The 82,540-nt window shown below is 59.1% G+C and carries 83 protein-coding genes (1 of these 83 only partly in view); 46 read left to right on the plus strand and 37 right to left on the minus strand.

Going from position 1 to position 82,540, the window contains the following annotated elements; genetic code table 11:
• The 5 genes from AC13RM_RS04395 to AC13RM_RS04415 all read left to right on the plus strand — a co-directional run.
• Window positions 1-662, plus strand: the 3' portion of a protein-coding gene (locus AC13RM_RS04395) for an ABC transporter substrate-binding protein (protein ID WP_488554665.1). Its footprint begins 610 nt before the window's first position; only the last 662 of its 1,272 coding nucleotides appear in the window; its start codon lies beyond the left edge, outside the window; it ends in the stop codon at window positions 660-662.
• Between the two features lie 56 nt (window positions 663-718).
• Window positions 719-1,582, plus strand: coding sequence for a carbohydrate ABC transporter permease (locus AC13RM_RS04400; protein ID WP_113232551.1), 864 nt, complete (start codon window positions 719-721; stop codon window positions 1,580-1,582).
• Window positions 1,579-2,403: a carbohydrate ABC transporter permease gene (locus tag AC13RM_RS04405; RefSeq protein WP_113232552.1), complete on the plus strand. Its 825-nt coding sequence runs from the start codon at window positions 1,579-1,581 to the stop codon at window positions 2,401-2,403. The genes AC13RM_RS04400 and AC13RM_RS04405 overlap by 4 nt, the downstream gene beginning before the upstream one ends.
• A gap of 3 nt (window positions 2,404-2,406) precedes the next feature.
• The gene (locus tag AC13RM_RS04410) at window positions 2,407-3,387 is read left to right on the plus strand and encodes an ABC transporter ATP-binding protein (protein WP_488554635.1); all 981 of its coding nucleotides are present in this window, start codon (window positions 2,407-2,409) and stop codon (window positions 3,385-3,387) included.
• A gap of 545 nt (window positions 3,388-3,932) precedes the next feature.
• Entirely contained in the window at window positions 3,933-5,867 is a 1,935-nt protein-coding gene (locus AC13RM_RS04415) for a methyl-accepting chemotaxis protein (protein WP_488554636.1), read from the plus strand.
• Window positions 5,868-6,215: 348 nt separating this feature from the next.
• Here the strand turns inward: AC13RM_RS04415 and AC13RM_RS04420 are convergent, their stop codons facing one another.
• Window positions 6,216-6,674, minus strand: a complete 459-nt coding sequence (locus AC13RM_RS04420; protein ID WP_113232555.1) for a DUF3237 domain-containing protein — start codon at window positions 6,672-6,674, stop codon at window positions 6,216-6,218.
• A gap of 116 nt (window positions 6,675-6,790) precedes the next feature.
• Here AC13RM_RS04420 and AC13RM_RS04425 point away from each other — a divergent pair, with 116 nt between their 5' ends.
• Window positions 6,791-7,663: a LysR substrate-binding domain-containing protein gene (locus tag AC13RM_RS04425; RefSeq protein ID WP_488554637.1), complete on the plus strand. Its 873-nt coding sequence runs from the start codon at window positions 6,791-6,793 to the stop codon at window positions 7,661-7,663.
• Window positions 7,664-7,706: 43 nt separating this feature from the next.
• Here the strand turns inward: AC13RM_RS04425 and AC13RM_RS04430 are convergent, their stop codons facing one another.
• Window positions 7,707-10,241 carry a phosphoenolpyruvate synthase gene (locus AC13RM_RS04430; RefSeq protein ID WP_488554638.1) on the minus strand — a complete coding sequence of 845 codons (2,535 nt, stop codon included), beginning with the start codon at window positions 10,239-10,241 and terminating at the stop codon, window positions 7,707-7,709.
• A 92-nt stretch (window positions 10,242-10,333) separates the two neighbouring features.
• Between AC13RM_RS04430 and AC13RM_RS04435 the strand changes: the two genes are divergently transcribed.
• The 8 genes from AC13RM_RS04435 (at window position 10,334) to rpsU (ending at window position 14,243) form a co-directional block, all read left to right on the plus strand.
• Entirely contained in the window at window positions 10,334-10,888 is a 555-nt protein-coding gene (locus AC13RM_RS04435; RefSeq protein ID WP_488554639.1) for a TetR/AcrR family transcriptional regulator, read from the plus strand.
• Between the two features lie 186 nt (window positions 10,889-11,074).
• Complete coding sequence (locus AC13RM_RS04440) at window positions 11,075-11,512, plus strand: curlin (RefSeq protein WP_113232559.1); 438 nt, start codon at window positions 11,075-11,077, stop codon at window positions 11,510-11,512.
• 64 nt (window positions 11,513-11,576) lie between these two features.
• Complete coding sequence (gene csgH, locus AC13RM_RS04445; protein WP_113232560.1) at window positions 11,577-11,975, plus strand: curli-like amyloid fiber formation chaperone CsgH; 399 nt, start codon at window positions 11,577-11,579, stop codon at window positions 11,973-11,975.
• Window positions 11,976-12,250: 275 nt separating this feature from the next.
• A complete protein-coding gene (locus AC13RM_RS04450; protein WP_162738178.1) occupies window positions 12,251-12,664 on the plus strand; it encodes a curlin in 414 nt (137 codons plus the stop codon).
• A gap of 206 nt (window positions 12,665-12,870) precedes the next feature.
• Complete coding sequence (locus AC13RM_RS04455) at window positions 12,871-13,020, plus strand: hypothetical protein (protein ID WP_095438695.1); 150 nt, start codon at window positions 12,871-12,873, stop codon at window positions 13,018-13,020.
• An 83-nt stretch (window positions 13,021-13,103) separates the two neighbouring features.
• The gene (locus AC13RM_RS04460) at window positions 13,104-13,601 is read left to right on the plus strand and encodes a BON domain-containing protein (RefSeq protein ID WP_285170772.1); all 498 of its coding nucleotides are present in this window, start codon (window positions 13,104-13,106) and stop codon (window positions 13,599-13,601) included.
• 246 nt (window positions 13,602-13,847) lie between these two features.
• A complete protein-coding gene (locus AC13RM_RS04465; protein ID WP_285170770.1) occupies window positions 13,848-14,003 on the plus strand; it encodes a hypothetical protein in 156 nt (51 codons plus the stop codon).
• A 36-nt stretch (window positions 14,004-14,039) separates the two neighbouring features.
• Window positions 14,040-14,243 carry a 30S ribosomal protein S21 gene (rpsU, locus tag AC13RM_RS04470; protein ID WP_440479843.1) on the plus strand — a complete coding sequence of 68 codons (204 nt, stop codon included), beginning with the start codon at window positions 14,040-14,042 and terminating at the stop codon, window positions 14,241-14,243.
• A 183-nt stretch (window positions 14,244-14,426) separates the two neighbouring features.
• On the opposite strand, the gene AC13RM_RS04475 is transcribed toward rpsU, so the two are convergent.
• The 5 genes from AC13RM_RS04475 to AC13RM_RS04495 form a co-directional block, all read right to left on the minus strand.
• Window positions 14,427-15,770, minus strand: a complete 1,344-nt coding sequence (locus tag AC13RM_RS04475) for a PQQ-dependent sugar dehydrogenase (RefSeq protein WP_440479844.1) — start codon at window positions 15,768-15,770, stop codon at window positions 14,427-14,429.
• Entirely contained in the window at window positions 15,767-16,216 is a 450-nt protein-coding gene (locus tag AC13RM_RS04480) for a DUF2231 domain-containing protein (RefSeq protein ID WP_440479845.1), read from the minus strand. The genes AC13RM_RS04475 and AC13RM_RS04480 overlap by 4 nt, the downstream gene beginning before the upstream one ends.
• 128 nt (window positions 16,217-16,344) lie before the next feature.
• Window positions 16,345-16,551 (minus strand): hypothetical protein, encoded by a 207-nt coding sequence (locus AC13RM_RS04485; RefSeq protein WP_095438688.1) that lies wholly within the window; start codon window positions 16,549-16,551, stop codon window positions 16,345-16,347.
• Between the two features lie 10 nt (window positions 16,552-16,561).
• Window positions 16,562-16,744: a hypothetical protein gene (locus AC13RM_RS04490; RefSeq protein WP_113232567.1), complete on the minus strand. Its 183-nt coding sequence runs from the start codon at window positions 16,742-16,744 to the stop codon at window positions 16,562-16,564.
• 149 nt (window positions 16,745-16,893) lie between these two features.
• A complete protein-coding gene (locus AC13RM_RS04495) occupies window positions 16,894-17,748 on the minus strand; it encodes an SDR family oxidoreductase (protein ID WP_208409432.1) in 855 nt (284 codons plus the stop codon).
• A gap of 279 nt (window positions 17,749-18,027) precedes the next feature.
• Here AC13RM_RS04495 and budC point away from each other — a divergent pair, with 279 nt between their 5' ends.
• From budC to AC13RM_RS04525, 6 genes are all read left to right on the plus strand, one after another.
• A complete protein-coding gene (gene budC / locus AC13RM_RS04500) occupies window positions 18,028-18,792 on the plus strand; it encodes a meso-2,3-butanediol dehydrogenase (protein ID WP_440479846.1) in 765 nt (254 codons plus the stop codon).
• 16 nt (window positions 18,793-18,808) lie between these two features.
• Window positions 18,809-19,246, plus strand: a complete 438-nt coding sequence (locus AC13RM_RS04505; protein ID WP_285170760.1) for a PPC domain-containing DNA-binding protein — start codon at window positions 18,809-18,811, stop codon at window positions 19,244-19,246.
• 87 nt (window positions 19,247-19,333) lie between these two features.
• Window positions 19,334-21,427 (plus strand): catalase, encoded by a 2,094-nt coding sequence (locus AC13RM_RS04510; protein WP_285170758.1) that lies wholly within the window; start codon window positions 19,334-19,336, stop codon window positions 21,425-21,427.
• Window positions 21,428-21,594: 167 nt separating this feature from the next.
• Window positions 21,595-21,921 carry an oxidoreductase gene (locus tag AC13RM_RS04515; protein WP_285170756.1) on the plus strand — a complete coding sequence of 109 codons (327 nt, stop codon included), beginning with the start codon at window positions 21,595-21,597 and terminating at the stop codon, window positions 21,919-21,921.
• Between the two features lie 109 nt (window positions 21,922-22,030).
• Complete coding sequence (locus AC13RM_RS04520) at window positions 22,031-22,240, plus strand: hypothetical protein (RefSeq protein WP_285170755.1); 210 nt, start codon at window positions 22,031-22,033, stop codon at window positions 22,238-22,240.
• Between the two features lie 71 nt (window positions 22,241-22,311).
• On the plus strand, window positions 22,312-23,205 hold the full coding sequence (locus tag AC13RM_RS04525) for a DUF72 domain-containing protein (RefSeq protein ID WP_488554640.1): 894 nt from the start codon (window positions 22,312-22,314) through the stop codon (window positions 23,203-23,205).
• Window positions 23,206-23,229: 24 nt separating this feature from the next.
• Here the strand turns inward: AC13RM_RS04525 and AC13RM_RS04530 are convergent, their stop codons facing one another.
• From AC13RM_RS04530 to AC13RM_RS04540, 3 genes are all read right to left on the minus strand, one after another.
• A complete protein-coding gene (locus tag AC13RM_RS04530) occupies window positions 23,230-23,499 on the minus strand; it encodes a hypothetical protein (protein ID WP_440479848.1) in 270 nt (89 codons plus the stop codon).
• A gap of 174 nt (window positions 23,500-23,673) precedes the next feature.
• Window positions 23,674-25,464 carry a thiamine pyrophosphate-requiring protein gene (locus AC13RM_RS04535; RefSeq protein ID WP_440479849.1) on the minus strand — a complete coding sequence of 597 codons (1,791 nt, stop codon included), beginning with the start codon at window positions 25,462-25,464 and terminating at the stop codon, window positions 23,674-23,676.
• A gap of 188 nt (window positions 25,465-25,652) precedes the next feature.
• Window positions 25,653-25,901, minus strand: coding sequence for a hypothetical protein (locus tag AC13RM_RS04540; RefSeq protein ID WP_095438999.1), 249 nt, complete (start codon window positions 25,899-25,901; stop codon window positions 25,653-25,655).
• A gap of 333 nt (window positions 25,902-26,234) precedes the next feature.
• Here AC13RM_RS04540 and AC13RM_RS04545 point away from each other — a divergent pair, with 333 nt between their 5' ends.
• The gene (locus tag AC13RM_RS04545) at window positions 26,235-28,235 is read left to right on the plus strand and encodes an ABC transporter ATP-binding protein/permease (RefSeq protein ID WP_374822213.1); all 2,001 of its coding nucleotides are present in this window, start codon (window positions 26,235-26,237) and stop codon (window positions 28,233-28,235) included.
• 135 nt (window positions 28,236-28,370) lie between these two features.
• Here the strand turns inward: AC13RM_RS04545 and AC13RM_RS04550 are convergent, their stop codons facing one another.
• A complete protein-coding gene (locus tag AC13RM_RS04550) occupies window positions 28,371-28,625 on the minus strand; it encodes a DUF982 domain-containing protein (RefSeq protein WP_285206235.1) in 255 nt (84 codons plus the stop codon).
• Window positions 28,626-28,859: 234 nt separating this feature from the next.
• On the minus strand, window positions 28,860-29,234 hold the full coding sequence (locus tag AC13RM_RS04555) for a hypothetical protein (protein ID WP_095438997.1): 375 nt from the start codon (window positions 29,232-29,234) through the stop codon (window positions 28,860-28,862).
• 306 nt (window positions 29,235-29,540) lie between these two features.
• On the opposite strand from AC13RM_RS04555, the gene AC13RM_RS04560 reads away from it, so the two are divergent.
• Window positions 29,541-30,383: a DUF1236 domain-containing protein gene (locus AC13RM_RS04560; RefSeq protein ID WP_440479850.1), complete on the plus strand. Its 843-nt coding sequence runs from the start codon at window positions 29,541-29,543 to the stop codon at window positions 30,381-30,383.
• Between the two features lie 231 nt (window positions 30,384-30,614).
• Here AC13RM_RS04560 and AC13RM_RS04565 read toward each other — a convergent pair whose 3' ends face one another.
• From AC13RM_RS04565 to AC13RM_RS04585, 5 genes are read right to left on the minus strand one after another with little or no spacing between them, the layout of a single operon-like run.
• Window positions 30,615-31,391 carry an ABC transporter permease gene (locus tag AC13RM_RS04565; protein ID WP_285206233.1) on the minus strand — a complete coding sequence of 259 codons (777 nt, stop codon included), beginning with the start codon at window positions 31,389-31,391 and terminating at the stop codon, window positions 30,615-30,617.
• A 2-nt stretch (window positions 31,392-31,393) separates the two neighbouring features.
• On the minus strand, window positions 31,394-32,212 hold the full coding sequence (locus AC13RM_RS04570; protein WP_285170745.1) for an ABC transporter permease: 819 nt from the start codon (window positions 32,210-32,212) through the stop codon (window positions 31,394-31,396).
• Between the two features lie 31 nt (window positions 32,213-32,243).
• Window positions 32,244-33,320 (minus strand): ABC transporter substrate-binding protein, encoded by a 1,077-nt coding sequence (locus AC13RM_RS04575; protein ID WP_285170744.1) that lies wholly within the window; start codon window positions 33,318-33,320, stop codon window positions 32,244-32,246.
• 14 nt (window positions 33,321-33,334) lie between these two features.
• Complete coding sequence (locus tag AC13RM_RS04580) at window positions 33,335-34,165, minus strand: ABC transporter ATP-binding protein (protein ID WP_285170743.1); 831 nt, start codon at window positions 34,163-34,165, stop codon at window positions 33,335-33,337.
• Window positions 34,166-34,171: 6 nt separating this feature from the next.
• Window positions 34,172-35,527: an LLM class flavin-dependent oxidoreductase gene (locus AC13RM_RS04585; protein ID WP_285170742.1), complete on the minus strand. Its 1,356-nt coding sequence runs from the start codon at window positions 35,525-35,527 to the stop codon at window positions 34,172-34,174.
• Between the two features lie 309 nt (window positions 35,528-35,836).
• Between AC13RM_RS04585 and AC13RM_RS04590 the strand changes: the two genes are divergently transcribed.
• Genes AC13RM_RS04590 through AC13RM_RS04615 form a run of 6 tightly spaced genes read left to right on the plus strand, consistent with a single transcriptional unit; the run spans window position 35,837 to window position 42,151 of the window.
• Window positions 35,837-37,015, plus strand: a complete 1,179-nt coding sequence (locus tag AC13RM_RS04590; RefSeq protein ID WP_285170740.1) for an acyl-CoA dehydrogenase family protein — start codon at window positions 35,837-35,839, stop codon at window positions 37,013-37,015.
• Between the two features lie 11 nt (window positions 37,016-37,026).
• Window positions 37,027-38,382 (plus strand): LLM class flavin-dependent oxidoreductase, encoded by a 1,356-nt coding sequence (locus AC13RM_RS04595; protein WP_285170739.1) that lies wholly within the window; start codon window positions 37,027-37,029, stop codon window positions 38,380-38,382.
• 11 nt (window positions 38,383-38,393) lie between these two features.
• Entirely contained in the window at window positions 38,394-38,732 is a 339-nt protein-coding gene (locus tag AC13RM_RS04600; RefSeq protein WP_285170738.1) for a DUF3088 domain-containing protein, read from the plus strand.
• A gap of 12 nt (window positions 38,733-38,744) precedes the next feature.
• Entirely contained in the window at window positions 38,745-39,965 is a 1,221-nt protein-coding gene (locus AC13RM_RS04605) for an acyl-CoA dehydrogenase family protein (protein ID WP_285170737.1), read from the plus strand.
• Entirely contained in the window at window positions 39,962-41,290 is a 1,329-nt protein-coding gene (locus tag AC13RM_RS04610; RefSeq protein WP_285170736.1) for an LLM class flavin-dependent oxidoreductase, read from the plus strand. The genes AC13RM_RS04605 and AC13RM_RS04610 overlap by 4 nt, the downstream gene beginning before the upstream one ends.
• A gap of 12 nt (window positions 41,291-41,302) precedes the next feature.
• A complete protein-coding gene (locus tag AC13RM_RS04615; protein ID WP_285170735.1) occupies window positions 41,303-42,151 on the plus strand; it encodes an NADPH-dependent oxidoreductase in 849 nt (282 codons plus the stop codon).
• 8 nt (window positions 42,152-42,159) lie between these two features.
• On the opposite strand, the gene AC13RM_RS04620 is transcribed toward AC13RM_RS04615, so the two are convergent.
• Window positions 42,160-43,170, minus strand: a complete 1,011-nt coding sequence (locus tag AC13RM_RS04620; RefSeq protein ID WP_285170733.1) for a LysR substrate-binding domain-containing protein — start codon at window positions 43,168-43,170, stop codon at window positions 42,160-42,162.
• A 317-nt stretch (window positions 43,171-43,487) separates the two neighbouring features.
• Between AC13RM_RS04620 and AC13RM_RS04625 the strand changes: the two genes are divergently transcribed.
• Entirely contained in the window at window positions 43,488-45,104 is a 1,617-nt protein-coding gene (locus tag AC13RM_RS04625; protein WP_488554641.1) for an ABC transporter substrate-binding protein, read from the plus strand.
• Window positions 45,105-45,164: 60 nt separating this feature from the next.
• Here the strand turns inward: AC13RM_RS04625 and AC13RM_RS04630 are convergent, their stop codons facing one another.
• Genes AC13RM_RS04630 through AC13RM_RS04660 form a run of 7 tightly spaced genes read right to left on the minus strand, consistent with a single transcriptional unit; the run spans window position 45,165 to window position 52,854 of the window.
• Window positions 45,165-46,586 carry an FAD/NAD(P)-binding protein gene (locus tag AC13RM_RS04630; protein ID WP_440479860.1) on the minus strand — a complete coding sequence of 474 codons (1,422 nt, stop codon included), beginning with the start codon at window positions 46,584-46,586 and terminating at the stop codon, window positions 45,165-45,167.
• A 3-nt stretch (window positions 46,587-46,589) separates the two neighbouring features.
• A complete protein-coding gene (locus AC13RM_RS04635) occupies window positions 46,590-47,825 on the minus strand; it encodes an acyl-CoA dehydrogenase family protein (RefSeq protein ID WP_440479861.1) in 1,236 nt (411 codons plus the stop codon).
• A 60-nt stretch (window positions 47,826-47,885) separates the two neighbouring features.
• On the minus strand, window positions 47,886-48,944 hold the full coding sequence (locus AC13RM_RS04640; protein WP_440479862.1) for an aldo/keto reductase: 1,059 nt from the start codon (window positions 48,942-48,944) through the stop codon (window positions 47,886-47,888).
• Window positions 48,945-48,958: 14 nt separating this feature from the next.
• Window positions 48,959-49,894, minus strand: coding sequence for an ABC transporter ATP-binding protein (locus AC13RM_RS04645; protein ID WP_440479863.1), 936 nt, complete (start codon window positions 49,892-49,894; stop codon window positions 48,959-48,961).
• Entirely contained in the window at window positions 49,872-50,867 is a 996-nt protein-coding gene (locus tag AC13RM_RS04650) for an ABC transporter ATP-binding protein (RefSeq protein ID WP_440479864.1), read from the minus strand. Before AC13RM_RS04650 ends, AC13RM_RS04645 begins: the two co-directional genes overlap by 23 nt.
• Window positions 50,864-51,868 (minus strand): ABC transporter permease, encoded by a 1,005-nt coding sequence (locus AC13RM_RS04655; RefSeq protein WP_113232595.1) that lies wholly within the window; start codon window positions 51,866-51,868, stop codon window positions 50,864-50,866. Before AC13RM_RS04655 ends, AC13RM_RS04650 begins: the two co-directional genes overlap by 4 nt.
• On the minus strand, window positions 51,865-52,854 hold the full coding sequence (locus tag AC13RM_RS04660) for an ABC transporter permease (protein WP_374822266.1): 990 nt from the start codon (window positions 52,852-52,854) through the stop codon (window positions 51,865-51,867). Before AC13RM_RS04660 ends, AC13RM_RS04655 begins: the two co-directional genes overlap by 4 nt.
• Before the next feature lie 288 nt (window positions 52,855-53,142).
• Between AC13RM_RS04660 and AC13RM_RS04665 the strand changes: the two genes are divergently transcribed.
• The 4 genes from AC13RM_RS04665 to AC13RM_RS04680 are packed head-to-tail and all read left to right on the plus strand — an operon-like array spanning window position 53,143 to window position 58,162.
• The gene (locus AC13RM_RS04665) at window positions 53,143-54,747 is read left to right on the plus strand and encodes an ABC transporter substrate-binding protein (protein WP_374822269.1); all 1,605 of its coding nucleotides are present in this window, start codon (window positions 53,143-53,145) and stop codon (window positions 54,745-54,747) included.
• 22 nt (window positions 54,748-54,769) lie between these two features.
• The gene (locus AC13RM_RS04670; protein ID WP_374822272.1) at window positions 54,770-55,948 is read left to right on the plus strand and encodes an LLM class flavin-dependent oxidoreductase; all 1,179 of its coding nucleotides are present in this window, start codon (window positions 54,770-54,772) and stop codon (window positions 55,946-55,948) included.
• 11 nt (window positions 55,949-55,959) lie between these two features.
• The gene (locus AC13RM_RS04675) at window positions 55,960-56,997 is read left to right on the plus strand and encodes an ABC transporter substrate-binding protein (protein WP_113232599.1); all 1,038 of its coding nucleotides are present in this window, start codon (window positions 55,960-55,962) and stop codon (window positions 56,995-56,997) included.
• A gap of 16 nt (window positions 56,998-57,013) precedes the next feature.
• Window positions 57,014-58,162 carry an acyl-CoA dehydrogenase family protein gene (locus AC13RM_RS04680; protein WP_488554642.1) on the plus strand — a complete coding sequence of 383 codons (1,149 nt, stop codon included), beginning with the start codon at window positions 57,014-57,016 and terminating at the stop codon, window positions 58,160-58,162.
• Between the two features lie 36 nt (window positions 58,163-58,198).
• On the opposite strand, the gene AC13RM_RS04685 is transcribed toward AC13RM_RS04680, so the two are convergent.
• Window positions 58,199-59,800, minus strand: coding sequence for an ABC transporter substrate-binding protein (locus AC13RM_RS04685; protein WP_488554643.1), 1,602 nt, complete (start codon window positions 59,798-59,800; stop codon window positions 58,199-58,201).
• 323 nt (window positions 59,801-60,123) lie between these two features.
• The gene (locus AC13RM_RS04690; RefSeq protein ID WP_285170718.1) at window positions 60,124-60,702 is read right to left on the minus strand and encodes a TetR/AcrR family transcriptional regulator; all 579 of its coding nucleotides are present in this window, start codon (window positions 60,700-60,702) and stop codon (window positions 60,124-60,126) included.
• Window positions 60,703-60,841: 139 nt separating this feature from the next.
• On the opposite strand from AC13RM_RS04690, the gene AC13RM_RS04695 reads away from it, so the two are divergent.
• The 5 genes from AC13RM_RS04695 to AC13RM_RS04715 all read left to right on the plus strand — a co-directional run bounded on the left by AC13RM_RS04695 (window position 60,842) and on the right by AC13RM_RS04715 (window position 63,644).
• On the plus strand, window positions 60,842-61,576 hold the full coding sequence (locus AC13RM_RS04695) for an SDR family NAD(P)-dependent oxidoreductase (protein WP_488554644.1): 735 nt from the start codon (window positions 60,842-60,844) through the stop codon (window positions 61,574-61,576).
• Between the two features lie 64 nt (window positions 61,577-61,640).
• On the plus strand, window positions 61,641-62,408 hold the full coding sequence (locus AC13RM_RS04700) for an SDR family NAD(P)-dependent oxidoreductase (protein WP_488554645.1): 768 nt from the start codon (window positions 61,641-61,643) through the stop codon (window positions 62,406-62,408).
• A 27-nt stretch (window positions 62,409-62,435) separates the two neighbouring features.
• Window positions 62,436-63,038 carry an NADPH-dependent F420 reductase gene (locus AC13RM_RS04705; protein ID WP_488554646.1) on the plus strand — a complete coding sequence of 201 codons (603 nt, stop codon included), beginning with the start codon at window positions 62,436-62,438 and terminating at the stop codon, window positions 63,036-63,038.
• Window positions 63,039-63,048: 10 nt separating this feature from the next.
• Window positions 63,049-63,246 (plus strand): Rossmann-fold NAD(P)-binding domain-containing protein, encoded by a 198-nt coding sequence (locus tag AC13RM_RS04710; protein WP_208409431.1) that lies wholly within the window; start codon window positions 63,049-63,051, stop codon window positions 63,244-63,246.
• Entirely contained in the window at window positions 63,219-63,644 is a 426-nt protein-coding gene (locus AC13RM_RS04715; protein ID WP_208409430.1) for a hypothetical protein, read from the plus strand. Before AC13RM_RS04710 ends, AC13RM_RS04715 begins: the two co-directional genes overlap by 28 nt.
• A gap of 308 nt (window positions 63,645-63,952) precedes the next feature.
• Here the strand turns inward: AC13RM_RS04715 and AC13RM_RS04720 are convergent, their stop codons facing one another.
• From AC13RM_RS04720 to AC13RM_RS04735, 4 genes are all read right to left on the minus strand, one after another.
• Window positions 63,953-65,176, minus strand: a complete 1,224-nt coding sequence (locus AC13RM_RS04720; protein ID WP_488554647.1) for an amidohydrolase family protein — start codon at window positions 65,174-65,176, stop codon at window positions 63,953-63,955.
• Window positions 65,068-65,757: a type 1 glutamine amidotransferase domain-containing protein gene (locus tag AC13RM_RS04725; protein WP_113232653.1), complete on the minus strand. Its 690-nt coding sequence runs from the start codon at window positions 65,755-65,757 to the stop codon at window positions 65,068-65,070. The genes AC13RM_RS04720 and AC13RM_RS04725 overlap by 109 nt, the downstream gene beginning before the upstream one ends.
• Before the next feature lie 159 nt (window positions 65,758-65,916).
• The gene (locus tag AC13RM_RS04730) at window positions 65,917-66,216 is read right to left on the minus strand and encodes a YciI family protein (RefSeq protein WP_113232652.1); all 300 of its coding nucleotides are present in this window, start codon (window positions 66,214-66,216) and stop codon (window positions 65,917-65,919) included.
• 17 nt (window positions 66,217-66,233) lie between these two features.
• Window positions 66,234-66,809: a flavodoxin family protein gene (locus AC13RM_RS04735; RefSeq protein WP_113232657.1), complete on the minus strand. Its 576-nt coding sequence runs from the start codon at window positions 66,807-66,809 to the stop codon at window positions 66,234-66,236.
• 199 nt (window positions 66,810-67,008) lie between these two features.
• Between AC13RM_RS04735 and AC13RM_RS04740 the strand changes: the two genes are divergently transcribed.
• Window positions 67,009-67,923, plus strand: coding sequence for a LysR family transcriptional regulator (locus AC13RM_RS04740; RefSeq protein WP_113232651.1), 915 nt, complete (start codon window positions 67,009-67,011; stop codon window positions 67,921-67,923).
• Between the two features lie 16 nt (window positions 67,924-67,939).
• On the opposite strand, the gene AC13RM_RS04745 is transcribed toward AC13RM_RS04740, so the two are convergent.
• The 4 genes from AC13RM_RS04745 to AC13RM_RS04760 all read right to left on the minus strand — a co-directional run bounded on the left by AC13RM_RS04745 (window position 67,940) and on the right by AC13RM_RS04760 (window position 71,381).
• A complete protein-coding gene (locus AC13RM_RS04745; RefSeq protein ID WP_113232650.1) occupies window positions 67,940-68,833 on the minus strand; it encodes a LysR family transcriptional regulator in 894 nt (297 codons plus the stop codon).
• A 134-nt stretch (window positions 68,834-68,967) separates the two neighbouring features.
• Complete coding sequence (locus AC13RM_RS04750) at window positions 68,968-69,762, minus strand: carboxymuconolactone decarboxylase family protein (protein WP_113232649.1); 795 nt, start codon at window positions 69,760-69,762, stop codon at window positions 68,968-68,970.
• 141 nt (window positions 69,763-69,903) lie between these two features.
• On the minus strand, window positions 69,904-70,887 hold the full coding sequence (locus AC13RM_RS04755) for an aldo/keto reductase (protein WP_113232648.1): 984 nt from the start codon (window positions 70,885-70,887) through the stop codon (window positions 69,904-69,906).
• A 116-nt stretch (window positions 70,888-71,003) separates the two neighbouring features.
• On the minus strand, window positions 71,004-71,381 hold the full coding sequence (locus AC13RM_RS04760; protein WP_113232647.1) for a DUF2255 family protein: 378 nt from the start codon (window positions 71,379-71,381) through the stop codon (window positions 71,004-71,006).
• A 394-nt stretch (window positions 71,382-71,775) separates the two neighbouring features.
• Here AC13RM_RS04760 and AC13RM_RS04765 point away from each other — a divergent pair, with 394 nt between their 5' ends.
• On the plus strand, window positions 71,776-72,912 hold the full coding sequence (locus AC13RM_RS04765; RefSeq protein ID WP_488554648.1) for an ROK family protein: 1,137 nt from the start codon (window positions 71,776-71,778) through the stop codon (window positions 72,910-72,912).
• Window positions 72,913-72,927: 15 nt separating this feature from the next.
• Here AC13RM_RS04765 and AC13RM_RS04770 read toward each other — a convergent pair whose 3' ends face one another.
• Window positions 72,928-73,974: a Gfo/Idh/MocA family protein gene (locus tag AC13RM_RS04770; RefSeq protein WP_113232656.1), complete on the minus strand. Its 1,047-nt coding sequence runs from the start codon at window positions 73,972-73,974 to the stop codon at window positions 72,928-72,930.
• 275 nt (window positions 73,975-74,249) lie between these two features.
• On the opposite strand from AC13RM_RS04770, the gene AC13RM_RS04775 reads away from it, so the two are divergent.
• The 6 genes from AC13RM_RS04775 to AC13RM_RS04800 all read left to right on the plus strand — a co-directional run bounded on the left by AC13RM_RS04775 (window position 74,250) and on the right by AC13RM_RS04800 (window position 80,632).
• A complete protein-coding gene (locus AC13RM_RS04775; protein ID WP_374822321.1) occupies window positions 74,250-75,548 on the plus strand; it encodes a type 2 periplasmic-binding domain-containing protein in 1,299 nt (432 codons plus the stop codon).
• A 67-nt stretch (window positions 75,549-75,615) separates the two neighbouring features.
• Complete coding sequence (locus AC13RM_RS04780; RefSeq protein ID WP_440479882.1) at window positions 75,616-76,545, plus strand: carbohydrate ABC transporter permease; 930 nt, start codon at window positions 75,616-75,618, stop codon at window positions 76,543-76,545.
• A complete protein-coding gene (locus AC13RM_RS04785; RefSeq protein ID WP_440479883.1) occupies window positions 76,542-77,384 on the plus strand; it encodes a carbohydrate ABC transporter permease in 843 nt (280 codons plus the stop codon). The genes AC13RM_RS04780 and AC13RM_RS04785 overlap by 4 nt, the downstream gene beginning before the upstream one ends.
• Window positions 77,385-77,424: 40 nt before the next feature.
• Window positions 77,425-78,663 (plus strand): ROK family transcriptional regulator, encoded by a 1,239-nt coding sequence (locus AC13RM_RS04790; RefSeq protein ID WP_440479884.1) that lies wholly within the window; start codon window positions 77,425-77,427, stop codon window positions 78,661-78,663.
• 31 nt (window positions 78,664-78,694) lie between these two features.
• A complete protein-coding gene (locus AC13RM_RS04795; protein WP_440479885.1) occupies window positions 78,695-79,549 on the plus strand; it encodes a sugar phosphate isomerase/epimerase family protein in 855 nt (284 codons plus the stop codon).
• Between the two features lie 21 nt (window positions 79,550-79,570).
• Entirely contained in the window at window positions 79,571-80,632 is a 1,062-nt protein-coding gene (locus tag AC13RM_RS04800; RefSeq protein WP_440479886.1) for an ABC transporter ATP-binding protein, read from the plus strand.
• A gap of 71 nt (window positions 80,633-80,703) precedes the next feature.
• Here AC13RM_RS04800 and AC13RM_RS04805 read toward each other — a convergent pair.
• The coding region (locus AC13RM_RS04805; protein WP_488554649.1) for an efflux RND transporter permease subunit at window positions 80,704-82,540 on the minus strand (1,837 nt) is incomplete at its 5' end.

Consider the following 82,540-nt stretch of genomic DNA (forward strand, 5'->3'; position numbering starts at 1 on the left):
ATTTTGCCGCCAACTACACCGCCAACAAGCAGAAATACGCCGATACGCCCGCTGCCTTGCGGGGGTTCGAACATCTGGAAGAGGTCGCAAAAGGCGGATTTTTCAACGCCGATTTCGGCGCGGCAACCTTCGACGACGGCATGCGCATGGTCGCCACGGGCGAGGCCGCGCACTATCCAAACCTCACTTTCGGCATTGGAAACATACAGCAGAATTTTCCAGACAATCTGAAAGACCTCGGCTTCTTTGCACTCCCCGGAGCAGATGCGGCCAAGAACGGTCTCACCGTCTGGATGCCTGCCGCACTCTATGTCTCCGCGAAATCAGAACATGTCGAAGAGGCCAAGAAGTTTGTCGACTGGGTCGGCTCCAAGGAAGCCTGCGACCTGATGGCTAAAGTAGTTTCCTCCGGCCCCTATCTCGTCAGGGGATGCGAGTTGCCGAAGGATATTCCGCCCGTCGTTTCCGACATGTTGCCCTATTTCGAAACGGAGGGGCATGCGACCCCGGCATTGGAGTTTCTATCACCGGTCAAAGGGCCAGCCCTGGAGCAAATCACCGTCGAAGTCGGGACCGGAATTCGCTCCGCGAAGGACGCCGCGGCGCTCTATGATCAGGATGTCGAAAAGCAGGCCAAACAACTTGGGCTGCCCAACTGGTAACCTCCCAGCCAATCCCCTGCCCGGCATTAGTCCGGGTAGGGGTCCAAGGTAGCTCTATGGCCACACGGAAATCACCCTATCCCTATTGGTTCGTCCTGCCGGCAGCCGTGATATTCACAGTTCTCTTTCTGCTGCCGACTGCCGCCTCTTTTTGGTTCAGCCTGACACGCTGGGATCTCTTTACCACCCAGTTCATCGGCCTGGACAATTATCGCCAGTTCTTCCAGGAACCATTTCTGATCCAGGGCCTGATCAATACGATCATCTATGCGGTGACGACCTCCGCTACAAAGACGATCCTGGGTCTGCTGCTGGCGGTTCTTTTGACTTCGGGCATATGGGCGCAGGGTCTGCTGCGCACCGTGATCTTCTTTCCGGTTCTCGTATCGACGATCGGCGTCGGCATCACGTTTTCCGTATTGATGCATCCGACCCGCGGCCTGATCAACGTCACGCTCGCTGCCATGGGCATTCACGGACCAGGCTGGCTGACGGATCCCGCACTGGCGCTCTATTCGATTGTCTTCGTCGATCTCTGGAAGGGCATTGGTCTCGCAACCGTCATCTATATCGCCGGTCTCGCCTCGATCAGCCCCGACTATTATGAAGCCGCCAGGATCGACGGTGCGACACGCCGCCAGATGTTTTTCCGTGTCACCGTTCCACTGGTGAAACCGGCAACAATTACCGTCGTGACCTTATCGTTGATCGGTGGGCTGCGCAGCTTCGACCTCATCTGGGCAATGACGCGCGGCGGGCCTGGTTTCTCGTCGGATGTGCTGGCAAGCGTTATCTACAAACAGTACCAGGCCGGATTTTATGGCCTGTCGACAGCCGGCAATGTCATCCTGTTCGTCCTCATCGGTGCGATCATTCTACCGATAACAGCCTGGTTTAACCGCAAGGAGGTGGATCTTTGACCCGCCGTCAGCTTTATATCGGCATAGCGTCCCTGGTTGCCTGTGGCTTGATATTCGTCTTGCCCTTCCTGTTCATCATCATAACCGCTGCCAAGACAAAGCAGGATGCCGCGTCATTGACTTTTACCCTGCCTCAGGAATGGCGCCTGCTGCAGAATTTCATCGAGGTTATTCAAACCCGCAATTATATGCTTCTTCTGGCATATTTCAATTCGACCATCATCACTGTCGCCGCCGTTTCACTCCTCGTTCTGCTTGGTGCCATGGTCGGCTATATCTTGCAGCGTCGTCCATCCGGCTGGAATAGAATCATATACGGCTGTGTTCTCGCCGGTCTCATGATTCCCCCTGCCGTTGTACCGACCATCTGGGTTTTACAGTCGATCGGCCTGTTCAAGTCCATCTCGGGAATGATACTTATTCAGGTTGCCTATGGCCTTGGCTTTACCGTCCTCATGTTCCGTAGCTTCATCGCAACAATCCCGCGAGATCTCGACGAAGCGGCAATCATCGATGGAGCAAAGCCGCTGCAGATCTTCTTTCGCGTCGTGCTGCCATTGCTGAAGCCGGTGACCGTGACCATCATCGTCGTGCAGTCGATCGCCATCTTCAACGACTTCACGAACCCTCTTTATTACCTGCCGGGCAGAGAAAACGTAACAGTGCAGCTGACACTCTATAATTTCCAGGGACAGTTTCAAACGCAGTACAATCTTCTGTTCATGAATATTCTATTGGTGACGATCCCGCCGCTCATCGTCTTCGTGTTCTTCAATAGGCAGATCGTGGCAGGCATGACGGCCGGCGCAGTAAAGGGATGAGCCATGACAAGTGTCGTTCTTCAAAATATCCGCAAGGACTTCGGCAGTTTGACCGTGATGAATGGTGTCGATCTGACCGTCGAAGCTGGGGAATTCTGTGTCTTCGTCGGCCCCTCCGGCTGCGGAAAATCCACCCTTCTGCGCATGATCGCGGGATTGGAAACCTCGACCTCGGGCAGGATCTCCATCGACGGCAAGGACGTGACGGACGCCGAGCCTTCGGAGCGCGGCATCGCGATGGTGTTTCAGTCCTACGCGCTCTATCCGCATCTGACGGTCAGCGAAAACATCGGCTTCGGTCTTTCGCTCGCCAAGCGCCCCAAGGCTGAGATTCAGGAAAAGGTTCGGCAGACTGCCGATATTCTCCAGCTGTCGCATCTGCTGGATCGAAAGCCGAAGGCGCTATCCGGCGGTCAACGGCAACGTGTTGCGATCGGCCGGGCGATCATTCGCAATCCAAAGGTTTTCCTGTTTGACGAACCCCTCTCCAATCTCGATGCATCCTTGCGGTCGCAGATGCGGATGGAATTGACCGAACTTCATGCCAAGCTCGGGGCAACGATGATCTATGTCACCCATGATCAGGTCGAGGCGATGACGATGGCAGACAAGATCGTCGTGCTGAATGGTGGCCGGATCGAACAGATCGGAACGCCGATGGGTCTTTATCATACCCCGGCCACGCCTTTCGTTGCGGGCTTCATCGGATCGCCGAAGATGAACCTGTTTGACGGCGAAGTCGCTGCCAGAGAGGGGTGCCGGACTTACGGAATCCGGCCGGAACATATCGCACTTTCCGCAACGGAAGGAAAATGGCAAGGGCGCGTGCGCCACATCGAGCGGCTCGGCGCCGACACGGTCGTTCATCTTGATGTTCCCGAACTGATATCGCTTGTCGCACGCACCGACGGCGATCGGCCGATCCAGATTGGCGAGGCTTTATTCGCCACGCCTTTGACCGGCAAGGAACACAGATTTTCATAGCGGCGAGCCACATTGATCCTGATTCAAGGGAGGCGGGCCGCCGGGCATCGCATGTAGGCTGGGATATGGAAAATCCGAGCGACGGGCGTGCTTGTATATCACGCCGTGCCAAGGCGGCCTTGGATCGAAGATCATAATGCATGCGCTCATGTAAGGCGGCGATTGCAGTTTATTCGCTTCTTTGCGCAATGACCGCAATCAAAGACTGCATTTCTATGCAAGCCTGCCATTCTGCGCGGTATGTTGCACACAGATACGCGTCCTTGCAGCCAGGAATCTACTACTGATTGGCAGATATTTTTGAATCATGCAATTTGCAGTTACAGACCAAGCCGTTGAATTATTTAATAAAAATCGCGCAGTTCTGGTTATCGTTAATTATTTTCTCAGACATATCTGACTTCATTGGCATTGCAGCGCCAAATGCGACGAGCAGAATGCTCCTCACCTGCGATGTTTCCGACCCCCAGAGCAGACAATCGCCGGCCTATATCCATTTTCATCGTGTGGGCAGCTGCCAGCTCGCTAAAAACCAATGAGCCACCATGTCATTTCTCCAGAACGCCAAGATCCGCACCAAGGTGCTTTCCCTCATCATTCCGATCTGTCTGATCGGGATCGCAGGTGTCCTTGTCGTATCGAACCACTATCGGGACACGGTTGCCACCTACTCGAATTTCATTGCCAAGAATGAAGCGGCAGCGGTGGAAATGTCGAGGGCCAGCCAGCGCTTGACTGCCATGAGTTACAATGCCTATCAGATCCTGCAATATTCAGCCAAGGATCCGGAGACGGCGAAGTTTTCGAAGGACTATGAGGAGAATAAACAAATTCTTCTGCAGCGTTTCGCGAACGTTAAACGGTTGATTCCTGCTGAAGCGGATGCCGTGGAAAAGCTGGCCTCGAGGGCCAATGATATCATCGTCCTTACGGATCAAGCCGTAAAAGCCGGTCTGATCGATGACAACGACACCGCCGCCAAGCTCTTGAAGCAGGTGGATCCGATGATCGATGACGAGGTAGTCTCGGTTCGCCAGTGGCTCGATACGTTCAATAAGAACATCAATGACAAGAGTGACATGCTGGCGGAACACGCGAGCAGCACCATTACAAATGCTCTGGTCGCGCTTGGCGTTCTCTTTGCCGCCGCCATTGCGATCGCCATTCTCGTGTCGACGCGCGGCATCGCGGCCCCGATCGAACGGCTGCGGACGCGCATGGTATCCCTCGCCGACGGCAATACCGATGAGCAGATCGTCGGCATTGGGCGCAAAGACGAAGTCGGTCAGATGGCTGCGGCCGTCTCCATCTTCCGCGACCATGCCATCGAGCGGATAAGACTCGAACAGGAGGCGAGCGCCAATCGTAGTCTCTCCGAACGGGAAAGGCTTGAACGCGAAGCACAGAAAGCCAAGGATGCGGCGGACACGCAATTTGCCGTCGATGGCCTTGCAAGCGGTCTGGCCGAGCTTTCGAACGGCAATCTGGTCTATCGCATCGAACAGCCCTTCGTCGATCACCTCGACCGCCTGAGGGCGGACTTCAATGCCTCGATGGCGAAGCTGGAGGAAACGCTGCGCTCCGTTGGCCAGGGAGGTCAGGCCATTGCCGCCGGTGCCAGCCAGATCCGGTCTGCAGCCGATGATCTCTCCAAGCGCACCGAGCAGCAGGCGGCCTCCGTCGAGGAGACGGCGGCCGCACTCGAGGAGATCACCACGACCGTCAAGGATTCCACCCGGCGCGCGGAGGAGGCAAGCTCGCTGGTCGGACGCGCGCGCATCGGCGCCGAAAAATCGGGCGAAGTCATGCAGGAAGCGATTTCAGCAATGGAGGCGATCTCGAAATCCTCGGGCGAAATTTCCAACATCATCGGCGTCATCGACGATATAGCCTTCCAGACGAACCTGCTTGCTCTCAATGCAGGCGTCGAGGCAGCGCGTGCGGGCGAAGCGGGCAAGGGCTTTGCCGTCGTCGCACAGGAAGTCCGTGAGCTTGCGCAGCGCTCCGCCACGGCCGCCAAGGAGATCAAGGCGCTGATTTCGACATCGGGCCAGCAGGTCGACAGCGGCGTCAATCTCGTTACCAAGACAGGGCAATCGCTGCAGCAGATCGTCAAGGAAGTCGAAGAAATCGACCGCAACGTGCGGGCAATCGTCGAGGCCGCCCGCGAGCAGGCGACCGGCCTGCAGGAGATCAGCACGGCCGTCAACAGCATCGATCAGGGAACGCAGCAGAATGCCGCCATGGTCGAGGAATCCACCGCCGCAAGCTACAGCCTTGCCAAGGAAGTGACGGCCCTGAACGAGCTGCTCGGACAATTCGATCTGCAAAACGGCCGCAGCCATGCGCGGCCGGCTGCTGCGACGGAGCGATCCCGCCCTGCCGCCTCGCCGGCACGCTCGCTGCGCTCCAAGATCGCCGGCGCATTCGGTGGTTCCGGGGCAACCGCAGCGGCAGCCGCATCCTGGGAAGAGTTCTAATTTCCGGGGCGTGCGTCGGTCTTTGACCGATTGCAAGCCAAAAGAACAAGGCGGCCAGTTTTGGCAACCTTGTTCTTTTTCAAGCGAGTGATTGCTATGATGCACGGGCTCTTGAAGGGAAGCGACGCAATGGCCCGTCATTGCCCCAGACGGTGAAAACACGGCGTCCATGAGGAGGGCGTTACGCGATCGCCGAAAGATCCACTGGAAGCTGAGATCAGCGGGTTCACCCACACACGCCCTGACCGCGATCGCACGCACATCGGAAGTCTCCGCAGCCAAACCAGCTTTGAAACAAAAGATCCCATTCTCGTGAAGAAACCTCGCTCCCGACCGTTTTTCTGTTCGTCAGAGAATCTCGAAGAGCTCGTATTTGACGCCGCCTGGAAAGCGGCCGCCCTTTCCAACGCAGACGATCGCATTGATCCACGCATATGTGGGCGAGGCAGTCTCGAAATACGGCGTCGTTCGTAGATAATATTCCGAAGGGTCGACAGATTCGCCGCGCCCCAAACGCTCGGAAACTTCGACCGACGCGTGGCGAACACCACGATAGGTCATGAGAATATGGGCGCCATCTTGAGCCTCGAGCAGAACCCGCACATCTTGCTGAAATGTTCCGTCCTGGCGGGTGACAAGAAGATCCGAGCCGATCAACGGTGAGACCTTGCCCTTCAGACGCGCTCCTTCGAAGTGGCCGCCCGATACCGGAAAAATGCGGCGCACGCCTGCGGGACATGGCCCGATATCGATCGTAGGATGAAGCTCGAGATAAAGAGTAAATAGAGGACGCGATTGCAGCTCCATCAGGGACTCCCATTTATGGAACGCGCGATCGCCTCCATTTCTGGCGAGTATTAAACTCGCTATAATCTCGGAGCAAAAACGGGCATTACTTGCTATCATCACAAGCGAAACTACATATGCGCCCTTCACTGGAATCTCTGAAAGTCCTCGAGATCTGCGTCGTTTCCGGCAGTTTTGCCCGTGCGGCCGAACGCTTGTTTCTTACCCCCGCCGCGGTGAGCCTGCGCATTCGAACACTTGAGGACGAACTGGGTGAACCACTCTTCATTCGGCGAGGACCACGCGTGGTGCCCACGCCGAAAGCCATCCTCCTTGCAAAGGGCGTGCGGCGCGGTATGGATGAAATTCACTCCGCCTTGGCCGCTTTCGAGGCGGCATCTCCTCCCCTGCGGGTAACCGCGCCTCCCACGCTAGCAACTCGCTGGCTCGCGCCGCGCCTTTCGAGCTATCAGCGCTGCGAAATCGAACTCGACGTTTCGGCCGATATTCGTGATCCGTCAGACTTCGACGTTGCTATTCGCACCGGGGCCGGCAGCTGGCCGGGCCTGGAGGGCTTTCGGTTGTTTCCTGTGCAGTTGACGCCGCTTCTGGCTCCATCGCTTGCGGCGTTGCTGGAACCTCTAATACCCGAGACGCTCGCAACTCTGCCGCTGTTGCCGCATCCGGACTGGGAAAGATGGTTTCTGAGCGCAACAGGGAATGTCCAGCCGGAGTTGAACTTCACCCGCGTGGAATATCCGAACCATGACCTGAATGTGAATGCGGCCTGCGCGGGCGAAGGCGTGGCGCTCGTACCGCTCGGCTTCTTCGAGCCCCTCGTCAAATCGGGCGCATTGGTGGTGCCCTTCGACCACGTGCTTGACGGTCCCGACTGGCACTTTGCGCTTTTCCGCAATGATGATGTCAGGCCAGGGCCTCGAGAATTCTGCGATTGGCTTTATGAGCAGAGTCGCCTGACATCAGCCGCGCTTGAGGTACGCACCAAGTGAGCCCCCACTGCTGCCGGACCGCTGTTGGAAGTCTGCGGCCTGCTCAGGCGGATGTCAGTATGGTGATCACGCCATTCGTCCCGTCAACGCGGATCCTCTGACCGTCCAGAATGCGCCGGGTCGCATCCTGGACCGCAACGACGGCGGGCAAGCCGTATTCGCGCGCGATGACAGCGCCATGGCTCATCTGTCCACCGGCTTCGGTCACCAGCCCGGCTATGCTTACGAATAACGGGGTCCAGCTTGGATCGGTATAGGCGGTGACGAGAATATCTCCGGCCTCAATATCGGCCGCGGCCAAGTCGCGGATGATTCTGGCGCGCCCCTCGACGCTCCCCGCCGAAACAGGCAGCCCTGGAAGCGCTTTCGCGGGAAGGTCATCACGTTTAAAGTCGCCAAAAAGCGCTTCACCGTCCGAGGTGAGCACGCGCGGCGAAGCAAGCCGCTCGTAAGCCGCAAACTCGGCACGGCGCGCAAGGATGAGATCATGATCGGCCTGCCCCGTCCGGACAACCTCGCGTAGTTCGTCAAAACGGAGATAGAAGATATCGCTCGTCCGGTTCAGCACTCCGCTATCGACAAGTTTCTGCGCCTCTCTCAGCATTGCTTGCTTATGAAGGTCGAGGCGGCAGACCCACCCGTATTTCGGGTATTCGCGGTAACCGATGAAGGCCCGCATTCGATCGATTGCATCGTTGGTCTTCGCAGCCTTCGCCTCACCATTCGAGAGGGCACGTAAGCGCGATAAAAGGTCCTGCTCCGCAGCCTTCGCTCGGGCGAGACCGGCATCGAAGCGCCGCTTGGCTTCACCGCGTTGGAAGCGGTCGATGTTGGCCAGGATCATCGGGACGAGAACCGCGGGCTTTTCCCGCCAGCGGGTTCGGGTGATGTCGATCTCGCCCGCACAGCGCATGCCATATTTGGCAAGGTAGCCATCGATCGCTTCGAATGCTTCCGGGCCGCCGTCGACCTTTACGAGATCCGAAAGGGGGGCACTCCCGTCAAACTGCCGCAGGAATGAGACGGCGTCGGCATGAGGTCGGATTGCGTCAGCGACATCGAGAAGATCGAGACCCATCCGCGAGGTTATGTTGTTGTCGACCGACTGCGAGAGCGTGTCGGCCACGCCCGTTTCGCCAAGCCACTCGGCGATGTGGTCGTTCAGCCACCACATCGCCTCGATGACGGCCATGAGAACCTGGGTGCTTTGCGGCGCGGTCAGTTGCCGTTTCAGCGCGGCAAGATCGTCAGCGATGAGGTCGAACAGCTCGTTGCCGGATTTCGCTGCGAGATGTAGCCGTGCCTCTTCGACCGCCACCTCGCTTTGCGCGATCAGTTTGCCTACGATTGCGGGATCGAGATTGTTCGCGGTATTCTTCTCACCTACAGCCTTGGGCGCGGATGCCGAGGCATTTGCGTCTTGTTCGGGACGCGTGGCGACAAATCCTCGCTCCAGCAGGGCATCGACCGCACTGCGGATGAGTGGATCCCGGTTAAGCATAACCATCAGAGCCGCGCGACTGGCGGGGGAGGCAAGTTGCTCGGTGACATCGACGAACAGGCGGCCGCCTGCCTCGTGCATGGGACGGGCCGCAAGCCTCTGCCAGAAGGACAGGCCGAGCGGCCGTATCGCGTCGGTCATCATTTGCTGATGGCCCACCGACAGGTAGACATGTCGCTTGCCGTCGTCATGGGGCGGGACTGGGAACAAGGTGGTGATCGGCCTGCTTTGAACAATTTGAAACGCACCATCGGACAGGCACCACTCGATGTCCTGGGGACAGCCGAAATGCGCCTCGATGCGTCGACCGACGGCAGCGAGATCCCGCGCCTCTTCGGCAGCCAGTATGGCGCAATCGCCTGCCGCCGTCTCGACGACCTGCGCGCCCCGAAGCCTGAAGCCTTGCGGAATGACGGAACCCGAGACGAGCGCCTCGCCGCTTCCGGCACAGGCTTCGATCGCGACGATCGTTCTGTCTCCCGACACGGGGTCGGCCGTGAACATTACGCCCGAGGCATCGGCTGACACCATTTGCTGCACGATGACGGCCATCTTGATACCACCATGGCCGATTCCGTTGCGCCGACGATAAGTTACCGCTCGCTCGGTGAAGAGAGAGGCCCAGCAGCGGCGCACGGCATCCAGGATAGCGCCAATGCCGCATAGGCTGAGATAGCTCTCATGCTGGCCGGCAAAGGAGGCGGTTGGCATATCTTCAGCCGTCGCGCTCGAGCGAACAGCCCAAGCCGCAGCCTCTCCGCCCTCGGCCAGCAACGCGGAAATCGAGGCCACGACCGACTTGGGAACCGTCAACCGCTCGATCAGTAGGCGGACTTCAGCACACAAGGCGGCATTGGTTGCGCCTTCGCCACCCAGCGCAAGATCGAGCCGTCCTATAGCGGCGCCAACCTCGGGCGAGCCCGCAAGGACTGCAGAAAATACATCCGTTGTTACGCAAAGGCCGGCCGGAACGACCACGCCCTCGACTTTTGCCAGCTTCCCAAGGTTCGCAGCCTTCCCACCGACCAACGAAGCTTGATTCCGGTCAACCTCAGAGAGGCGAACTGTCACTTTCATGAGCGGACTCGTCAGCTGGACTCTTGACATCAGAAACGGAGGAATATACTCCGTTTATGGCAGTATCAAGACGATCGAAGATGTGAAACGCGATGCGGGCGGATGCGCAAAAAAATCGGCAACGACTGATAGATGTAACGGTCGAACTGATTCTGAAAGTCGGCGGTGAACCCTCGCGTGACGCCATAGCAGAGCGCGCCGGTCTCGGCATAGGAACCCTCTACAGGCACTTTCCCGACCAGCAGTCCCTTCTTCACGCCGTCGTCCGCTGCGTGTTGGAAAGAAGCATCAGTGCTGGAGAGGCATTGGTTGAAACCGCTCCTGACGAGAGCGATGTCCTGCGCCAATACATGCACATGGCGTTGGATAATGGGATTGGTGTGGTCAACATCATTCACCCCCTTTTGGAGACGCGAGACTGGCCCGATCTTCTCGCCCGAGCCGGCAGGCTCATGAAGTCTATCGTCAGCCGCGCCACCCAGGACGGCACGCTCCGCAGCGATCTCTCTGATCGCGATATCATATTCGCCTTGATCCGCTTTGCTCGACCACTCGCAGTTGGGTTGCCTTCGAGCGAGGAGCGCGCGCTCGCGCACAGGCATCTCGATTTTTACATTGATGGACTGCGCGCCCGGCAGCGCCGCTAAACGGTTTTGATGGCATTGGAGATCAGCCCGCCATCTTTGAATGATAGGCTAGGTCAATTGTGAGGGGCTGGCACCGATCTCTGCGAATGAACCCGGGCTGAATGATGCTTTCAGCTTCTGTTCCGAAGGCGGCGTCTAAAAGAAAGACGTTCAACCGCGGTCTTATCCGCCTGAGGAGACACAGTCATGATCCGCACGTCTTTCATTGCAACCGCACTCGTCGCTCTCGTCGGCCTCACCGCTGCAGCCCCCGCCATGGCCAACGATGTGCGTATCGAACAATATGGCTGGTCGAACTCTGCCGGTGGTGCACAGGAAGGGTACGGAAACCGCATCAGAACCTACCAGAACGGTGGCTACAACCGCATTGTCGGCCATCAATATGGTCGCCATAACCTTTCGGCTGTCGGCCAGGAAGGCAATGACAATTACGGCGCCACCTATCAAAACGGTGACCGCAACATAGCCGGCATCGGCCAGTTTGGCTCCAACCACACGACCATCCTTACCCAGGACGGCAATGGCAACATCGCGGCTGGCGTCCAGGTCGGCCATGGCTGCAGCGCCAATGTCAGCCAGGGCGGCAACGGCAATGTCGCCGCCTTCGTCCAGGCCTGCCCGTAAGCAGCTGCGCGATAACCTGAAAGAAGTCAGAAACGCAACCGCAGACCATTTGGGGAGATGACCCATGCCAAATAGCATCAAACATCCGCGCCGTCTTATGACGATCCTCGCGCTGGTCCTGCTTCCCGTCGGCGCCGTTGCGGCCATGACGACTGCCAACCAATCTGACGATGCGGGGCTTTGCGAAATCAAAGCCACGCCTGGAGCAGGTATGGTGAGACTGGATGCGCTCGTCCACGCCGACAAGCACGTTGGCGGGGCTTACACGTTCCGTGTCGAGAAATCAGGAGATGGTGGAAGTTCCACGATCAACCAGAGTGGCGATTTTGATGCCATAGCGGGGCATGCGGCAATCCTCAGCTCCGTCTCGCTCGGCTCCAAAGGAGCCGCATACAAGGCAACATTGGATATTGTGATCGGGGATAAGAGTTTCAGATGCACGAAGCAGGTCGGCGACGATTAATCGGTCTCCACACTCTGCAAATCCCTTTAAAAGGGCGCCGGTTTCTGGCGCCCTTTTGCTTTCGATCAGGTTTAGAGTAGTTCAGTTTTTCCACGGAGCCTCTGGACCCTCTATCTCTTTGGTTTCACGCAATTCCGGACGGGAAACCGCTGCGCATTTTTCCTGGAATTACCCTCGACGACTGAACGACAACTGAACGGGCAATTTCGACTGGGTTCAGCTTAAAAGTGCGAAAGTTGGTCATCGGCTAAAGCAGCCGGCCTATGGAGATCAGGATGACCCGCAACGTGTTTAAAATCCTTACTGTCACTCTTCTTGTCGGGAGCCTGGGACAAGTCGCCTTGTCCGCGCCGGCCTATGCGGGCGGGCGGATCTCGTTCAACCTTGTGCCTGATAATGCCGAGGATGCAGATCTTTTCTCGACCGGATTGCGCGTCTATTCACTCTACCGCGGTCTGAAAGACGCCGACATTCGGCAGCTGGGCCGGGGTAATGCGGCTGGCATCGCCCAGACCGGCCGAGGCAATCTCGGCTTCATCCAGCAGCAGGGCAATGGTCATTCCGCAACCTTGCGACAGAACGGCAACAACAATGCCTATGGCATTTTCCAGTATGGGCGAAACACGGAAACCGACGTGGTGCAGGATGGGGATAATGGCAGTGGCGCTACCTTCAGCTATGGCTGGTAAGGCAGTTCACGGCAGTTCCGAAGGCCACGCCAAGCGACAAAGGTTCGCGTATTTTGGCAGAGAAATAGCGCGGACGAATGAGGCGCGGAAAGATTTCCTTCCTCGATACGGACGTTCTTCGTTCGGATGGGCTTTATCGCGGCTTGGTACGATCGGAACCAGGGCTGCCGACGGGGGTTATATCCATAGCAAAAGGAGAAGCCCTCATGATCCGCAAACTGAAATCGGGCGAATATCGTCTCTACTCACGCAAGCTCGATCCGAAGACACACAAGCGCAAGAATCTCGGGACATTCAAGACCCGCGAGGCGGCCGAAAAGCATGAGCGCGAAGTGCAATACTTCAAGCACCACTAGCGGATCGGCGAAGCCGGATAGGCACCCGAGAAGCAGAATCGGAGCTGATTGTGTTTCTTGAGCTAGAGCGAAGGAGATTGGTTATGACACAGTTTCGAAAGAAGAAAGCGCTGTCGCGAGAAGAGGATTATCGCGACTATCAGGATCGCGATACCCGCGAAGGATGGCCATATTCCGACGAAAGTGCATTGGGTTCGACCGAACCGGAAAATCGAGAATACGGCACCACTCCAGCGAATTTTGACGAAGATACTCCCTCTGGCCTGATCGGAGACAACGCAGACACGAACGGGCTTGAGGAAGACACGGCCCACACGCTGGGGCCGTTGCCACCCAGCCGCATCGATAACGATGAACTGGAAGCGGCCATTACCGAACGATTCATCGAGAGCGAAGAAATCGATGCAGACAGCATCGAGGTTCATGCCGATGGCGGCATCGTAACATTGGAAGGCAGTGTCGAAACGCAGGCGGCTGCCGAACAGGCGGAAGCGCTCGGGCTGTCTACGCCTGGTGTCGTCAAGGTTCGCAACAATCTGAAAACAACCGGTGTCGATTCCCATATTCCCCCCGATGCGTGATACGCGGCCTCCATATGCCCTCGACGCTCCGAAGATTTTGTCCCTTGTAACATCGGGATTCGATACCCATTTACCGCCATGAGATATGCGGTTCCGCTCGCCCGTTGCATTGCAATGGCTGGTCCAGGCCTTAATCGCCCGACCCATTTGGCGGCCCGTTCTTTGCCCTCCGTCCGATGACGTGACGGGCGCTTCCGTCATCCATTGACATGAGCGCTGGCTTAATGGCCGGCGCAGGAGATTTTGTTGAAAAAATCAAACACAATCGACGCGCTCGCGGCGGTGAAACCGCGCGAATGCGATCAACCCATCAACCAGCTCCCCGACAAGAACTGGAAACCCTATCCCTGTTTGCTCACCCGCGAGGAGCTTCGGAAGCTGATCGCCGAACAACTCGGCTGACGCTTGCAATTCATCACCAATAATGAGGAGAACAAAATGCAGGTTCTGGTAAGAGACAACAATGTCGACCAAGCAATCCGAGTTCTGAAACGAAAGATGCAGCGCGAAGGCCTGTTTCGTGAAATGAAGGAACGACGAGCTTACGAAAAACCGTCCCAACGGCGTATCCGAGAAAAGGCGCAGGCCATCAGCAGACATCGCAAAGCCGTGCGGAAAAGAATGAAGCGGGATGGTGGCTGATTAAGTCAGCCAGATCCGACATGAAACCGGATGAACACATCATGATGCACGCAAATTGACTTTGGTGAGGGCGGCTTTGCTATGATGACCGAGACTATGCTGGCGCTTCAACGCGCCTCTCAATCCGCCGATATGGCACGGAACATGGGTTAGGCACCGTTTTTCGACGGTGTTGGGAACGGGTCATGGCGCTGCCGAGGTAACGCGCCAAACCGTGTTGCCTACGTCATCGGCAATCAGCAGAGCGCCAAGCTTGTCGACTGCCAAACCTACCGGCCGTCCCCTCGCCTCGTTGCCGCCATTTAAAAAGCCGGTCACAATGTCCTGCGGAAGACCTTTGGGCCGGCCGTCTGCGAATGGGACGAAGACCACCTTGTAACCGTTGAATTGGTGCCGATTCCAGCTCCCATGCTCACCGACGAAGGCCCCTCCACGATACGCTTCCGGCAAATTGGTGCCGGTATAGAAGACCATCCCTAAGGGCGCGACATGCGAACTCAGCGCGTAATCCGGAACGATTGCCTTCGCCACAAGGTCTGGTCTTTGCGGCATGACCCTGGGATCGATATTCTTGCCAAAATAGCTATACGGCCAACCATAGAAGCCGCCCTCCTTCACCGAAGTCATATAGTCCGGCACGAGATTGGGACCTAGTTCGTCGCGCTCGTTGACGACTGCCCAGAGAGCGTGCGTTTGCGGCTCCCAGGAAAGACCATTCGGATTTCTCAATCCATCCGCGAAGATGCGATGACGCCCCGTTCCCCTATCGACCTCCCAGATGGAGGCGCGGCCCATTTCAGCCTGTATGCCGTTTTCCGTGATATTGCTGTTCGATCCGACACCGACATAAAGCAGCGACCCATCGGGGCTCGCCACAAGACTCTTGGTCCAATGGTGATCGATGGGTCCGCCCGGCAAATCGGTAAGTTTCGTTCCCGGATCGGGGATGCTCGTCTCGCCCGTCTTGTATGGGTAACGCATGATCTTGTCCGTCTCCGCGACATAAAGGTCGCTACCGACAAGAGCGACACCGAAAGGGGAGTCGAGATGATCGAGAAAAACGCTCTTCGTTTCCGCAACCCCATCCCCGTCGGCATCACGCAACAAGGTTATACGGTTGCTTCCTTTATTGTTGCCGGCAGATGTCGCCATCGACTCGATCCAGCCCATGATCAGGTCCTTAGGCCGCTTGATCGATGCCGCAGGCGGCGCAACAGATTCCACAGCAAGAACATCGCCATTCGGTAGCACATAAACTGAGCGCGGATGTTTCAATCCCGTTGCGAGCGCCTTGATTTGCAACCCGTCCGGAACCTTCGGCTTATCACCGTTCTGCCAGCCGATCACTTTGGCGACATGCATCGGCGGAATGAGATATTGCGTCTGGGCCGGCAATGTCGGGTTTGGTCCGACCTGATCCTTCGGATCCTGTTCGTTCTGACTGCAGCCGGAGAGAATGAGGACCGTGCCGCAGATAAGTGCGGCAAGGGAGGACGGCAAAGTCGACTTACCTATCCTGATCTTCATCTCTCGGCTCCCGGATCTCTGCGATAGATCAATGCTCGCCTTATCCAGCCGCTAAAAAGGACGAGAACGACCACCACGGATGAAAGAATAAGCCCGGTCGGAACGACGGAAGTCCACGCATCACGGCTATGGACCAGTGCGTTGAAGAACGACAAGACGAAGATAAGAGCGTTACAGATCGAATATAGCCAGACCGGTCCGCGCATCGAGGAAAGGCGTCTGCCAAGTGCATCGACTATCATGGCAATGACAGCAAGCAAGCCGAATAACAAGCCAACCGTAAGCAGCCATGCAGATGCATCCGCCCACATCATTTCAGCGGTTCCCCAATAGGCCACATCCGTCGCCAATGTGCCAAGGAAGCAAACCATCGGGATTGGAATGATGAGCGAGTAAAGGGGGCGAGGCGGAAGAGGGTGCGCAGCGTGAAGGTCTTGAGCGACCATGGCGGTGTCTCCAATATTCCTGAGAGCACCGGCCAAACATTTATCGATTTGTTTTGTTCCAGGCAAACATTTGGGACCTAGAGGACGGGCTTTCCGCTCGGCTTTTCGACACGAGCGGAAATTCAGCCTCAACTTGCCGCGTGGCCACCTTTCCGCTTGGGATCATGGCTATGATGGCGATCTCGTTCGCCGCCGCCGCCGGAAACCTTGCTGCGGTCCCGCTTATCGGGCTCGGCCGGCGGCTTTGGAATGTTCAAGGGCGCCTTGGCATTTTCATGGGATGCTCCCGGGCCGCCTTGGCGAATACTAGCCGGTGTTTTGGTCGATGTGGACATTGGCACCTCCCTATCGATCCTGTTGATGCCCCTGGTGACTGGTATTGATCCTGCTATTTCCCTGCTGGCCTTTCTTGTCTGGATCTACCGTCATGTCAGGCTTATGGGGATCGGATATCGATGGTTTGGCGTGGTCACCAACACCTTTGTCGCTTCGATTTTCCTCAGGAACCGGTGGTGGTTTGCTGCTCATCATCTTCTCCTGTCATTGCTTTGCCAGAAGCTGCGGGCGATCTATCTCGCGGCCGTTCCGACATTGGCCGCCCGGATCCAACCAACTTCAGCCCAGAATGTTCCGCGAATGAGCGCCGTTCGCTGACATCCCGCGCAAATGCGCTGAAGTCAAAGGAGAGGCTTGCCCCCGGTAACCGCGACGGTCGTGCCGGAAACATAGCTGGAGAGCGGATCGGCAAGCATGACATAAGCCGTTGCCAGCTCAGCCGGTTGACCCGGCCGCTTCATCGGCACTTGCTTTCCAAAATTCTCGACCGCTTCCGACGCCATCGTCGAAGGGATCAATGGAGTCCAAATGGGTCCGGGCGCGACGGCATTGGCGCGAATGCCTTTTTCCGCGAGCAATTGCGCCAGCCCTGCGGTAAAATTCTGGATAGCCCCTTTGGTGGTGGCATAGGCAAGCAATGTCGGGTTTGGAGTATCCGAGTTGATGGACGCCGTATTGATGATGGCGCTACCCGGCTTCATGTGCGGTACGGCCGCTTTGGTCAGATAGAACATGGCATGGATATTGACCTTGAAGGTCAATTCCCATTCCTCGTCAGTAATATCGCCGATATCTTGAAAGCTCGCCTGATGCGCAGCATTGTTGACAAGAATATCGATCCCTCCGAGTTCGGCGACGGCCTTGTCGATGATATCGCGACAATGTTTGGGATCCTGAATATCGCCGGCCATCAATACCGCTTTGCGGCCGGCCTCCTCAACCCATTTTCTGGTTTCGTAAGCATCGTCATCTTCGCTCAGATAGGCGATCAGAACATCGGCGCCCTCGCGGGCAAAGGCGATTGCGACAGCGCGGCCAATGCCGCTGTCGCCGCCGGTGATGACAGCCTTTTTGCCATTAAGCTTTCCCGATCCGCGATAGGTCGCCTCCCCATGATCGGGCGCGGGATGCATGGCAGCGGTATAGCCGGGCATGGGCTGTTGCTGCGGCGAAAATGGCGGTTGTGGATGTGTCATGATGTTCTTCCGGTAATGATTGCATTGTCACTCCAAACCTCCTCACTCGCTTTCGGTTCCATCGACGGCACATTATCTGCGGGATGCGTCCAGGAACATTCAAGTCCGGTAATGGTTCCTATCGGAGCCTAGAGCATGTCGCGCAAAAGTGTGTAGCGATTTTGCGATAACGACATGCGCAAAATCAACGACCTAAAGCGCGGTAAGCGGATCTGAAAGATCGCGACGCGCTTTAAGTTTCGATAGATCCCGTTTCACCGATTTTGAAAGGACAGCCCGATGCATCGCTTCGAAGAAAAGGTCGTCATCGTAACGGGTGCGGCATCGGGAATGGGAGAGGCGACAGCGCGACGGTTTTCCCAGGAAGGCGCGAATGTCGCCCTCGTCGATCGCCGTACGGAAGCGCTGGAAAAGGTCGTTGCGGATTTGCCAACCGAACGCAGCCTCAAGCAGGTGGTGGATGTATCGGCATCTTCCGCGGTTGCCGCGATGGTTTCGGCAGTGGTGGAACGGTTCGGTCGCCTTGATGTCATCGTTAACAATGCGGGCATCCACGAGGGTGGCGCGCCCGCTGACATTTCCGATGAACGATGGCATGCCGTCATCGCGACCGATCTGGATGGCGTGTTTTTCGGTTGCCGAGCAGCCATCCCGCATCTTGAAAAGACCAAGGGGTCGATCATCAACACTGCCTCTGTCTCCGGCACCGGCGGCGATTGGGGTATGAGCCCCTACAACGCCGCCAAGGGCGCCATCGTCAATCTGACCCGCGCCCTGGCGCTCGATCTCGGACGAAAGGGAATTCGCGTCAATGCCGTGTGCCCGAGCCTCACGCGCACCGGCATGACGGAAGACATGCTTAAGGACGAAGCCCTCGTTGCCAAGTTCAAGGAGCGCATTCCACTCGGTCGTGTCTGCGAGCCGGAAGAGGTTGCGGCCGTCATCGCCTTTCTGGCAAGCGACGATGCAAGCTTCGTTACCGGCGCCAACATCGCCGTCGATGGTGGCGTGTCCGCCTCCAACGGCCAGCCGGCACAGGATTGAAAGGGAGACGAGTACGATGAATTTCAAGAAAGTTGACCTGCGGAACGGCCTCAAGACTTATGTCGTCGTGCTCGATGCGAATGAGGAAGCATTCTCGACGCTCGCGCGCTTCGCCACGGATCAGGATCTGAAGGCTGCTTCGGTCACCGCAATCGGCGCATTTGAACGGGCGACTGTCGGCTGGTTCGACTTCAGCGAGCGAAGCTACCGCAAGATCCCTATTACCGAGCAATGCGAGGTGCTGAGCCTGATCGGCGATATTGCGACAGGCGAGGATGGCGGAGCGAGCCTCCATCTTCATGCCGTCCTCGGCCTGAAGGATGGCTCGACACGCGGCGGCCACTTCCTCGACGGTATCGTGCATCCGACCTTGGAAGCGACCATTGTCGAAACACCGGCGGAATTGCAGCGCCGGCATCAAGAGGATCTCGGCATCGCGCTGATCAAACTTTGAGACCACCAGCCGCCACCTCCAGCCAATCGGAACATTGCCGGCCGAACAAGGTTCGATCAGCAGTTCCAACGGCAGAAGGAGAATATCATGGCGAAGGACACGAGCTTCGAAACCTCGCGCGGCGAAGGCGGTGAGACGCACCAGCATATTCCCGAAAGCGGCTCTCATGGCAATGCGGAGCATCTGACCACCAATCAGGGCATCCGGGTGTCGGACAATCAGAACAGCCTGAAGTCCGGCGTCCGCGGCCCGACGCTGCTTGAAGATTTCGTCCTGCGGGAGAAGATCTTCCATTTCGACCATGAGCGCATTCCCGAACGGATCGTGCATGCGCGAGGTTCGGCCGCGCACGGCTTCTTCGAGCTCTATGAATCGCTGTCCGATGTAACCAGCGCCGATCTGTTTCAGCGCAAGGGTGAAAAGACGCCGGTCTTCGTCCGCTTTTCGACGGTTGCCGGCGGTGCCGGCTCGGTGGATACGCCGCGTGACGTGCGCGGCTTCGCGGTGAAATTCTATACCAAGCAGGGCAACTGGGACCTTGTCGGCAACAACATCCCCGTCTTCTTCATTCAGGATGCCATGAAATTTCCCGATCTTGTGCATGCCGTGAAGATGGAAGCTGACCGCGCGTATCCGCAGGCGGCTACCGCCCATGATACGTTCTGGGACTGGGCGTCGCTGATGCCGGAATCCACGCATATGCTGATGTGGGCGATGTCCGATCGTGCCATTCCGCGCTCACCGCGCATGATGCAAGGCTTCGGCGTCCACACATTCCGCTTCGTCAACGATGCCGGCAAATCCACATTCGTGAAATTCCACTGGAAGCCGAAGCTCGGCATCCAATCGCTTGTCTGGGATGAGGCATTGAAGCTGCAGGCGGCCGATAACGACTACCATCGCCGTGATCTTTTCGAGGCGATCGCGGCCGGGCATTTTCCGGAATGGGAACTTGGCCTTCAGCTCTTCGACGATGCCTTTGCCGAAAGCCTTCCCTACGACGTCCTCGATGCCACGAAGATTATCCCGGAAGAGGTACTGCCGGTAAAGATCGTCGGGCGACTGGTTCTCGATCGCAATCCGGACAATTTCTTCGCGGAGACCGAACAAGTGGCGTTCTGCCCGGCAAACATCGTCCCCGGCGTCGATTTCACGAATGATCCCTTGCTGCAGGGTCGACTCTTCAGCTATCTCGACACGCAGAAATCCCGCCTCGGGACCGCAAACTTCCATCAGCTGCCGATCAATGCACCCAAATGTCCCGTCATGAACTTCCAGCGTGACGGGCAGATGCAAATGCAAATACCGAAAGGCCGCGCGAACTACGAACCGAATAGCCTCAGCGAGAACAGCGAAACCGGCGGCCCGCGCGAATGTCCGGTGACGGGTTTCCGCACCTACGAGCATCAGGCTGGGAAGGAAGAACAGGGCGACAAGCTGCGCGTGCGCGGTGAACTCTTCGCCGATCATTACAGCCAGGCGCGTCTTTTCTGGAAATCCCAGACACCATCGGAACAGGCTCACATCGCATCAGCCTTCGTCTTCGAATTATCGAAGGTGCAGCTTCAGCACGTGCCGCCCCGCATGGTCGGAAACCTCATGAATGTCGATACAGGGCTCGCCAACAGGGTCGCCGCGGGTCTCGGGCTCGTCAACCCGACCAGGAATTTGCCGGCGCGTGAACCGATCGATCTCGACGCATCCGCCGCTCTTTCCATTCATAAAAACATGAAGGAGACGCTGGAAGGACGGCAGATCGGCATATTGATCGCCGGCGGAAGCGACGCCAAGGCGATCTCCGATCTCGTCGGCGCCCTGAACGACGCCAAGGCGAGGCCCTTTATCGTCGCTCCCAAGGTTGGGGAGACGAAGCTTTCCGACGGAAATACGATCCGTGCCGACGGACAGCTCCTTGGTTCGCCTTCGCAGCTCTTCGATGCCGTTGCCGTCATCCTCTCGAAGGACGGCGCAGCCTCGCTCCTCAACGAGGCGGCAGCCGTACAATGGGTGATGGATGCTTTCGGACATCTAAAGGCGATCGGTCATGACGCTGCCGCCAAGGTACTGCTCGACAAGGCGGCCATTCAACCAGACGCCGGCGTCGTGGATCTCGCCTCATTCCTGAGTGCCGCGCCCAAGCGCTATTGGGACCGCGAGCCCCGTATCCGCATGCTCGCCTGATGGCAATCTCTCTTGACATCGCCGACCGCCTCCATCGGCGGCCAGCGGTGTCCACCGGTTATCCCGACACCCCTGATCTGATTTCGGCGAGCAAATATTGGAAAATCCGGAAACAACTGCCCGCCGTTCGAGTTGGAAGGCAGCAAAGCTAAAGAAAGGAAATACCAATGTTGACGAGAATGATCGCAGTCTGTGCCCTTTCGATCGGCATGGCCACGGCAGCCATGGCTCAGCAATCAGGCTCCGGCGGAACAGGCACGGGGGGTTCCGGAAGTGGTAACGGCGCCGGCACCGGTTCGCAGAACGATGGCACCTCCAACGGAAATGGAGGCGCCAATAGCAATACGACTGGAACCAATGGCACTCCAAATTCCAACGGCCAGTCCCAGGACTGCAATGCCATGAAAACCGGCAAGAACACGACGCAAGGCACGGATACGCAAAGCAATAGCCAGTCGAGCGACAGCACGTCCAGCAAGAATTGCCCGCAATAATAGCGGCGTGTGAAATCGGGATTGCTACCCGCATTTCGCACGCCTCCTGGCTGTCGGTGTCCGTGGTGTGGGTTACCGGCAGCAGGCAGCACGATCAAGGAGAAAAATCATGATGAACGGCGCCCAGGAACTTGCCGAGGAATATCTAAGACTCGGTGGAAAAAGACTTCTGGTAATGGATGACAACATCCTGTCGACCAACAGCTGGGAGGCTGATCCGCCTGAAGCTGAAACCTTTTGGAAAAGGGAGATCGAAAGCCTGGCACCAAGGCAACGCAACGAGGTCATGTCGTTCCTGCCATCCATCAACGTTACCTGACAGGGTCGACAGGCAGTGAATTGCGATACCGTCTCTTGCACAGGCGAGCCGATCCGGACGCGATATGAACCATGGTAAAAACTGGAACGATCCGCATCGGAATTTCCGGCTGGACCTACCCGCCCTGGCGCGGCGTTTTCTATCCGAAGGGCTTGGCTCAGAAAAACGAGTTGTCCTACGCCTCCTCGCAATTTCCATCCATCGAAATCAACGGTACATTTTATAGCCTACAGACACCCGAGACCTTCGCAAGATGGCGAGACGCAACTCCGGATGACTTCGTTTTTGCGGTCAAGGGATCACGCTACATAACCCATTTGCGAAGGCTTCGCGATATCGAGGTGCCGCTTGCCAATTTCATGGCTTCCGGCCTATTGCGGCTGGGAGCAAAGCTCGGTCCCATCCTCTGGCAGTTTCCTCCCCGGCTGCGGTTCGATCGAGAACTGTTCTCCAATTTCATTCACATGCTGCCAAAGAACACGGATGAGGCAATTTCCCTGGCCAAGCGGCATGACGAGCGCTTGAACGGCCGAGATTGGCTGATAACGGACAAAAGGAGACCGATCCGGCATGCATTCGAAATCCGCAATGAGAGCTTCGTGCATGCCGACTTCATTGAACTCTTGCGGAAACATCGAATCGGGCTCGTTTGCGCCGATACCGTCGAATGGCCGTTGCTGATGGATGTCACCGCGGACTTTGTCTATTGCCGTCTGCATGGTTCGGAGGAGCTATATGTCAGCGGTTACGATGACGAAGCGTTGAGCGTATGGGCGGAGCGCATCGACGATTGGGCGCATGGGCGCGAGCCGGACAATGCCAATCGTGTCCTGAAGCCGCTGAAGCGGTCACGACGTGGCCGCGATGTCTATGTCTATTTCGATAATGATGTGAAAGTGCGGGCGCCAGCCGATGCGCAGCGGCTCAGCCGGTATCTTGGCCTGGTCTGGCAAAAGAGCCCATAAGGAAGAGTATGCGGCGGCATCATGTTATTCAAGCCGCCCCCAGGCCGGATTCCAATTCACGCCTTCCGACAGTTCGACATAGATGGGCCGCATAAGTTCATCGGACATCTTGTTGCGAGCGGCCCGAAAGGCGTCATCTGGCTCCATTTCCTCACCCGGAAAAATCGTGTCATCTTCGCCCGGCGACATCACCTTGCGCAGGAATCCTCGGATCTGATCGCCGGAATGGTAGAGCTTGATGACGATGGAGCCTAGCGGCACGTCGTTCTTGCGATATTTATGATAGGTTTCCACCTCACACCTCCTGACATTGTCGCCTGTCGCTGCGTCCGGAGCACCTCGCCGTCTCGGGCCATGCTCACATCTCTCGGAACCTGCTTGATCGATTGATATCGATCCAAACCACCCTTCTCCACATTGGTTCCCGCAGCATCTCATCGCGGCCGCCATTTGCCTGTTATCGTTCACCTATTTGGCGCGACCGGGAAGGATGGCACTCAGCGCCTGTCTCAGCGTCCCTTTGACCACACCGCTTTCTTCAGGATCCCCTTTCAGCAGGGCGGCGGTCAGGTTGCGCATCTGCTCGAAAGTCAGGTGCGGCGGTATTGGCGGGACTTCGGGATCTGTCTTGACCTCGAGCACGACAGGCCGATTGGCGGCAAGCGCTTCATCCCAAGCGGCGCCAAGCGCCTCCGGTCGGTCGACGAAAATGCCCTGAAGGCCGATCATATCGGCGAAGCGATGATAGGGGACATCGGGGATCCGCTGCGAGGCATCGAATTTGGGATCGCCTTCCATGACGCGTTGCTCCCAAGTTACCTGGTTGAGATCCTCATTGTTGAAGACGCAGATGACCATGCGCGGGTCGGACCATTTGCGCCAGTATTTCGTCACGGTGATCAACTCCGCCATGTTGTTCATCTGCATGGCGCCATCACCGACCAAAGCGACGATTGGCCGATCCGGATGCGCGACTTTCGCGGCGATCGCATAGGGCACCGCCGCCCCCATGGATGCGAGACCACCGGACAAAGACGCCATCATGCCGCGGCGCATGCGCAAATCACGCGCGTACCAATTGGCGCACGAACCGGAATCGCTCGTGACGATGACACCGTCGGGCAGGCGTGGCGAAAGCTCCCAGACGACACGCTGCGGGTTGACCGGATTGGCTTCCGCGTGCGCCCTCGCCTCCAGCGTTCGCCACCACTCGCCGACATTAGTCTCGATCTCCTTGCGCCAGGAGAGATCCTGCTTCTGCTTGAGAAGCGGCAGCAGTGCCTGCAAAGTCTCCCGGGCGTCGCCGACAAGATTGACCTCCATGGGATAACGCAGGGAAAGCATGTCAGGCCGGATATCGATCTGGACCCCTTTTGCATCGCCTTCTTCGGGCAGGAACTCCGAATAGGGAAAACCGGATCCGACGACCAGCAGGGTATCGCAGTCTCGCATCAGGTCCCAGGACGGTTCGGTACCCAGAAGTCCGATGGAGCCGGTGACCCACGCCAGATCATCCGGTAGGGCGGCCTTGCCGAGCAAGGCTTTCGCCACTCCTGCTCCTAGCCGGTCCGCGACCGCGATCAGCTCTTCGCTTGCGCCGAGCGCGCCGGCACCGACCAGCATCGCAACCTTTTTTCCCGCATTCAGGACCGAAGCGGCGCGCTTCAGATCGATCTCGTACGGCACGGTTCTCGGAGCTACATAGCCGACGCCCGACATGACGGAGCCATGCTTGCGCGGCGGCGTCTCATAGGGCATCTCCTGCAGGTCGTTCGGCAGGATGACGGCGGTGACCGTCTTGTTCGCCAGCGCGATGCGCGCGGCACGATCGACCAGATGGCGTACCTGCGCGGGAGCCGATGCCTGATGGACGAAGTTGCCCGCAACATCCTTGAAGAGCGATGCGAGATCGACTTCCTGCTGATAGTGGCCGCCGAGTGCCCGACGGGCCTGCTGGCCGACAAGCGCCAACACAGGCTGATGATCCGATCGCGCATCATAGAGCCCGGTCACCAGATGCGTGGCACCCGGTCCAGACGTCGCGACGCAAACGCCAAGCTCGCCCGAAAATTTGGCATAGGCCGATGCCATGAAGGCGGCCATCTCCTCGTGACGAGCCTGAATGAATTCAATCTTTCCCTCGGCCCGGTTCAAGGCCCCGAAGAGACCGTTGATGCCATCTCCGGGATAGCCGAAGATGCGCCGCACGCCCCAATCATAAAGGCGCTGCACGATAAAGTCGCCAACTGTCTTTGCCATGATCCGTCTCCACTTGTCGCGCGCCATCAAAGCGCGTGGCGGTCCAACAAGCAGAGACCCCTTATGTTCCCACTATCAGAAGACGTAGTCATTGGAAAAGCCGGGCGTCCGGAGCGCTTTCACTGCCGCCCATCGCATCGATCGTCGTCCGACGCGGCTCTATGACATTTCATTCAAAAGCAGTGTGGCTACGACCGGATTTTCTGACCATCGAGATAACCGTGCTCGTAGGCTTTGGCCTGTTCGCTGTTGTCAGGATAAGGGTTCTTTCTGTTCTCGGCTTCGCATTTCCCCGCCTTGACTCCCTCCTCATACGCTTCTTTTTCACTCTCTGAAGCGGGAAGACGGGGCGATTGCTCGGGGTAGTATTGTATCGGATTCGGCAGCCCAAGCGCGGGTGCGAAAAGCGAAGCTGTGATTGGCTTTTGCGGGCACATGATGAATTCCTCCTGACATTGAAACGCCATTTACGATGGACGGGTTCCCTCAAGCCATCTCATCATTGGCGCTACGATCTGCGCGATAGCGCCTGATAATACGGGGTAAGGGCGCGCGATCCACCCATGGGGTACATTCTTCCAGCGCCGAGAGTGAACTTTCATTCTTCGAGGATAAGATAAAGTAATCACACCACTTATGCTTTTATATGTACCTGCCGTTACTTGACGATGGTTCGCGCAACGGCTGCCTTATTTTCCCGACACATGGCCTCCACCATCGACGACATTCATATTGTGAAACTTTTTGAATTTTAGTCCGTTGTCGTGCTTATGACCGACGCTAAACCCAATCCGAAATCGGTCGATGGCGCCAAGTCGCCTGGGCGTGAGAGATCGCGCCAGGAGAAAGCCCCGACCGTTGATGTCGAGCCACCAGCAAATATCATTGAACCCGATCCGAACATGACGCCTGAGGAGGCAGAACGGGCACGCAAAGGGTACTTGCTTGCACGTTTCTGGATCAGCGCCCGTGGCTACTGGAGTCGCCGCGGAGACGGCTTTGCGTGGCCGTGCACGATTGGGCTACTTGCGCTTATCGGCCTGAACGTCTGCATCCAGTATGGCATTAATATCTGGAACCGCGCGATTTTTGACGCCATTGAGCAACGCAACGCCCACACCGTTTATGTCCTGAGTGCAGTATTTCTGCCGCTGGTGCTCGGAAGTGTCGCCCTTGTTACGGTGCAAGTCTACATTCGCATGATGATCCAGAGGCGATGGCGGTCCTGGCTGACGAACGGGCTCATCGCTCGCTGGCTCGCGAACGGCCGTTATTATCAGCTGAATCTGATCGGCGGTGAAGGCCACAAGAACCCCGAGGCGCGCCTCTCCGAGGATTTGCGGATCGCTACCGAGTCCCCGGTCGATTTCCTGGCCGGCGTCATTTCCGCGTTCGTGTCAGCATCGACCTTCATCGTGGTCCTGTGGACGATCGGCGGGGCCCTGACGTTCCAGATCGCTGGTTCGGTCATCACAATTCCCGGCTTTCTTGTGGTCACCGCGGTTCTCTATGCTGTGGTCACATCCACCTCGATGGCAGTCATCGGCCGGCACTTTGTCGAGATTTCCGAGGTTAAGAATCAGGTGGAAGCCGAATTTCGCTATACGCTGACACATGTGCGCGAAAACGGCGAGAGCATCGCATTGCTCGGCGGCGAAGAGGAGGAGCGTAATGATCTCGAAAGAACTTTTGGCAATGTGCTGAAGCAATGGGCGCGGCTGGCGCACCAATACATGCGCACGACGCTTATCTCGCAGGGATCGATGCTGATCGCGCCCGTCGTGCCGGTCCTGCTTTGCGCACCGAAATTCCTCGAAGGCAGCATGACGCTCGGTCAAGTGATGCAGTCTGCCTCTGCCTTCGCCATCGTCCAGAGCGCGTTCGGATGGCTGGTGGACAACTACCCGCGGCTTGCCGACTGGAATGCTTCGGCACATCGCGTCGCCTCACTCATGACGTCCCTTGACGGCTTGGAGCGCGCCGAAAAGAGCGATTCCCTTGGACGCATCAAGCATGGGGAAACCGAAGGCAAGGCGATGTTGCGCCTAAACGACCTCTCCGTCACGCTCGACGACGGTACCTCCGTGGTCAAGGAAACGGAGGTCGAGATAGATCCCGGTGAACGTGTGTTGGTCGCCGGAGAATCCGGCACGGGCAAAAGCACACTCGTACGGGCAATTTCCGGTCTTTGGCCCTGGGGCCATGGCAGCGTCAATTTTCATCCCGATAGCCGATTGTTCATGTTGCCACAGCGACCCTATATCCCATCCGGCACACTTCGCCGCGCCGTCGCCTATCCCAGAGCGGCCGAGGACTGGACCCTGGATGAGATCAAAGCGGCCCTTGAGAAGGTCGGCCTTGACTATCTCAACGACAGAATTGAGGAAGAAGCGCCATGGGACCAGACACTGTCGGGCGGCGAGAAACAGAGGCTCGCATTCGCACGTCTTCTGCTACACGATCCCGATATCATCGTCCTGGATGAGGCAACATCGGCGCTCGATGAAAAGAGCCAGGACAAGATGATGGAGATGGTGATCCGCGAACTGCCGAAGGTCACCATTATCAGCGTCGGCCACAGAGCTGAGCTGGAGGCCTTCCATAGCCGCAAGATCACGCTGGAGCGACGCGAGGGTGGCGCAATGCTTGTCAGCGACATTGATCTTGCCCAACGCGGGAAAAGGCGGAACCTTCTTCTGCGCCTCTTGGATGACCAAAGGCCTGCACCAAAAGGCAACTTGGCTCATGGAAAGCAGCGCCTTTCGGATTGACAGACGTTTGCCTGATTGTCAGTCCGGTAGCACCGTGAACAACACGTGCTCTTTCGTGTAGCCTAAAGGAGCGAATGGCCGCTGAGAATATGGCTGCCAGCAAGGTTCAAAGCCGGATCGATCGCGAGTCGCCCATCATGCTTCAAATATTTGGATTCCGCTTTCTTCAAGCGCAGCGAGGAATGCGGCTCTTGCTACGAGCGCCTCCACGTGACCTTCGTGGGCGCTGATCAACGTTCGCTTCGCATTCTTGAAGGCGATTCCGTGCGACTTTGCCGGCCAGTTCCGCAGCAAGTAATAGGTCGCAGTCTCCGTGTTGGCGATCGTCAGACGCTGACCGGGTTTGCGCGTCTCGACGGTGATTGGCTTGCTCCACAATTGTTGTGTCATGACTGTCCTCTTACGGCAAAACGGCACCACAATCCGAATGTTCCGCCGCGGTTCTTGCCAAGGCTGCAAGCGAAGTCTATCCAACCTCGAACTTTCGTTAGAGCGAACTCGGCGAGCCCTTTCCCCACCGTGCGGACCGTGATCATCCCGACCGAACGATCGCTCTGATCGACAGGTAAATCTTGGGCTTCAAAGGCAAGTACAAAACCCAACATTCTTTCACCGTTCACACGACTATTTTTCTGCCCGCTGCAAGAGAACGCGCATTTCCTCGAACCGTCGCTTGCGGTCCGCATCGCTCTCGTTGGGCGTATAGCAAGTGGTCGATACGCAGAACTTAGCGAGATTATGGGGTTTGTCAGGCTTGTCGAATTCACATTCGAAAGTGTCGGTCATTTCCGCGGGAGACGTTCCCTGACGGGTGGAATAGGCCATGCGCACACCAGGCGGCTTCAGTTCCGGAAAGGATTGGATAGCGCCGATTGCAAGGCTATCCGACAGGAAGAAGTTCTTGGCTACGATTTTGCAGGTTGCCTCAAGATCGGCGGATTGCGCGAAAGCCGCTGTCGGCATCAGCGCGAGGCCAAATAGAATTAGGGGTTTGATCACAGTGACCTCCTTCAGCGGGGTTTGTTTCAGAACGCAAACAACAAAGAAGGGAATGCCGATCGCGTTGCAAAGTTCCTCCAAAGAGCCCGCTTGGAGTGATCAAAAGTTGCACCATGCCGACACAGCCCGAGAAGGCTTCGCCACCGTAGATAATAGCTGCAGCATGTTGGAAGCTCACGACCGAGCCTTCAGTCGCATGCTCGTGCGACTGAAGTCCAATGCCGGAACATGGGGCCCGTCACCTTGTTCGTCCTATAGCGGCAGAGACACGCCGTTATGTACTCAACAGCAAGAAGAGAGAAAATCATGAAGACGACCAATAGACTTGCCGTCCTGATGACGGCCCTTTCAATCGGTGTTTCCTTCGCAGCGATCACACCCGCAAGCGCGCAGGATACCCAGGTCATCCCCAAGAACGGCACAGCGCGCGACAGCAAGCCATCGACCAGCGAGCAACAGCCACAGTCCGGAACATCCACCAAAGACTTGAAGGGAAATTCAGATAGTTCCTCCGGCCAGGCACCGGCTCAATCTACGCCGGGCAAGCAGGATTCGAAGTCGAATGGCAGCCAGAGCGGCAGCTCGACAGGTACCGGATCAACAGACCAGACAGGAGGCCAATCCGGGGCTCAAACCCAACAGGACAATGGTGCCAAGGGAGGATCGAACAAAAACTCAGCATCTCCGCAATCCCGCAGCACCAACAGCTCGAACGATGAGCAAGGGACAGGTCAAGGTGGTACAGATACCAACAAAGCGGGTTCTACGGGAAGCTCGGGCGGCAATATGAAATCCACCAACAGCACGAAGCAGGATCAGCAAACAGACACGACCGGAAGTGAGACGGGAAGCAAAACAACGACAAAAACAAATACGCAGAGCGGCTCGCAAGTCCAGGTATCTGTCGAGCAACAAACACAGATCCGGCAGGTGGTTAAAGAAGTCCATGTCGCTCCCGTTCGCGAGACGGATTTCTCGGTATCGGTAGGCTCAGCCATTCCCCGGAAGATTCAGCTGGAGCCACTGCCGCCGCGCATCGTCCAGATCGTTCCGCAATACAAGGCGTATCGTTTCTTCGTCCTTGCAGACGGGCGAATCGTCATCGTCGATCCTTCGACATTCACGATCGTCTACATCATCGATGCCTAGTTCTCGAAGTTTGCGGACGCCAGAGCTTTCATGGCGTCCGCCGGCATATGTCTTGTCCGAAGCCCGAGGGCAAGCAAGGCAAAAGCCGTAGGAACTGTGATCCTGCCAGCCATTGCGTCAGCATCGGACGATTAAACTTGTCTGGCAGGGACAAGACCAGGAACGGTTCCGATAGAAGTAACCGAGCAAGCGGGTTTAGCCGCTTGATACATCGAGCATGAGATTTGCAGCCTAGGCGGTCTGCTTAGGCCGCCAGCGCAACAAATAAGCTTCAAGTGCATAGGCGAGACGGTTTAGGGTGAAGCCGACGAAGCCGAGCACGAAAACGCCGACCATGACGAGCGCCATGTCGAACCGCTCCCGACCGGCGATGACCAGCCCGCCGATGCCCGGGCCGACAGCCAGGAAATATTCTGCACCGACCGTTGCCAGCCAGGCATAGATGAGCCCCAGATGGACGCCGGTTGCGATCGATGGCATTGCCGCCGGAATATAGATCCGCAATGCCTTCTGCCGCGCATTGAACCTTAGCGCCCTTGCGACCTCGAGCAGTTCGGCCGGGGCCTCGCGCATGCCGTCATAGGTATTGAGAACGATAGGAATGAAGGCGGCGAGCGCGACGAAGACGATCTTCGCCTGTTCGCCAAAGCCGAACCAGACCGAGATGAGCGGTATCCAGGCGAGAAGGGAGATCTGCTTCAGTCCGTTGAAGGTCGGCATGATCAGCCGGTCGGCAATCCGCGAGAGCGCCAGCAGGCTCGCAAAAGCGACACCGAGCACGCACCCAATCAGGAAGCCGGCAATATTGCGCATCAGGCTGAAACCCAGTTCGCCCACAAGATCATTGTCGATCAGCTCACGTTTCGCCGTGCCGACGACATCCTCCAGCGACGGCAGAAAGCGCGCATCCACAAGACCCGTCCGGCTTGAAACCTCCCAGGCCACAAGGAGAAGGATCGGCAACGTTATGCCTCTCCGGAAACGTACGAAACGGCTTGCTCTTGCCATTGTCAAAGCTCCTGCCGCTTCCACCGCTGGATCAGCAGTTCAGTGCGATCCAGCCCCTTGTCCATGACGAAGCCGACAAGCCCGATGGCAATCATCGCGACGATGACGGTATCGAGCCAGAACATCTGCCGCCCCCAGACCAGAAGATAGCCGAGCCCTTCGGAAGAGGCGAGCAACTCGACACCGACAAGCGATGTCCAGGAATGGGTAAGGCCATAACGGATACCGGTGAATATAGAGGGAACGGCAGCCGGCAGCACGATCAGACGCAGGGTTTGCCAGCGGCTGAAGCGCAGCGCTCTGCCGACCTCGAGATATTTCGGCGAGACGCCGCGGATTCCGGCGAGCGTATTCATCGTCATCGGCACGATGGCGCCCTTGGCGATGATGATGATCTTCAGGGTTTCTTCGATGCCGACAAGCAGCATCAAGAGCGGAATCCATCCGAGCGTCGGGATTTGGGCGAAGGCGAGGAAGAGCGGCTTTACATAGTCCTCGACCGTTTCGGAAAGCCCCATGGCGATGCCGAGCAACAGGCCGAGCCCGGCACCTATGGCAAAGCCGATGACGACACGGCCAAGGCTCACTCCGGTATGATAGAGAAGCTCGCCGCTCAGGATCATGTCGCGGCCGGTCTGATAGACATAGGCCGGCGGCGGCAGGATCTGCTCCGGCAGCCAGCCTCTGGCGGAGGCAACCCACCAGAGGCCAAACAGGCCAAACGGAAAGATCAAGCCGGTCACGAGGACGGCAAAGCGCTGGAGCCTTGCCGATGATAGCGGCAAGCCGGCTCGACCGGTAGTTTCGACAACAGCGCTCACGCCAGCCTCCCTGTCTTGATCGCGTCTCCGATCAGGAGGCAACCGGCTTTCCGTCGGCACCATAGGGCTGCCAGAATTTCGTCAGCCTGAGCTTTTCCAGCGCATTGTTGAGATATTTCGGTTCGAACCAGCCGTTAAGATCCACATCGCGGCGGATCAGCCCGTATTCCTTGCTCTTGATCGCCTGCTCCTTGTACTGCGAGACTAGGAGATCATCGATCAGCGGCGAGTTGCGATAGGTGAGCGTATCGTTGCGGAAATATTCCTCCAGGATCGGAACGGGCGTGCCGGACTTGTGCCAGAGTTCGAAAAGGGCTGCGCGGTTCTGCTCTTCCGACGACCATTGCGCCGCCTTGACGAAAGCGTCGACGACACGCTGGGTGATCTCCGGATGGGCTTCGATGAAAGCTTCACGGCCGATGACGCCGGCATTGCGCCCGAAGCGCGGATCGTCGCCCTTCGTCGTATAGATGATGTCGGCGCTGTCCTTCGCCGCCAGATTGATGAGCTGCGTGTCGCCGAAGGCGGCATCGATATCCTTGCTGGTCAGGGCCGCAACGGTGCCGGCAGTATCCAGATTGACGACCTGGATGTCACGCTCGGTCAGCCCATGTGCCTGCAAGATCTTGATTGCGGAGAGGTGGCCGTTGGTGCCGCGCTGCAGCGCGACCTTGCGGCCCTTCAGATCCTCGATCGTCTTGATGCCGGATCCCTTGGCGACGGCAAGATAGAGCGGCTTGCGCGCGCCGCTCGCCAGCAGAAACTTCGTCTTCAGGCCGGTTGCCCGCCCGATCAGTGCGGGAAGATCGCCCTGATAGGCAAAGTCGAGCTGGTCGTTGGCGAAGCCTTCATTGACCGCCGGGCCAGCGCCCTTGAAGAAGGTCCATTCGATCTTGACGTTCGGATCGTTGGCAAATTCCTTTTCCAGAAATTCGCCGGCGCGAGCCGTCGCAGCCGACGTTCCCTCGGCATAGGGTTTGTTGTCGACGCCAATCGCGGCGTAGCCGACGTGAATGACGAGGGGATCCTGCGCCCAGGCCGAGGCGGATAACAAGCTCAGGGCGACCGCCGCACCGGCGACCAAGCGGGAAATAATGGACAGTTTCATCTGTTGCTCCGTGATTATTCTGCGGCGACGACGGCAGGCCGGGTTTCAACCGCCGGACTTGCAATGCTCGATGGCGGGCGAGGCGTTGACGTCGTGGCGTTGAGGCTCTCGAGAACCCGATTGCGGATTTCGACCAGCTGGGGAGACGTGCGATCACGCGGGCGCGGCAGGTCCACCGGAACGATGTCACGGATACGACCCGGCCGGGGTGACATGACGACGACGCGATCGCCAAGATAGACGGCTTCCTCGACATCATGCGTCACCAGAACCATGGTGATGCGTTCCTTCGCCCAGATCGTCTGCAACTCGTCCTGCAGCCTTGCCTTTGTGATGGCGTCAAGCGCTCCGAAAGGTTCATCGAGAAATAAAGCATTGGGACGGTTGACCAATCCGCGCGCGATGCCGGCGCGCTGCGCCATCCCGCCGGAAAGCTGGTGCGGATAGGCTTTGGCGAAACCGGAAAGCCCGACAAGTTCGAGGTGAGATTCGACGAGCCTGTTCTTCTCTGCCTTGGGCAGCCCGGAATTCTCCAGCCCGAGCGCAATATTGCGGGCGACGGTCAGCCAGGGGAAAAGCCTCGGCTCCTGAAAGACGATGCCACGGTCGAGACTCGGCTCCTTGACGGGCCGCCCCGCGTGACCAACGAATCCTGATGTCGGAAGATCAAGGCCGGCACCGAGGCGCAAAAGCGTCGACTTTCCGCAGCCGCTCGCCCCGACGATGGTGACAAACTCGCCCTCGGCGATATCGAGGCTGACATCGTCCAGCGCGGTCAATATCTCGCCATTCACCTTGAACTGGCGGGTGACGTGGCTGATTTGGAGATGCAGGGAATTGCCCATAGCCGATTACTCCGCAGCAACGGCATGCCGCGCCGGATGTAGAGGCACTCTCAATCCGAGATTTTCCCGCAGCGTCGAACCTTCGTAATCGCTACGGAAAAGGCCGCGGCGCCGCAGTTCCGGCAATACATGCTCGACGAAATCATAAAGACCGGTCGGCAGCTGCGGCGGCATGACATTGAAGCCGTCGGCAGCACCCGTCTTGAACCACTCCTCCATCTGATCGGCAATTTCAGTCGGGGTTCCGACGATCTGCCAATGCCCGCGCGCGCCGGCGATGCGGAGATAAAGTTCCCGGATCGTCAAGTTTTCGCGCCTGGCGAGATCGAGCAGCAATTTCTGGCGGCTCTTGCTGCCATTGGTCTCAGGCAGAGCCGGAATGGGACCGTCGAGCGGATATTGGGAGAGATCGACACCGCTTGCCATGCCATTCAGCAGGGAAAGGCCGACCACCGGATGGACAAGATCCTGCAGTTCGGCGAATTTTTGCTGCGCTTCCCCGCGCGTTCTGCCGACGACCGGGAAGATGCCGGGCATGATCTTGAGGTCATCCCGGTCCCTGCCGTATTTCGCAAGGCGGCCTTTGATATCCGCGTAGAAGGCTCTCGCATCTTCGATGGTCTGATGAGCGGTGAAGACGACTTCCGCGGTGCGCGCGGCAAGCTCTCTTCCAGGCTCGGACGAGCCCGCCTGCACGAGCACCGGGTGGCCCTGCGGCGTGCGCGACACGTTCAGAGGCCCTCGCACCTTGAAGTGCTTACCCTTGTGATTGAGGATGTGCTGCTTTTGCGGATCATAATAGATGCCGCTTTGCTTATTGCGGGGGAAAGCGTCCTCCTCCCAGGTGTCCCAAAGGCCAAGAACGACATCCGCGAATTCTTCAGCCCGTTCGTAGCGCTCGGCATGGGCATAATGTTCGTCCCTGCCGAAATTATGCGCTTCATGATCGCTGGAGGAGGTCACCAGATTCCAGCCAGCGCGGCCGCCGCTGATATGGTCGAGGGAGGCGAATTTGCGGGCGATATGATAGGGCTCGTTAAAGGACGTCGAGGCGGTCGCCACGAAGCCGATATTCTTCGTCACCGCCGCCAGTGCCGAGAGCAATGTGATCGGCTCGAATTGCGCGACATAGCGCTGCGCTGTACGCTGCAACGCCTCGGTATCGTCTCCGCGGGTACCAACACCATCAGCCAGGAAGATCAGATCGAATTTGGCCGCTTCGGCGATTTGCGCAAGCTCGACATAATGGACGAAGTTGGAACCGGCATCAGCCTGCGTCAACGGATGCCGCCAGGCGGAAATGTGGTGCCCGGTCGGATAAAGGAAAGCCCCGAGCTTCAATTGCCTTTGTCTGCCCGCCATCGTCTTCTCCATCATCGCTGCGGAAGGAGGCTAAACGTTAAAGATTATAATCTATAGAAATTATATTCTATTTACCGCCGCCAGTTCGGATTTGTTCGTCACGCGACATGCCGAACCGGCGGAGATCGTTTCACGGCAACTGTTCGTAACGGCTGGAAATTGCGGTCGCCCAAGTTTTTCCGATAGAGAGGGAAAGAATTTCTTCCCACCGGATCAAATAGATATTGCTGGACTTGGGTCTGCAATCACCGAACCCTTCATGCCTCAAAGCGGCGATGCGCCGTTCAAATCCATGGGCGTGGAGCAGACATGTCTTTCCCATCAGACACATTCGATCCCCTCGTCGCAAAAGCCGTCGAGCTCCGGCGGGCGTTCGACCGCGACGCGGTCGAGCGCGACAGATTGGGTGGCAGGCCGACCGAACAGATCCGCCTGCTGAAGGAGAGCGGATTGCCTTCGGCGCAGATCCCGACCCGATATGGCGGTCGCGGCGCTTCCTGGCTCTCCATCCTGCGGGTCGTGCGGGAATTTGCCCGCACTGACGGCTCGCTCGCACATCTCTTCGGCTACCACCACCTTCCCCTGAACCTCGTATTGTTTCGGGGGTCGGATGTACAGCGGGAGCGGCTGCTCAGAGCCTCCGCGGCGGGCAATTTCGTCTGGGGCAATTCCGGCAACGCCATGTCGAAAACATCATCGGGACGGCGCATCGACAATGGCTGGCTCATCAACGGCAAGCGCCCCTTCTCCTCAGGCTCCCACATATCAGACTACATTCAGATCTCCTTCGAAAATGCCGAGGGCGAGCGCCTGACGGCGGCCGTGCCAGCCGATCGCCAGGGTATCGTCATCGAAGATGATTGGGATGGCATCGGCCAGCGCCAGACCGGTAGCGGCACGGTGAGTTTTCATAATCTCGAGATCGCCGACGACGAGCTTATCAGCTCTCCGGCGGTTCCGCTGACCCCTTACACGTCGCTGACGTCCCTGCTGCAGCAAAGCGTCCTGCTCAACGTCTTCGTCGGCAGCGCACAGGGAGCGCTGGAGGAAGGCCGGACCTATACGACGGCATCGTCCCGACCCTGGATCTATTCAGGTGTCGACAAACACACCGACGATCCCTGGATCAAGCGGCAGTATGGCGATCTCTACATCCGCACGCTCGCAGCCACCGAGCTTGCCGACAAAGCCGCACGCAGCCTCGACGAGGCCTTCAACCAGGGACCGGGCCTGACGCATGAAGATCGTGGCGCTGCCGCTATCAATATCGCCACGGCAAACCTCTATGCCGGTGAGGTCGGGCTCGCCGTCTCCAGCGAGATTTTCGAGGTAATGGGCTCACGCTCGGCAACGACTGCAAACGGTTTCGATCGCTTCTGGCGCAACGTGCGCACCCACACACTGCACAATCCTGCCGAATACAAGAAGCGCACGCTCGGCACATGGCTGCTGACCGGTGAATTCCCCGTTCCGGCTATGTATCGCTGAAAGGACATCCCATGGCTAGACGCAAGGATCAGATCAAGCTCGGCGCCTTCCTGCTCTTCACCGGCCACCATGTCGCCGCCTGGCGGCATCCCGAGGCATCAGTCGGGACCGAGTTCGAGAACTATCTGGAACTCGCGAAACTCGCCGAGGCCGCCAAGTTCGATACCATCTTCTTTGCCGACGGTGTTGCTGCTCGTCTGAAGGACCTTGATGCGGCAAGCCGGAAGGCGCATAGCGGCATCTATCCGTTCGAGCCGATCACGCTGCTCTCGGCCCTTGCCAGCGTCACCCGCAATATCGGCCTGATCGCCACCGCCTCGACAAGCTTTTCCGATCCCTTCAACCTTGCGCGCCAGTTCGGCTCGCTGGACCGTCTAAGCGGCGGCCGCGCCGGCTGGAACCTCGTGACCTCTTCCGATCCGGACGCCGCCTTCAACTTCGGCCATGACGCACAGGTCCTGCATGCCGACCGCTACGACCGAGCTGAGGAATTCGCCGACGTCGTGCTCGGTCTCTGGGACAGCTGGGAGGACGATGCCTTTATTCGCGATCGTGAGAGCGGCCGCTATTTCGATCCCGAAAAACTGCATCGGCTCGACCACAAGGGGCGCCACTTCAAGGTGCGCGGGCCGCTGAACATTCCGCGCTCGCCGCAGGGGCGCCCGGTCGTGGTCCAAGCCGGGGCCTCCGTGCCCGGTAAGGAACTGGCCGCGCGCACCGCCGAGGCGATCTTCGCCGCACAAATTACGCTTGACGAGGCAAAAGCCTTCTATGCCGACGTCAAGGGCCGGCTTGGCAAATATGGCCGTTCGCCCGACGACTTGAAGATTCTGCCGGGAATCTTTCCTGTCGTCGGGCGAAGCGAGGCGGAAGCCGAAGACAAATTCCAGGCCTTGCAGAACCTCATCCAGCCGGAAGTGGGTCTTAACCTCCTCTCGCAATTGACCGGCGTCGATCTCAGTTCCTATCCGCTTGACGGCCTGGTGCCGCCCGAGCCGCCGGTCACCAATGCCGGCAAGAGCCGCCAGGAACTGGTGCTCGATCTCGCGCGCCGAGAAAACCTGACCATCCGTCAACTCTATCTTCGCATTGCCGGCGCCCGCGGTCATTGGCAGGTGGTGGGGACGCCGACGCAGATCGCCGACGTGATGGAAGAACGCTTCGAAAACTACGGCGCCGATGGTTTCAACATCATGGCGCCGATCATGCCCGGCGGACTTGCCGATTTCATCACGCTTGTCGTGCCGGAGCTGCGCCGCCGCAGCCTGTTCCGCACCGAATATGAAGGCACGACGCTGCGCGAAAATCTCGGGCTCAAGCGTCCGGCCAATCGTTTTTCCGCGGGCAATGCGGTCGCAGCAGAATAGGAGAAGACCAAGTGGCTCGTGACAAACTGTTCCTCATTTCACCCGGCTTTGCCGATCCGAAACATCCCGGCGTCAGCTTCGTCTGCCCCTATTGCAACGCGATCGAGGGACTGCTCGCCTCGTTCCCCGACCTAGCATCCGCCATTGATGTCGAAAGGGTTGCCTTCCTGCGACCGCGGCAAAAGGTGATCGATGTTGCCGGCGAGGAAAACCAGTCGCTGCCGCTTCTCATTCTCGCGGAAAACCCGCCTGATGATGCCGGTGACTGGAACGGAACACGCTTCGTCAATTCGACTGATCGCATCCTTGAGCTGCTTGCCGAACGGCACGGCTTTCCGCGCCTACATTAGAGACGAGGGGTCATGACCATAAAACCCGACGGCTTCGAGCCACCCCACCCTCTGCCCTCTCTCTTCGAGGCCGATAAATCGAATCCCTATCTCGCCAAGGCCGTCGAATTGCGGGACATATTCGCCCGGGATGCCATCGAGAGAGATCAAGCTGGCGGTAGGCCCGAGGCGCAGATCAAGCTCCTGAAGGAAAGCGGCCTCGTCAATCTGGTGATTCCGAAGGAATTCGGCGGTGCAGGCGAACCCTACTCCACTGCCATGCGCATCGTGCGTGAGTTCGCCAAGGTGGACGGCTCGCTCGGTCATCTCTACGGCTATCATTTCAGCCCGCTGCAAAACGCCGTTACCACGCTCCACGATGAACGATCCCAGGACATTCTGCGCCGCTCGGCCGCGGGTCGCTGGTTCTGGGGCAATACGACGAACAGCTTTTCCAAGAGCCTCTTCGGACGGCAGGAAAATGGGAAGGTCATTCTCAACGGTTTCAGGCCGTTCGCCTCCGGCTCGCATGTCGCCGACTATCTGACGGTCGCTTGGGAAGACGAGACGACAAACAAGCGGAGCTTTGCCTATATTCCGGCTGACCGCAAAGGCATCACCATCACCGACGATTGGGACGGGATCGGCCAGCGGCAGACCGGAAGCGGCCGTGTCCTCTACAAGAATGTCGAGATCGACGGGAGTGAGATCCTGCCTGACAGGCCGCAGGTTCCGATCGCCCTGTTGGCACCCCTGCAGCAGCAGAGCGTCCTTCTCAACGTCTTCGTCGGTTCCGCGCAAGGGGCATTAGCGGCGGCGCGTGACTATACCGTCACGAAATCCCGCCCTTGGATTTATTCCGGCGTCGAGCGTCATTCCGACGATCCGTGGATCAAGAGACAGTATGGCGAGCTGTGGATCAAGGTACAGGCGGCAACGGCGCTTGCCGATCGGGCGCTTGCAGCCGTCGATGCGGTCTATGCGAAAGGGCAGGATCTCACTGCAGAGGAGCGCGGCGAGGCGGCAATCACAGTCGCCTCAGCCAATGTGCTTGCAGGCCGCGTCGCCCTTGAGGTCACAAGCGAAATCTTCGAGGTCATGGGTGCACGGTCGGCCGTCAGGCCGCTGGGGTTCGACCGCTTCTGGCGCAATGTCCGTATCCACACGCTGCACAATCCCGCCGAATACAAGACCCGCAATGTCGGAACATGGTTCCTGGACGGCGAGTTTCCAGAACCGGGGATATTCCAGTGACCAGGAAACGCGAACTCCATCTCAACATCAACATCCTGCATTCCGGTTTTTCGCCGGCTGCCTGGCGCATGCAGGGAAGCGACCCGCGCGCATCCTTCGATATCAATCACTACATTAATGTCGCCCGGATCGCCGAGCGCGGCACTTTCGACGCGATCTTTCTTGCCGATCAGGCCGCCATTTCCGATCGCGTCGATTTCCGGCCGCTGACATCTCTCGAGCCGACCATCGTGCTGGCCTCGGTTGCCGCCCATACCCAGCATATCGGCCTGATCGCCACGGCTTCCACTACCTATAACGAGCCCTATAATATCGCCCGCCGCTTCGCGACCCTCGACCATGCGAGCGGCGGCCGCGTCGGCTGGAACATCGTCACCAGCGCCGATCTCTCGCAAAGCCGGAATTTCGGCCTGGAAAAGCCGGTCGCGCATCAAAGCCGTTATGAGCGCGCGGAGGAATTTACATCGGTCGTCAAGGCCCTGTGGGACAGCTGGGAGGAAGACGCCTTCATAGGCGATGTCGAAAGCGGGCGGTTCGTTGACACCAGCAAGGTCCATGCGATTGCCCATCGCGGCAAACATTTCTCCGTTCATGGCCCCCACAACGTCCCGCGCCCGCCGCAAGGACATCCCGTCATCGTGCAGGCCGGCGCCTCGGATGATGGGCGGGAGTTGGCAGCCCGGCACGCCGAGGCGGTGTTCTCCGCTTCGCAATCCCTGGAGGAGTCGCTCGATTACGCGCGCGACCTCCGAACGAGAGGCGCTCGCTATGGCCGCGCTCCGGACAGCATTTTGGTGCTCGCCGGTCTCGCCACCATCATCGGCAGCACCGAGGCGGAAGCCAGGCGGCGACAGGAGGAACTGCGCGAACTCATTCCGCTGGAATATAGCCTTGCGCGCCTATCCGGCGTTCTGCAGGTCGATCCAGGCAGACTGAAACTCGATGAGCCCCTGCCGGATGATATTCCCCTGCCCGCCGATGGTGGCCACACTTTCTTTCGCGCCACCCTCGCCCTGGCGCAGCGCGAGAAACTGACCGTGCGCGGTCTCATCCGCGCCTTGAATGGCGGGACCGGACATCGCACCATCGTCGGCACGCCCGACGCAATTGCCGATGATATCGAAAAATGGTTCAAGGCAGGCGCTGCCGATGGCTTCAACCTGATGCCCGATGTGTTGCCGCACGGCCTGGAGGTCTTCGTGGACGAGGTGGTGCCCATCCTACGTCGCCGCGGCCTGTTCAGGAAAGACTATGCGAGCCGGACCCTACGGGACCATCTCGGCCTTTCCCGGCCGGCCAACCCTTATGCCATTGCCGCCGAATAAAGGAGAAACAGCATGACGTCAGCTACGACCGCAAGGCTTCCGGAGGATGACAGGCTCGCCGCTCTCGTCAACGAGCGCTATCGCAACAGCCATCATATCGGCGCCGACTGGAACGAGACGATCGAGACGCTACTCTCCCACCGTAGCGTGCGCGACTATCTGCCCAAGCCCATTCCGGATGACATCCTCCACCTCGCGATCGCCGCGGCCCAATCGGCACCGAGCTCATCCAACCTCCAAGCCTGGAGCGTCATTGCCGTCAGGGACGATACGCGCAAGGAAAAGCTGAACGCCGTTGCCGGAACACAGAGGCAGATCACACAGGCGCCGCTCTTGCTGATCTGGCTTGCGGATCTTTCGAGGCCACGCCGCATCGCGGCGGATCAGGGGTCTGCTGCCGATGGCCTCGACTATGTCGAAAGCTTCCTGCTCGGTGTCATCGACGCTGCACTCGCGGCGCAAAATGCCGTCGTTTCCCTGGAATCGCAGGGCCTCGGCACCTGCTATATCGGTGCCATCCGCAACGATCCCGAAACCGTAGCGCGCGAACTGGAATTGCCGGAAGGCGTGTTTCCGGTTTTCGGCCTGACGGTTGGCTACCCCGATCCCGCCACATCGGCCGCCGTCAAGCCGCGGCTGCCGCAAACGACGGTACTGCACCATGAACGCTATGATCACCGCCGACGGTCGGAGGACCTGCGGCATTACAATACCGTCCTGCAGGATTTTCAGACCGAACAGCGCATGCCGCGCATTGATTGGACGGTGCAGGTGAAAAACAGGATCGGATCCGTCGAAGCCCTGAAGGGACGACACCTTCTCGGCGTGGCGGCCCGCCGCCTCGGCTTCAGGCTGAAATAATCGGCCGGCTATTCGGCGGCGGCAATGTCGAGCCTGCGCAATGTGTTGCGCGACAGGATGTCGCCGATTGTCCGCAGGGCCTTGACCTCCGCCTGAAGCCAGTTGCGGAACAATTCGACGCGCATCAGACACTCCTTGGCGGGCGTCGTGACGAAGAAATAGGAAAAGTTCACGGCTTGTGAGCCGCCGAACGGCGCGACAAGACGCCCGGCCTTCAGTTCGGCCTCCGCCAAACGGATTTTTCCGAGACCAAGTCCCTGCCCTGTCAGCGCGGCATCGATGACGAGCGATGATTGATTGAGACGGAAGCCGCCCTGCGGCAAACGCAGGGATAATCCTTCAGCCCGCAGCCAGCCATTCCAATCCGGGCAGGAATGATCATGCTCCGCGCCATCCTCGTGCAGCAGAGGCACGCCTTCGATCGCCTGTGGGCCGTTCCATAGCCAATGCCGCTCGGCAAAATCGGGGCTGCAGATCGGCACCACAGCCTCGGAAAAAAGGTGATCGACGACAAGGCCGGGATAAACGCCGCTGCCATACCGGATGGCGCAATCCGTGTCGCCTGTATTCAGATCGGTCAAATGCGTCGAGGCATCGACCAGAATCTCCAAGCCGGGAGCTGCTTGCCTCAGACCCTCCAATCTCGGGATCAGCCATTTGCTGGCGAAGGATGGCGCGACCGATACGCGGATCGGAAGATCGTGATCGCTGGCGATGAATTGCGTCATCGTCGCCAGAACCACATCGAATGCGTTTGTCAGTCCGGGTACGAGTGCCAGGCCGGCGGCCGTCAACTGGAGTTGACCACGGACCCTGTGAAACAGGGACTGCCCCAGATAGTCCTCCAGAAGCCGGATCTGCTGGCCGACGGCGGCCGAGGTGACGTGCAATTCCTCAGCAGCGCCAAGGAAACTCAGATGCCGCGCGGTCGCCACGAAAGCGCGCAGCGAGGTCAATGGCGGCAGTCGCGCCAAGGTCGGCTGAATGGATTTTCTCCGTGTGTCGGCAATCGTGTTCATAAGCCGATTGCAGCACAATCGGCCATCTCAAGACGAGAACGAGCTTTGCGTTTACCGGCAAGCGGATGGATATTTTCTTCCATGCCTAGCCGGGATGCGGGAAGCAAAAACTAAAAATGCAAAATAGTCTATATTTTTAATAGACAAAAGATTTGACCGGCCCGTTTCGGAGGCATCTGGCGAAGCTTTTCTTTCTCGGGCGATTAGAAAAACATTCTTCCGTTTTGCAGGCCGGGCACCCGAAGATGCGCCGATCGCGGACATCTCCGCCAGCGGTTCACCGAAGGACCGATCCGTTCAGCCGGCAAGGAAAGCGAATGACCATCAACCGCCGCCGTTTCAATCAACTGCTTCTGCTCTCGACCGCAGCAACCTTTCTGCCAACCGTTGCGGCGCGTGCAGCCGAAACACCGCCGCGCGGCGGCACGCTAAATTTCATCGTCGAGCCCGAACCGCCGACCATCCTGGCACTCGCTCATACCGCCGGCGGTACGCAGAAGATCAGCCCGAAGATCACCGAGGGTCTGCTCACCTACGATTTCGGTCTCGTGCCGAAGCCGCAGCTCGCGACCGAATGGTCGGTGGCCTCAGACGGCCTCACCTATACGTTCAAGCTCAGACCCAACGTCAAATGGCACGACGGCAAGCCGTTCACCTCGGCAGACGTCGCCTATTCGATCGAACTCTTGAAACAGGTTCATCCGCGCGGACGAGGCACGTTTGCCAATGTCGTCGCGGTCGACACACCAGACTCCCTGACGGCAATATTCCGTCTTTCCAAGCCAGCACCTTACCTCCTGAAGGCGCTCTATGCGGCCGAATCTCCGATCGTGCCGAAACACATCTACGAAGGCGTCAAGATCGCCGATGTTCCGACCAATCCGAACGGTGGCGCCCCTATCGGCACTGGTCCCTTTGTCTTCCGGGAGTGGGTGCGCGGCTCGCATATTATCCTGGAACGCAATCCCGATTATTGGGATGCCGGCAAACCCTATCTCGACCAGGTCGTGGTTCGCTTCGTGCCCGATGGTGCCGCTCGAGCAGCCGGCTTCGAAACCGGTGAATTTGATCTTGGCAGCGATAACCCCATCCCACTGGCCGATCTCGAGCGCATCAAGGCGCTGCCGAATATCGGTATCGATTCGCGCGGCTACGAAACGAAGGGCGACCAGACACAGCTCATCCTCAACCTCGACAATGAATATTTGAAGGATGTTCGCGTGCGTCGCGCGATCGCGCATGCGATCGACCTCAATGTCATCCTCAATACGGTCTGGTATGGCTATGGCCACGTCTCGCCAACGCCTATCAGCACCTTCCTGCCGCAATATCTGAATACCGCGATCAAGCCCTATGCCTTCGATCTCAAGGCGGCCGAGCAATTGCTTGATGAAGCCGGCTACAAGCGAAACGGCAGCGGCAACCGTTTCTCACTTCGCCTGACGCACAATTCCTACAATGAAGGCTTCAAGCGCGTCGCCGAATATCTGAAGCAGAATCTTGCGCGCATCGGCATCGATGCGAGGATCGATTCCTACGACTTCTCGACTTACATCCAGAAGGTCTATACCGAGCGCGCCTTCGACCTGACGGCGGAATATCTCGGCAACCAGTTCGATCCGACGCTCGGCGTGCAGCGCATCTACTGGTCGAAGAACTTCAAGCTTGGGTTGCCCTTCTCCAACGCTAGCCACTATCAGAACCCGGAGGTCGACCGGCTGCTCGAGGCAGCCTCGATCGAGGTCGATGAGGCAAAGCGCAAACAGGAATTCAACGACTTCCAGAGGATCATCGCCGACGAGCTGCCCGTCATCAATCTGATCTCGCTCGAAAACGTCACTGTCTTCAACAAGCGCATCAAAAACCACACGATCGGCGCGGAAGGCGTGCAGTCGAATTTCGCCGATGTCTATATCAAGAAGGGTGAAGGCTGACACTAAGAAGCAGTCCGTTCTGCTTGAGGGGGCGATGCGGCCCCCTTCTTGTATGCCAGTTTATGAGGCGGCAAGGGCGAGCGGCGTCAGCTTGCCGAGAATACGATCGGCGAGCGCAATCGCCTGCACCCGCTGTTCCGAGATCGAGCTTGACTCCCAGGCAACACCGCGCAGCGGATGACCGATGGCGCTGATGTTGCGGTGAACACGCCCCTCTTCCGAAATGACATCGCCTTGCTCCGTGGCATCGATGCCGAAGCCGGTACTGTGCGGGCGAACCTCTCCGCTTTCGATGAGGCTCCTGACGAAGGGATCGGAAATGCGCCGCCAGTCATGCAACTGGTGGCCACGGCAGTCGATGACGCCGCCGAAAGAATGGGACTCGGTACCCAAGCGCGTTTTCAACGTCGCCGCGATCAAGCGGCCGGCAGGCTTCATAGAAAGCAATCGCGCAGGCCGGTGCCGGAGCCGGCCTTCGGCAATCGCCCTGGAGACGGCGCGATAGCTGTCAGGCGCGGCGCGATGCGCCGTCACATCCCAGAATGCCCGCAGGTGACGGGCAAACCGCAATCTCTCGGCATCATCAGCCTTTTGCCACAACGGCAAAATGTAAGGACGGATGGCGAGCGGCAGCGCCTGCCAATCCTTGGCCTCCGCCGCCAATGCGCGACGCTCGGCCTTGACAATCGAGAGCAAGGACCGCGCGGTGGTCGGCAGCGGTCTCTCCGCGAGGAAATCACGCTCCAGTGCGGCATTGCGCCGATCCTCTATGAACTGGCCACGCCTGGATATGACCTGATAGTGGCCCTGGAAGCCCCGCGCCTCCATGCTCGCGACCGCATCGACCATCGACAGGCTCGAGCCGATGAGCAAGATCTCGTCTGCTTCCACCAGGCGGTCGAGGGCTGCGGCATCCCACGGAGATGCCGCAAAACCGGGATGACGGGCGACGGATGCTTCCTGTCGCGCGAGATCGGGCTGGAAGACGCCGAGGGCCAGAACCACCTCGTCCGCTTCGATAGTCTCGCCTTCATTTGTCGTGATCTCCACCCTGTGCGGAGCGGACGCCAAGCTGCTCGCTGCGGCCCTGACATGCCGGAATGTCGATCCGGAACGCGCCGTCGATATCGCCCGGCGCAGCTCATCGCGGACATAGGTTCCATAAAGGTAGCGCGGCGGAAAACTGCCTGCGATATCGGCAGGCGGCGTCCAGCCGTAACGCGACGCGTTCTCCGCCAGCCAATGAACCAGATGGTCGGGCTCTTCCGGATGAAGCGAAAAGGTGCCGGCGGGGCCATTGACGAGATGCACAGCCTCGGTCGTGCTATAGGCGACCCCACGCCCAAGCTCCTCGCGGGGTTCCAATATCGTGATCGAAAGCGGCACCTCCGTCTTGTCGAGCAGCTTGATCGCCGTTAATGCACCGGCAAAGCCGCCGCCGACGATGACGACGGAATGATGGGAATGCAGGTCTATGTGCATGGCTCAGAAGACCTTGCCTTCTTCCAGATGCGTCGTGGTGCCGTTGATGTAATAATCGCCGACCACCCGCGCCTTGTGCAGCAGCGGATTGTGGTTGAGCACCGTGCGGATGTTGCGCCAATGGCGATCGAGGTTGAGTTGCCGCGATGTCGCCGAACCGCCGCCGAGCTCGAAGACGTTAGTCGCGGCAGCAAGGGCAAGCTGCGATGCGACGATCTGGGTGCGCGCCGTCGTCAGTGCGCTTTCGACCAAAGCCGTCTCCAGCATCTGCGGATCATCGCCCGCAAAAGCTGCCGCCGTCCGATCGAGCGCCCGGGCGCTTTCGCGGATCAGCGTATCGACGGCAAAGGAGTTTGCCGCAACCTCGCCCAAGATCTTCTGGACGAAAGGATCGGCATTGGCCGTCTCGGCGGCACTGTGGGCTGCAGAGCGCGCCTGTCTGCGTACATATTCGGTGCCTTCTGCCAGCGCGCCGCGGACCGCGCCAGCCATCGAGGCGGCAAGGTGCAGCTGGCGCAGCGTGGACGTATGCCTGCCGATCAGCGTATTGAGTCCACGCCTCGAAATCTCGTGCGGCAGGACTTCGACGTCCTCTAGAAGCACGCCGCCGCTTGCCGTCAGCCGCTGCCCCATGCCGTCCCAATCGTCGAGGATGCTGATCCCCTTCCGGTCGACGGGCAAAAGCACGCTGACGAGCTGGTCCTCATCATCCTTGGCGCTGAACGAGGCGAAATCGGCGAATGCCGTGCCGGTCGCATACCATTTGCGCCCGTTGAGCCTATAACTCTCGCCGGATTTCGTCAGCCGCGTCGTGACCTCGCCCGGACGCTTTGTTCCCTGTTCCGTGTGGGCGCCGCCGAAAAGCTTGCCGCCAAGGACGCGGGCAAGCTGCGTGCGATCGACCGAACTGTTCGGATTGAGCAGCAGCGCCTCCGTGAAGTTGAAATGGCTGCGGAGTGCATGAGCGACATTGGAATCGGCCGCACCGATCGTCATCACCATCTCGATATAATCGAGCACCGATCCACCCGGGCCGCCGAGCGCCGTCGGTATGCGCAATGTGCCAAGCCCCGCCTCCTTGAACAGCTTGAAAGCCTCGTGGGGCAGCTCGCGTTCGAGGTCTCGACGCGCAGCGCCTTTTGCGATCTCCGCAGCAAGATCGGGTATTCTTGCAAGCAACGTCGCCCGATTGGTTTCAACGGGTACGGAGGGCACGGCTGATGAAGCTGTTATGGGCATGAAAGGCTCTTTGCGCCGGAAGGAGAAGGCCCCGCTCAAGCAGGGCCTTAGGCTGGATGATCAGGCTACGGCGCGAGCAAGCGGCACGACGTTTCCGGCGTCGCCGGCAACACTGACCGGAACCCGGCCTTCGACAGGATGACTCGGATCATTGAAGCCCGGCGTGGACGGATGCCCTGTCGTGACTAGGCGATCGACCAGGGCCTCGTCCTCAGCGGTCAACTTGACGTTGAGAGCTCTCACATAGCTATCCCAGTGCTCTTCAGTGCGCGGGCCGGTAATCGCCGAGGTGATCAGCTTGTTGTTCAGCACCCAGGCGATGGCGAATTCGGTCGGGGTCACCTTCTTGGCGGCGGCATGCGCGGCGATTTCCTGGGCGATGGCGATCGATTCCGGACGCCATTCGGTCTCAAGGATGCGCTTGTCGCCGCGGCCGGCACGGGTATCGGCAGCCGGCTCCTTGCCCGGCTCGTACTTGCCCGTCAGCACGCCGCGCGCCAGCGGCGAATAGGAGACGACGCCGAGGCCATAATGATGAGCGGCGGGAAGCTGCTCGGCCTCGGCCGTGCGGTTGACGATATTATAGAGCGGCTGGCTTGCGACCGGGCGATCGATGCCGAGCTGGTCGGCGAGATGCGAAATTTCCGCGATGCGCCAGCCGCGGAAGTTCGAGACGCCGAAATAGCGCAGCTTGCCCGCGCGGATAAGATCGGCAATCGCACGCACTGGCTCCTCCAGCGGCGCGTCGAAGACGGCGCGATGGAAATAGAGTATGTCGATATAGTCGGTGTTGAGACGGCGCAGCGAATTTTCCACCGTCTCGATTACCCATTTACGGGAATGGCCGCCGAGATTGGGACCCTTCTTGTGCGAGTTGACGAACTTCGTCGCGAGCACCCAATGATCGCGGCTTGCCTTGATGCCCCGACCGACCACCTCTTCCGACTTGCCATCATGATAGACATCGGCGGTGTCGATGAAATTGATGCCCTGATCGCGGGCCTTGTCGATGATGCGGAAGGCGACGTCGTCGGGCGTCGGGCCGCCGAACATCATCGTCCCAAGGGTGAGAGGCGATACCTTCAGCGCGCTGCGCCCGAGATAACGATAATCGACCATGTCATTTCTCCATTTCATTGTGCGTGATGGCAGGCGACCGTGTGACCACTGCCCATTTGCCGATAGGCCGGATCATCACTCCGGCAGATGTCTGTTGCGAGCGGACAGCGCGTATGAAAGCGACAGCCGGACGGCGGGTTGTGCGGGCTCGGCAGGTCGCCCGTGATCGGTGCCGCCTGCTTGCGCCGCGACGGATCGGGCACGGCGGCAAGCAGCGCGCGCGTGTAGGGGTGCTTGGCATCGCTCCAGAGCCTTGCCGTCGGCGCGCTTTCGACGATGCGCCCGAGATACATGACCAGCACGCGATCGGCGAAATAGCGCACGACCGACAGGTCGTGGGAGATGAAGAGATAGGAAAGCGAAAGCTCCGTCTTCATCTCGACGAGAAGATTGAGGATCTGTGCCTGGATCGACAGATCGAGCGCGGACACGGGCTCGTCGCAGATGACAAGCTCAGGCTGCAGGATCAGAGCCCGGGCAATCCCGATGCGCTGGCGCTGGCCGCCGGAGAACTCGTGCGGATAGCGATCGAGTGAATCCGAGGGCAGGCCGACATGGGCAATCATCGAAGCGGCAATGGCGTCACGGCTCTTGCGATCACCGATGCCGTGGACGGCGAGCGGCGCCGTCAGGATCGCGCGGATCGTCTGGCGCGGGTTGAGCGATGCGAACGGGTCCTGGAAGATCATCTGAATATGCCGGCGGATTGCCTGCAATTCCTTGCCCGACATCGCAGCGACATCGCGCCCCTTGAAGGTGACCCGACCGGAGGTGGGATCGACGAGGCGCATCAGGGATTTGCCAAGCGTCGACTTGCCGCAGCCGGATTCACCGACCAGCGCTACGGTCTCACCCTCGAGGATCTCAAGCGATACGTCATCCACGGCCCGCACCGTTCCGGCCCCAGCCGGATAATGCGTGGAAAGCCTATCGACCGACAGAAGCGACATGGGCTCTCTCCGCAAGGACTGGAACATAGGGGCAGGCCACCTCGCGGCTGGTCGAAACTGCGACGAGCGCCGGCACGGACTGCCCGCAGGCCGCTCGCGCCACCGGACAGCGCGGTCGGAAGGAACAGCCCTGTTCGCCGGTTGCCGAAACGATCGAGCCGCGAATTTCCGTCAATGGCCCATCGCGATAGTGATAGTCCGCCTTCAATCGCGGCGAGGCCGCAAGCAGCCCCTGCGTATAGGGGTGATACGGCGTTTCGAACAAGGCACCGGGCAGCCCCTGCTCGACCTTTCGCCCCGCATACATCACGATGACACGATCGGCCCATTGCGCGACGATGCCGAGGTCGTGCGTGATAAGGATGACCGCCATGTTCAATTGGCTGCGCAGGCGATCGAGCAATTGCAGCACCTGTGCCTGGATCGTGACGTCGAGCGCCGTGGTCGCCTCGTCGGCGATCAGGAGCCTGGGATTACAGGCAACGGCGATGGCGATCATGACGCGCTGACGCATGCCGCCCGAAAGCTGGTGCGGATAGTCGTCGATACGTTTTGCCGCCTCTGGAATGCTGACGAGATCCAGCAGATCGATCGCACGCTGACGTGCCTGCTTACCGCTCAGTTTTTCATGAATGCGCAGGACTTCGACGATCTGGTTGCCGATCGTCAATACGGGATTGAGAGACGTCATCGGCTCCTGAAAAATCATGGCGATGTCGTGCCCGCGAATGCTCCGCATCTCCCGTTCGCGCAATTTCAGGAGGTCGCGGCCGTCGAACAGGATTTCGCCCGCCGTCTTTGCATGCCGAGGCAGGAGCCCCATCAGGCCGAGCGCGGTCAGCGACTTGCCCGAGCCCGACTCGCCGACAACAGCCAGCATCTCGCCGGCTGCGGCAGTGAAACTCACGCCCTTAACCGGTTGAGCGCTACCGAAGCCGACCGAAAAATCGCGGACGTCGAGAAGTCCCGTCATCGACGCTCCTCCGAAAAACGCGGGTTAAGGGCATCGTTCAGGCCATCGCCAATGAGATTTAGCGAGAGCACCGTGAAGACGATGGCAAGACCCGGCAAGGCGGTGAGATACCAGGCGGTGCGGATGACATCGCGTCCCGCGCCGATCATCGAACCCCAGGAGACGCGATTGGGATCGCCAAGCCCCATGAAGGACAGCGCCGATTCCATCAGGATCGCGCTCGCCACCATGACGGACGATGTGACGATCAGCGGCGGCAAAGCATTCGGAAGGATTTCCCGAAAAATGATGCGGGCGTGGCCGAAGCCGAGGCTGCGGGCGGCGAGAACATAGTCCTTCTCCTTTATGCCGCGAAACTCGGCGCGTGTCAGACGCGCAACCGTCGGCCAGCTGACGAGTGCAATCGCAACCGTCACCGTCGTCGTGGTCGGCTGTGCGATTGCCACCAGCACGACAAGCAGGACGAAACTCGGCATGGTCTGGAAGATCTCGATGAGCTTGACGAGGAGGTCATCGACCACGCCACCGAAATAGCCGGCAAGCGCGCCGACCGTCACGCCGGCGCCAAGGCCGAGCAGGGTCGCGGCAATGCCGACGGTCAGCGAGATCTGGGCACCATGAAGAATGCCCGCCAGCACATCACGCCCCATGGAATCCGTTCCCAACGGATAGGCCGGGTTCTGGCCCGGCCAAAGGAAGGGTCGCGCCACCATCTCCAGGGGATCGCCAGGATAGAAGATCGGCGCAAGCAGGGCCGCAAACACGATGGCGGCCAGAACGGCAATGCCGAGGAGCGCGTTGGGATTGGAAAGAAAGATCCTGAGCTCACGCCGACGCCCCTGCCAGCGCGGGGCCGAAACAGCCGTGGTGCGGGCATCGGGTGCATGGATGTGGGTCCAACGGCGTTCAGGAACGGGTGCGGCCTTTGCTGCTGCTTCGGGCTCCTCGGCACTGAAATCACGTGCCGTGTCCGCATAAATCTTGAGTTCTTGCGCTTTCATCGGTTTGCTCCGATCCGCGGGTCGAGCCAGGCTTGCAGAAGATCCACAGCAGCGTTGGCGATGATGACGAGAAGTGACGAGAGCAACAGGATGCCAAGCAGAACGCTGAAGTCACGAGCCATGACGGCCTCGAAAGCCAACCGTCCGAGGCCGGGCCAACTATAGACCGTCTCCACGACGACGGCGCCGCCGAGCATGCCGCCGAAGTGCATTCCAGCCATGGTCGTGATCGGGATTAGCGCGTTGCGCAATACATGCCGCGTCGTCAGCTTGAGGGGCGAAACGCCCTTTGCCCGCGCCGTGCGCACGAAGTCCTGCGACTTGACCTCCAGCATGGCGGCGCGCGTCAACCGTGCATAGATCGCCAGGTAGAAGAGGGCGAGCGATATGGCCGGCAGCACCATGTAGCGCGCCCGGTCGAGTAGCGCCGGCAGACCGGTGAGCCGCGAACCGATGGTGCTGTCGCCGCCGCTCGGCAGCCAGCCGAGCTTGACGGAAAACAGCAGGATCAACATCAGCCCGATCCAGAAACCCGGGATCGAATAGAAGAGGAGCGAGACGATCGATATCAACCGATCCGGCAGCCGCCCGGCAAATGTTGCCATCAGCGACCCGAGGATCAGGCCGATCGCAATCGCTGTGGCCAGCGCAGCCACCATCAACGTCAGGGTACCCGGCAATCGCTGGCCGATCAGGTCGGCGACAGGCATGCCGTAGCGCGGCGAAAAGCCGAGACTGAAATGCGCAAGATTGTTCAAATAGTTCGCGAGCTGCACGAGGATCGGATTGTCCAGGCCGAAGCGCTCACGCAGCGCCGCCATCGTCTCGACGGTTGCCGAGCCGGCTTCGGCTGCCATGACATCGGCCGCATCTCCCGGCGCCAGCTTGAGCAGGAAGAAATTCAGGATGACGATGCCAAGCATCGTCGGCACTGCCTGCACGGCCGTCCGGCGTAGCGTTCGTCCTATCCGCATGTAAGCCGACATCGAAACTCCTCGGCAGCGCCACCGAAATTTCAAGCGCTGCATCGCAATAGTAGTTGACTAAATCTGTAGGTTTTGTCAAATCGATATCGGTAGATATTTCTGAAATTTCTCAAATCGACAAGATAAATTAGAATATATTTGCTATTATGTGCAATTTTTGCATAAATTTTCCCAAGAAGTGAGCGCAAGGCAACAAAGCGACCTACGAGAACCGCTTCCTTAGAGAACATAAAACCAGCAACCGTTCAGGCTCGGCAACGCCACCTTAGACAGACGAGGCAACTTCAGATGACCAGGCTTTCTATAATTACACGTCGGAGTTTCCTGCTCTCGTCGGCAGCGCTCGGTGCAATCGCCGTGGCGGGAACAACCGTCCATGCGGCTCCATCGCGTGGCGGCACCGCGACGCTTCTGCTTTCGGCCGAACCGCCGGTCCTGACGACGATCGCCCATACGGCCTTCAACTCGGTCTATGTTTCGCCGAAGGTGACCGAGGGGCTGCTGACCTATGATTTCGATCTCAATCCGCAGCCGCTCCTCGCCAAACAATGGGCCGTCAGCGATGACGGGCTACGCTACACCTTCAAGCTGCGCGAGGGTGTCAAATGGCACGACGGCAAGCCTTTTACCGCCGATGACGTCGTCTTCTCGATCAAGACGCTCAAAGATGTCCACCCGCGCGGGCGCAACACCTTCCTGAACCTCGTCGAGATCGAAACACCCGATCCTCTAACCGCGATCCTGGTTCTCTCCAAGCCGGCCCCTTATCTGATTACCGCGCTCGCCGCATCGGAATCGCCAATCGTTCCCCGCCATCTCTATGAAGGTACGAAGGTCGCCGAAAATCCCGTCAATCTGGCGCCGGTCGGCACAGGCCCCTTCAAGTTCAAGGAGTGGGTGCGGGGCAGCCATATCGTGTACGAGCGCAATCCCGATTATTGGGACCAGCCCCGTCCCTACCTCGACCAACTGATCGTCCGCTTCATTCCCGACGCTGCCGCCCGCTCGATCGCGATCGAGACCGGCGAGATCGATCTGGCGCCATCGACCCCCGTTCCGCTCAGCGATCTCGACCGCCTCAAGGGCGTGGCAAGCCTCGCCTTCGAAACAAGGGGCTATCAATATGCGAACGGCGTCAGCCGTATCGAATTCAACCTGGAAAGGCCGGTTTTCAAGGATATCCGCGTCCGACAGGCGTTCGCGCATGTCATCGACCGCAAGGTGATCCGCAACACCATCAATTATGGCTATGGCGAAGCGATCCCCGGCCCGATCAATCCCAACCTGACGAAATGGTATGTCGCCGATCTCAAGACCTATCCGATCGACCTTGCCGCGGCAGAAAAGTTGCTCGACGAGGCCGGTTATCCACGCGGATCGGACGGCGTGCGGTTTCGTCTCAATCTCGACTACGTGCCAAGCGGCGAACCCTACAGCCGCGGCTCGGAGTATATCCGCCAGGCGCTCGCCAAGGTCGGCGTCGAGGTGACGGTGCGTGCCCAGGATTTCGCCACCTACACCAAGCGCATCTACACCGATCGCGATTTCGATTTCGCCTATGAAGGAATGAGCAATCTTTTTGATCCCACGGTCGGTGTACAGCGGCTTTATTGGAGCAAGAACTTCAAGCCAGGCGTGCCCTTCTCCAATGGCTCCGCCTATAGCAATCCCAAGGTCGACGCCCTTCTCGAGGCCGCCGCCATCGAAGTCGATCCCCAGAAGCGGGTCGAGCAATGGCGCGAGATCCAGAAGATTCTCGTCGAGGATCTGCCAGCTCTCGACATCGTCAGCCAGCCGGAACTGACCATCTACAACAAGCGTATTGCCGATCACACGCTCGGCGGCGAGGGCATCGCCGGCAGCCTTGCCTACGCCTACATCGCAACCGCCTGAAGACCGAAAGCAAGGGAACGCCATGTCCATCCAGCACCGTCCCGGCTCCATCGTGGGCCTGCCAAAATTCGCCGCGCCGACCGATTTTCCCGATAGCCCGCTATCGCAGGCCCTGAAGCAGCCGGTTCTGCTCGGCCTTTTTCTGCCGATTCAGGCCGGAGGCTGGACACAATCGACCCTGGAGCGTTCGACCGATTGGCGCTTCGATTACAACAAGGCGCTGACGCTGCGCGCGGAGGAGCTGGGTTTCGATCTGGTGTTCGCCCTGTCGCAATGGCTTCCCAAGGGCGGCTATGGCGGCGTCTTCGACGGCCACGCACTCGACAGTTTCGTTTCGACCGCAGCACTTGCAGGCCTCACCAAGAAGATCATGCTCATATCAACGATGCATGTTCTCTACGGACCTTGGCATCCGCTGCACCTTGCCAAGTTCGGCGCCACGCTCGATCACATCACCGGCGGCCGCTGGGGCATCAATGTCGTTACCGGCCATAGGGCCGTCGAGCACGAAATGTTCGGCTGGCAACGCATCGAGCATGACAGGCGCTATGAGCTGGCCGCAGAATTTCTCGAGGTCGTGCAGCGGCTGTGGAGCGACGACGAGAACTACTCCTTCGAAGGTGAAAGCAGCTGGAAGCTCGGCGGCGGCTACGTGACACCGAAACCGAATTTCGGCCGGCCGATCCTCGTCAATGCCACCGGATCCGATGCAGGCATAGCCTTTGCCGGCCGCTACTCCGATATCGTCTTCATTACCAGCCCGACCGGCGCGGACATCGATAGCGCCCTCGCCTCGCTGCCGGCCCATAGCAAAAGGGTGAAGGATGCCGCCGCCGATGTCGGACGCAGCGTGCGCACCCTGCTCAATCCGATGGTCATTTGCCGTCCGACCGAGAAGGAGGCATGGGAACTCGCCGATCGGATCGTCGCCCATGCCGACCAGCGTTCCCGTAAGGGCTTCCAGTCGCTGGATTCCGATGCCCATGCCTGGAAGGGCCGCGACGCACAGGATCCCTATCGCTTCGTTGGCGGCAATATTCGCGTCATCGGTTCGCCGGAGCAGGTGGTCGATCAGTTCGTCAAGCTGAAGGCGGCCGGCATCGACGGCTTGCAGCTCAGCTTCTTCGATTTCCGCGACGATTTGGAATTCTTCGGCGAGGAAGTCCTGCCGCTGATGAAACAGGCCGGGCTGCGCCACTGAAAGGAACGATCATGACCAGTAATGCCATTTCCGAAATCTGGTACACACGCTGCCCCGTCCCGACGCCTGTGGGACTGGCCGCACAGCTCGGCTATCTCGAAGACGGCTTTCGCAGCGAAGGCGTCACCCTGAAATCCATCATCGACTCTCCCGACAGGAATATCCGGCAGAGCCACTTCAACCACACGCTCGACTGGTCCTTCCGCCATGGCGGCAATGTGCCGCCCATTCGCGCGCGCTCCGAGGGCCGCCGCACCCGTCTCGTCGGCATCACATGGACGGACGAGTTTCAGGCAATCATCACGCTGCCGGAAACCGGCATCAGGGCGACCAGGGATCTCAAGGGTCGCCGCTTCGGCATTGCCCGCCGCCCGGAAGGAATTGTCGATTTCATGCGCGCCACGGCGCTCAAGGGCCTTATCTCGGCTTTGTCACTTGAAGGCTTATCCATCGATGATGTCGAGATTGTCGAGATCGCGCTCGCCGATTCCGTGCTCGCGAGCCAGGAAGGCCCATCCCTTTTCGGCCTCAAGCGCAGGCAGGCCTATGGCGAGGAGATCGCAGCGCTGTTGCGCGGCGAGGTGGACGCGATCTATGTCAAGGGAACCGCCGGGATCAACGTCGCCAATCTCATCGGCGCGGTCCAGGTTGCCGAATTCGGTTTCCATCCGGACCCAAAGATCCGCATCAATTCGGGCTCGCCGCGCGTGCTGACGGTCGACGAACTGCTGGCGGAAGAACGGCCCGATCTCGTGCGCAAGCTGATCGAAGCGATCTTCAAGGCAAGCGCCTGGGCGGAAGCTCATCCGGAAGAAACCCGCCGCTTCGTGGCGCGTGAATCCGGAGCGACCGAAGAACAGGTCCTCGCCGCCAACGGTCCGGATATCCATCGCCATCTTGGCCTGGGACTGGAGCCGGATCTGGTTGACGCCGTCGAGCACTACAAGAACTTCCTGCGCGACTTCGGCTTCCTGGCCGGCGATTTCGATATTGGCGAATGGGTCGACCGCCGCCATATCGACGGCCTTGCCGAACGCGCCGTCGCCTGAACCACGTTGTAACGAGATGACAGAGACCATTGATGATCTGATCGGCAAGGCGAAAAACCTTGCCGAGGATTTTTCGACGACAGCCGCGCATCACGATGCAACGGGTGCCTTCCCCTTCGAAAATTTCGACCGGCTTTTCGAGGCCGGCCTGCTCGGCCTCGTCAGCGACCGAGACCATGGCGGTCACGGCGGGGGCCTGACATCGGCACAGGCCGTCATCAGCGAGATCGCCCGTGGTGAACCCTCGACTGCGCTGGTGCTCGCTATGCACTACACCTCGCATTTTACTATCCGCCGCCTTGGCAAATGGCCCCGCCATCTAGCGGAGCGCGTACTGTCGGCAAACAGGCAGGGCGTAGCGCTGATCAACAATGCGCAGGCAGAACCGCGCATCGGCTCACCCGCCCATGGTGCCCTGCCCGAGACGATCGCGCGCCGTGACGGCGATCGATGGCGCATTTCCGGCCATAAGAGCTACGTCACCGGCATCCCCGTGCTGAAATGGGTGTCGCTTCTTGCCGTCACAGACGAGGAGGAACCGCGCCTTGCCTCGTTTCTGGTGCCGACAGATGCCGCCGGCTTTCGGATCGAGAAGAGTTGGAATGCGGCCGGCATGCATGCCACGGCGAGCGACGACATCATTCTCGAGGACGTATCGATCCCGATTGACGATATCATCGAGTCACAGCCCGCGACGGAACCGATCCGCCGCAACGAACATGCCGCCGCCTTCTTCTTTGGCCTGCTCGGTGCGGTCTATCACGGCGTCGCCAGCGCTGCCCGCGACCGCGTTCTCGCCTTCGCCAGCAGCCACACGCCCGCGAGCCTTGGTACGCCGATCGCGACGGTACCGCGCATCCAGGATGGCTTGGGCGAGATAGAGGTTCGACTTGCAACGAACGCCCGGCTACTGCGCTCGCTCGGGGAGGATGTCGATGCCGGCAGACCGGTCGGCATGGACGGCATGCATGTTCGCCATGTCGTCATCGACAACGCCGTCGCGGTCACTAGCCTTGCGCTCGAGCTCGCCGGCAATCCCGGCCTCAACCGCGATTTCCAGCTCGAACGCCATCATCGCGACGCGATCACTGCCCGCTCGCACGCGCCGCAAAGCCATATGATCCGCACGATCGCGGCCAGGAACGCCTTGAGCCGGCTTGGATAGCCGCCTCCCGTTCACAAGCAGTCCTGCCTGCCCAGCTCAGGCGTTTGGGCTCAGCCATATCTGGCCGAAACTGTTGTTGATGCCCTGCGCACCGGGGGCGAAATTCTTGACCCGCTTGTTGGCAACGATCTGCGCGCCTGCCGCCACCAGGTCGACGGAAACGACATCATCATGGATGATATGCTGGAACTTGTACCAGAGCTGGCGGCGCTTGCCTTCATCCGGCTCGACGGCAGCGGCTTCAAGAAGGGCATCGACCTCAGGGTTGGAGTAATGGCTGGCATTGGAGAACACCAGGCCGATCTTGAAGTTCTTCGACCAATAGGCGCGCTGCACGCCAAGCGTCGGGTCGAACGTATTGGACAGGGACTCGATGACCAAATCCCAGGCACGCTCCGTGTAGACGGTCTTCAGGAAGGTGGCGAGATCCAGCTTCAGGATTTCGGCATCGATGCCGACGGCAACGAGCGACTGCTTGATGAAGTCGGCATAGGATGGCTGCAGGAATGAATTATAGGCAAGCCGGAGCTTGAAGCGCGTGCCATTGGCACCGCGCGGATAGCCGGCGTCGTCGAGCAACTTGTTGGCGAGCTTGGGATCGTGTTCACGCGCCTTGATGCTCGGATCATACCATTTTGGCAAGGCTGTGCTGATCGGGCTTGGAGAGACCTTTGCATAGCCGAACAGGGCGATGTCCACCAGCTTCTGTAGGTCGATGGCATGAGCGATCGCCAGCCGCACATCCTTCTTCTTGAGGATCTCGTTCTCATAGTTGAAGAATAGCTGCTGCTGCGGCCCGGAATAGGCGTAGGTCGTGGTGTCGACGACCAGGTTGGCATTGGCCTTCAACCGCTCGATATCCGAAAGCGGCACCGGGTTCGCGCCAATGTCGATCTCTCCCGTCTCAAGTGCTGCGGCCCGTGCTGCCGGATCGAGAATGACACGCAGGACCACCCGGTCGAGATAGGGTTTCGGCGCGTCCCAATAATTCGGATTGCGGTCGAAGATCAGATGGCTGCCGGGCACCCATTCCTTGAGGATGAAAGGACCGGTGCCGATCGTCTGGGCAAGGGTCGGCTGCTCGGTCGGCTTGAAGGTCTCGTAGATATGCTTCGGCACGATCGGCGATTCCGAACTGCCGAGCGCGGAGATCAGATAAGGAGCCGGCTTGGACAGAACGATGACAGCAGTAAGCGGATCGGGCGTTTCGACCGATGTGATGTTCTGAAACGTAATGCGCCCGCGCGGATGCGCTTCCTTCAAGCGAAAGATGGTGAACTTGACATCCTCGGAGGTAAAGTCCTTGCCGTCATGCCATTTGACACCCTTGCGAAGCGCGAAGGTGTAGCGAAGGCCATCACCACTGACGGACCATGATGTCGCCAGAAGCGGCTTTGGATTGAGATCATAGTCGAAATCGAGCAGCCCCTCGTTGATCTTCGGTCCGATCGCCTGGCCCGTACCGGAGGACGTGTTGATCGCGATCAGCGCCGTCGGATCGGGATAATAGGCCCAGTTCAGGGTTCCGCCGCTCACCGGCGTTTCCGCCGCACTTGCCCATGACGGGGTGCCTCCCAAGGCTAGACCTGCGCCTCCAAGGAGCAGCAATTGGTTGAAGTGGCGGCGATTGATCGACATTTGCTCGCTCCGAAAATTAGCGTTACCGGGCACCAGTCCCGTCGCGGAAATGATCGTGTCGAAACCCGAAGATCCAAAGGCAGTTTTTCTAGCGCGAGGCGAAAGCAATCCTTCCCGCAAGCATTATCGGGCCTTTGCCGTATGGAGCGGTGCAGACGTCCACTCCCCTTCCGATCACTAGAAATTATGCGGGTTGGCGGCCGCATTCATGGCATTTGGGCAGCTGCTTCAGGCTTTCGCAACCAAGAGGCAGCTTTGCGCGGACAGCGGCGTAGTCCGCTTCGTTGCCTGGAACAATTCCAGGAAAAATGCGCAGACCTTGTTCAAACTGTTGCCTTCTTGACGGCGTTGCGAGGCCAATCTGTCAGAAGGGCGCTCGTCACGAGGTGAACGAGATGATCCGCGCGCGGCGCGAATGAAGGTTGATCGACCGCCCAGCCGAGAGCCGTTATCAGGGCGAACAGGTCGTCCCCATTCATATCGGCGCGCGCTGTTCCCTCGGCCTGGGCGCGCAGCAGTAGTCGCGCCCCTGCCGAGTGCACCGCTGCGCACGAAGCATAAAGAGCGGAGTCGGGGTTCGTGTGAGCGGCCGCCATCATGGCGACAACGCCCCTAGAGCTTTGGGTGAATTCCACCAATTCTCGAAACCAGGAGAGAAGTGCTTCGTCGGCCGAAGTCGACCGTTCGAGTTCGGCTGCCCTCCGCGTCAGTGCGTCCAGATGAGTACACAGCAGCGCCTCGAACAACGCCTCCCGCGTCGGGAAATGACGAAGCAGCGTGGCCAACCCGACGCCGGCCCGGCGGGCAATGTCACGCATCGACGCGTCCACACCATGCTCGGCGACAACGTCACGCGCGACGGTGAGAATTTGGCTGCGATTTTTTTCTGCGTCGGCTCGCATGGATTACCTTGCTAAATGGATCAGTGATCCATATATGTGGATCGGCGATCCATTTGTGAATCGGATCAGTGATCCACTAGATAGCGTCCGTGGGCGCAAATGACAACAGGCGCTGTCCGACAGGACGGAAGGAGAAGTCATGGGAAAGCTTGAGGGTAAGATTGCAGTCATTACGGGTGGCGCGACCGGCATCGGCCTCGCCGCGGCAAAGCGGTTCATCGAGGAAGGCGCCTTCGTGTTCATTTTCGGCCGCCGGCAGGAAGCGCTCGATGCCGCCGTGGCCGATCTCGGGCCGAATGCCCGCGCGGTGAAGGGCTCGGTTTCCGATGAAGCCGATCTGGACCGACTCTATGCGGCGGTAAAGGCGGAGCGCGGAACCCTCGACATCGTCTTCGCCAATGCCGGGGCGGGCAGCCCACTTCCGCTCGGCAAGATCACTGCCGAACACATTGACGAGACTTTCGACACCAATGTGAAAGGCACGATCTTCACGGTCCAGAAGGCGCTACCGCTAATGAGCCAGGGCGGTTCGATCATCCTGACCGGATCTAGCGCCGGCACCACGGGCGCCCCGGCATTCAGCGCCTACAGCGCGAGCAAGGCAGCGGTGCGCAATCTCGCGCGGACCTGGGCCGAGGACCTGAAGGGCACCGGCATCCGCGTAAACGTGCTGTCGCCCGGGGCGACGGCGACCGACCTTGCGAAAGAGGCGCTTGGCGAGGAAGGCCAGAAGGCCTTTGCCGCGATGACACCGCTCCAGCGCATGGCCGATCCGGCGGAGATCGGAGCGGTAGCTGCGTTTCTTGCCTCACCGGACAGCAGCTTCATGACCGCCAGCGAAGTCGCCGTCGACGGCGGCCTTGCGCAACTCTGACGCGCCAAGCCCCGCCGGTCACCTCAGTAATCCCATTACGCACACATCCACGGAAGGAAATGATATGCCACAACCTCTTGAAGGAAAAACCGCTCTCGTTACCGGGGCATCGCGGGGTATTGGCCGCGCCATCGCCGAACGTCTTGCAAAGGATGGTGCGACGGTCGCGCTAACCTACAACGCCTCCAAATCTGGCGCGGACGAGGTGGTGGCGGCCATCGAGAATGCTGGAGGCACTGCATTCACGATCCACGCCGACCTCGCTGACCCGGCGACCGTGCCGACCTTATTCGAGAGACTCGACGACGAGTTCACCAAGCGGAAGGGAAGCGAAGCTCTCGACATTCTGGTCAACAACGCCGGCAACTCCGGCTGGGTTGGCTTCAAGGACGCGACGCCGGACAGTTGGGACACCCTGATCGCGGTCTATGCCCGCGCGCCCTTCTTCATCGTTCAGGCGGCTCTGGATCGTCTCGCCGATGGCGGATGCATCATCAACATCTCTTCCGCCGCCGCCACGAAGCCCGTGACGGCCGCGCCCGTCTACTCGATGGCCAAAGCGGCGATCAACAACCTCACCCATGCGCTGGCGGCCGAGCTCGGGCCGCGCGGAATTACCGCGAACGCCGTCGCGCCCGGCTACACGCGAACGGACGTGAACGCAGCCATCCGGGAAAACCCCGAACTCGTCAAGACGGTCGAAGCTGAAATCGCATTGGGACGCTTTGGCGAGCCTTCGGAAATTGCTGCCGTCGTGGCGTTCCTGGCCTCCGATGACGGCCATTGGGTGACGGGCCAGACGATTGAAGCAAGCGGCGGCTACAGGCTCTGACCGCGCCGACATTCGAAGGAGAATATCATGAGCTATGCAATTATCGGCTTCGGCAAGATCGGCCACGCTATTGCCAGGGCGTTCGCCCGCAAGGGCATGGAAGTATCCGTTGCAGCCACACGCGACCCGGCAAGCTTTGCATCCGAAGCTGCGGCAATCGGACCGGAAATCATCCCCACAACCCTGGCAGACGCCGTCAAGGCAGACGTCATCTTTTTGGCTGTCCGCTTCGAACAGCATCCGGAGGTCGCGAAGGCGTTGCCCACGTGGCAAGGGAAGACGATCGTCGATGTGACCAATGCCTACGGCGTGCCCCTTGAGAAACTGAGAGGGCAGCCGTCGTCCAAATTCGTCGCGCAGGCCTTTTCTGGTGGAAGACTGGTCAAGGGTTTCAATCATCTGGCTGCCGCCGTCCTTGACCAAGATCCGGCTGTACATGGTGGCAGGAGAGTGGTGTTCCTGGCAAGCGACGACGACGACGGCGCGATAGCGGAGATTGCTGCGCTTGCCGAACAACTCGGCTTCTCGCCGATCAATCTTGGCGGCCTTTCGGAAGGTGGACTGCTCGTTCAGGCGCGCGGCAATAGCTGGGGTCAACTGATCTTTAAGGACTTGGTCAAGTTCGATTGAGGAATCGTACATGAGCACTATCAGCATCATCGGATCCGGCGGCATGGCCGCCAGCGCCGCACATACCGTCGAGGTGGTCAGCCGAGATCCCGCCAAGGCGCGGGCGCTCGCCAAGCAGATTGGAGCCGGAGGGGCGACAGGGACTTACGGCGTGGCCCGGGGGACATCGTCATCCTGGCCGTGCCTTACACCAGCGCCGCAGCGGTAGTCGCCGATTACGGGGACTCGCTTGACGGCAAGGTGATTATCGATATCACCAATCCCGTTGCCTCCGATCTTTCGGGCCTCGTCACCCCGCACGGCAGTTCTGGTGCGCAGGAGATCGCCAAGGGCCTGCCTGCCGGCGCGCCTATCGTGAAGGCGTTCAACACCATCTTCGGTCACGTGCTGGCCAAGGGTGGGTACCTCGACGCATTCATCGCGGCCGACGACGCGAAGGCGAAGGCGCGCGTCTCCATCTTCCTCGAAAGTCTCGGGCTGCGTCCGTTTGACATTGGCGGTTTGCACATGGCCCAGACGCTGGAAGCGCTCGGCCTGATGATGATCGGCCTGGCCAGAAACGGCGCTGGTACCTGGAACTTCGCCATGAACGTCGATCTTGGCTGAACCATCGACGGCGTGGCCGGAGATTGGGAGCCCGCGTTTGACGCCGAGGCGGCATTCGCATTGATTGAGACGTCGCTCCTCGCGACGGAAGAGCCGCAAATCCTGGGTTCTTGATGAGATTGGAACCAACGACCCATTTATTATAAATTCCTGTGTGACAGCATGGCGAGCGAAGCCCAGGCCTTATCCGGCTGGAATAACCGGGGCCGCCGCTGCCTCAGTAGCTAGATCAGAAGCTCTGCCGGTACCTTTTGCTCCAGCTCAGTATGGCTTGGCTAGGTACTTGCATCGATACGAACGCCTCCATATTACCGCTCGCCACAAATACCTGGATGCGATGGTGGCCGAACCTCGACACGCCTTGCGGTTAGGTTCTCCCAGTTTCGATAAGCGAACTTCGCTTTGCTGGTATCGTCTAGGTCCAGGCCGTCTATGAAACGTCGTGCGTCGCCTCCTGGACGGTATTGGTACGGGTAGTCGGTCGAGAATAGGATTCGATCAATCCCGACAGTATCGATGGCCTGTTGCAGGTAGGACGGGCTGAACATTCCGCTGGCGGTGAGATAGAGATTGTTTCGAACATACTCGATGAACGGCCGCTGGAGCTCGGACGCCCGGTCAAGCATGACGAGCCGTTCAAGATAGAAAAGCACCAGCTCGCCCCAATGGCCCAGGATCACCTGAAGGGTTGGATAGCGGTCGAAAACCCCTCCCAGGATCAGGCGCACGAACTGGACACCCGCCTCGAAATGCCATCCAAGCGCGAAAGAGGACAGAGCGAGATCGACGGGAGCACCGAAGCCCGTATAATAGGAGTTGCGCACGCTCGTCTGCGGAATTTGCGGATGGATCATGAGCGGGATATTGAGCTCCGCCGCACAGGCAAAAGTCGGCTCGAAGATCGAATGGTCCAGATTTTTGTTGCCGACCCGTCCGAAAAGAACGGCACCCTTGCAGCTAAGATCGTTGATGGATCGTTGTAACTCCAACGCCGCCGCGTCAGCCTTAGCGGATGGCAGAGCCGCCATAGCCTGAAAACGGGACGGATTGGTAGCGACGGCCTCCGCCAGCAGGTCATTGGCACGCCGCGCGAGATCGATGCCTTGACGGCCGAGGTTATTGAGGCCGGGTGTCGTCAAGGAGAGAACCTGAACATCAACGCCCGTTTCGTCCATTAGAGCCAGCCGTTGGTCTCCGATATCGGCAAGCCGCTCGCCGATCACTCCCTGATTGAGACCGAGTGTCCCGTCACCGGCGCCGGGTATGGTGTTCCACGCATCCTTTACCTCGTGAGGAAGGATGTGTTCTTCGATCGCGATGATCTTCATCCCTGAAACCTTTATATTTTGCTTCTCGGTGATTTCAGCTTTTGCCGGTCCGTGCACGGAGGATGGCTCGCTGAAAGGGAGCCGGAGACCGTCGCTCAGCCGCTGGCGGTCAATCGCTCGACGAGAGCTTGGCCGACGCCATGCGCCGAAGCTGGATTCTGCCCAGTGATCAAACGGCCATCGGTGACGATGTTCTCCGACCAATTGGCCGCAGCCTGATGCAGGGCGCCGCGTTGCTTGAGAGTGGTCGCCAGAAGATATGGAACCACATTCGTATATTTGACCTCGGCTTCCTCCTCATCGGTAAAGGAGGCAAGCTTCTTGCCAGCCACGAGATAACTGCCGTCGGACAGTGTCGCATTCACCAGCGCGGCGGGGCCATGACAGACAGCCGAGACGATGCCGCCCGCTTCCCAGATTTCGCGGATGACCTTTTGTACTGCCTCGCTGTCGGCAAAATCCCACATCGTGCCATGCCCGCCGGCGAAGAAGACTGCCGAGTAGCGCGACGGATCGAGATCCTTCAGGATCAATGAGTTGGCCAGCGCGCTGCGGAACTCCTTATCCTTCCAATAGCGGGCATTGGCCGCATCGGACAGATCGAAGAAGTCGATCGGCGGGTGGCCGCCGCGGATCGAAGCGATTTCGTAGGGAATTCCAGCTTCGCCAAAGACTTCCAGCGGATGTGTGAGTTCGACCATGGCAAACCCGGTCGGCTCGCCGCTATCGCCCCGGATCGGGTGACTGGTGACTACACACAGGATGGGCTTGATTGTATTTGCCATGGTCGGTTCCCTCGGGATTTAAGCGAGGCCATGGCGATCGCGAAGCGATAGTTCACGTCGCTCTTCAACATGGCTCACAGGCTTCATTGATCTTCTGGATGGGGATGATCTCGACATCCGCGGCTCAGCCGCGCGCCAATCGCTCGAACGAAGATGAGATCAGGCGTTGCCGGGAGCGAAGAGCGATTCCCAGTTCGTAAAAGGACCGAGCGGAATCACCTCCCAACCGATCAGGCCAGCCTTGGCGAGGGGGAATTCGGCAAGCGCCGCCTTGGCGGCTTCGATGGACTCTGCTTCCGCGATGATGGCAACACCGGGACGGTCCTGCCTGAAGTAGATGTCACGGATGATACCGCCTTTGTACATCTGCCAGGCGTGACGGGCCTCATCCTGCATATGCGGCCCATATTTCTCCAGCGAGGCGCCAGGCTGTGGCACGTCGAGACAAAGCAATTTCATGATCAGGTTTCCTTGGTTTACAGACGGGTGGGCTGGAACCGGCGGGTCGTCTCCGCCACGCGCCGGCCGAGGTATTGAGCCGTTTTCAAGTCGCTGCCGATCGGCGCGTCGTTCGGGGCCTGGTCCACGTTGGATTGGGTCATGACCCCCAGCCAGCTTCCCAGCCGGTTGAGATCGTCCACGCTGCCGGTGCTGCTGCTGTTGCCCGGCATCATATCGAGGCCGACCCAGATCATGCCGTGTTGGGCTGCGAATAGAGCAATCGATATGAGCGAGTTCAGCTTGTCGCCATGCTGGGCTCCGGAATTCGTAAAGCCGGCCGCAATCTTGTTGCGCCACTTTTGGGCCGACCACGCCGCCTTGGTCGAATCCTCGAAGAACTGCTTGAGCTTGGCGCTGATCAGGCCGTTATAGGTCGGCGATCCGAAGATGATGGCATCGCTGCGCTCGAGCGCTTCCCAGTCCATCGGCCCGTCCGCGACGGCGATCAGTTTCACCTCGGCCTCTCGTACTTCACCAATCCCGGCCGCCACAGCCTCGGCAACGCGCGCGGTGTGGCCGAAGCCACTGTCATATACGATTGAAATCAACAACTTGATCATCTTCCTGCAATGAAAATGCGCATGACGGGAAACGATTTTGGGGCGAACTGCCCCAACCGCACTGAAAAATGTCATTTGCTTGATCTCATCAATATCTTAGAATGGTATTCAGTAGTGGCGATTGTTTTTCACTTCTTTACTTCCTGGAATTCCGCAATCGCGCCATAAAGGCGTCTGAAAAGGTTTCGCCATGCGCGACAGATTTGACGGGATAGAAGTTTTTGTAGAAGCGGTCGAAGCTGGAGGGTTCAAACGCGCGGCCGATCGGCTGTCCCTCACGCCCTCCGCAGTCGGCAAAGCCATTGCACGGCTGGAAGAGCGGCTGGGCGTCCGCCTGTTTCAACGAACGACGCGCACGCAATGTCTGACTGAAGACGGCCAGCAATATTACGAGCGCTGTCTGCGTGCCATCGAGGAATTGCGCACGGGCGAATCCCTCTTGGAAACGGGACGCCGCGAGGTCGTTGGCAAGCTTCGCGTGTCACTACCTGTCTTGTTTGGCCGCTACTGCGTTGCGCCCATTCTGCGTTCCTATGCTCGCCAGCATCCGAAGCTCGAACTCGAACTCAGCTTCAACGATCGTCAGGTTGATATGATCGCCGATGGTTTCGACCTTGCCGTACGCAACGGCGCGCTTGGCAATGGGACGTCGTTGCGCGCTCGGCGGCTCGTCGGCCAGCGCAAGGCGCTGTGTGCGTCTCCCGCATATCTTGCAGAACGCGGACAGCCGCATTCCCTTGCCGAGTTGAGGGATCACGACATGCTCGTCTATTGGCGCAACGATTATGCGTTACCTTGGCGGCTTCCGGACGTATCGGGGGACCTCGTTGATGTGCCCGTCAGTTCCAGACTCCGTTTCGATGATCTTGAAGCTATCACGGATGCTGCGGTCGAAGGCATGGGACTTGCGTGGCAGCCCCACTGGCTCATCAGCAATCACATACGCGCTGGCAGACTGGTTGAACTTTGGACGGACAGGCCAAGTGCGACGATCGAAGCCTATGCCGTCTGGCCGGCTGCACAGCATCTGCCGTTACGGTCCAGGCTCGCGATCGACGCTCTTGCCAGCGAATTGCCGAAACTTTTCGGCCAGGAGGCTGTTTAATTCGCCCAGTGTCCAATCATGTTGAATGACGCAATGCGTTCACAAGAAGGGAAAATGCTGGAGAGGATTGACGGCGGCTGGGATAGTACAGGTGAAAACCCTCCCAATAGGGTGAATAATCCTCAAGAAACCGGTGCAGCCGCCCGGTTTCGAGATGGGGCTTGGCGATATCTTCGGGGACATAGGCAAAACCGAAGCCGTCGAGCGCCGCCTCGAGAACATTATAGATGGTGTTGAAGACGAGCTGTCCGTCCACCCTGACCTTCACTTCGCGTCCTTGCTCCTCGAATTCCCAGGCGTAGAGACCACCATATGTCGGAAGTCGAAGATTGATACAGCGATGCTGGGTCAACTCTTTTGGATGTCCCGGGATATCCCGAGAAGCAAAATAGGACTCCGCGGCGACCACCGCGAAGCGCACATCCGGACCGATCCGAACGGAGATCATGTCCTTGGCGATCTGTTCGCCAAAACGTACGCCTGCGTCGTAACGATCGCTGACGATGTCCTGCAAGCCGTAATTTACATCCAGCTCAAGCCTGATGTCCGGATACTGGTGAAGAAAGCTTCGAAGCTTCGGCCAAATGTAATGCTGGATCTGGTAATCGCCTGCCGTCAAACGGATGGTGCCGGCAGGTTTTTCGCGCAGTGCGTTGAGGCCATCGATCGCCGTTCCGATTTCATCAAAAAGTGGACCAACGCTGGTAAGCATCCGCTCGCCGGCCTCGGTTGGCGAGACGCTGCGCGTCGTTCTCGTCAGCAGCCGCACGCCAAGCCGCTCCTCGAGCTGGCGAATCGTGTGACTGAGCGCCGACTGTGAAACTCCGAGCTTAGCGGCGGCTTTGGTGAAACTGCGTTCTCTCGCGACCAGCAGGAACACCATCAGGTCGTTGATGTTCTGTCGCTCCACTCATGATTCCTTCTCATGACCATATGTTCATTTATAAAGCACATGATCATGAAATAGTAGCGGCTTCGGTTGGGGCAGTGATTATGCCGATCAGCGTCGCCATTCCTTCACGCTCTCGGCGACCAATTTGGCGTTCATTTCGGTCGGTTGCGCAATACCTCACCGACAACGGTCGAAGCGGAGAACGCGTTCGGCCATCCTGCATAGAAGGCCGTTTGGGCCACGACTTCTCCTGCTTCTTCAGCGGTGAGGCCATTATCCATCGCCCGGTTGAGGTGATAGGTGATCTGGGCACTCTGGCCCGAAGCGATCAGCGAGCTTACGGTCACAAGGCTCCGGTCCCGTGGCGCAAGACCCGGCCGCTGCCAGAGATCGAGAAAGAGCGGTTCGGCGGTAAAGAGCACCAAGCCCGGCGAAATCTGTCCCACATTTTTCTCAACGGCCGCTGCGCGCCGCTGCTCGGCTTCCTCATTCAAAGGCAGCAATTGCGGAGAAGCCGCGGGAAGCTTAGTGGCCGCAATATTGCGTTCGGCAAACACATCCTTCGTCACGGCGATGGCAGACATGGCATTCGGCCATCCTGAATAGAAGGCAAGATGAGTTATGATCTCCGAGACTTCACTCGGAGTGACGCCGCTATCGAGAGCGACATTTACATAATGCCTCAGATCGAAACCCTGGTTTCGGGCGATCAGGACCGACAGCGTAACAATGCTGCGATCACGTCGCGAGAGCTGTGGCCGCTGCCACAGATTTCCAACCACATCTTCTTCGGTGTACCGGCCGAGAGCGGGCGATACCGAACGGATGTCGCCGGTCGTCAATGACGAGGCATGTTCTGGCATAGCTCCGCCGCCCATTCCTTCCTGAGCAAAGACAGGCTCGCCCATCGTGAGCGAGATCGCCGTGGCCGCCAAGATCCGTTTCATTGACATTCCCTTCGATTTGATTGTTGTGGAGCATCCATCCCGTCAGACGCCTCGCATGCACGAGGATGGACGCGACTTTGCCGATCAGCTGAGAGTTAGTGCATGCCCGCCAAAGCGGCCTGGGCCTGGCATCGACGATACTCAGAGTCCAGAACGGCGCAGTATGGCCTCTGGGTAGCGGGCGCCCTGGATCACGATATTGGCCTGTTCGATTTCGTCGAGATCGGACTGATCCAGAGCAATATCCAATGCGCCGATGTTCTCCTCGAACCGCTCGAGCTTGCGCGTGCCGAACAGAGGAACAATCCAGGGCTTCCGGGCCAAGAGCCAGGCTAGCGCTACCTGCGCCGGTGTCGCGCCATGCTTCTCGCCGATCTTGCGGATCAGGTCGACCAGCTTTTGGTTGGCAATGCGGGCTTCCTCCGAGAAGCGAGGAGTTTCGGCCCGGATATCGGAACTGTCGAACTTGGTATTGACGTCGATCGTGCCGGTCAGAAATCCTTTTCCCAGCGGGCTGTAGGGAACGAGCCCGATACCGAGCGCCTCGATGGTCGGAATGATTTCGGCCTCAGGTTCGCGGGTCCAGAGGGAATATTCGCTCTGCAATGCCGCAACCGGCTGCACGGCATGTGCCCGCCGAATGGACTGAGCGCCGGCTTCTGACAAGCCGAACCACAATACTTTTCCTTCCGCGATCAGATCCTTCACCGTCCCCGCGACATCTTCTATCGGCACTTCGGGATCGACCCTGTGCTGGTAATAGAGATCGATATGGTCAGTGCGCAGACGCTTCAGGCTGCCTTCGATAGAGCGGCGAATCTGCGCCGGCTTGCTGTTGACCCCACCACGATGCCGGCCTGTTTCCTGATCGATGTCCCAGCCAAATTTCGTGGCGATCTTGACCTTGTCGCGGACGGGGGCGAGCGCCTCTCCCACCATTTCCTCATTCGTCCACGGGCCATAAACTTCGGCGGTATCGAAAAAATCCATGCCGCGTTCGACCGCAGTGCGAAGAAGGGCGACCATTTCCGCCCGGTCAGGAAGCTCGCGCGCCTTACCGTAGCCCATAGCGCCGAGCGACAAGGCGGAAACCTCCAGACCCTGGCCCAGTTTACGCTTGATCATATTGCTCTCCTTCTTCGAGTTGCTGCCGAATGGCCGACGTCACTGCGATGCGGCAGGCGCGTTGCATTCCTCAGACGATTGCGTAGCGCGAAGATCATCCCGATCCGGCGGCTTCCTCACAAATTCTCGCGCAGAACGATCTTCACGGTAGCAACACGCGCTTGAGCGCTGATCATCGGAGCTAGGTATTGGCTCTTGCCGTATTTAGCGCGATAGGCATCGTCGATGCGGTCGTTGATCGACCCTTCAACCGGTTCGAAAGCGACCTCTCGTGTCACGCCTGCTGCGATGATCCGGCCGGCCTTCTGACGGACTGCCGCCTGATACCAGCGAGACCTCCGACCATGGTAGCCGCGCACGTAGAGACTGCCATCGACGACAACCTCCCAGATCCAGGTCGGGGTGCCGTAGGTGATACCATCCTCGCGAAATGGCGCAATCTTCAGATCGTCTGCCTCGTCGATCTTCGAAAGCTCATCCTGTGACCAGTTCATTGTCATCCTTCATCGCTTGCCAGAGGCACCGAATATAGTGTGATGGCCATGCCTCGATTAGACGCGGCAATTTGCATGAACTTATGAATGACACTAAACAATGAAGAGTTCCGGCAGCCGGCGTTTCGTTCCCATCGCAATCCAAAGACGACCGACACGCCTCTTCGGTTGCCTGCCGGGAAAATATCAATCGACGTACACGGCAAGTCGATTCAACCAGCAAAGATCAGCATTCAGAGTGGCCATGAGAATGGTGCCGAAAACTGGCATCAGCATATGAAGACGTAGAGCCACGTCTTGTTCCGCGCATTATTTTTTCCGGCGATGCTGATAGTTAGGGGCATCATCATTTGTCCATGATACACAAGCGTCAAGGTGCGCAAGGAAATAGATCATGCGGTATCTTCGATCCGGCCCACGGTGGCGCCCGCCGGAGGAGACGGATGTTACGCGGGGCAAGACCCTCGGTCTGCGGTCGGGAGAAATCGCCGATAGAAATATTCGCGTCATCCTGGAGGCGATCCGCCGACACGGGCCTTTGACCCGCATGGAGCTCGGAAAGCATTCCGGACTGACCGGGCCGGGAATCACCAATATTCTGCGCCGGCTTGGCGATGAAGGGCTGGTAACATCGCATCGGCGCAATGGCGCCGGCGGGGGTGCGACCCCAACTGAATTTGCCCTGCGGCCAGAAGGGGCCTTCTCGATCGGCATTCGTGCCCGTCAAAATCGCGGCGAAGCGGTTCTCGTCGATCTCAGCGGCCAGGTTCACGACCGCATTTATTTTCCCCTCACCCGGACAACGCGGGTCGCATCAATCCTTTCGGCGATCGAGGACATGATTGGTCGCCGTGCCGACTTGCCGATCATCGGCCTGGGTATTGGCTCGAATGACTGGAGCCCGGAAGAAAGCGATCAACTGGATGCCGCATCGAAACTCCCGCGCAGCTATGTCGAGAACGAATGCACGGCAAGCCTGCTCGCCGAGCGCACGATCGGCACACCGGCACCGAGAGGCGGGCTCGCGATGATCATCATCGACGAGGATGTCCAGGCCGGATTTCTCGTTCGTGGCGTTCCCTATTCGGGCGTTCATGGACGCGCGGGCAATATCGGCGAGATGCGCACCGGTCCCGACAATATCCGCTTGAACACGGTCGCCGGCTTCGATGCGCTGCGCAGATTGGTAAGCGACGACGAATTCCGGCGCCTTCTGGCAGGCGAGGAGCCATCTTCCCCGCTGATAGCGCAGTGGATACGCGAGGCCGCAAGCCATCTGCTCGACCCGATCATCGCGATTGCCGGCTTCATCGCGCCGAGCGTGATCATGATCGGCGGCGACCTGCCGCGCGGCGTCATCGAGGCGCTGATCCATCAGCTTTCCGTCGAGCGCCGCGACACGTCGAAACGGCCATTCCTGACGCCCTGGATTTCACCGATGAAGCCGGCAAGCTTCAGCGGCGGCGGCGTGGCGCTGGGAGCGGCACTTCTGCCTCTCCTCAACACTCTTCTGCCGCCGGTCTCCGGCTGAATCTCGCTTCTGGATTCAGGCAAGCGCCTCGTCTTTATGGCTGATGTCCGAGGCGAGTGCCTTGTCCAGGACCTTCTGTATGTTTGCCGCGCGGCGGAAGGAGGGTTCCTGGGTCGTGCCCATCCTGACGGCCTGAACGAAGCGCTGGTAGTTCGTCTCAACGTCATCGAAGGGGATATCACACCAGGTCGCCGTGTGAACATCTTCGCCGAGACAGGCGCGGAGCGTCGATTTTCCTGTGTCGTAGATGATCTCGATCGAGCCTGTCTCGCCGTAAACCCTCAAGCGCAGCTGGTCCATCTGCCCCGCGGCGGTGCGCGTCGCCTGGATCGTGCCGATCGCTCCCGTCGTGAAGTCGACATTCATTGTGAAGCTGTCATTCGCATCGAGATCGTATTCGCCGATCCTGTCGCCCGGCGCCTTGCTGAAGGTCTTCAGCCGCGCGAAAACATGAGCAACATCAAGTCCGGAACCATAGGACGCAAAGTCGACGATATGGATACCGATGTCGCCGAGCGCGCCGTTCGAACCGTGCTTCCTGCTGAGGCGCCACAGCCATTTGCTCTCCGACTTCCAATCTCCCCAATGCCGGCCAACAAGCCAACTCTGCAGATGAGAGGCTTCGACATGCCTCACCGCGCCGATCTCGCCGGCGAGCACCATCTGCCGGCCCTTCTGCAAGGCAGGCGAATTGCGGTAGGTGAAATTCACCATGCCGACCTTGCCTGCTTTTTCGATAGCCTCGGTCATTTCCATCGCCTTGGCCGCATCTGTCGCAAGCGGCTTTTCGCAGAAGACATGCTTGCCGGCCGCAATCGCCTGCAGCGTCGTCGGGTGGTGAACAGCGTCGGGCGTCACGTTGGCAACAGCGTCAAACTCGCCCCAGGCCAAGGCCTCTTCCAGCGAGGCAAAACGATTGGGAATACCGTGTTCCGAGCAAAAAGCGGCGAGCCGCTCGGGCACGACATCGACGCCGCCCACGACGCTGACGCCTTCGATCTCCTTGAAACTTGCCGCATGCTTGTTGGCCATTCCGCCCGTGCCGAGAATGAGTAGGCGCATCTGATCCTCCATAGATGTCAGGTTTGGCTATTTTCACAGCCGAGGCAAAAGCCTCACTGCCCACCGCGATATCCACGATGGTTCGACTGTTCCGTGATCGGGAAATGGGGCTTGAGGCCGCTAGCTGCTGTCGAATGTCATCAGCATCTCAATCCTCCCGAGCTGCGACTTGACATCAAACCAAAGTAACTTAATCTAATTAGTGCAGCATGGAAATGAGGAGAGGTCAACTGGCCACCATGCTGTATCCGTTTAAAATGGGGAGGAGACCCATCATGAAGAGAGCGTTCGTCAGCGCGCTAGCGCTGAGCACAATGTTGTTTTCAGTGCCTGCCGCATTTGCCCAAGAATTGGCGACAAAGGACAGGATCGGCCTCGCCGACGCGCCGAAAACACTCACTGTCCGGCTCACGAACGATAGTCAGAACAATGCCGATCCAGCCATCGCCCAGGGCTATCAGAAGCTCTTCGTCGATTTCATCAAGAAGCATCCCGACTGGAAGCTGCAGATGCAGTTCATGTCGGCTGATATCGGCACAGAACAGGCAAAAATGCTCGAACAGGCAAAGGCCGGCAATGCTCCGGATTGCGCCGCCGTCGACTCCTTCGTCCTCTCGCAGTTCATGGTCAATCATGTGCTCGCCGACTTCACGCCTTATTTTTCGAAGGACGAAGTCGCCGATCTCTTCCCCTTCATCCGCAACGGTATCACTGACAAGGATCAGACGATTCGCGCCTGGTGGTGGGATACCGACCTTCGTGTGCTCTATCGAAACAAATCCATCGTTCCCGACGCACCGCAGACCTGGGACGACCTGAAGAAGGCCGGCATCGCCTCCGTCAAGGAGGGCATGGAAGGCATCCTCTTCAATGCCGGCCGCTATGAGGGCTCGACCTTCGACTGGCTTGCCAATTACTGGGCGCTCGGCGGCAAGCTCGTCGACGATAGCGGCAAGCCTGTTTTCGGCGAAGGCGAAAACAAGGAGAAGTTCCTCAAGGCGCTGACCTACTACAAGGATCTCGTCGATTCCGGTGCCGCACCCAAGCGCGTAACGACGATTGGCAACTATGACGACCTGAACGCCGCGGCGGCTGCCGGAACCACGGCGCTCTTCATCGGCGGCAACTGGCAGCTCGCCCAGTTAAAGGCAACGCTGGACCCGGACGAATTCGCCAACTGGACCTTCTCGCCGATTCCCGGCCCAACGGCCGATCAGCGCTCGACCGGCACGGGCGGCTGGACGATCGCCTCCTTCAGCAAGGACAAGGATAAGGTCGAGATGTGCGCCAATCTTGCCCGCGACATCTATATGGGGCCGGGCAATGCTTTGCAGCAGCAATTGCCGACACGCAAATCGCTCTTCGACAAATATGAGGTCTTCGCGACCGAAGCCAACAAGACCTTTGCCGAAGCTCTCGCCAACGGCCAGGCCCGCCCGGGCGCGCCGATCTATCCGGAAATCTCCAACCAGATCCAGATCATGATGGGCGACGTCCTCTCGGGAACCAAGCAGCCGGAAGAAGCCCTAAACGCGGCATTCAAGGCGACGATGGAGGCTTACAAGCGTCTCTAACGATTGTGATCGCGGCAGCGCCCTTGCGGGCGTTGCCGACAGTGTCTAACCCGGACAGAGAAGCCCAATGACCCCAATCGCCATCGAGGCTGCCACCCGGCCGCACAGCAGATCGTTCATGCGCCGCTTCGCCGGAGCGCCGCTTCCCTGGATCATGCCCGTGATCATCGTCATCGGAATCTTCTATCTCTATCCGGTGATCGACGTATTCCGCCTGTCCTTCACCAACGCCACGCTGATCGGCGACAATCAGGATTATACGCTCGCTTCCATTGCGAACATGCTGAGTTCGCCGCAGCTTCCCGACATTCTCTGGGCAACCCTCGTCTTCGTCGGCGGCAGCGTCGTCGGCCAGCAGATTCTTGGCCTTGCCGTTGCCGTCGTCGTCGTTCGCGGAGAAAAGCGCGGCCTGTTCGGCACAACGATTCTCAGAACCACGGCGCTCATCGCCTGGGTCGTGCCCGGCATTGCCGGCGGCATCATCTGGCAGATGCTGTTTTCGGAAGCACCCTATGGTGCGCTGAACAGCATTCTGCGGCTCATGCACCTGCCGACGGTCGCCTGGCTTTCCGATCCTGTGATCGCACCTTGGTCGGCGCTGATTTCGAACATCTGGCGCGGAACGGCATTCTCGATGGTCGTCATGTATGCCGCATTGAAAGCCATAGATCCCTCGCTCTACGAAGCGGCGGAAGTGGATGGTGCGACGGGCTCGCAGCAGTTCTTCTTCATCACCATTCCGCAGCTGCGCGCCGCCATTCTCGTCAACATGATCCTCATCACCATCATGACGCTCAACACTTTCGACGCGATCATAACGCTGACGGGCGGCGGGCCCGGCCGCGCTACCGAAGTCATATCGCTCTATGTCTTCAACATCGTCTTCCGCAACTACGATCTGTCCGGCGGCAGTGTGCTCTCGGTGCTGATGCTCATCATCAGCCTCGGACTGGCCGTCGTCTACGCATCATTCCTGCCGAAGGAGGATGAACGATGAGCAGGCGCACCGGCACGCGCTTCGGTGATTTACTGAGCTATCTCTTCATGCTGACGATGTTCGTCTTCTTCGCCGGCCCCCTCACCTACCTGCTGTCGATGGCGCTACGCGATAAACGGGAGATCTATCGCGGCGTGGCGCGCTATATCCCGCACAATCCCACCATCGACAATTTCATCACCGTGCTCAACAACAGCTACTTCCCGCTCTATCTCTGGAACGGCCTGAAGCTTGCGGCTCTGAGCGGCTTCGGCGTTTTGATCGTTGCCATGCCCGCGGCCTACGCCTTCTCGCGCTTCCAGTTCCGCGGCAAGGGCCTGTCTATGATGGGGCTTCTGCTCTTTCAGATGATCTCGCCGCTGGTCATCATGGTGCCGCTCTATCGTTACATGAACCGCCTTGGCCTGCTCGATACGCATTTCGCCGTGACGATGGTCTATATCGCGCTCGGCGTGCCGCTTGCGACATGGCTCCTGAAGAGCACGGTCGAAGGAATTCCCCGCAGCCTGGACGAAGCCGCGATGATCGACGGATGCAACCGTTTCTCCGTCTTCTGGCGGATCGTGCTGCCCCTGTCGGCACCGGGCATCGCCTCCGTCTTCATCATCACCGTGATTGCCGGCTGGTCGCAATTCCTCGTGCCTTTTCTGCTGCTCACGCAAAACAATTTGATGCCGATCGGTGTCGGGATCTTTAACTTCCGTGGCATGCAAACCGACTCGTCCATCCAGCTGCTGGCGGCCGCCTGCCTCATCTCCGTCGTACCGGCGATCGTGGCGTTCCTGTCGCTGCAGCGGCTGATCCTTGGCTCCATGACCAGTGGCTCGGTAAAGGGATGAGGCCGGTTTGCGCGTGCCAGACTGATAAAGGATCCCGACGATGAACCAAACGACCGGTGTCAAACTGTCTCCCGACCTGACCGGAGCCAATGTCGAGGATGCGGGCGAACATAATCGAGCCGTCGTTTTGCGCTGCATCCACCGGCAGGCACCGATTTCGCGTGCGGAAATCGCCCGGCAGACCGGCTTCACCAAGCCGGCGATCGCCCGCATCGTCGATCGCCTGCTGGACGAAGGGCTGATCATCGAAGCCCGCCGGCGCCACGGTCTGAGGGGGCAGCCGGCGATTGAGCTTGAGATCAACCCCGACGCCTTCTTTGCGATCGGCATCAATATCGATCGCGATCATCTGACGATCCTTGCAGCCGATGCTGTCGGCAACGTGCGCGCCCGCGTCCATCATGAGAAGCGCTACATCCTGCCCGGCGAATTCATGCAGCTGACCGCTGATGCGATATCGCACTTCCAGCGAAGCCGTCTGATCGACGACGCGCATCTGGCCGGTATCGGACTTGCGATGCCGGACTGGCTCGGCGAGATCGCCTTCCTGGGCAAGCCCGACGATTACGGAGAGTGGATGGATTTCGATGTGCGGGCCGCATTGGAAAACCTGACACAGCATCCCGTCTTCATCGAGAACGAAACCAATGCGGCAGCACTTGCCGAACTCGACTACGGGCTTGGCGCCGAAAGCCGCAGCTTCTTCTATATTTCAGTCAATGCCTGCCCCGGTGGCGGGCTTGTGCTCGACGGCGCCGGCCATCGCGGCGCCATGGGCCTAAGCGGAGAGATCGGATGGCTGCCAATCGTCGATCCACGTCACAGGGGAGGCCAGAAAGTCGAGCTTCTCGGCGAAATATTCTCGCTCTTCTTCCTCTACAAGTTCCTGGGCGAACATGGCATCGAGGCAAGCGTGCCCTCGGACCTCCTCACGCTGGATGCCCGCGGCAGGAAACTGGTCTCGCAATGGCTGAAGACGATGAGCGCGCATCTGGCCGTTGCGGTCAAGCACATCGGCATGATCGTCGATCCCGACGCCATTATCCTAGGCGGTCGCCTGCCAATCCGCATGATCGATGAGCTGCTGCGCTATGTCCACGACCACCTTGATATGGAGGATGCAACACTGCCATCGATCCACCGTGCCTCGCTCGGCGAGGACGCCTGTGCGATCGGCGCTGCAGCAATGCCGATGGCGGCAGCCCTCATGCTCGCCTCGGCCGACGAGGTCCAGCGCACGCGTTCACCACTCAAATTCATGGACCGCCTGAACAACTGAGCCGGCTGTCGCGGCCGCAGGGAGGATTTTGATGAGGATCGGTTTTTATACGTCGACATTCAATGACAGGCCATTCGAGGAGGTGGTGGATTTCGCCGCCTCAGCCGGATTCGATGCGATCGAAATCGATGTCCGCGGCCATATCAAGACGCCGGACAAGGTGCGAGCGGCGGTCGCCCTTGCCCGCGACCGAAACCTCTTCGTCTCCTCGATTGCCTTTTTCGGCAATCAGCTCGACGCCGATCGCGCCAAACGCGGCGAGCTTCGAGCCATCACCGAGGAATTCGCCGACGCGATCGGTGAAGCGGACGTGCCTATCTTCATTATCTTTCCCGGCCGCGACGATACCGCCGACGAGGACGCCAATTATGATGATTTCGCCGACTTCGCCAACCGGCTGATCGCCCGGACGACCTCGAGCGGGCTTATCATCGCGATCGAGAACTGGCCCGGCCCAAAGGACAATTTCATCGGTACCACGCCGAAAGGCTGGCAGGAGCTCTTCAAACGAATTCCCAACAGACGCTTCGGCCTCGAATTCGACCCTTCCCATCTCATCCGCATCGGCGTCGATCCCTATGCCGCCATGGATGCGGTCAAGGATCGCATCGCCATCCTTCATGCCAAGGATACCGCGATCGATGCGGCCGTTCAGCAGGCCGTCGGCTATCATGGCAAAGGGTGGTGGCAATACAAGCTGCCGGGCCATGGACTTCTCGATTGGCCGCGCTTCCTGCGTCAGGCGCGCGACAATGGCTTTGACGGCACGCTGTCGATCGAGCACGAGGATGCAGCTTTCGGTTGGCCGGGCAAGGATCTTGCTCAACGAAAGGAGGGCGAGCGCCTCGGCCTTGCCTATCTCCGAAAGGTCTTGAACGGGCTTTGAAGCTATCCGGAGGGACGGAAGATGGCACATGTCAGAGTGAACAACGCGCGCAAGGATTATGGCGCGTTCAAAGCGATCAAGGGCGTGTCGGTGGATATCCGCGACGGCGAGTTCGTCGTGCTCGTCGGCCCCTCGGGCTGCGGAAAATCCACGCTGCTCAGAATGATCGCCGGCCTGGAGGGGATCACCTCGGGCGATATCCAGATCGGCAAGCATATCGTCAACGATCTCGCGCCGAAGGATCGCGATATCGCGATGGTCTTCCAGAATTATGCCCTCTATCCTCATATGACGGTCGCCAAGAACATGGGCTTCTCCCTGCGGCTGAAGCGGATGCCGAAGGCGGAAATCGATCAGCGCGTCAGCAATGCCGCAAAGATCCTAGGACTCGAAAACCTTCTCGAGCGCTATCCGAAGCAGCTTTCCGGCGGCCAGAGGCAGCGCGTTGCCATGGGCCGGGCGATCGTGCGCGATCCCGCCGTCTTCCTCTTCGACGAACCCTTGTCGAACCTTGATGCGAAACTTCGCGTCCAGATGCGCTCCGAGATCAAGGAGATGCACCAGCGACTGCAGACCACAACCATATACGTCACGCATGATCAGATCGAAGCGATGACGATGGCCGACAAGATCGTTGTCATGAAGGATGGCCTGATCGAACAATCCGGATCGCCGCTCGAGCTCTATGACCGCCCGGTCAATCTCTTCGTCGCGGGTTTCATCGGCTCTCCCGCGATGAATTTCATCAAGGGCAGCATGACCAACGCCGGTTTCCGTACCACCGACGGGCTTATCCTGCCGAGCGAACAATATCCGCCGACCGCCGTGACCTATGGCATTCGCCCCGAGGATATCAAGCTGGTGGCCGACGGCATCGAGGTGGAAACCGTCGTCGTCGAACCGACGGGATCCGAAACGATGGTGATTGCCCGTCTCGGCACGCAGACGATCACCTGCGTGTTCCGCGAGCGGATCAGGGCCGCACCCGGCGATACCTTGCGTATCGCTCCGGCTCATAACGCCGTCCATCTCTTCGACGAAAATGGGCAGCGTATCGCTGATGGAGGGCGTCGGGGCCACTAATCGTGGCTCCGAACCAACGGTCATCATCTGCGGCAGGCCCAGCCCTGACGCTGGGCCTACATGCATGCTGGCTACGGCGTATCCGGCGTCGCGGCGGCAACGTCCGGTTCTTGCCCCGTTGCATCGGTCGATCTCTTGCCCTTGAAGACACGGCGGACGGAGACGAAGAGCAGCGGGATGAAGAAGATGCCGAGCACGGTCGCCGAGATCATGCCACCCATGACGCCGATGCCGATCGAGTTCTGGCTGCCGGAACCGGCCCCATTTGCGATCGCCAGCGGCAGCACGCCGAGGATAAACGCGAATGAGGTCATCAGGATCGGCCTCAGACGTTGCCTTGCCGCCTCGAGCGTCGCATCGATCAGGCCCTTGCCTTTACTCTGCTGCTCGATGGCGAATTCGACGATCAGGATGGCGTTCTTTGCCGCCAGACCGATTGTTGTCAGCAGGCCGACCTTAAAGTAGACGTCGTTCGACTGGCCGAAAATGGTTGCGGCCAGCAACGCGCCGAAGATGCCGATCGGCACCGACAGCATGACGGCGAACGGGATCGACCAGCTCTCATAAAGGGCGGCGAGTGCCAGGAAGACGACCAGGATCGAGATCGCATAGAGCTGGCTTGCCTGGTTGCCGGAGAGCTTTTCCTGGGCGGACAGGCTGGTCCAATCATGACTGAAGCCGGGCGGCAGTGTCGCCATGATCCTATCGATCTCGTTCATGGCGTCGCCCGAGGAGACACCGGGAGCAGCGGCACCCTGGATTTCGACGGCAGAGGCACCATTATAACGCTCCAGGCGCGGCGAACCATAGGTCCAGATACCTGAGGCGAAGGCCGAGAATGGCACCATGTCGCCACTGGAATTGCGCACATACCAGCGATCGAAATCCTCCGGCTGCATGCGGAACTTGCTGTCTGCCTGCACATAGACTCTCTTGACGCGGCCGCGGTCGATGAAGTCGTTGACATAGGTGCCGCCCCAGGCGGTCGACAAGGTCCCATTGATATCCGCCAGATCGACGTTCAAGGCGCGAGCCTTCTCCTGATCGATATGGATCGAATATTGCGGCGTATCGTCCAATCCGTTCGGGCGCGTGCCGCTCAGCTTCGTGCTTCCCGACGCCGCACCCAAGAACTGGTTGCGGGCGGCGATCAATGCGGTGTGACCTGCGCCGTTGATATCCTTGATGTAGAAATCGAAGCCGCTATTATTGCCGAAGCCGGGAATTGCCGGCGGCGCCAGCGCGAAGACATTGCCGTCCTTGATCTTGGAAAAGGCGGCCATCGCGCGTCTGGCGATCGCTTGGGCGGAGGCTTGCGGCGCCCTGCGCTGATCGAAGTCCTTCAGATCTACGAAGGCAACGGCAACGTTCTGGCCCTGACCGCTGAAATTGAAGCCGACGCTGCCAAAGACACCGTCGACATAGTCCTTCTCGTTGTTGAGATAATAATTCATGACCTGATCGAGCACTTTGCGGGTGCGTTCAGCGGTCGCGCCGGGAGGCAGCTGAATGCTGGTCAGAAGGCGTCCCTGATCCTCTTCCGGAAGGAAGGAACTCGGCAAGCGGTTGAAGAGATAACCGACACCGACGCCGATCAGGACGAAAATGACGAGGAACACGGCACCACGGCGGATCATGCCATGGATGGTGCGCTGATAACCGCGCGTTCCCCGCTCGAAATTGCGGTTGAACCAGCCGAACAGGCCGCGCTCACGTGTCCCATGCGCCGGGTTCTTGAGAATGGTGGCGCACAGGGCTGGTGTCAGAACGAGGGCAACGATGACGGACAGCACCATCGCCGAGACGATCGTCACCGAGAACTGCCGGTAGATGACGCCGACCGAACCGGAGAAGAAGGCCATCGGGATGAACACGGCCGACAAGACCGTGGCGATGCCGATCAGCGCT

The sequence above is a fragment of the Martinezella sp. CNPSo 3732 genome (genome assembly GCF_057784515.1).

What these genes read in the sequence shown, in the direction of transcription:
- AC13RM_RS04400 (WP_113232551.1), top strand. Translation starts at nt 719, where the DNA reads ATGGCCACACGGAAATCACCCTATCCCTATTGGTTCGTCCTGCCGGCA.
- AC13RM_RS04410 (WP_488554635.1), top strand. Translation starts at nt 2,407, where the DNA reads ATGACAAGTGTCGTTCTTCAAAATATCCGCAAGGACTTCGGCAGTTTG.
- AC13RM_RS04415 (WP_488554636.1), top strand. Translation starts at nt 3,933, where the DNA reads ATGTCATTTCTCCAGAACGCCAAGATCCGCACCAAGGTGCTTTCCCTC.
- AC13RM_RS04420 (WP_113232555.1), bottom strand. Translation starts at nt 6,674, where the DNA reads ATGGAGCTGCAATCGCGTCCTCTATTTACTCTTTATCTCGAGCTTCAT.
- AC13RM_RS04425 (WP_488554637.1), top strand. Translation starts at nt 6,791, where the DNA reads ATGCGCCCTTCACTGGAATCTCTGAAAGTCCTCGAGATCTGCGTCGTT.
- AC13RM_RS04430 (WP_488554638.1), bottom strand. Translation starts at nt 10,241, where the DNA reads ATGAAAGTGACAGTTCGCCTCTCTGAGGTTGACCGGAATCAAGCTTCG.
- AC13RM_RS04435 (WP_488554639.1), top strand. Translation starts at nt 10,334, where the DNA reads ATGCGGGCGGATGCGCAAAAAAATCGGCAACGACTGATAGATGTAACG.
- AC13RM_RS04440 (WP_113232559.1), top strand. Translation starts at nt 11,075, where the DNA reads ATGATCCGCACGTCTTTCATTGCAACCGCACTCGTCGCTCTCGTCGGC.
- csgH (WP_113232560.1), top strand. Translation starts at nt 11,577, where the DNA reads ATGCCAAATAGCATCAAACATCCGCGCCGTCTTATGACGATCCTCGCG.
- AC13RM_RS04450 (WP_162738178.1), top strand. Translation starts at nt 12,251, where the DNA reads ATGACCCGCAACGTGTTTAAAATCCTTACTGTCACTCTTCTTGTCGGG.
- AC13RM_RS04455 (WP_095438695.1), top strand. Translation starts at nt 12,871, where the DNA reads ATGATCCGCAAACTGAAATCGGGCGAATATCGTCTCTACTCACGCAAG.
- AC13RM_RS04460 (WP_285170772.1), top strand. Translation starts at nt 13,104, where the DNA reads ATGACACAGTTTCGAAAGAAGAAAGCGCTGTCGCGAGAAGAGGATTAT.
- rpsU (WP_440479843.1), top strand. Translation starts at nt 14,040, where the DNA reads ATGCAGGTTCTGGTAAGAGACAACAATGTCGACCAAGCAATCCGAGTT.
- AC13RM_RS04475 (WP_440479844.1), bottom strand. Translation starts at nt 15,770, where the DNA reads ATGAAGATCAGGATAGGTAAGTCGACTTTGCCGTCCTCCCTTGCCGCA.
- AC13RM_RS04480 (WP_440479845.1), bottom strand. Translation starts at nt 16,216, where the DNA reads ATGGTCGCTCAAGACCTTCACGCTGCGCACCCTCTTCCGCCTCGCCCC.
- AC13RM_RS04485 (WP_095438688.1), bottom strand. Translation starts at nt 16,551, where the DNA reads ATGTCCACATCGACCAAAACACCGGCTAGTATTCGCCAAGGCGGCCCG.
- AC13RM_RS04490 (WP_113232567.1), bottom strand. Translation starts at nt 16,744, where the DNA reads ATGAGCAGCAAACCACCACCGGTTCCTGAGGAAAATCGAAGCGACAAA.
- AC13RM_RS04495 (WP_208409432.1), bottom strand. Translation starts at nt 17,748, where the DNA reads ATGACACATCCACAACCGCCATTTTCGCCGCAGCAACAGCCCATGCCC.
- budC (WP_440479846.1), top strand. Translation starts at nt 18,028, where the DNA reads ATGCATCGCTTCGAAGAAAAGGTCGTCATCGTAACGGGTGCGGCATCG.
- AC13RM_RS04505 (WP_285170760.1), top strand. Translation starts at nt 18,809, where the DNA reads ATGAATTTCAAGAAAGTTGACCTGCGGAACGGCCTCAAGACTTATGTC.
- AC13RM_RS04510 (WP_285170758.1), top strand. Translation starts at nt 19,334, where the DNA reads ATGGCGAAGGACACGAGCTTCGAAACCTCGCGCGGCGAAGGCGGTGAG.
- AC13RM_RS04515 (WP_285170756.1), top strand. Translation starts at nt 21,595, where the DNA reads ATGTTGACGAGAATGATCGCAGTCTGTGCCCTTTCGATCGGCATGGCC.
- AC13RM_RS04520 (WP_285170755.1), top strand. Translation starts at nt 22,031, where the DNA reads ATGATGAACGGCGCCCAGGAACTTGCCGAGGAATATCTAAGACTCGGT.
- AC13RM_RS04525 (WP_488554640.1), top strand. Translation starts at nt 22,312, where the DNA reads ATGGTAAAAACTGGAACGATCCGCATCGGAATTTCCGGCTGGACCTAC.
- AC13RM_RS04535 (WP_440479849.1), bottom strand. Translation starts at nt 25,464, where the DNA reads ATGGCAAAGACAGTTGGCGACTTTATCGTGCAGCGCCTTTATGATTGG.
- AC13RM_RS04540 (WP_095438999.1), bottom strand. Translation starts at nt 25,901, where the DNA reads ATGTGCCCGCAAAAGCCAATCACAGCTTCGCTTTTCGCACCCGCGCTT.
- AC13RM_RS04545 (WP_374822213.1), top strand. Translation starts at nt 26,235, where the DNA reads ATGACCGACGCTAAACCCAATCCGAAATCGGTCGATGGCGCCAAGTCG.
- AC13RM_RS04550 (WP_285206235.1), bottom strand. Translation starts at nt 28,625, where the DNA reads ATGACACAACAATTGTGGAGCAAGCCAATCACCGTCGAGACGCGCAAA.
- AC13RM_RS04560 (WP_440479850.1), top strand. Translation starts at nt 29,541, where the DNA reads ATGAAGACGACCAATAGACTTGCCGTCCTGATGACGGCCCTTTCAATC.
- AC13RM_RS04565 (WP_285206233.1), bottom strand. Translation starts at nt 31,391, where the DNA reads ATGGCAAGAGCAAGCCGTTTCGTACGTTTCCGGAGAGGCATAACGTTG.
- AC13RM_RS04575 (WP_285170744.1), bottom strand. Translation starts at nt 33,320, where the DNA reads ATGAAACTGTCCATTATTTCCCGCTTGGTCGCCGGTGCGGCGGTCGCC.
- AC13RM_RS04580 (WP_285170743.1), bottom strand. Translation starts at nt 34,165, where the DNA reads ATGGGCAATTCCCTGCATCTCCAAATCAGCCACGTCACCCGCCAGTTC.
- AC13RM_RS04585 (WP_285170742.1), bottom strand. Translation starts at nt 35,527, where the DNA reads ATGGCGGGCAGACAAAGGCAATTGAAGCTCGGGGCTTTCCTTTATCCG.
- AC13RM_RS04590 (WP_285170740.1), top strand. Translation starts at nt 35,837, where the DNA reads ATGTCTTTCCCATCAGACACATTCGATCCCCTCGTCGCAAAAGCCGTC.
- AC13RM_RS04595 (WP_285170739.1), top strand. Translation starts at nt 37,027, where the DNA reads ATGGCTAGACGCAAGGATCAGATCAAGCTCGGCGCCTTCCTGCTCTTC.
- AC13RM_RS04605 (WP_285170737.1), top strand. Translation starts at nt 38,745, where the DNA reads ATGACCATAAAACCCGACGGCTTCGAGCCACCCCACCCTCTGCCCTCT.
- AC13RM_RS04615 (WP_285170735.1), top strand. Translation starts at nt 41,303, where the DNA reads ATGACGTCAGCTACGACCGCAAGGCTTCCGGAGGATGACAGGCTCGCC.
- AC13RM_RS04620 (WP_285170733.1), bottom strand. Translation starts at nt 43,170, where the DNA reads ATGAACACGATTGCCGACACACGGAGAAAATCCATTCAGCCGACCTTG.
- AC13RM_RS04625 (WP_488554641.1), top strand. Translation starts at nt 43,488, where the DNA reads ATGACCATCAACCGCCGCCGTTTCAATCAACTGCTTCTGCTCTCGACC.
- AC13RM_RS04630 (WP_440479860.1), bottom strand. Translation starts at nt 46,586, where the DNA reads ATGCACATAGACCTGCATTCCCATCATTCCGTCGTCATCGTCGGCGGC.
- AC13RM_RS04635 (WP_440479861.1), bottom strand. Translation starts at nt 47,825, where the DNA reads ATGCCCATAACAGCTTCATCAGCCGTGCCCTCCGTACCCGTTGAAACC.
- AC13RM_RS04640 (WP_440479862.1), bottom strand. Translation starts at nt 48,944, where the DNA reads ATGGTCGATTATCGTTATCTCGGGCGCAGCGCGCTGAAGGTATCGCCT.
- AC13RM_RS04645 (WP_440479863.1), bottom strand. Translation starts at nt 49,894, where the DNA reads ATGTCGCTTCTGTCGGTCGATAGGCTTTCCACGCATTATCCGGCTGGG.
- AC13RM_RS04650 (WP_440479864.1), bottom strand. Translation starts at nt 50,867, where the DNA reads ATGACGGGACTTCTCGACGTCCGCGATTTTTCGGTCGGCTTCGGTAGC.
- AC13RM_RS04655 (WP_113232595.1), bottom strand. Translation starts at nt 51,868, where the DNA reads ATGAAAGCGCAAGAACTCAAGATTTATGCGGACACGGCACGTGATTTC.
- AC13RM_RS04660 (WP_374822266.1), bottom strand. Translation starts at nt 52,854, where the DNA reads ATGTCGGCTTACATGCGGATAGGACGAACGCTACGCCGGACGGCCGTG.
- AC13RM_RS04665 (WP_374822269.1), top strand. Translation starts at nt 53,143, where the DNA reads ATGACCAGGCTTTCTATAATTACACGTCGGAGTTTCCTGCTCTCGTCG.
- AC13RM_RS04670 (WP_374822272.1), top strand. Translation starts at nt 54,770, where the DNA reads ATGTCCATCCAGCACCGTCCCGGCTCCATCGTGGGCCTGCCAAAATTC.
- AC13RM_RS04675 (WP_113232599.1), top strand. Translation starts at nt 55,960, where the DNA reads ATGACCAGTAATGCCATTTCCGAAATCTGGTACACACGCTGCCCCGTC.
- AC13RM_RS04680 (WP_488554642.1), top strand. Translation starts at nt 57,014, where the DNA reads ATGACAGAGACCATTGATGATCTGATCGGCAAGGCGAAAAACCTTGCC.
- AC13RM_RS04685 (WP_488554643.1), bottom strand. Translation starts at nt 59,800, where the DNA reads ATGTCGATCAATCGCCGCCACTTCAACCAATTGCTGCTCCTTGGAGGC.
- AC13RM_RS04690 (WP_285170718.1), bottom strand. Translation starts at nt 60,702, where the DNA reads ATGCGAGCCGACGCAGAAAAAAATCGCAGCCAAATTCTCACCGTCGCG.
- AC13RM_RS04695 (WP_488554644.1), top strand. Translation starts at nt 60,842, where the DNA reads ATGGGAAAGCTTGAGGGTAAGATTGCAGTCATTACGGGTGGCGCGACC.
- AC13RM_RS04700 (WP_488554645.1), top strand. Translation starts at nt 61,641, where the DNA reads ATGCCACAACCTCTTGAAGGAAAAACCGCTCTCGTTACCGGGGCATCG.
- AC13RM_RS04705 (WP_488554646.1), top strand. Translation starts at nt 62,436, where the DNA reads ATGAGCTATGCAATTATCGGCTTCGGCAAGATCGGCCACGCTATTGCC.
- AC13RM_RS04710 (WP_208409431.1), top strand. Translation starts at nt 63,049, where the DNA reads ATGAGCACTATCAGCATCATCGGATCCGGCGGCATGGCCGCCAGCGCC.
- AC13RM_RS04725 (WP_113232653.1), bottom strand. Translation starts at nt 65,757, where the DNA reads ATGGCAAATACAATCAAGCCCATCCTGTGTGTAGTCACCAGTCACCCG.
- AC13RM_RS04730 (WP_113232652.1), bottom strand. Translation starts at nt 66,216, where the DNA reads ATGAAATTGCTTTGTCTCGACGTGCCACAGCCTGGCGCCTCGCTGGAG.
- AC13RM_RS04740 (WP_113232651.1), top strand. Translation starts at nt 67,009, where the DNA reads ATGCGCGACAGATTTGACGGGATAGAAGTTTTTGTAGAAGCGGTCGAA.
- AC13RM_RS04750 (WP_113232649.1), bottom strand. Translation starts at nt 69,762, where the DNA reads ATGAAACGGATCTTGGCGGCCACGGCGATCTCGCTCACGATGGGCGAG.
- AC13RM_RS04755 (WP_113232648.1), bottom strand. Translation starts at nt 70,887, where the DNA reads ATGATCAAGCGTAAACTGGGCCAGGGTCTGGAGGTTTCCGCCTTGTCG.
- AC13RM_RS04760 (WP_113232647.1), bottom strand. Translation starts at nt 71,381, where the DNA reads ATGAACTGGTCACAGGATGAGCTTTCGAAGATCGACGAGGCAGACGAT.
- AC13RM_RS04765 (WP_488554648.1), top strand. Translation starts at nt 71,776, where the DNA reads ATGCGGTATCTTCGATCCGGCCCACGGTGGCGCCCGCCGGAGGAGACG.
- AC13RM_RS04770 (WP_113232656.1), bottom strand. Translation starts at nt 73,974, where the DNA reads ATGCGCCTACTCATTCTCGGCACGGGCGGAATGGCCAACAAGCATGCG.
- AC13RM_RS04775 (WP_374822321.1), top strand. Translation starts at nt 74,250, where the DNA reads ATGAAGAGAGCGTTCGTCAGCGCGCTAGCGCTGAGCACAATGTTGTTT.
- AC13RM_RS04780 (WP_440479882.1), top strand. Translation starts at nt 75,616, where the DNA reads ATGACCCCAATCGCCATCGAGGCTGCCACCCGGCCGCACAGCAGATCG.
- AC13RM_RS04785 (WP_440479883.1), top strand. Translation starts at nt 76,542, where the DNA reads ATGAGCAGGCGCACCGGCACGCGCTTCGGTGATTTACTGAGCTATCTC.
- AC13RM_RS04790 (WP_440479884.1), top strand. Translation starts at nt 77,425, where the DNA reads ATGAACCAAACGACCGGTGTCAAACTGTCTCCCGACCTGACCGGAGCC.
- AC13RM_RS04795 (WP_440479885.1), top strand. Translation starts at nt 78,695, where the DNA reads ATGAGGATCGGTTTTTATACGTCGACATTCAATGACAGGCCATTCGAG.
- AC13RM_RS04800 (WP_440479886.1), top strand. Translation starts at nt 79,571, where the DNA reads ATGGCACATGTCAGAGTGAACAACGCGCGCAAGGATTATGGCGCGTTC.